Origin of the sequence: Micromonospora sp. NPDC048835 (assembly GCF_040649995.1) — a bacterium.
Classification (GTDB): Bacteria; Actinomycetota; Actinomycetes; order Mycobacteriales; family Micromonosporaceae; genus Micromonospora.
The window spans coordinates 230687-346029 of sequence record NZ_JBEZGM010000001.1; the positions used below are offsets into that span (position 1 = coordinate 230687).

A 115343-nucleotide genomic window follows, 5' to 3' on the forward strand; every position below is an offset into this window, starting at 1 on the left:
TCTCCATGGCGGAGTTCGACTCGACCATGACGAGGCCGGCGGAGTCGAACGGGTACGGGCCGAAGCGCTTCTCGAGCCAGGTCAGGAAGGCCGGGGACCGCTTGAGCATCGGCAGGTATCGGGTGTCCTTCGTGCGGTACCAGGTGGTCACCGGGATGCCTCGTGGGCCGGTGGCGTCGAGCTTCTTGTACCTGCCAACGGCCAGGGTCGTCGCGTACGAGGCGACCGGGACGGTGCTGCGGTAGGTGAAGGTGTTGCCGCTCTGCCCGACCGGGGTGCCGCTGGCCACTCCCGTCCAGCCCTTGGGCGCGGTGACCGCGATGTCGTACAGCGCCTCGTCGGAGGGGTGGTCGTTGACCGGGTACCAGGTGAAGGCCCCGAACGGCTCCTGCATCGTCCAGATTCCGCCCTCGCTGTCGATGGTCAGCCCGAGCGGGTGGGCGTCGCCGCGTTTGGTCGGCCACGCGGTGGTGGTCGGTTTGCCGTGGTAGCCGACCACGAGGGTGATTGGAACGTCGGCGCGGACCGGCGTCTCGACCACAAGCTTCTCGCGCGTGACCGCGCCCTTGGCGCTGGTGCCGTCGACGGTCACGGTGTCGAGGGTGTACGGCGTGAAGTCCAGGCTCACTGACGACGCGTCCCGGGTCGGCCGCAGGCGAACTGTCGCCGTGCCGGTGAGGGTGCGTTTCGTCGGTGACCAGTCCAGATCGAGTCCGTAGTGCAGCACGTCCACGGCGTCGGTGCCGCGCTCGGGGTAGAGCGGGTCGACGACCGGCTTCGACATTCCTGCCGCGAACGCCGCGTACGGGCCGGAGAGCGTGGGGGCGCCGGACGGGGTCGCGAACGTGCCGCCCTTGGTCGGCGCCGCCAGCGGGTCGGCCGTGCAGCCGGCGAGCAGCGTCAAGGACGCCAGCACCGCGACGGTGGATCGGTGACGCACCGGTGAGCTCCAGAGGTCGGCGACAGCATGGAGGATTTTCCGCGGGTAGACCTCCGGTCTTCTTCGGGACTCTGCTGGAGAGGGGCGGTCGGTGCTCATGTGACCCATCCTACTGTTGCTTGCGCAAGCAGGTAAATAGCGGGATCGTCGGATCCAGTCCCCGCCCGGGTTGTCACGATCCCTCCCGCATACGGACCGGCCAGCGTCCCGGGGCAACGCGACATGGAAGGCAGGAAACCTGTGACTCCGGAGAACGAGCCGTTCGCCGACGCCCGCGACATGTTCGCGGTGCACACCATGCTGCGCCGCGAACTCGGAGCTGCCCCGGCCCTAGTCCGCAAGGTCGGTGCCGGTGACCAGCGCCGCGCGGAGGTAGTGGCGCGGCACGTCGACCTGATGAGCCAACTCCTCGAACAGCACCACTCCGGGGAGGACAAGCACATCTGGCCCCGGCTGGAGGCGCGGGTCCCCGAGGCCATCGCGCCGATCATCGACGTCATGGAAAAGCAGCACGAAGCTATTCACCGAGGTGCTGAACGGGTCAACGAGGCGTTGCGACAGTGGCGGGCCGACTCGTCAGCCGTATCGCGCGATGCTCTCGCCGACGCCGTCGACGCGCTCCTGCCGGTGCTGCGGGAACACCTGGCCCTTGAGGAGGAACGCGTCGTCCCGCTCATCGAGAGGTACATCACCGCGGCCGAGTACCGGCTCGTGGCCGGCGAGGGCGGCGAAGAAACCTCGCCCGAACTGCTCCCGGTGATCTTCGGCATGCTCATGTACGAAGGTGCCCCGGAGGTCATCGACAGCATCATCGCCGAGATGCCCCCGCAGGCTCAGACGGGAATCAGGGAGTTGGCCTCCCAGGCGTACGCCAGCTACGCCGAAAAGGTCCACGGCACGTCCACGCCAACGCGTACGACGGGGGGCTGACCAGCCGTTCACCCTGCGGTGGGTCGACGCCAGGCGGGCGGTCCGAGCCGCTACCGCTGCCGGCGCGTCGTTTCGCACCACACCACGGCTACGCTTGTTGAATGACAGCCCCAGTTCCTCTCGGCCCCGACGAGGAGCGTTTTTGGCGAGCGTTGATGCGGGTCATGGTCTCGCTGCCGAAAGCGCTCGACGACGACCTGCAGAAGGCGACCGGGCTGACGCTCTCGGAGTACATCGTCTTGATGCACCTCTCCGAGGCTGCCGACCGGGAGATGCGGGTAACCGACCTCGCGATGACCGCGACACTGTCCGTCAGCCGTATCTCCCGGGTCGTCAACGCGCTCGAAACCCGTGGTTGGGTAACGAAACGACGCGACGCCAAGGATGCCCGGGGGAGCGTCGCGACGTTGACGGACGAGGGACTACGACGCCTTGAAGCGGCCTATCCGACGCTCCTGGCGAGTGCCCGTCGGCGCATCGTCGACCATCTGGACAAGGCCGAGGTCCCCGGAATCGCTGACCAGTTCCACAGCATGGCGCTGACTCTCGAGTGAGCCGCCCTGCGAACCGGGCGTCGGCGCGTCACAGCGGTGGGACCTGGCTGCCCGCCGGGGCCTGGAGGACTCGCTTGACCTCGGGGGCCGGTTCCACCATCTCGCGGCGCTTCATCGCCGACCTCCCGCTCACTGCGGACTTCACCTGCACCCTCGCCGACAACCTCGTCCGTGGGCTGCGCTGACCACCCGGCCGGGTCAACCCGCCTGCCGGTCGAGCCTCCGGTGCCGCCTCAGCAGCTCGACGAAGCGGCGTGTCGCGGGGCTGGCCGCCTCCCCGGTAGGGAACACGAAGTCCAGTTGGCGCTCCAGCCGCAGATCGGCGAGCGGGATCAGGCGGACGCCGAGTTGACGGCGGTAGCGGGCGAAGTCCAGCCCGGCGGGGACCAGGGAGACACCGACGCCTGCGTCGACCAGGTCGAGCACGCTGGTCCACTCGTTGACCTCGCAGACGATCCGCCGCGTCAGGCTCGCGGCCTGGAACGTCCGGTCGACCAGCACCCGGATGGCCCAGTCCGCGGGTGTCTCGACGAACCGCTCCCCGTCCAACTCGGCCAGCCGGACCGCGCGCCGGTCGGCCAGCGGATGCCCCTCGGCGCACGCCAGCACCACCGGGTCGGAGATCAATCGCAGGGCCGCCAGGCCGCTGGCATGCGGGGCGGAGAGCAGGGCGCAGTCCAGCCCGCCGTTCTCCACCATCTCCAGCATGCGCAGCGTCGCCTCCTGCTTCACGACGATGGTCACCCCTGGATGGGCATGGGCGAACTCCGCCAGCCAGGTGGTGAAGGGCAGCGTGTGCCCCACACTGCTGATCGTCCCGATTCGCAGTCGTCCGGAGAGGGTGCCCTCGACGTCCTGTACGACCTGCCGGGCAGCGGCCGCTGCCTCCAGGGCGCGCCGGGCCGCGCCGACCAACGCCTCACCCGCCGCGGTCAGCCGCACCGGCCGCGTCCCCCGCACGAACAGCGGCGCCCCGACGTCTCGCTCCAGAGCCCGGATAGACGTGGACAACCCGGACTGAACGATGAGTTCTCGCGCGGCCGCCCGGGTGAAGCTCCGCTCCTCGGCCAGGGCGACGAAGTGCCGCAGGTTTCGCAGTTCCACGAGGACGTCATTTCCCGCAGAGATGCGAACCATCTCCACCATGTGCGTTGGACCTGAATACGTCCTGAACAGGCCGTTTGTTGTGAGTGGCAGGACCGGCGCCGTCCGGCCGGCACAGCAACAAACCTGTTCAGAAGTGGAGTTCGTACCATGTCCGTTTTCCCCACACACGAAGGCCGAGTGGCGGTCGTCACCGGCGCGGCCCGCGGCATCGGCCAGGCCATTGCCCGTCACCTCGGCGAACGAGGAGCGACGGTCGTCGCGATCGACCTCGCCGACCCGGTAGAGACCGTGGGTCTGATCACCAGCGGTGGGCACACCGCGATCGGTCTCACGGCAGACGTCTCCAACCCGGAGCAGACGGCAGCCGTCGGCACCGAGATCATCCGCCGTTTTGGAAGGGCCGACATCCTCGTCAACAACGCGGGCATCTTCCCGTTCCGCGACATCGACGACCTGGACTACGCGACCTGGCGGCACGTCCTCGCGGTCAACCTCGACTCACAGTTCCTCATGGTCAAGGCCGTTCTTCCGGCCATGAAGAACGGCGGGTGGGGTCGGATCGTGAACCTGACCTCCAACTCGATCGTGACCTCCAGCCCGGGGCTGTCGCACTACATGGCGAGCAAGATGGGCGACATCGGCTTCACCCGAGGTCTCGCCAACGACCTCGCGCCGTTCGGCATCACCGTCAACGCCGTGGGCCCGACCCTGACCATCACGCCGGGCGTGCTCCAGGTCCACCCGAAGGAGGTCCTCGCGGCGGTCGCGCAGGCACAGGCGATCAAACACAACGGACAGCCGGACGACCTGGTGGGCACCGTCGCGTTCCTCACCAGCGACGACGCCAGCTTCATCACCGGCCAAACGGTCATGGCCGACGGTGGTTTGGCCCGTTGAGGACGTGCGAACCGCCCAGCGGAGTCACCCGCGAGCGCCACCGGATACCGGTGGCGCTCGCACCGTCCGCTCAGATGACCGGCCAGCGGTCAGACCACGTCGCCACGCCACGGATCGACCGGACCCTGCGGCTGGTCGCTGCATTGCGTGCGGCGAAGCCTCGCCGGCATGCTCGGCCAACTGCCAAACGACCCCATCCACATCGCACAGCAGCCCGAACAGGAACGACCTTGCCTGCCGACGCTGCTCCACCCGCCCGAACCGGCCCGTCGCGACACGACTACCGCGCCGTCCGCGTCGTTCGGTAAATCCAACAGCGAGCCGACGCCCCCGAACTCCAGGTCGGGTCCAAGGACACAACCACGCGCCCTCGCACGCCGAACCACGCTCTGCTCATCGCTGGCCATTTACATAACGAACCCGGGCTGCCGTACTAGATGGAGTCAGCTCAGCGGCTAGAATTGTGCGAGCCGCAGAGTTGCGCCGAGCTTTATCGGCGGTGGGGCAATGGGCCGTGTCGCCCCTCGGACACCAGTGTGTTGCATATGTGCGACATTTTGACGTCCCGGTGGTCAAGCATGATTGGCCACCGGCGAATCTCATCCGACACCCCGCCCGGCACTGCTCTCAGTGACCAGCGCCGGGCGAGCCTCGCGATGACGCGTGATGGCTCTTCAGTGATCCCCGGAGTCGTCCCGCCAGGCTTGGCGTCTGGCGTGCGCGTTGCTCCTGGCTCGCCTGCGGCAGCAATCAGGCGTCCTCCACTACCGCTTCCTACCCTTGCCGCCACCCCGACCAGGTCACCAAGGTCATTCCGGAGGCGGCACGCACGACCACCTCACATCCGGAAGCGGGCTTGCGAGCAAGCCGGCCCTGACATCGCGCTGAGCGATGCCACGGCCGGCTGCCCGTGTAGTCGGTCACGGCCCTGCTGGGGTCCGGCGAGGCCGCTGTACTCAGCAGTGGCATCGCCGGACCGGTCAGGCTACGGCGGGTGGCTGGGCGGCGGGGTGTCGGGAGAACCGAGGGCTGCGGTCGTAGAGCCAGGTCGTCAGGATTCCCAACGCCAGTCCGGTTGCTGCGCCGATACCGATCCTGGTCCAGCCGTGGGTGAGACCGGCCTCGCCGCGGCCGTCGAAGAACAGCATGGCCCGTACGCCGTCGAGGATCGGTTGCATCGGAGTGACCGAGGTCAGCGTACGGAGCCAGCCGGGCAGCGCCTCGGCGGGGACCGCCGGGCCGGAGGCGAGCGAGAGAGCGACGAAGAAGAACGTGTTGATCAACGCTCCCGGAGCGCCGAAGATGGCGAACACCGACAGCGCTCCGACGCCGACAGCCGCGATGGCCCCGCTGAGCAACAACCACATGGCGAGCGGCTGACCTATGGACACACCGATCACCGTGGTGGCGACCAGTTGCAGCAGCGCGGCGGCGATCGGTGCCACGGCCACGAGCACCGCGAGCTTCGCGAGCAGCGTCATCGTCCGCGTGGCCCGGCGGTACGGGCGGCGGCTCGTCATCGGCCCGACCTCGCTGGGTGCGAAGCCTATCGCCGAGTCGATCGAAGGATGGATGGTGGACGCGCCGATGAAGCCGATGAGGATGGTGACGAGCGCCAGATAGAACGGGGTGAGGCCGGCACCCGACTTCGGTGGCAGCGCGTGATCCGGCGCGGTGCGCACCACGAACGGCTCCCGTAGCGCGAGCCCGCGATAGGAGTCGGCGGATGACCCGAGACGTTCTCCCAGGGTCCGTTGCACAGCCGTCAGCGCCGGGGTGACGTTTGCGCTCACCAGACCTGCGGCCAGGTTGCCATCGCCGGCGTTGTTGACGATCGTCACGACCGGGCGCGACGGCGTCGTGCCGGGCGGCGGGGCGACGAGTCCGCTGAGCCCCCGTTCGAAGTCCGCGGGAACGACCACCGCACCGTAGATGTCGTTGTCCCGGAACGCCTCGGTCATCTCCGTGGCCGACATGACGACGATCCGGATCTTCTCCGGATCCGTGCCGGACTCCACCGCGGCGGCCACCGACTCGGCGGCACCGCCCGCGTCGACGCCGGGGGTGGTTGCGCTCTGCTGCGGTTCGAGGACGAGCGCGACGGGTAGTTGGCGCAGATTTGCCTGGGGGTCCGTGATGCCGCTGAGGTAGCAGGCGGGTAGCGCCAGGCTCAACAGGGCGATCATGATGACCGGTACGGCCCAGATGTGCGGGCTGCGGAAGTCGCCAATCGACATTGCGTGTGCTCTCTTCGGTGCCGTCAACGGCTCTTCGGTGGGTAGGGTCTGGCCACTCACGTCATCGGCCCGGCAAGGCTCAGCGGACTGATTCGGGGGCGTAGAGCTCTTTCTCGGTCACGACCGGCGCGACGTCGTCCTCTGGGCGGCCGACCCGCGCCGCCGAGCCGAACAGCGGCCCGCGTGCCGGGTGCACGGGGGCGAAGGCCGCGAATCCCTGCTGTTTCGGGATGTCGTCGTAGACCGCCTCCATGCCGCCTCGGAGCAGGTACGTCTCGTGCCAGAAACCGGTGCCGCCGCTGTCGCGCAAGAAGTTGCGCCACCAGAGGCGGTGGGGTTCGGAGCGAGCCCATGACAGCAGCGCGGGCAGATCCTGCCAGTACTGGCGGATGCCGACGTGCATGGGGAAGAGGGACCACAGGAGGGGCTCGTGATGGAGCAGACCCTCCGGCTTGTCGGCTGCGGATCGACCGATCTGCGGGCCGTAGCCCATCAGCGTCCGCAGGCCGTACAGCCGGTTGACCCGCATACCCAGATAGACGACCACGAGATCCGGATATGACGACAGGTCGACAGTCTGCCGATTGACCTTGGTGTGCACCGCGCGCTCTTTTCGACGACTCAGAGTGTTGACGGGAGCGACGCTAGGCGGGAGCACTGAACGAGCATGCGAAGGCGTTGAACAGCTACTTGACCCGCGCTGAACGAGCGGCTGCTCTTCTGGGGATCATTCCGTCATCATCCGGCGCGTGAGTTCGACCCGAGAGCGCACGCCCAGCTTCACGAACGCGTGCCTCAGGTGCGAGCTGACGGTGTGTGGCGACAGGAACAACTCCTCGGCGATCTGGCGGTTGGTCCATCCCTGGGCCACCATCCGGGCCACCCTCGTCTCCGACTCGGTGAGCCCGGCCCACCCTGCCTGGGGTCGGTTGGGGGCCCGCCGGCGTACGCCCTCGTGCCGCAGTAGTCCTCGGACGCGCGCGGCGTCCCGGTCGGCGCCGATGGCTTCCCACTGGTCAAGGGCCGAGTTCAGAAGGGACAGACCGCGGGTACGGTCCCCGTGGACCACCACCGTGCCAGCGTCCTCCACCACCCGGGCACGCAGCAGGAGCCGTTCGTCCGTGGTGTAGAGATCCACCGCCTCCAGCAGTAGCTCCGGGTCCGAGTTGAGTAGGCCGCGGGCATGGCGCAGGGCGGCGGCGACAACGCGTTCCCCCTCATGCCGGTGCAGCTCGGCATCGAGACGAGCCACCGCGGCCTCCGCCCGCTCGTGCCGCCCGCTCCGCATCAGCAGGCGGACCAGGGTGGCAACCTCGGCGTGCTCGGTCAGCGTCACGATGCGGACACAACCGCCGAACAGGAGGTCCATGTCCTCGTCGCCGGCCCGAGCGTCGACCGGCGCGTTCCGGGCCTCGGCCAGCAGAGCCCACAGCCAGTGCCCCCTGCCCCGCCAGAACGGTCCCTCGGATCCGGCCATCTCGGCCGCCGTCGCCTCCGCGACCGCCATGCCGGTCTGGTCTCCACTGTGAATAGCAGCCAGGGCGAGGGTGAGGGCGGCCGTGTAGAGATAGTTGTGGTTGCCGAGCTCGTACGACATCGCCTGGATCGCTTCGGCCTCGGCCCGCGCTTCCTGCAGCCGGCCGGCGCGCAGGTGGACCCGCGCTCGAATCATCGACCACACGCGCATGTTGGCGACCTGGCCATCCACCTGCGCCAGCCGGGATCCCTCATCAGCGAGCCGCCACGCCTCGGTCATCCGGCCCGTTGCGTCGAGCATCATCGCCTTCCACGCGTCGGGCAGTGACAACGAGCGGGCGTCGGGGACTCCGTTGCGGAGTCGGATCGCGTCGTCGGCTGCGCGTAGTCCGCTCGACCAGTGGCACAGGTGGAAGTCGGCGACCGCCTTTGCGACCAGCACGGCCGAGCGCGAGAGAGGATCCGTGGCATCGCTGGCCAGGCCGACCGCGGTGTCGGCGGCACGCAGGGCCTTGTCCGGCTGCCCGATGATGCCCAGCGCGCCGGCCAGCACGGCGTACAACCGGGCGCGGAGGTCGGCGGGCAGGTCGGCGTCCGCGAGCGCCTCGCGGCACAGTTCCACCGCCTGCCTGGCGTCGAACGGCAGGATGGCCTCGGCTGTCAGTCGTCGGATCTGGGCCATCGCGCCCCGGTCGAGGACCGGTCCTTGGCTCTGCGTGAGAAGCTCGAAGGCCTTCGGTGCCTGGTCGGCGAGGACGAGGTGGTGGACGGTCTCGGTGAGCAGAGCCGCGCGATCCGGATCATCACGACGCGTCAGTTCGAAGGCCCTGGTGCTGATCTGGGCGGAGAGCGCGGGGGAGCGGAGCCCGATTTCGGTCGCGGCACGCCGAAGCAGTGCGATCCCGCCCCGGTCGCCGTAGCTGACGGTCTCCATCACGAGGGCGGCTACCTCGTTCGCGGGCGCTCCCGTGGCCAGGCTGGCGTCGATGGCCTGTCGGCGTAGAGAACGGCGCAGAGGTCCGGGCAGGCTGCTGTCGACAGCTTCGCGGACCAGGTCGTGCCGGAACGCGAAGGCGTCGCCGCTCTCGACGAGCAGGTCGGCGTCCAGCGCCTCCCGCAGTGGGGCCAGCAGGGTGGAGACGGGGCGATCGAGCATCCGGGCGAGCTGCTCCACGGTGAACGTGCGGCCGAGCACCGAGGCCAACTCGACGGCCAGGCGGGCCTCGTTCGAAAGCAGCCGTACCTGCTCGCGGATCGAGTCGCGAAACCGCAGGGGGATGCGAGGTGCGCGCAACACTGCGATGCCGTCATGGACTTCCACGGCCTGTTCGTCCCGCAGCCCGTGCAGAAACTCGAGGAGCTGCAGCGGCTGGCCGGGGGCGCCGGCCAGCATGTCGCCGAGCCGCTCGTCCGGCCTCGCGCCGAGGATGTCGTGCGCGATCTGCGCGACGGCGTGGATGTCGAGGGCATCGAGCCGGACGACGGTGCCTGTCTGAGCGCTCATCTGGTCGACAGCGGAACGGACAGGCGCAGGCGGGTCGGGCCGTAGGGCGATGACCCAGAGAACAGGATCGGAGGACAGCCGTCGGGTCAAAGTCCGGACCGCGTTCACGGTGGCAAGATCGGCCCATTGGAAGTCGTCCATGACGATCATGACGGGGGACTGTAGGGCTGCCTTCTCCAGGCCCTCGTGCACCTCCTGGACGAGCCAGAAGCCACCCTCCGGCCGCTCGGCCACCCGCCGGAGATTGTCGAGGTCGACCGGCGCGTCGGTCAACGTCTCGAGCAGGAGCCAGGACGGCACGCCGATCGATGCGGCCTGGCCCGATCCGGTGAACACGCTGATGCCCCGGTCGCGCGCGGCGGCGGCCGCCTCGTTCAGGAGGCTGGTCTTGCCGCTGCCCGGCGCGCCCTCGACGACTACGACGCCACCCTCCCCCGCCGCCAACCGGTCGACGCGGTGCTCGACGGCGCCCCGTTCGGCGTCTCGGCCACGCAGCGGTTGCGAACCGGGCCGAGCGCCGGCAGGGTTGATCATTGACTCCTCCGGCCGTCGGATCGGAACTACCCCTCGCAACGGCGATCGGTTGCGCTCGACTCCCGTGCGGAGGTCGACGGGCGCGGGTGAGTTAACCCCCTCTGCCCAGCGGCAAGGATCTCATTTCGGCTTAATTCGTGCAATCTGTCGCGCATCTGTGTGATCCGATCGAAGCTGGCCTGCGCATTCGTGCGATGTGAGCCACGGGTTCTCGCGCGGCCGCGCAGAGGCGGTGGCACAGCGACCGTCAGGACGTGTGATGTCGCGACCCCGCGCCGCTGGTCAGGATTGGCACTGCCGGCGAACCCAACGGCGTGGCACTTGATGACATGAGATGCGAGCCACCAGCATGTACCCGACGACGCGACAGCCTTCGTCCGACACGGTCGACCCCGGTCAGCCGAGCGCCCCCGCGATCCACCTCGACCATGCTCGGCGCAGCGCGCGTTCGGTGATCGGCTCCGGAGGTGTCGGTCGGTGACGCCGCGACTGCGTCTGCAGGTCATGGGTCCCCTGCGGGTGTGGCGGGACGACGTCGAGCTGGATTCGGGTCCTCGGCAGCAGCAGTGCCTCCTCGCGCTACTGCTGGTCCGCAGCGGCCGGCCGGTCAGCATGAGCGATCTGATCAACCTGATCTGGGGGTCCGATCCGCCAGCCTGCGCGGCCAACATCATCCAGAAGTACGTAGGGGCGCTGCGCCGCTTGCTCGAGCCGGACCTGCCGCCACGATCCTCCGGAAGCTATCTCACACGTCACAGCACCGGATACCGCTTCACCGCCGGTCCCGAGACGCTTGATCTGGTGGCGTTCCGCCAACGTGTCTCCGCGGCGAAGATGAGCACCGCCGGTGGGCGCCCGGACGAGGCGCTCGACCACTACGTCAACGCGCTGCGGCTCTGCCAGGGACCGGCGGGCGACGCGTTGGCGGAATCCACGGTAGCCACCTCCACCTTCGCGGGCGTGGACGGTGAGTTCGTCGCCGCGGCCGTCAACGCCGCGGCTGTCGCCGTCCAGGTCGATCGTCCCGCGGAGGTTCTTGCCGCGCTACGCCTGGCTACGGAGATCGACCGGCTCAACGAACCGGTGCACGCCAGCCTCGTCACGACACTTGCCGCTGCCGGTTACCAGGACAAGGCCCTCGTCGCGCACCGGACCATCCGGGACCGGCTCGCCGAGGAGCTGGGCATCGACCCGGGGCGCGAACTGCGGGAAGCCCAGCGACGAGTGCTGACCCAGAGTGCCGTGCCGCCCACGGACGAGCGCGACCAGACGGAAGCGCCTCTGCTGGCGGGCCGGTCGCGACCTGTCCCGATGGTGCATCCGGCGCAGCTCCCGCCGGACCAGCCGCTCTTCGTCGGACGGAGGGCCGAGCTGGACACCCTCGACGACCTCGTCGGGGAGATGCGTGCCGGAGGGTGTACCAGTCCGATGGTGGTCGCGGTGGACGGCATGGGTGGCGTCGGTAAGTCGACGCTTGTCGTGCGCTTCGCGCACACGGTTGCCGACGAGTTCACCGACGGCCAGCTCTACCTGGATCTTCAGGGACACCGGGGCGAGGAGGGAAGCGTCCTCGCCGGCGATGCTCTGCGATCGCTGCTGTATGCGCTGGGCGTCCACGGAACGGATATCCCGGACACGTTCGACGCGCTTGTCGGCATGTATCGCAGCCTCACCGCCGGCATGCGAATTCTCGTCGTCCTGGACAACGTGCGGGACTCGGCGCAGGTGCGGCCCCTGCTGCCGAACTCGGCTGCCAGCCTCGTGCTGATCACCAGTCGACAGCCGCTGGTCGGCTTGGCCGCGTCCGACAGCGCGCGCCTGCTCGGTGCGTACCCTCCGGATCTGCCGGACGCCCGGGAGTTGCTGGGCGCTCGCCTTGCCGCAATGCGCAGTCGAACCCTCGCGGTGGGCGACGACGCGGGGACCATCGACGAGATCATCGAACTCTGCGGCCGCTTACCGCTGGCACTTGCGATCCTGGCGGCCCGACTCAGCGCGCGTCCACACCTGTCGTTGGGCGCCGTAGCTGCCGAGCTGCGGGACGGCGCCCGGCTTCTGGCAGCGTTCGAGGGACGTGGTGAGGTGAGCGATCCGCGGACCGCGTTCTCCTGGTCCTACCGGCAGCTCACGCCGTCGGCCGCCCGGCTGTTCCGGTTGCTGTCGGTTGCGTTCACCGCGGGCATCACGGTCGAGGCGTGCCTCAGCCTCGCCGGTCTGCGGCTCTCGCAGGCCCGGGCGCTGCTCGAGGAACTGACCGAGGCGGCGCTCGTGACCGAGGACGACCGCGGTCACTTCACGTCGCACGTACTGGTCAAGGCGTACGCGCAGGAGCTGTTCCTGACTCTCGAGTCGCCCGACGAGCAGTGCGCCGCAAGCAGCCGCCTGTTGCAGCATTACCTGCACAGCAGCTCCAACGCCGAGCTGATGCTCGAACCGCACCGAACTCCGATCGTGCCGCCGCCGCCCCTGCCCGGCGTCGTCCCGGAGCGGCAGGCCTCACACGCGGAGGCACTGAGCTGGTTCGCCCTGCACCGGGAAACGCTCAAGGACGCCGTGAAGGTCGCGGCCGAGGTCGACTACGGCATCGTCCCGTGGCACCTCGCCGTCACGACGCAGCAGTACCTGGAGGAATTCGGGTTCTTCCGGGACTGGGAGGACGTCATGCGACACGCCCTTCGGGCGACCCGCGAGCGAAGTGACGTGATCGGCGAGGCGCAGGTGTTGCGCTCGCTGGCCCGAGCGCGGCTGTTCTCCGGCGCCAACGAGGAGGCGCTCGGCCTCCTCCGAGCCGCCCTCGACATCTTCGCCGAGCAGGGCATGCTGCCCGAGCAGGCGATGGCGTACGTCGATCTGCACCGGGTGCACAGCGCGCTCGGGCGGCATGACCTGGCCCTCGCGGACAGCGAGAAGGCGGTGGCATTGAACCGTGCTGCGGGCGACACGTACGCGAGGGTCCGCAGCCTCGACTGCAACGGTCAGTCCCTCACGTGGCTCGGTCAGCACGAGCAGGCGGCCCGGGTGCTGCAACGGGCTCTCGATCTCAACGCGCAGATCGAGTACCGGCACGAGGACGCTTGCATTCGGGTCGCCATGGCCCGGAACCTCACGAACATGGGCCGAGCACCGGACGCCGTCCAGCAGCTCAAGTTGGCGGCCAGGACGGCGGGCGAGATGGGCCACGGCCCGAACCGCTTCGAGGTGTTCCGCGGCCTGTCCGAACTGCTGCTCACCGTCGGTGACGCGCGCGGCGCACAGGATGCCTACGGACAAGCCCATGAGGTGCTCAGGTCCTTCCAGGACGGAGGGCCCGACCACATGCGGGCCGACCTGCGACGTCTGGCCCAGCGGCTGGCGCGGTCCGCCCCGCGTCCCTCGTCGGCTGACGTCACGTGAGAGCGGTACGGACCGGACCGGAGATTCGTCGGGTGAACTCCAGGAGCAGGTAGGCGAAGCGTTCCGGTTCCGCCAGGTGAGCGTGACGGCCGCTCTCGCGCAGGGTCACGAGGCGGGCGTCGGGAATGCTGTGGCGCAGGACGTCGACCGGCTCCGTGGCGCAGTCGATGTCGGGCCGGTCCGTCACGACGAGCGTCGGCACGGTGAGCGGGGGCGGGTCGTCGCGCACGTCGGCGATTGGCCCCGCCGCGTAGAGGATCAGGCCGGCCACCCGGTCCGGGTGACACCGCGCGTACGCCTTGCTGAGGGCCGCCGCGCGCCCGTGACCGAGAACGAACACGGGCTCGACGCCGAAGCTCCTGACCACCTCGTGCAGATGGCCCACCTCAAGACGGAGACCATCGTTCGGGTCCGCGCCCGACGCGGCCGGGCCGGCGGGCCCGACGTACGCCATGGTCAGCTCACGTTCGACGAGCGGGATACGCAGGTGGTGCCCGCGCGCCCCCGGGAGAACCACACACACAGGACCGCGTCCACGAACGTGGCAGGCCAGAGACAGCTCGCCCACGCGTACCTCGTGAGCCACACTCGGACGCACCACGAACCTCCCAGGACCCCGCACCGACGGCATCATCGATATCGATAGTGCCCATCGGCAATATATTTCTACTTACCCGAGGATCGCGTCCGCGCACTACTTGAAAGCCGCTCCGGAGAATCGGTAAGAAGTTCTTCAGGGAGCGGCGTTAGCGTGCTTGCCATGCATCCTTGTGGCCCCGCTGAACGGGCCGTCGAACGCGACGGCGAGGCACGGCTGGCCGATCGACCACATTTTGTGACGGCGGTCGACTGGTTGTGCGGAGGTCTTCGGATGCTCGCTACGCGGATGCTCAATCTGCGACGGCGTGTCGAGGGAGAGGCGTCCTTTGGGCGGGCCGACGTCGGCCGATTTCGCCGGGTTCCCGACGCCGGTGGGCAGGGCCGAAGATTGTGCCTCGTGCACGTCCGTCGATTCCCGGCCCGAAGATCGCGACCCGACACGCGATTGTCCGTCCGCCGGCCCCGATCCCGATGAATCCGCGTTTCACAGGTTCAGTCCCTGTCCAGCCCCGGACCGTAGTTTCGGATTCGTCATAACGAAGACCGAGAAAGGAATCCCACGGTGCCGCCGGCAGCGACCAGGTACGGGCGCTCATCTACCTGGCGGCGTTCATCCCGGACGCCGGCGAGGCGGTCGGACAGTTGGTCACCAGATTCCCCGGTAGCACCGTCAACGAGTCCCTGAAGGCGGTTCCGCTTACGGGCGGGCAGGTCGACCTGTACATCGACCCGGCGGTATACCACACCCGGTTCGCGGCCGACGTGCCGGTCGAGGACGCGACGGTGTACGCGATCATGCAGCGCCCGGCCGCTGCGGCGGCGTTCGGTGAGCCGGTAGCCGGGCCGCAGGCCTGGACAACCATCCCGTCCTTCACCCTCATCAGCGGCGCAGACATGATCATTCCGCGACAGGCGCAGGAGTTCATGGCGAAGCGCGCCGGACCGACGGTGCGGATCGTCGACGACGCCTCGCACCTGGTCTTCGTCTCGCACCCGGAGACCACGGTCGCCCTCATCGAGCAGGCGGCCCACGAAACCGCACGCTGACCGACCCCCGTGAGCTGGCCAGGGATGGACGTTCGACAACCTGCTCAGGCCGGCCACCGGGCAGTCTTTCGCCGCGAGCCCGTACTCGCCACACACCACGGGCACGGTCCAGACACGTCGAGGCCCGGCCCCGCGGGGCCGGGCCTTCGGGCGTCACGCCGAACGCGATCCGATCGTCTGTCGAGGCTGCCGACGAACGGTCTCGCTCGCCAGGGCCGGTGGGACCCCTGCCGGCCTGTGCCGGGCGACGGTCCAGACGTACAGGAGCAGACCCGCGGCCGTGAGGACGAAGCCGGCCCACACGGTGGACAGGGTCCCCCACCCGGCGTTCAGGGTGACCGCGCCGCCGATCGCGCCGAGAGAGTTGGCCATGTTGAGGGCGGCGAGGTTGAGGGCACCCATCAGTGTCGGGGCGTCTGGCGCGAAACCGTTCAGCCGCACCTGGATGGTGGGGATCGCGTACATCATGGTCGCGCCGACGCCGAACAGGCACGGCAGCAGGACCGACAGCTTGCCACCGGCCGTACCGATCAGCACGAGAAGCACCAGGACTCCGCCGTAACCCCAGGTCAAACCGCGGTTCTCGGAGCGGTCGGCGGTGCGGCCGCCGAGGTGGTTGCCGACCGCCATGCCGAGGCCGAAGACTGCCAGCGCGAGCGGGATGACCGAGGCGTCCCGCCGCGCCGCGTCGGTGACGAACGGGCCGATGAACGTGTAGACGGCGAAGATGCTGGAGATCCCGAGCGCCGCGACGGCGACCATCAGCCAGACGCTTCCCCGACCCAGCGCTCTCAACTCGTTCGTGACCGAGCTGCCTCGCAGGTCGTCGGTGCGCGGCAGCCAGGCGACCAGAGCGAGGCCGGCGAGCAGACCGACGGCGACGACCGTCCAGTACATGGCGCGCCAGCTCGCGCTCTGACCGATGAAAGTGCCCAGCGGGGACCCGGCGATGGTGGCGATGGTGAGACCGCCCATGACGGTGGCGAACGCCTTGCCCCCCTTGCCCGGTCCGTAGACGTAGGCGGCGACGACGGCTCCGGCACCGAAGAACGCGCCCTGCACGCTGCCAGCGATGAATCGGAAGACGACGAGCATCTCGATGTTCGGCGCCAGCGCGGAGAGGCTGTTGCCGACCAGGAAGAGCGCGATCAGGCCGATCAGCAGGGTGCGGCGGTTCGCTCGGGCGGCGAGCAGAATGATCGCCGGTGAGCCGATCACCACCCCGAATGCGTACGCGGTGATCGCATACGTAGCGACCGGGACCGACACGTCCAGGTCGGATGCGAAGAGCTGGATGATGCCGTTGCTGCCGAACTCGCCGGTGCCGATCGCGAAGGTGCCCAGGGCCAGGGCCAGCAACGTCAGTCTCGGGTATCTGATGGTTGGCTTCGTCGAGGCGCGCCGGGTCTCCTCGACGGCGCACTGGCCTTCGTAGGCGTGCTGGTGCAACGTTTCGTCCTTCGTGGAAGTTCAGCCGTGCGATGCCCGGGCTGATGTGGGTTCAGATCCGGTCAGCGCGCGGCGCGCATGATGAGGTCGGCCGTGGCGGCCGGCTGCGAGATCATCGCGACGTGCGACGCGGCGACCTCCCGCACCTGCGCGCCGGCGCGGTGGGCCATGAACCGCTGTGCCGCGGCGGGCAGCACCTGATCGTTGCGGGCAACGAGATACCAGGATGGAATGGTCTTCCAGGCCGGGGCGCCGGAGGGCTCTCCGAGGGTCCGGGCGTCAGCGGGTCGCTGGCCGGCCCACATCAGATCCGTCGTCGCTCTTGGTACGTCGCCGGCGAACACCTCTCGGAAGAACTGCCGCTTGATGTAGCCGTCGACGAGGCCCTCCTCGTACGGGCGGAAGTCCAACACCGCCTCGTTGAGCTTGCTGCCCGGGTACGTCGTCTGGAGGCCGAGCAGTGTCTCGCCCTGGTCCGGCGCGAACGCGGCCACATAGACCAATGCCTTCACGTTCGGATTGCCGGTCGCGGCGTTCGTGGCGACGATTCCGCCGTAGGAGTGCGCCGCGAGAACGACCGGGCCGTCGAGGGTGGCGAGAATGCTGGCCAGGTAGGCCGAGTCGGACGCCACGCTTCGCAGCGGGTTCGCCGGAGCGATGACCGGGTGCCCGTCGCGGATGAGCCGGGTCGCCACGTCGTTCCAGCCGGAGGCGTCGGCGAAGGCTCCGTGTACGAGCACCACCGTGGGTTTGGGCTGGTTGTCGGGTCGCGGGTGCGCCTGCGCGGCGGGTGCTCCGAGGGCGGTGCCGGCAGCGGCGGCAACGGAACCGGCCAACAACTTTCGACGTGTTGTCGTCATTGGGGAAGCCTCTCCAGATTGTGCTCGGTCGTCATTGTTGGTCAGCCTAGATTCGGCTACTTGACGGGCGCGGAACGAAGCCGGAGGTTCGGTGGTCATTCAATTCCGTCCCTGTCAAGTCCGTCAACCTAATCTGCTGGCATGACGTCATTGAAGAGCGCGACGGCGATGCGGTGGGGACTGCGCCTCCACCTTCTCTACTACGTAATCGCCAATGCGGCCCAGGTCGTGGTGTGGTGGCTCGTCACACCGGATCACTTCTTCTGGCCGGTTTGGTCGATTGTCGCCTGGGCTGTGGGGTTGGCATTCCACTACTGGGCGGCGAAGAGGTTCCTGGCGGCACCGAACCAATCGGGGCAACCCCGTCAGTGGCGTTGAGCCGTGTCCTTTCTCCTGGAGTTCGTTCGCGACCCCTTCACGGTTGGCGCGATCGCGCCGAGCAGCCCGGGGCTCGCCCGGATGGTCACGCTGGCGGTGCCCCGGACCGGGTCTCCGGTCGTCGTGGAGCTCGGACCCGGTACTGGCGCTTTCACGGCGGCCATCCAGCAGCGCCTGGATGGCCGCGGCCGGCACATCGCTGTGGAGATCAATCCGCGGTTCGCGCGGACACTGGCCGCGCGGCACCCGGCGGTCGACGTGGTGAACGCGGACGCCGGGGACCTTCCGGCGGTGCTGGCGCGGCGTGGGCTCAGGCAGGCCGACGTGGTGGTCAGCGGCCTTCCCTGGGCGGCGTTCGGCGAGGATCTTCAACGCGACGTGCTGTCCTCGGTGGTCGCCACGCTGCCGCCGCACGGCGTGTTCACCACATTCGCCTACGTGCACGCGCGGTGGGTCGCATCCGCGCGGAGCCTGCTGCGATCCGTACGGTCACTGTTCGACGAGGTCGTCCTGAGCCGGACGAAGTGGGCAAACCTCCCGCCCGCGATAGTCTACTACTGCCGTCGGCCCCAGCCGGAGTCGTCGTCCGACAGTCAGCGGACGGCCCAGTGGCCGTCCTCGGTGCCCCACCTGGGCGGCGCTGCCTGACGTACGTCGCCTCGGCTGACGAACGGCGACATCAGGATGGAACGGTGCACGCCGCTGTACGAGCTGGCGCTCTCGCCAACGCCGTCGCGCGTCCGTGTTCGCGATGGAGGGCATTCTTCAGCAGGCCAGGCGCGCAGGACGCGCGCCGCCCGGGGCGGGACCCGAGTGACGCGCGTCCGGCATCCTAGGTGCGCGTGCTCCACTGCTGGTTGGGTTACTGAAGAATGTGTCATGCCCGGTTCGTTGCCGGTCGATGACGTGCTCCACCGGCTGGCTGAGCCGCCACGTCGACAGACAAGGTCGGGCCCCCACGGCGAGCTGCCGTTTGGGCCTGATACTGCGGCTGTCTATCTCGGAGGCGCGGGTCCTCCTGCACCTAAAGGGCGTTGAGGATCGGATCGCCCTCGCCCTTCTCCCGCGTGAACTGGATCGTCAGATCGCCACCGGTGTGCTCGGCTGTGACCGTGTTGGCGTCGAGGGTCAGCGCGCCCACTTTCGCCTGCACGTCGTGGTCGTACAGCACGCCCTTATCCAGTGGGAGTCCATGACGCGGCCGCACACGCCGCAGCAGATCACTCCGGCTAACACGTAGCGGCGGGGGATGCCGTCGGTAGGGGTCGGTGCGCTGTGGATTGCCTGAATGGCGACGAAGTGTTCTTCGCTGACCAGCGGAGGGTGCGCGATCTCGCGGGAGATGACCCAGTCGGTGGAGGCGGTCCACCGTTGGATCTCGTGGGGCCGCTCAGCCCGGGCGACACTGAACGCCCTGCCCGGCCGGCGAAACGTGCAACCACCGGAGCCCCGTGCCGACCGTGCGGGGCATTGAAACATCATGATGAATCATATATAGTAACCCGATAGGAAAGCGCTTTCCTAGCCGACTTTGGGAATGTTTCCGAAGCGGTAGCAACCTGCTCCGTTGAGAAGACGACGCGGCGGCGCGCGTCCTACCTGCGTCAGGCAACTACCTGATCCCACCCCTGTCATCCGGGCCGGCGTGTGCGCTGCTGCGCGGATGCGAGCGCGAGAAGGATTGTCATGAGCATTCAAACCGTCCCAGAGGTCGCCCGCCGGCGGCGCCGGGCGCCAGTCCTCGTTCTGGGGCTGAGTGTATTGCTGCCATTTCTGTTGGTGCCTGGTCAGGCACACGCCGCGATCCCACCGCAGGATCCCGGGGTCACGTTGCGCACCTACAACCTCGGAATCGATCGGTCCGGACTCTGCACGCTCAAGCCCGGACAGACTCCCAACGTCGACAAGCTGATGCCGGTGATCGACTGGTCGACCCAGGCCGACTTCGGCGTCGCCGACAGGTTCCACACCCAGGTCATCGCGAACATCAACATCACCACGGCCGGCTCGTACGTGTTCCGGCTCACCAGCGACGATGGCTCCCGCTTGCGCATCGACAGAAGCACCGTCGTCGACAATGACGACGCGGACAGCACGTTCACGACGGTCATCGACCACGACGGTCTTCATGGCGCGTTGCCGAAAGACGGCACCATCGACCTGTCCGCCGGCTATCACAAGCTGCGCATCGAACATTTCGATAACACCAGTGGGCAGGCGCTCAGACTCGAGTGGCGGCCACCGGGATCCACACAGTTCTCGCTCGTGCCGACCACGGCGCTGAGCACCGAATCCGGAGTGACCCGGGTGACCGCACCTGGCACCAAGGAATGCGTCGAGGGGGTGGACAGCCCAGGGGACGGGCTGCCACTGGACGCGGTGCATCCCAATTACACGCTGACCAATCTGCGTCCCAGCGGGTTCGAGCCAAAAGTCACCGGGATGGACTGGCTGCCCGACAACAGGCTGGCCATCACCACGTGGGGCGGCGACTACGGCACCACTACGCCGCTTGGCGAGGTCTATGTGCTGGGCAACGTCACCGGCACCACCTCTGCCGCGCAGGTGACGGTGAAGAGGATCGCCACAGGGTTGCAGGACCCCATGGGAATCAAGTATGTGGACGGCAAACTGTACGTCGCGGAGCGGTACGGGCTGATCGAGCTGACCGATGCCAACGGCGATGACATCATCGACAGCAGGCGAACGGTGGCGACCTGGCCGTTCGGCGGGACGTACCACGAGTTCGCGATCGGCCTCCTGTACAAGGACGGCTACTTCTACCTCAACCTGTCGGTCCAGATCACTCCTGGCGGACGCTCCACCAAACCGCAGCTCGCCAACAATCGCGGCACCGCGATCAAAGTCAACAGGGCGACCGGGCAGGTCGAGTACACGGCAAGCGGATTGCGTACCCCGAATGGCATAGGCTGGGGCCCCGAAGGCGGCATCTTCGTCACCGACAACCAGGGCGACTGGCTACCGGCCAACAAGCTGGTGCATCTCAAGCCGGGCCGGTTCTTCAACCACTACAACGATCCGGCCGGTCCGTTCGACTCGAACGCGGTCACACAGCCGGTCCTGTGGCTGCCGCACAACGAGATCGCGAACTCGCCGAGCACACCGCTCATGCTCACCCAAGGCCTGTTCGCCGGCCAGATGCTGTTCGGTGATGTCACCTATGGCGGGATCCAACGCGGGTATCTGGAGAAGGTCAACGGCGAGTATCAGGGCGCGGTCTTCCGCTTCACCCAGGGACTCGAGGCCGGCATCAGCCGGATCACCCTCGGCCCCGACGGTGCGATCTACGCGGGCGGCATCGGCGGTGGACAGGCCAGCAGCAACTGGCGTCAGCAGGGCAAGCTCACCTTCGGTCTGCAAAAACTCACCCCCAGCAGTAGCAACGCCTTCGACATCCTGGCGATGCGGGCGGTCGCCGGTGGCTTCGAACTCGAATACACCCAGCCGTTGTCGGCCGCAACGCTGAGCTCGCTGGCGTCGCGGTACGCCGTCCGGCAATGGCGTTACACCCCGACCTCCAGTTATGGCGGCCCCAAGGTCGACTTGGAAACGCTGAGCGTCACTTCGGCCATCCCTTCGGCCGACGGCAAGAAAGTCACGTTGCGGATCAACGGCTTGAAGTCCGGGCGGGTGGTGTACGTGCACTCGCCACGGCCGTTCAGCTCGGCTTCGGGGCAGTCCCTGTGGAGCACGGAGGCCTGGTACACGCTCAACTCTCTGCCCGGTGGCCCCTACGAAGCCGAGTATGCGGCGCTCAGCGGCGCAACCGCAGGGTCCGAACATTCCGGTTACAGCGGAACCGGTTACGCCGACTTCGCGGCGACCGCCAACACCGGCGCACACACCGAATGGACAGTCGACGCGCCGAGCGCGGGAACCTATTCGCTGGAATTCCGTTACGCCAACGGCGGATCCGTCGACCGGCCTCTGGCCATCGCGGCCAACGGCACGACTGTCAGCCCAGCGCTTTCGTTCCCGCCGACGGGTGCGTGGAACACCTGGCGAACCGTATCGCTGAGCACAACGCTACCGGCCGGGCAGAGCAAGATCCGTGCGACCACGACGGGCGCCAACGGCGCCAACCTCGACCACGTCGTCGTCGCTCCGGTATCTCGCATCCCCCTGTTCGACGGTACCGGCCTGGCGGCATGGGAGAACACAAACGGCGGCCCTGCGACCTGGCCGGTGGCCGGCGGATCTATGGAATCGCTTGGCGGAAACATCCGTACCAAAGTGAAATTCGGCGACTTCAAGCTGCACGGCGAGTGGCTGCAACCCGACTACCCGCCCGAGGTCACCGGACAGGCCCGCGGCAACAGCGGGTTCTACCTCCAGGAACGCTACGAGATTCAGGTGCTGGACTCCTACGGTGACACGACACTGGCCAACAACGAGGCCGGAGCCATCTACCTCAGGCGTGCTCCCGACCGGAACATGGCCACCGCGCCCAACACATGGCAGACGTTCGACATCACGTTCCGCGCGGCGCGGTTCAGCGCGACAGGCGCGAAACTCGAAGACGCCAGGGTCACGGTGGTGTGGAACGGCGTTGTTGTCCACAACAACGTCGCCATCAGCGGACCCACCGGAAACGGCCAGCCCGAAGGGCCGTCGCCTGGCTCCATAGCCTTGCAAGACCATGGCGACCCCGGCGCGAATCCCCGCTTCCGCAACATCTGGATCGAACCGCTGAGTTGACGCACACTCTGGTGTCGCCGCCGGTTCCGTGCGGCGGCACCAGAGTCCTGCGTGTCCGCCGGACCGGGCCACGTTGTCGGAGTACGGGTCGGCGGCGGTGATGAGGTGGGAAGAAACGCTCGCACAAACGCGTCGCGGTGGCGATCGTCGCAGCAGCTCACCAGCAGGACCTGCGAACCATTGCGGGACGAGGGCAGTTGATGTTGTATTGCCTACGGCAGCGGCTAGGTCGGCTGCGGCCCGAGGAGGCTGCGGTGCTTGCACTGCTCGGCCGGTGGACCGCCAAACACCGAATGTGGGTGCTCGCTGGCTGGAGCGTGATCACGCTGGCCGGTGCGATGCTCGGAGGTGCGGTTTACGACCGGACCCAGTCGGTGGACAGTCTGCGACCCGACGCGGAGTCCATGGTCGCGCAGTCGCGCATCGACCGGCTCGACCCGCAGGGGGAGCGGATCGTGGCGGTCATCGCGGGCCGCGACTTCAACGCCATGGCACTGGTGGACAGCGCCACGCGGGTGATGTTCGACATCCGCGCGATCCCGGGAGTTGCGTCCGTCACCGATGCCTACACCGCAGGGTCGTCGCAGGTGGCCGCCGATGATCAAAGCTCGCTCGTCGTCGTCGAGCTGCGCCCGCAACTCAGCGACGACGAGGCGCTCGCGGTGGCTGACCAGGTGGCCGCCGCACTGCGCCGCATCGACGCCCCCAGGGTGCTGGTCGGCGGGGAGCTGCTTGCCGAGCGGACCTTCGGCGAGCAGGCCGTCAAGGACGCCGCCATCGGCGAGTCGATCGCGCTGGTGGTGCTCTGCGGCGTTCTCACCGTCGTGCTCGGCGGGCTGATCGTAGGCAGTCTGCCGCTGGCGGCCGCCCTCGCCGCGGTTGCCGCAACGCTGCTGGCGCTGAGCGGGCTCGCCGAGGCGATGCCGGTCAGCGAGTACGCGGTCAACGTCGTCACCCTGCTCGGTCTCGGCCTCGCCGTCGACTACAGCCTGCTGATCCTTGCCCGGTTCCGGGAGGAACGCGAGGCGGCCCCTAAGGCATCGGTGGCGGAGCTGCTCGCCGCGACCACCGCGACGGCCGGACGTGCCGTTCTCGTGTCCGGTCTCACCGTCGGTGCGGCACTGGCTGGTCTTTTCGTCTTCGCCGAGCCGCTGCTGGCGGCGATGGCGCTGGGTGGAGCGCTGGTCGTCGGCATGGCCACGGTGATCGGGCTGACCCTGGTCCCCGCGCTGATCGCCCTGGCACACCGGCGTATCCCGCCGCCGCGAGGCGCCCGGACACGGTCCTCGGCGGGCAGCTCCCGTCGCCCGGCGCCGGGTCGGCCGGGCCTGCTGGCGCGGCTGGCGGCGTTCTCGCAGCGCCGTCCCGCCGCGGTGGCGTTGACCGTGACCGCCGGCCTGCTTCTGCTGGCGTCTCCGTTGCTCCAGATCACGCTCGCCAACTCCGACGCACGGTCGCTGCCGGCCGCCAGCGAGGAGCGGTTGGCGTACGAGGCCGTCGAACGGGACTTCGCCACCTGGGCCGCGCAGCCGGTCACCGTGCTCATCGAGGCCGGTGCCACCGAGCCGCCGGTGCCGGCGTTGCTGCAACAGTTGCGCGACCTCACCGGCGAGAAGGAGCTCGACCTGCGCTCGGACCTGCCGGCCGACGTCACCGTGGTGGACTTGCGCCCGGCCGGCCCGGCGAGCGGCGAACCGGCCCAACGCCTGGTCCGTGACCTGCGGGCCCTCGACATGCCGGTGCCGCTCCTCGTTGGGGGGCCCGCTGCCGAGCTCATCGACGCGCGGGAGTCGACGGCCGCGCGGCTGCCGATCGCGGTGGCCGTCATCGTCGTCGCGACCGGGCTGCTGCTGGTCGCCTTGACCGGCTCGGTCGTCGTACCGGTCAAGGCCATCTGCATGAACATCCTGACGCTGCTGGCGACCCTCGGCGTCCTGGTCGCCGTGTTTCAGTGGGGATGGGGTTCGGCCCTGCTCGGGTTCGAACCCTGGGGGGCTCTGGACATCACCACACCGCTGCTGCTCTTCGTGTTCATCTTCGGGCTGTCGATGGACTACGAGGTGTTCCTGCTCGCCCGGATCAAGGAGGAGTGGGACCGCCGTACCGCCAACGGCCGGATCGACAACGACCGGGCAGTACTCGCCGGCATCACCGCGACCGGTCCGGTCGTCACCACCGCGGCCGTGGCGCTGGGTATCGTCTTCCTCGGCTTCGCCCTCGGCGAGCTGATAGCGGTCAAGGAGATCGGTGTCGGCATGACTGTGGCCGTGCTGCTGGACGTCACCGTGGTCCGTGGACTGCTGCTGCCCTCTGTCATGTCCCTCCTCGGCGCGGCGAACTGGTGGCGTCCCGGCCGCCGTGCGACGCCCGCTTTGTAAGACGTCAGTTCAGCGAGTGAGTAGCTGGCGTAGGCAGATCAACGAGCAGGCGACGCTGACCACGCCTTCGCGGATGTCGGCCGGGTGTTCGTAGCAGCGGGAAAGGTCCATTCGACGACCCTGCGCAGCTTGCCCGGCCCGCAGCCGTGGGCGCTGCCGCGGCGGGCAATCTTCGGCGTGATGGCGGCGTTGCCGCGGCAACCGGCTGCACCTGTGGCGAGGACATGGGCTTCGCCCCGCACGGTGCCGGGCAATCCAGGACTGGAGCCGGTATCCGCGTGACCGGACATCAGCGCGCAACCCGCGGGGGTTCGAATACTCAGGAGGGCTGAGTATTCGTCATCAGGTGGCCGGCTCGACCGACCCCTAGTGTTGCCGCGTGGTGACATTCCTGCGTCGGTGGACCCTGCGGGCCGCGAGCTTCGCCCTGACCTGGCTCTACACCCTCTACCGGATCCATCCGGCGGTGTGGCGGCTCACGGCACGTCAGTACCGTCCATACATGGGCCGCTTCGCCCGGCTACACGCCTGGATGACCTGCCAGTTCGCCGCGATCGACGTGCCCGCGTACGGCGTCTTTCTCCGCCGCCACCACTGGCGGTTCCGCTGGTTCGATCTGTCGTCCTACCCGCCCACCGACAAGCGGTCGTACGTGCAGGCGTACCCGGAGGCGCAGCGCTGTCGGCACGGGCAGATCGAGATCGCCGGCAGCGTGGTCGACGAGTCGTCGGGCTCGTCCGGCCAGCCGTTCAACTGGATCCGCAGCCGCCGCGAGCTGCGCTCGGTGCACAAGAACCTGGCCGGGTACGCGACAATGGTGTTCCCGTCCGAGCGGCGCTTCGTCATCAACGCGTACTCGATGGGCGCCTGGGCCACCGGGACCAACACCGGCATCGCCATGTCGACGATCGCGATGGTCAAGAACACCGGACCCGACCTGCGGAAGATCGTCGACACCCTGTTGTACTTCGGCCCCGGCTTCGACTACATCGTCACCGCCTACCCACCGTTCCTCAAGCACCTGCGCGACCAGCTCGACGCCGATGACTTCCCCTGGGCCGAATACCGCATCAGCGGACTGGTCGGCGGTGAGGGGATGACCGAGGCGCTGCGCGACTACCTTGAGGAGCGCTTCGTCAAGGTGCGCTCCGGCTACGGGGCCAGCGACCTCACCATCGGCATGGCCGGGGAGAGTGACTTCAGCGTCTGGGTCCGCCGACAGCTGCGTACCGACGCCGCGCTGCGGACCGCGCTGCTCGGCGCCGACGAGCACCGGCTGCCGATGGTCTTCCAGTACAACCCGCTGGAGACCTACCTGGAGACCACAGCGGACCACGAGGTGCTCTGCACGATCAACTCCACGGCGGTGCTCAATCCCCGAGTCCGCTACAACATCGGCGACGAGGGCCGGCTGATCTCGTACCCGGATGTCCTGGCCGCGATCGCCGACCCCGCGGCGCGGGCCGCCGCGGACCGTGCCTGGCAGGTCGACCGGATGCGCCTACCACTGCTGTTCCTGTACGGCCGCAAGGACAGCACGATCTCCTATATGGGCGCCAACATCTATCCGCAGGACGTCGAATACGGCCTCTACGCGGGCAATCCCCAGGCGCACCTGCTGCAGAGCTTCTGCCTGGCGGTGACCGAGCAGGCCGACCTGGAGAGCCGGCCGGTGGTCAACCTGCAACTCCGCGAGGGCCTGGCGCTCGACCCCGTGCAGCGGCGAACCCTCACCGACACCTGCCGCGCGGGGGTGTTGCGCCACCTCGCCGAGGTCAGCCGGGACTTCGCCGAGTCCCTCGCCGAGGACCCGTCCGCGGCGGACCTGCGGGTGGAGATCCACGAGTACGGCACCGGCCCGTTCGCCGACGCGGCGTCCAGAATCAAGAACGTCTACCTGGTGAAGGGTGCGCCGGCATGAGGACCACCGACTTCTCCGCCGCTCCCGCGGTGGGCCAGGCGACAGCCATGTTCGTCGGCGCCACCCGTTACCGGGGGCCGCGCTCGATCATTACGCTCACCCGGACCTGGATCCGAATGGTCCGGCAGATGAGACGGATGGACGGATACCGCTGGCACACCGTCTACTACCAGTTCCCGTTCACGCTCGGCACCATCGCCTTCTTCAGCGACCGTGACGCGCTCCTGACGTTCGCCCGCAGCCGCCATCACCGGGATCTCATGTGCTGGGTGACCGATCACGGCACGAAGAACGCGACAGGCGGCTACATCCGCCTCTACAACGCCGAGCCCGAGGGCTACAGCAACGGCATCTGGCGCGCCGAGGGGGACGGCATGGCGCACATAACTACGTTCACGCCGCTCTCGCGTGAGACGTCCGGGCCGCCGGTGCACCGGGCATGAGAGTGGACCCCGTGCAGTCGCGGGCCGACCTGCGCGCATTCGTCGACTTTCCGCTCCGGCTCCACCCGACCGACCGGTACGTACCCCTGGTGTCCTCGGTCATCGCGGCCCACCGGGACGCCGCCGAGCTGTTCGTGGTCCGCGACCGACGCGGCGAGGTCGTGGGACGCACCAGCATGCACCGCAGCGCACCCCTCGACGACAAGATCGGCCCACGACAGTTGTTCGGGCACACCGAGTTCGTCGACGACGACGATGTCTTCACCGCCATCATGGACGCGGTTGCGACCCGCGCCGACGGTCGACACCTGTTCGGGCCGGTGGCCCTGCTGCCCAACCAGACGGGCGGGGTGATCACCTCCGGCTTCGCCGACCGTGGCTTCGTGGACTCGGCGTGGAACCCCCCCTACTACCCCAAAATGTACGAGCGGCACGGCTTCCACCGTCGCTTCGAGGCCGACACCTGGCTGGTCGACCTCGACGGTACGGCCCCGGCTGCTCGGCCCGCTGCCGGTGCTCCGGCCGGAACCGACCACGGTTTCACCTTCGACGATGCTCGGATGGCCGCCGAACGGCTCGTCATCCGGCACGGCTCCCGGTGGCACCTGCGCAGCCAACTGCCGATCCTGCGCCGGATGCTCAACGCGAGCTTCGCGCAGTTGGACTACTACACCGACATCTCCGCCGAGCAACTGGCGGAGCAGACCGACGGCTTGGCGTTCCTACTCGACGAGGCGCTGCTGCTCTGGCTGGAGAAGGCCGGCCGACCCGTCGCGTTCGTCGTCACCGTGCCGGACATCTCCGACTACCTGATGAGCGTCGGCGGTCGGCTTGGCGTAGTCAATCAACTCCGGCTTCTCGCCACCCGCGGCCGGTACCGGCGGGACGCGGTCCTCATCATCAAGGGCACCGTTCCCGATGAGCAGGGCAACGGGTACCTGACGCTGCTGTCCCGGGAGTTGCATCGCAACCTCGCCCGCAACGGCTACCGGACGCTGCGCAGCACCTTCGTCGAGCGGACGAACGTCGCTTCGGCCGCTCAGTACCGGCGCGCGGGTGGGCGGCCACTGCACGGGTACACCTTCTACGAGCGAGGAACAACGGTGTGAGTTGGGTCGAGCAGTTGCGGGCTACCGAGGCGATCTGCCGGCGGGCACCAAGCGCACACAACACGCAGCCGTGGCGACCGGAATACCACACCGATGAGATCACCATCGACGTTGATCCCGCGTGCCGCCTGCCCGACTCCGACCCGACCGGGCGTGACCTGACCCTCGGTATCGGCGCGTTCGTCGAGACATGCCTCATCGTCTCCGCCGAACTCGGCCTCAGCGTCACCGTGGCACCCGGTCCACGACTGGTCCCCGCGGCACACAGGTACGCGACTCCGTTCACGATCGCCGACATCGAGGCCCGCCGGGTCGCCCGTGGTCCATACGCACCCGGGTACGTCGACGACGCCGTCCTCGCCGATCTCGAGCCGGGTATCGCGCACGTCCCCACCCGAGACCTCGTATCGGACCTGGCCGTCGCCGACCGGTGGATGTTCCGCACACCTGCCGTCGCCGTCGAGTTGCGGGACTGGCTGCGTCTCAGTCCACGCCATCCGCGATATCACCTCGACGGACTCACGGACCGGGCGCTCAGCCTGTCCCGGACCGAGGCGCGTGTCCTGTCCGCCGCGCTGCGCGCGTACCCGGTCACCCGCCGACTGGGCCTGCCGGCGCTGCTGGCCGCCAGCGGCCGCGGCCTGTTGCGCTACGACGGCAGCGTCCTGGTCCTCCTCGCCGCCGACGGCGACGACCAGATCACCTCAGGCCGACGTCTGCTGCGTACGTGGCTGGCTCTTGCCCGGCACGACCTGGCGGTCCATCCGCTCAGCCAGCTCATCGACTGCCCCGTGACCGCCGGTCGGCTCGCCGACCGGGTCGCCGGCCAACCGCTCGCCGTGTTTCGCGTCGGCCGACCCTGCATCGCCCCGGTCCGTTCGGCCCGCCGGGGCGAGCGATAGATCACTACGATCGCTAGCCTCGCGCGAGCTTCAGGGTTGCGCTGAGCGTCAACGGCCGTGGGGCATTGGGTTTCGGACACGTTATTTCCACACGAAGCGTGATTCTTCTTCGTGTTTCGAGCGATCCCGGTCCCGTTGGGCGGGGATTTTTGCTGTCATGGCGAGGAAGTTCCCCGCCGGGGTGAGCGGGTAGATCGCGGTTTCGGCTTCGATGGTCCACGCGTGGTGGTCACACACGATGATCATGTTGTTGGTGCCTAGGTAGTTGGCGAGTTTTTCCGGGTCGGGGCTGCGCAGTTCGGGATGGCGACGGTGTAGCCAGCGGTCGTGTCGGATGCGGTCGAGCAGGTGGTCTTCCCGGATGTAGAGGATCGTCGGTTGGGCGGAGGTCCTGGTGCGGGTGCTCGTGTGTCCGTGGCGGCAGCGGTAGCCGGGTCGGCTGTGTATCCAGTGGGAGTCCATGATTCGGCCGCACACGCCGCAGCAGATCACTGCGGCCAACACGTAGCGGCGGGGGATGCCGTCGGCGGGAGTCGGTGCGGTGTGGCTGCCCTACGACTACGGCGCACTCGAACCCGCCATGTCCGGCGAGATCTTGGAGCTGCACCACGACAAGCACCACGCCGCGTACGTCAAGGGCGCCAACGACGGGCTCGACCGGCTCGCCGAGGCCCGTGACAAGGGCGACTACGCGACGCTGGTCGGGTTGGAGAAGACCTGTGCGTTCAACCTGTCCGGGCACGTGCTGCACTCGATCTTCTGGAACAACCTGTCCCCGGACGGCGGCGACCGTCCCGACGGCGAGTTGGCGGCGGCGATCGACGAGCACTTCGGCTCGTTCGACGGGTTCGCCGGTCAGTTGTCGGCGGCGACGAAGGGTGTGCAGGGCTCGGGCTGGGGGGGTTCTGGCCTGGGAACCACTGAGCCGGCGGCTGATCGTGGAGCAGGTCTACGACCACCACGGCAACGTAGGGCAGTGAGCGGGTACACCCCCGAGGCGGCCGAGATCGTCCAGCGCGCCGCCGGGGTCATCGCCGCGAAACACCGCGGTGACCCCGCCGGCGCCGAGGAGTTGATGTCGGCGTTCAGCTCCGGGCAGGCCCGTACCCTCGGCTTCTACCTGCTGGCCGATCTCGCGCTGGGCCTGGTCAAGGCGCAGAGCGGTCAGTCCATGGACGACCTGGTCCGGGAACTGTCCCTGCTCCTGGCCGAGACCGCCCAGTCCCCGCCGGCATGATGGTCCGCTGGGTTCCGCCCACGAGCGGAACCCAGCGGGCAGCCGCAACGCCCACCGCCCACCCGAAGGGGCCCGATGCGCCGGAAGATCGAACACCGTGTCGTGACGATGGACGGGCAGTCGATGATCGCGCTGACAGTGGCCGACTTCGAGCGGCTCGACGCCGCCCGTCGGCAACTCGGTGCCAGTGAGGCCCAGGCGCACCAGCTTCGCCAGCAGTTGAAGGACACCCGACGTCGAGTGGCCCGCCTGGAGGGACTGCTCGCCGCGCCCGTACGTCCCGGGCTACCGGGCGCAGACGCATGCCATCGCTGTCCTCACCCCAGTGACGACTTGGATAGCTGATCAACCCGTCCGGTCTTCCACCTCGTCACCCTTGGCTGAGCGGCGGCGGGCGGATCAGCCGGACGGATGGTCAGCGGCGGCCCGGCCGCCGCTGACCATCGCGCTACCCGGCGGTCAGGCGCCGTAGCGCAGGTAGATCGTGTCGCCGACGGTCACTGTCGTGCCGCGGGTCGCGGTGGCCGGGGTGCCGCCGTCGCGGGACACCTTCCAGGTCGAGGAGCCGCTGTTGGCCAGGCCGTTGATCGAGGTGATGGTGCCGGTGCCACTGGTGGGAAGAAGAGAGGTGACGCAGCCGCTCGGGGTGGCCGAGCCGACGGCGGCGTCCAGCACCGCGCCGAGGGTGGTGGTGGCGGCGGTCGGCGTCAGCGTGACCGCGCACGGCTTGATGCTGCCGCTGCCGTTGTCGACGATCACGGCGAGTCGGGTGGCGGCGCCCGTGGTGAATCCGCTTGCCGCGACCCAGGTGGGCGCGCCGGAGGTGACCGGGGTCGGGGGAGCGGCGGTGTAGCCGGCGCCGGCGAGCGCGCGTACCGCGTCGATGGAGGCGTACGCCGACGGGGTGGTGTTTGTGGGCAGGTACTTGAACCCGCCGCCGCTCAGCTGCTGCGCGCGCAGGAAGTCGATCGGGGTCTTGCCGGCGGTGGTGGTGAAGTCGGTGCCCTGGCTCGGGATGCCGCAGGCGTTCAGGCCGGAGACCGCCCAGGCGGTGGAGTCGGTGTTGACGCCGAACATCGAGCTGAACGCGCCGGATGCGTTGACCAGCTTGCTCTTGAGGAAGTTCTTCGCCTGAACGACGTCGGTGTCGGTGTTCGGGACCCCGGCGGCGCAGAGCGCGGCCATGGCCGCGCCGGTCATGTCGATGTCGCTGGCGGCGGCGAGTTGGGTGGGGTTGCCCTCGGCCTGGGTGAAGGTCCAGCCGCCGTCGTTGTGCTGGTTGTTGCGGATCCGGGTGATCGACAGGTTGAGCAGGGCCTGCGGTACGCGGGCGGCGCCGGACTGGGTCTTCGCACCGGCCAGGGCGAGAGTGCCGAAGACGGTGCCGTTGAAGTTGGCCGGCGGGCCGTAGTAACCGGCCGAGCCGGTCTGCCAGTAGGCGATGGTGTCGGCGATCAGGTTACGGGTGGAGGAGACCCGGGCGGGGTCGATGCCGGCGGCGTAGGCGTTCAGCACCCCACGCTCGTAGTCGGTGACCACCGGCGTGCTGCTCGGCCAGGACGCGGCCGAGAGCTGGTTGCGGTAGACGGTGCGGGCGTTCTTGGTCGTGTCGCCAGAGGGGTAGACGTCCACCGCCGCGACGCCGGCGGGTGCGAACGCGCTGAACGCCCACTCGTTCGACAGTCCGCCGCTGGCGTAGCTGCCGTCGGCGGCCTGCAGTGTGCGCAGGTAGGCGACACCGTTGGTCTTGGCGGTGGCGATCTGCGCCGCGGTCGAGGTCGCGGCGGCGGGCGCTGCACCGGTCGCGACAGCGACGACGGTGGCGATCAGCGCGGTGGCGGGAGCTGTCGCGATTCGTCTCCGGTGGCTGCCGGAGGAGAGGCGTGAGGACATCGGGTCTCCTTGGGGGTACGGGCACGACTGCCTCGACCCGGAGCCCGGGAGGGGCCGGCGGGAGCGGGGCGGGCCGGCCGCAGGACGCGTGGGACGGATACCGCAGGTGCTGCGTCACCACGTGGGTAGTCGGGCTCGGGACGGCGGACCGTCCTCACCGTTGCGCGTCAGCCCCGGATTCCCACCGGGTTCCCCCACGCGATGACGCGGTCACGTTATGGGAGGAAGCCCCTACCGCGCGCTGTTAGGTACATGACACGGTCTTGCGTTGACGAGGTGGTCGCGGGTGTGGTCCGATGGCCGCGATCCAGCAGTCAGGGGAAGCCGGTCAAAGTCCGGCGCTGGCCCGCAGCCGTAGGTCCCATTCTCGGGACGAGTCGGATTACCTGGCTGGATAGAGCACCGCAGCGCCGTCGAGGTACACGGCGCGGAGCCAGATTTCCGGGGCTTGTCCTCGGGGTCCGCGTCCGCGCCTGCGCCGCTAGCCCCCGAGAGAGTCGCCATGTCCCCCCTGGTCAGTCGAACGTCGCGCGTTCCTGCGGCATGGTTGGCGGCCGTCGCCGCAGCGGTGCTCGGCGCGGTGGCGCTGGTGGTGCCGACCCGCGCCGCGCTCGCCGATCCGCTGGAGTCCTGCACCCCGACCCAGGGCGCGATCGTCGCCGTCGACTTCGCCGCCTGGGGCGGACCGGTGTTACGTGGCTGCGACGCCACCCCGACCACCGGCCTGGACCTGCTGCACGAGGCGGGCTTCACCACCACCGGCACCGCCCACGACGGCCCTGGCTTCATCTGCCGGATCGGATCGCCCGACTTCGCGTCCGGTGCCGAACACCCGACACCGGCCGACGAGGCGTGCCAGTTGACGCCACCGGCGTCGGCCTACTGGTCCTACTGGATCGCACCGGCCGGGCAGGACCACTGGACCTACAGTCCACTCGGCGCGATGGCGCAGCGGCCGGGCCCGGGTGAGGTCGAGGCGTGGGTCTTCGGCGGCACCGACATCGGCGGCACCACCGGGGCACCGAGCTTCACCCCCGCGTCAGTGCGCGCGAGCGGCCCGACTCCGACCGCCACCCCGACTCCGACGGCGACCCCGACCTCGACGCCCGTGCCGACGCGACCGACGGAAGCGCAGGTCAAGGCGGTGGCGAGTTACCTGGTGGGGCAGCTCGCCGACGGCGACCACGTCGACAACGGTTTCGTCGACTACTACCGGACCATCGCCGTCGCCACCGCCCTGGCCGGCACCGGTGGGCAGGACCAGACGCTCACCAAGATCGTCGACTATCTGCGGGCGCACGTCGATGGCGCCATCTTCCCGAACGGTGGCACCGCCCCACCCCGAATCGCCAACGTCGCCAGCCTCGCGCTCCTGCTGACCAGCACCAGCGGCGATCCGCGCGCGTTCGGCGACCGGGACCTGATCGCCACGCTCACCGACCGGGTCTGCACCGCGACCGACGCCGACGCCGGCTGCGCCGCCGCCGGTGACTTCGCCGGATCGAGCGATCCGCTGACCCACGCGACCGCCCTGCTCGCGCTCAAGCGCGCCGGCGTCACCCCGCCGGCCTCCACCGTCACCCGCCTGACCGAGCAGCAGTGCACGATCGGAGCCTTCGCCGGTGTCTGGCGCAGCCCCACCGAAGCCTGCGACCCCGACCTCGCAGCCACCACCCTCGCCGTCCTGGCGCTGCACACGCTCGGCGCGCACGACGCGGCGCTCAGTTCGGCCAAGGCGTTCCTGGCCACGGCGCAGGAGCCCGACGGCGGTTACCAGCCGTACACCGGGGCGGGACTGACCGACACCTACTCGACCGGGCACGCCGCGCAGGCCCTCGTCGTGCTGGGCGACGGCGACCGGGCGGCGGCAGCCACCGGCCTGCTGGTCAGCCGGATCGTCCCCGGCGGTGGGCTCAGCCCCGACCCGAGCAACCCGGACGCTGACCTGCCCGCCACCGCCGCTGCGGCGCTCGCGCTGGCCGGCAAGAACCTCGCCGACCTGGGTGAGACGCCGCCACCGGCCGGACCGCGACCCGATCTGGTCAAGGGGGTGTCCTACCTCGTCGCGCCGACGAACCTGATCGACGGCAGGTACTACGAGTCGTTCCCCGGCTTCCCCGACTTCGGGTTGAGCATCGACGGTGCCTACGCCCTGGCCGCCACCGGCGGGGACGACGCCAAGCTGCGGGCGATCGTGGAGTTCCTGCGCGGCGGCGGCGCGGTCGGCGACAACGGCTTCACCGTCGACATGTGGCTGGGCGTCGGCACCGACTACGCCGTCGGCGGCGCGATCGGCAAGATGGCCCTACTGGCCCAGGTCACCGGCTACGACCCCCGCTCCTTCGGTGGACACGACCTGATCGCCGCCCTGAGCGACGTGACCTGCACCAAGACCGACGCGCTCACCGGCTGCGCCGGGGCCGGCAACTACCGGTACGCCACCTCGGTGTTCGGGCAGTCGCTCGGCATCATCGCGCAGCACCGCGCCGGCCAGGGCGAGGCCGCCACCAAGCCGGTCGAGTTCCTCAAGGGACTGCAACGCGCCGACGGGTCCTTCCCCAGCCTCATCCCGGCGGCGGATGCCGACAGGGACGTCGACAGCACGGCGATGGCCGCGATGGCCCTCGCCCTGGCAACCGAGGACCCGTCGGCGGCCGGCGCGGTCGACAAGGCGCTGGCCTGGATCGCCTCGACCCAGAAGGGGCACGGCGGGTTCCCGGGCGCGGCCGGTGACTCCACCAACTCCACAGCGCTCGCGATCCAGGGCCTCACCCTGCGCGGCACCACCTACGCGGGTCAAATCAACAAGGCCCTGGCCTTCCTCGCCAGTCAGCAGAACGACGACGGCGGTTTCAGCGTCGCCGCCGACGGGCAGGCCGGCTCTGACGTGCGCGCGTCCACACAGGTCGTGGGCGGTGCCACCGGCACCTCGTTCGCCACGCTGACCCGCGACGTGCACGGGCTGCCGGGCACGGATCCGACCCCGTTGCCAACCCCGACCCCGTCTGCGACGCCGTCGTCGTCAGCGAGCCCGTCGTCGTCAGCGAGCCCGTCGACAAGCGTGGTCCCGTCGTCGCCGGCCGCCGGAGGGCAGCCGTCGGGCCACCTGCCCCGCACCGGCGCGTCCATCCTGACCATCGCCCTCCTGGCGCTCGTGCTCGTCGTCGCCGGCATCCTGCTGCGGATCTCCGCACGACGGCGCGCGGTGACCGGCGACGGTGGTGTCTCGTGAGGGCCCGCAGGTGGCTGCGGTCGGCCGCGGCCCTATCGATCGTCGCCATGGTGGCGGGGACACCCGTGACCGCGGTGGCCGCGCCGCTGCCGATCGGGCAGTGCACCACATCGTCCGGGGTAGTCCTCGCCGTCGACTTCAGCAAGTGGGGCGGGCCACTCCTGCGCTCCTGCGGCACCACCCCGACCACCGGTTACCAACTACTCAACCAGGGTGGTTGGCGTACCACCGGGACGCAGCACGACGGGCCGGCGTTCATCTGCCGGATCGGCTACGCCGGCCACCAGGGCGGCACCCAGTACCCCACTTCCGCCGACGAGAGGTGCGCTCTCACCCCACCAGCCAGCGCCTACTGGTCGTACTGGCACGCCGACCCGGGGCAGAACACCTGGGTCTACAGCCAACTCGGCGCGATGAGCTACAAACCCAAGCCCGGCAGCGTCGACCTGTGGATCTTCGGAGCGACCGACATCGGCGGCACCCAGGGCCGGCCCACCTTCAGCCCGGACAGCGTCCGAGCCCGCAACAACACGCCGATCGGCACCCCCACCACCGCTCCACCCCCGGCCGCGCCACCCACGGCCCCGCCCGGCGCCGGCAACCCGCCCGCTGCCGGCAACCCGCCGGCACCGGGTAACCCCGGAGTCGGCAACCCCCCACCCGGCCTCCCCCCGACGGGAGCGCCGACATCCGTCCCGATCGGCGGTACGCCGACGCCTCCGACCAGCCCGACGCCTTCAGCAGTGGGAGTGTCGCCCAGGCCGTCGAGCGCGACCCCCGACGGACCCCGGATCCTAAACGCGGCGCCCACCGCGACGGCTGCCCGTCAGGACACCGGCTCGGCGCTGCCGGCACTGATCACCGTCGGCCTGCTCGCCGTCCTCGCCCTGGTCGGCGGTGTCGTCGGCTGGCGGCGACGCCGCACCTGACCCGATGCCCCCGATCCGCACCAATCTCCCGCACCGCCTCGCGGTAGCCCGGCTGCCTCGCCCCCTGCACCCGGTGGCCTGGTGGCTGTGGGCGCTCGCCCTCGCGACCGCCGCGAGCCGCACCAGCAACCCATTGCTGCTGCTGCTCATCTTCGCGGTGCTCGGGTTCGTCGTCACCGTCCGCCGCACCGACGCACCCTGGGCGCGGGCGTTCCGCTACTACCTCTACCTGGCCCTGATCATCATCGCGATCCGGGTGGTGTTCCGGACGGTCTTCGCCTCCGGAATGACCCCCGAGGACCACATCCTGTTCCGGCTTCCGCACCTGCCCACCCCCGACTGGTACGCGGGCATCCAGATCGGCGGTCCGGTCTCCCTGGAGGCGACCCTGTCCGCGGCTGTCGATGGGCTCCGCTTGGCCTGTCTGCTGTGCTGCATCGGCGCCGCCAACAGTTTGGCCAACCCCAAACGCGCGCTGCGGGTCCTTCCCGGTGCGCTCTACGAGTTGGGTGTCGCCGTCACCGTCTCGCTGAGCGTCGCACCGCAACTGGTGGAGAGCGTCCAACGCGTCGCCCGAGCCCGCCGTCTCCGCGCCGGACGGACCAAGGGTTTCGGCGCGCTTCGGGCCATCATGATGCCGGTCCTGCACGACGCCCTGGACCGGTCGCTGCGGCTGGCAGCCGCCATGGACGCGCGCGGCTACGGCCGCGTCGGCACCGCCACACCCGCCTCGCGACGGCTCACCGGAGTCCTCATGCTCACCGGCATGGCGGGCCTGTGCGTCGGCGCGTACGGACTGCTCGACCCAGGGGTTCCCCGCCCCGTCGGGCTCGGCGGTCTCGGCGGCGGCGTGCTGCTCTGCGTGGCCGGGCTCGCCCTTGGCGGGCGTCGCGTCTCCCGCAGCCGGTACCGGCCCGACCCGTGGCAGTGGCCGGAGTGGACGGTCGCTGGCTGCGGCGTCGTCACTGCTGTCGTGCTCAGTGCCGGCACCGGCTACGACCCCGCCGCGGTCAACCCGAGCCTCTATCCGCTGCACTGGCCCAGCCTGCCCGCCCTACCGGCCGCCGCGATCCTCGTCGCCGCCCTCGCCGCGATCGCCGCACCGACACCCCCGCGCCCCCACCGCCCGGAGCCCGAACCTGTGCGAGGCCGCGCCGCCGACACCGCAGGAGCACCGTCATGATCCGCTTCGAGCGCGTCAGTATCACCTACGACGGGGCGTCCCGCCCCACACTGCGCGACGTCGACCTCGACATCGACGAGGGGGAGCTGTGCCTGGTCGTCGGGCACACCGGCGCGGGAAAGTCGACACTGCTCGGTGCGATCAACGGCCTCGTCCCGCACTTCAGCGGCGGCACCCTGCAGGGCAGCGTCCGCGTCGCCGGCCGGAACACCGCCGACCACCCACCCCGCGAGTTCGCCGACCTGGTCGGCGTGGTCGGGCAGGACCCGGTCGCCGGGTTCGTCACCGACACCGTCGAGGAGGAACTGGCGTACGGGATGGAGCAACTCGCCCTCGACCCGGCCGTCATGCGGACCCGGGTGGAGGAGACCCTCGACCTGCTCGGCCTGGCCGACCTGCGCCACCGTGGCCTGCACGAACTCTCCGGTGGTCAGCAGCAACGCGTCGCTATCGGCGCGGCGCTGACCGCCCACCCACGGGTACTGGTCCTCGACGAACCGACGTCCGCGCTCGACCCGACCGGCGCGGACGACGTCCTCGCCACCATCACCCGACTGGTCCACGACCTCGGCGTCACAGTCGTGCTGGCCGAGCACCGACTGGAACGCGTCCTGCCGTACGCCGACCGGCTCATCCACGTCACCCGCGACGGCACCGTCCGCCAGGGCGACCCGGCCACCCTCATCGCCGGCACCACCGTCGCGCCACCCGTGGTCGCACTCGGACGCCTGGCCGGCTGGTCACCGCTACCCCTGTCCGTGCGCGACGCCCGCCGGCACGCGGCCGCCCTACGTGACCGGTTACCCCCGACACCGCCGCGACCACACCGACACTCCCACGGCGACGCCCGCAACGCCCTGACCGCGGCCGGCGTGATCGTCCGCCACGGACCGGTCGTCGCCGTCCGCGGCGTCGACCTGACACTGGTCCGCGGTGAGATCACCGCGCTCATGGGCCGCAACGGATCCGGCAAGTCATCGCTGCTCTGGGCCCTGCAAGGCTCGGGCCGCTGCGACGGCGGCACCATCAGCGTGCCCGACCCGGCGCACGGCGACCTCGACCCAGGCCGGGTCAGCGCCAGCCGGGCCCGCCGACTCGTCGGCCTCGTCCCGCAGACCGCCACCGACCTGCTCTACCTGGACACCGTCGACGCCGAACTCGACCAGGCCGACCGCGACGGCGCCGAACCGGGCACCGCCCGGCGTCTCCTCGACGCCATCGCCGCCGGCATCGACGGCGACAGCCACCCCCGGGACCTGTCCGCCGGGCAGCAACTTGCCCTGGTCCTCGCCATCCAACTCGCCGTCACCCCCGGCGTGCTACTCCTCGACGAACCCACCCGTGGCCTGGACTACCAGGCGAAAGCTGCGCTGACCCGTACCCTCGACGACCTCGCCGCACAGGGCCGCGCCGTCGTCGTGGCCACCCACGACGTCGAGTTCGCCACCACCACCGCCGACCGGGTCGTGGTCATGGCCGACGGTGAGATCATCGCCGACGGCCCCGTCCCGACCGTGCTCACCGCGTCGCCCACGTTCGCCCCGCAGGTCGCGAAGATCCTCGCGCCGCTGCCCTACCTGACGGTCGGGCAGGTCGCCGCCGCCCTCGACAATCCGGAGGTACGCACGTGAGCACGCTGACCGTCGCCGTCCGCGTGCCCGGCCGCGCGGTGCTCGCGATCACCATGGCGTCGTTCCTGGGTTTCGTCGCGTTCCTCTGGCCGTTCGTCGTCGCCCCGGGCACCTTCGGCTCCACCCAGACCCCGCCGCTGATGTTCGGGGTGCTGCTGCTCCTGGTCCTCGCCGTCATCTTCGCCGAGATCGCCGACGGCAGGATCGACGCCAAGGCGCTCGCCATGCTGGGTGTGCTGTCCGCGATCAACGCGGCCCTGCGACCACTCGGCGCCGGCACGGCGGGCATCGAGACGGTCTTCTTCATCCTCGTCCTCGCCGGTCGGGTCTTCGGGCCCGGATTCGGGTTCGCGCTCGGCTGCACGTCACTGTTCGCCTCCGCCCTGCTCACCGGGGGAGTGGGACCGTGGATGCCGTACCAGATGTTCGGCTGCGCCTGGGTCGGCATGTTCGCCGGCCTGCTGCCCAGGGTCCGGGGACGGGCGGAAATCTTCTTGCTCGCCGCCTACGCCGCAGTCAGCGGGTACTTCTTCGGCTTCATGCTCAACCTGTCGTTCTGGCCGTTCTCCCTCGACCCAACCAGCTCAATCGCCTACCAGCCCGGTCTGCCGATGCTGGAACAACTCCACCGGTACCTGACCTTCTTCAGCGTCACCTCGCTGGGCTGGGACACCGGACGGGCGGTCACCACGGCCGTCCTCGTCACCCTCGCCGGACCAGCCGTGCTGGGTGCGTTTCGCCGTGCAGCCCGCCGGGCGCACTTCCAAGCGACCCCGAAGTTCACGAGCGCTGTCACTGACGTGGACGCCAACGCAACGACGAATCGACATGCGTAAGGCAACCAGTTTCGCCCTCCAGGGGACCAGTTGAGGTCTTCGGGCACCGCTCGCAATCATGGTCGCCGTGTGCTGCCCAGTCGCTCTGTGTTTGTCGTTGCCTTCCGCTATGGTCACGCGCGTTCTGACGCACCTTTTGGTGGTTTAGAAATGGGACATGTGTAGCACGCGGCTGCCCTAGAGGGTCGTGGGAGCTAGCCGCCGACGAAGATCTTCTCGGTTTTGATGCCATCGCCGACGTCGTCGCGCGCATTGTGGGCTCGGGAGGTCTAGACCCGGTCACTGTCGGAATTCACAGCGCCTGGGGTGGTGGTAAGTCGACAGCGCTTAACCTCATCGCGAAGGATCTTTCTGCGCTCGGGCACGTTCTCGTGGTTCGAATGGATCCATGGGAGTTCGAGTTAGTGCGTAAGCCTTGGTGGGGGAAGGTTGTGTAGGTCGCCGGTTGTTCCTGCTCCCCGTTCCGGTGGGCCTGGTTGTCAGCCATGGCCGTAGCTGCGGGCGACCAACGGGTACGCCCCGGCTGCGGCGTTTGCTGCGGTCGGTAGGTGCGGCGCGGCCAGGGCGGTCGCCAGCGGACCCCCATGATTCGCCACCGCCTCGCCCAGCGGCGCCAGAGGTGCAGGGGCGATCAGATCGTCGCAGCCGCCGCAGAGTACCCGCACGGCCGGATCGACCTCGGCGAGCAGTTGGCGCACCACGCTGGTCTTGCCGATCCCCGCCTCACCGGTGAGCAGGGCCACCGAGCCGGCACCGCCCAGCGCGGCCTCGACGGCGGCCCTCAGCGTGGTCAACGCGGCCCGGCGCTCGAGGAGCTGCATTGGCATCCTTCGATGGTGCCACCCGTGTCGGTGGCGAGTCCGGTTGAGACGGCTTGCTGACCGAGCTACCCGAAGGCGGTGAGCCGCCGGCCCCTCCGCCTGACGAGCGGCAGACCCCGAGGCGATGGATACTCGTCTGATGACCGGACCGGATCTCGACCCCGAACAGTATCCACCCATCGATCCACGTGAGCCGGTGCCCGACGACGCGGGCGCGCTGCTACCCGACACACCGGACGAACTGCCAGAAGCCCTGGCCGAACCGATGCCTGACGACGGTGGCAACGCCGGCGGTGTGCGCGAGCCGGCGTAGGCCCGCACGCTGACGAGCGCGACGCCAGCCCGACCGGCCGAGGCTATGACTGATTCTCGCGCAGAACGGCACGATGCGAGCCCATCCATGGCCGGGCTCATCCGCGCCGCCCACCTCGAAAGCGCTCGGTCTGTGGGGAGCGGGAGGTCCGCGACCTCGACCACATCGCCATGCCGGCGTGCCTGTTCGATTGCGGCGCCCTCGTCGAGGCCGGGAACACCGCCGTTATGGACAACTATTCCACTTGGCCAGGGCTCGCAGATTCGGCCCGCGCGGACGGCGTCAGCGTTGGTGGTGCGAGGGTGCGCAGCCGGGTGCGCACGGCGGCGGCGCGCGCATGATGCAGGTCGTCAAAGATGATCAGGGCCTGCCGCCACGCATCGCCGGCGGCGTCGAGGTTGCCGTGGCCGTGATGGGTGTCGCCCAGTCCGACGAGAACCTGGGCCTCGTAGAAGCGGTTGCCCAAATCCTGCAGCAGGATGAGTGCGTGGTGGTAGCAGGTGAGGGCTTGCGCGTACTGACCGAGGCGGTAGTGGGCGAAACCCATGCCGTGCCAGGTGCTGGCCTGCCCGTCCAGGTTGGCGAGGTTCTGATGCAGTCCGAGGGCATCGTTGCCGCAGGTGAGCGCGAGTTGGTACTCGCCGAGCTCTGCGTGACTCCAGCTGATTCGGGTGAGGCTTCGGCCTGCCCGGCCGCGAAGCCGAGAGTTCGGAACATCTCGTGGGCATGGCTTGCGTGTTCCAGGGCTGACTGGTGTTGCCCTCGCCAGTCCGCCAGGTAGCACAGGCCGATCTGGGCATGGGCCTGGCACAGTCGGTCGCCGGCCCGCTCGGCCAGGTCGAGGGTCCGGCGCAGCAGCGCGTCGGACTCGTCGAGGGTGGCCGCGTCGGCGCTGAAGGCGGGCATCCAGATCCTGCTCGGGCGCTCGGCCAACCGCATGGTCCAGCGGCTACGCACGACCGCCGCGGGCCGGGTCGTGGAGATCCCGGCCGGGCAACTGGGCCGGCACCACGCGGCAATTTCACCGCTCGCTGTCGGCCATCTTCACCATCCGGGCCTTCGGAGCCTCGTCCTTCGTCGAGCGCCGGCTCGGCCTGCGGTCGGACCGACTGCGGGAGGCGGCGGACGCGAGCCTGCGGGGACGCGCCATGATCGGCCCGGCGGCCGAGGTCGTGGCGCAGTTCAGCATGCTGCTGCTGCTGCTGCTGCTGCTGCTGTGCTTGGGCGCCTGGCGAGCCGCGACCGGCACCCTGCCCAGTGCCGCCCTGGTGGCTTTCCTGCTGTACGTGGTGATGCTCATCTGGACAAGACGCCACCCTGCGTGCCGGACTGCCTGCTGTCCGCAGACGGCAACCGGATCGTCTACGTGGCCGCCGACGCCAGAGGGTGGCCCACCACACTGCGGGTGCGCGACCTGGACCGGAGGGGACCGGACCGCACCGTGCTGGTCTCGCAGGGCGGTGCGGGCAGCCGGCTGCGGATACGCCGCGCCAGCAACCCGGCGTACATACTCGTGGCCGACGGTGTCCGGTCCCACTGGCGGGTGACGGCGCTGGAACTCGCAGCGCTGAACCGGCCGCCCACCGTCCTTCCCCGAGCAACCAGCCTCGAGCGGTGCGACGTGGGGCTCTGGCGAGGCGCTCCGCTCTTCTGCGAGCTGTCGACCGACGCGGTCGGCGACACACATCTGACCGTCACCACCCGGTCGCCCATCGGTGACCGACGGCACACCCGGCGTCTGGGACGCATCGGCACCCCTGAAGACCTTCGGGCAACAGACGCCGGACTGCTGGTGCGCGCCACTCACCACAGCGAGGAACGCGTGTTGCGTTTCCCCCTGTTACCCACCCCCGCCGCTCGCGACGAAATCCTGGTACACGGACCGGGCCGCTTCGACCTCTCCCTCACCGGCTTTGCCGAATCCGTGGGCTGCGTGGTGCTCGAACGGTGCGCCGGCCAAACGCCGGGCGTACACGCATGGGACCGGACTGGCTCCCGCCTGGCCGTGGCGGACAGCGTCCCGGCGCTGGCGCCGCCAGCACTGGCACGCAAAGACGTCATGGTGGCGGCCGACAACGCCCGAGTTCCGGTCAGCCTGGCCTGGTCACCCACGACGAACACCGCCGGATTCACCGGCCCGCTGGTGCTGTTCGTGTACGGCGCCTACGGGGTGCGCCTGTCACTGGACGGGATCGACGGCATCCGGGCCCTCACCGACGCCGGGCTCGCAGTCGGAGTGGTGGGGGTACGCGGCGGAGGGGGACCGGACGGCTGGCACGAGGCCGGCCGCGGCCCGCGCCGGCACGTCTCCGTTTCGGACCTGCGTGCGGCCGTCAAACATCTGCGGGGTGGATCGGAACCGGGAATCAAGGTGACCGCACTCGGCCTGGTTGGCGCGAGCGCCGGTGGATTTCTCGTCGGTGCCGCGCTCAACCAATTCGGCGCCGATGTGGACGTCGCGGTGATGACCAACGGCTTCCTGGACCCGATTCCCACGCTGCTCGACGACACCTCACCGCTCACCGCGTCAGACCGGGACGAGTGGGGTGACTTGCGTCGATGTCCGCGCGCGTACCGCGCCTTGGCCGAGCTGTCGCCGTACCGCAACCTCACCACCTGTCTCACCACCAAGACCCTGTTGCTGGTTTCCGACGGTGATCGGCAGGTCAGCCCCGCACAGTCACTGAAATGGTGCCTGCGGGCTCGCGCGCTCGGCAGCGATGTAGAGCTGTGGTATTTCCCCGACTCAGGCCATTCACGCATGAGCGGCGGCCCGCGGGCGACGACTGCGGTGCACGGCTGGCTGGTGACGGCCTGAAGGGCACGTCCACGTTCGTGGTGTAGGCGAAGGCCATTGCGGGGTCCGGTTCGACTCACGCAGCGATCGGTGTCCACGCCACCTCAAACGGGGCTCTGGCCACGTACCGAAAGGGCTTTGACCTGCGGAGGTGTGGGGGAGCTTCATCCCAGCGACGGCACTCGGGGTTCGCGGGTCTGGATCGACGCCATCCTCGGGGAAGCTGCGGGGGTGACGTTTGGCCCGCTCACTGGACGTCCTGCCCTGCTGCTGAGCTCGGCGGATGCGAATGCGAATGTCGGTCCGATTCAGCTGGATGGCAGGACTATTATCCTGATTTGCCCTCATTGGAACACCTGACGTGATGTGGTGGTCAGCGCGCTTCGTCGGCGCCATTCATGCCGTATCAAGCAGGACGCCACTCGCTGGGCGTCTCCTGCGAGTAGTACCCACGGAGGGTGTTCTGTGACAGCCAAACCCAAACACTGGCTACGGCGGCGGGTGGTCCTGCCGACGCTCGCGGCTGGGGCAGCCGCCACGGTGGCAGCCAGCCTGTTGCTCCTCAGTTCGACCGCCGCCAACGCCGCGGACGCACCGGTCAACCTGGGGACGGCGGCCGACTTCTCCGTCCTCGCCGGAGCGGAGCCAACCAACACCGGCCCCAGCTTTCTGGCCCAGAGCCTCGGGCGGTTCCCCGGAAACACTGCGTCCGGCTTCGGCACGGCCACCATCGGCGGCGAGGTACACCTCGGCGACGCGGTCGCGCTCCAAGCTCAGAGCGACCTGACCATCGCCTTCAACGACGCCGCCGGTCGGACCCCGTTCACCAACCTTCCGGCGGAACTCGGTGGCAACACGCTCAACGCCGGGGTCTACCGGATCGGTGCGGCCCAACTGACCGGGGCGCTGACGCTCAACGGCCAGGGCGACCCGTCGGCGGTGTTCATCTTCCAGGTCGACTCCTCGCTGACGACGGCGTCGAACAGCAGCGTCGTGCTGACCAACGGGGCGTCGGCCTGCAACGTGTTCTGGAAGATCGGCAGCTCGGCGACGATCGGCACCGGCACCACCTTCGTGGGCACCATCATGGCTCAGGCCGCGATCACGATGGCCACGGGCGCGACCCTGCAGGGCCGCGCGCTGGCGCGCACCGCCGCCGTCACCCTCGACACGAACGTCATCACGGCACCGATCTGCGCCGGGCCCACCGGCCCGCCTGGACCGACCGGCCCACCCGGGCCCACCGGCCCACCCGGCCCGTCGGGCCCGCCCGGTAGCCCCGGCGCACCCGGTAGCCCCGGCGCACCCGGAGCGCCCGGTAGCCCCGGCGCACCCGGTAGCCCCGGCGCACCCGGAGCGCCCGGCAGCCCCGGCGCACCCGGTAGCCCCGGCGCACCCGGCGCTCCCGGTAGCCCCGGCGCGCCCGGCAGCCCCGGCGCTCCCGGTAGCCCCGGCGCACCTGGTCCGTCCGGACCTCCCGGAGCGCCCGGCGCGCCTGGCAGCCCCGGCGCGCCTGGCAGCCCCGGCGCGCCTGGCAGCCCCGGCGCGCCTGGCAGACCTGGTGGTGGCGGCAGGCAACCCATCCTGCCGGTCACCGGCGGCGGTGTGGTCCCGGCGATGACCGGCGTCGGAGGTGTGATGGTCGCCCTGGGCGCGGTCGCGCTCTTCCTCGCCCGGCGTCGACGCCTGGAGTCCTGATCGGTGGCCCGGCCGGTGCGGTTCCGGCCGGGCCCACCTCACGTCGTCGGCCTGCTCCCCGCTGGGGGGCGGGCCGACGATATTCGCCCTGGACGGTCAGCCGGTGCGCCCCAACTCGCGCATGGCGTCGTCCTCGCGCTCGTGCGGAGGTAGAGCAGAGCCGGCCGCCGTCGCAGCGCACCACGTAGGTCTGCGCGAACCGCGCTGGCGGCCTTGCCCTACGGCGGCGCGAAGTCCAACGTCCACTCGGTCGGTACGACGACGCACCCGGTGCGAGATCGAGGACGTCCAGGACCGCCCCGGGGCGGCGCGGACGGATCGGAGGGCTGGCGGGCACCAGGCGGAGATCTGGCGGCCCGTCGCCCGGAGCCGCTGCGACCGGCGCCTCTGACCTCCCGCCTCAGACATCAAGGATCTGCCATTCCTGGCTGATCTCGCCACTGACCGATTGCTGGACCACCCTGGCGCCGTCTGCGGTGGAGCCATTTTCGACCCCGACACACCAGCCATTGCTCACGTTGACGAACCGGTAGTATCCGCTGGTCGCCGCCGGGACGAGATTCCACCACTGGTTGCGTCCGCCGTTGTCGGCCCATTGCACGAGCGCCGCGCCCTGGCCCGAGCCACCTGGACTGTCCAGGACCTTCCCGCTCTTGACACCGACCAGCCGGAATGAGCCATCGCTGTTGGGCAGCAGCCGCCACTGCTGGTTGGCCGCGCCGGTCCACGGCCACTGGATGACAGTTGCCCCGTCCGTGGTGGACCCGCCGTTGACGTCCAGCACCTTTGCGCTGCGCCGGTTGACCAGTCGGACGACGCCGCCGGCGGCGGCGGGCAGACCTACGACGACCTGTATCTGTTGCCCGGCAGCCAACGAGATCACCCGGGCCTGCGGGCCGAGCGGCGAGGGGGTGACCGTTACGGAGGTGGTGATGGATGCGATCCCGCGGCGGCTGATCAGGGTGATCGCCTGGGTGATCGTCGAGGTGAGTGCCACGGTCACCGAGCGACCAGGAAGATCCCAGGAGAGGCTGTGGATGCGGACCTGGTTGCGTCCGCGGACGCCGGTGATGGTGCCCCTGGCGAGCTGACCGGGCACGGCGGGCAGCAGCTCGATGACGCCGGGCCTGGTGTACACAAGCGCCTCGCTGAGCACGGCCGGCAGTGTGTTGGCCGCATCGGCGTTGTAGATCTCCAGGTTTGGGTTGTGTGCCGTCATCAGCGAGCGGAAGAGCATGTTGTTGCCGATGATCTTCCGGAGGTTGCTGTAGACGCCGGCGCCGTCCTTGAGTCGAGCGGAGGCGAGGGCTCGATGCAGGCTGCCGTGCGCGGAGGTGTTCTCGTCACCGCGCAGCGCCAGGGCCCTGAGCGCGGCGGTGACCAGACCGGGCGCCTCCTCGGGGTTGATCTCGTGCAGGGGCCACGCGCCGTACAGGTGATGGACGTGCCGATGGTTGTAGCGGTCCGTGAGCCCCGGCCAGGACCATTCGGCGAGGGCACCGCTGCCGTTGACCGTGTAGGGCGGAATCCTCGCCAGCAGGGCCGTCCAGCGGGCGACGCCCTGACCGGCGCCCTGTTCGACACCGAGCGCGTTGGCAGCCTCGACGGCGGCCCGCAGGGCGTGTCTGCCGGCCTGGATGTCGCCGGTGGCGTTGATCGCCAGCAGGACGCTCGTGCTGGCCGGCGAGTTCTCCATCGAGAACGACGGCACGAACACCACACGGCCGGCCGAGTCGGTGCGGGTCAGGAAGTCCTCGTAGAACAGCGCCAGTTCCATCAGCGCCGGTCCCAGCTTTTCAGCCAGGAACGTCCGGTCCCCGGTGACCTGGTAGTACTCCAGCAGCGGGTAGAGCAACCAGTCCGCGCCACCGGTCCAGCACTGGCCGGGGAAGCCGGGGTCGAAGTGCAGCATGTATCCGTACTCGCCGTCGGTTCTTGATGGGGCCAGGAAGCCGCGGGCGCCGTACAGGTTGCGAGCGTTCGTGCGCCAGTGGGCGAGCTGGCCGAGGATCAGGTTGAAGTAGCCCTGCATGGCATCGGTGAGGTCGAGGATGTTGCCGCCGGCGACCTGAAGGTTGATGTTGGCATCGGTGGTGAAATCGTCGGCCCAGGCGCCGTTCCAGGTGCCGGCCCAGATTCCGGTCAACCGCGGCGGCAGTACGCCGCTGGAGCTGATGAACAGGTAGCGGCCGCTGTCGTAGAGCCGTTCCAGTAGGGCCACATCGATGGTGTTGCGGTTGGCGTTCTGCCGGGCGATCAGTGCGGTGGTCGACAGCTGCCGGTCGGCGGCGGAGACGTTCAGGTCCAGGCGGGAGCGGTCGTACATCGCCGAGTGCAGGGTGACGTGCCGGGTCCGCAGCTCGGCATAGTCGGTGCGCACTGCGGCCAGCGCTGCGTGCAACGGTTTGCTGTCCCAAGCTGTGGGTGACTCGTACCGATCGAGTTTGGTCAGCAGGAGGAGCCTGGTTGCCGCGGTGACGACGATGGTCGAGCCGTTCGCGGCTACCGTGCCACCCGTGGCGACGACCCGGGTGACGCCCTCGAAGCCGAACGCGCCCTGCCCGGACGGGTAGGTGCCGCGCAGGTTCAGGTAGCCGGAGCCGTCGATGACGCTGGCCAGGGTGGTGAAACGGACCGAGCCGGGGACGCCCGCGAGGGAGGTGTTGACGCTCAGCGTCGCGTCGATCGATCGGCCGGATGCCGGGGTCAGTTCGTGTACGACGACGTTGTCGGCCCGGGAGGCGAAGGCGCGGCGAGTCCAGGTGCCGTTGCTGTCGGTCCAGGTGGAGGTGACCTCCCCGGTCCGGAAGTCGGTGATGCGGGCGTACCCGTTGGCCGTGGTCATGCCGGGAGTGCTGATCTGCAACTCGAAGCCGGGGTGGTAGGTCTGGGTCCAGCGCAGGCTCCAGCCGGCCGCGAAGTCGGTGTTGGCGCCGCCGTAGTTCCCGGCCAGCGCCTTGTCTCGCACACCGGCCAGCCGCCCCGAGATCACCGGCGGGGTCACGCCCCGGCTGCCGTTGGGCAGTACGAAACGGTGATGATTGAAGATCACCTTCTCGAGGGTCGGCGTTCCGTACAGGACGGCGCCGTACTCGCCGTTGCCGATGAGGAACCCGTCCGTCCAGGTTGTCGCCGCCGTCGCGTCGTAGATCCCGCGCTCGGGCAGCGTGACCTGAGGCGCGACGGCGGCGGCCCGGCCGGCCCCCAGGGCCGGGATCAGGGCAGCCGAGCCGGCGGTCAGCGCGGCGGTGGCGAGCAGGTGCCTACGGCTCACGGGTAGGTCTGTCATCAGAGGGTCCTTTCGACACCGAGGCTGAAGGTTGTGCGTCACTTCGTCTGGCGCCCGCAGCCCGTCGGGTCTGGACTACGGGCATCGGTTCTGCGTTGGACGGAGAGCGTCGCCCGGTGGTTGACAGCGCCGAACTCGATCCAGGTCGACTGCGGCTGCCCCGAGTCCGGCCGGTGCTGCTGCACGAGTACACCGCCTCGTCACGTCGGTGAGACCCTGCTTGTACCAACCGCCACCGGGTACCGCGATCGTGGTCGCCGCCCGGCCCGCGGGCGTGAAGCCCCAGGTGCCGCTCAGGTCGACCGAGGCGTTGCCAGCCGCCACACCGTCGAGTCGGGCCGATCCACCGCCTCCGTCGACCACCCGGGCGGGTGAACACGGCCGACATCTAGATGTGATTAACCAGCAACACGAGCACTGAGTCAAGGATTTCCACTTATCTATCTGGTAGCGAGGGTTTGAATTGCATCAATCCTTACAAAAGCCGCAGCAAAGGTAGGATGAAAGGCCCGTCGGTACCACGGCCGACGCCCTAATCGTCCGGCTGAGACGCCTGTGCCTGCGGGCCGCGGCCACTGGGTGGATACCTCGCGGCTCTCCAGCCCGACGGCCGGATGTTCGAGTCTGAACGTTCTTGAACGTCTCGGATCGGTTCGTGGCTTCTCTGGGCCGAGGTGGTATAAATATGCTTCGATGCGATCAGGCGACGATGTGCCACCTCTGGACACCGCAGGCCGGCGAGCCTGTGGCGTCGCCTGCCACACCTTGGCCGGTTGACTGGAGATCTCATGACCAGCCCTCGATCCGCTCCGCTTCGGCAGACGCCGGGGGCAGCCTGCCCGCGCCGTACCCGCCTCAGGCCCACCGCGCTGAGCATGCTGTCGGTCGCAGCGCTTGCCCTGACGTACGTGGTGGCCATGCCGGTCGCAGCCACGCCAGTGGGCCTGACCATGGAAGTAGCCGCTGCCTACGTCAAACTGGGCAACCGGACCACCGGCAAGTTCATCGACGGCATGGGCCGGACCGCCAACGGCGCCGCAGTCGGCCAGTATTCCTCGTCGTCCAGCGACAACCAGCAGTGGACGATCGATGCCGTCGGCGACTACGTGCAGATCAAGAATCGGGCTACCGGCCTGTACCTGGACGGGATGGGCCGCACGACGGGCGGATCCAGCTGCGGCCAGTGGAGTGGCAGCGGCAGCACCAACCAGCAGTGGACCCGGGAGGACTCCGGCGGCTACACCAAGTTCAGGAACCGGGCCAACGGGCTGTACCTGGATGGCGGGGGCAGCACGTCCGACGGCGCCAACCTCGTCCAGTACGCGAACAGCGGCAGCACCAACCAGCAGTGGATCGTCACTGACGTGTCGACTCCGGGATCGGGCACGATCACGGTGGACGGCAACAACATCCGCGCCGGCAACGTCAACGGCCTGACGTTCAAGGGCTTCGGTGCGCTCAGCGCCAACAGCACCAGCGAGTTGCTGATGGATTACAAGGCCCAGAGCCCGACCGCGTACGCGCAGCTGCTGCGGGTCCTCTTCGGTGGGGAGAGTCCGGTCTTCACCAACGTGAAGATCGAGATGGGCAACGACCGCAACAACTCCACCGGACCGGACCCCTCGACCATGCGTTGGGAGTCCGAGACCCCCAACGTCAAGCGTGCGCAGGGCTTCCAACTCGCGGCCGACGCGAAGAAGGTCAACCCGAACGTCAAGGTGTCCCTGCTGCGCTGGAACTCCCCCGGCTGGGTGAACAGCAACGACAAGGTCTACACCTGGTTCAAGAAGACCATCCTGAGCGCGTACCGGACCTACGGGTTCATGGTCGACTACGTCAACCCGGGTCTCAACGAGCGCGGGGCGGACCTGAACTGGACCAAGACCTACGCCAACCGGGTCCGGACCGACAGTGCCGACTTCGCCAACTCGACCGAGCAGTCCCGGTACAACCAGCTCAAGGTCGTCATCTCCGACGAGGTCGGTGTCGGGTCGTTCGGCGGCAGCATGATCGGCGACGCCGGCCTGCGCGATGTGGTGGCGGCGGCCGGCTACCACTACAGCCCCGACGACGACAGCGCCGGCAACTTCAAGCGCCTGGCGATGGACTACGACAAGGAGATCTGGAACAGCGAAGCACAGGCGACCTTCGGCAATTCCGCCTTCCGCCCCAACAACAACATGCGGTCCCCGTCGGTGGTCGGAACCGGCATCGGCGGTACCAACAGTGCGCTCGAAATGGGAAACACCATCATCAAGGGATTCGTCAACTCGCGCCGGACCAACTTCATCTACCAACCGGCCATCGGGTCCTTCTACGAGGGTGGGCAGTACTCCTACAAGGAGGTCGTCAGCGCCCGTGATCCCTGGTCGGGCTGGCTGCACTACGACGCCGCCATCGACGTGCTGCGGCACTTCAGCTGGTTCGCCAAGACCGGCTGGGAGAACTCCAGCAACACGGCCGGTATCTGGCGCGCCGTCCCCGAATCCAGCTACACCGGAGCGACCGGAACGAACCCGGTGGTCGGACGCAACGGCACGCCCAGCTATCTCACGCTCGCCGCGCCCGACAGGCGCAACTTCTCCACGGTCTTCATGAACGACAGCGAGTACACCCAGTCGTACCGCCTCCGGCCGGTGAACATGGCCTACTCCGGCACTCCGGCCCTACAACTGTGGGAAACCCGCGCGGCCGACCCCGGCCAGGCGTTCAACGCCAACTACCTGAAGCACCTCGGCAGCGTCCCGGCCGATGGCGGCGGGGTGTACTCCGTGACGGTCAGGCCGAACTCGGTCGTCACCGTGACGACGCTGGCCAACCACACCAAGCCCGAGTACCTGGAACCCCTGCCGGTGGAGGGCCAGCGCACCGTGCTGGACACCGACATCACCGGCGACGTGCAGAGCACCAGCGACAACATTCTCTACGCCGACGGCTTCGACTACTCCGGCAAGACGGTCCCGGTGCTCGGAAGTGGCGGCACCATCACCGACACGGAGGACTTCATCACGTCGCGTGGCGGCGCCAGGAGCGTCATCCCGCGCTACGCCAGCGACCGCAACGGCGCCTTCGAGGCGTACCAGCCGGACGGATCGACCAATTACGTGCTGCGCCAGCAGCTGGACAGCCCGAGCCAGGGCCTGGGCGGTGCGTGGAACGGGGGGGACGCGGTCACCAGGATCGGTGACAGCCGATGGCTCAACTACAAGGCCAGTGTCGACGTCTCCTTCGAGAACAGCAGCACCCAGAACGGCGCCAACCACGCCCGGCTGGGCATCCGCGAGCAGCACGGCGACAACGGTGCGCCGTACTCGGTGAGGTTCACCTTCGACGGGGGCTGGCAGTTGCTGGTCAACAACAGCGCGGTCGCCAGCGGCAACGTGGTCAGCGGCGCCGGTGGCGTGCGGATCGGTGGGTTCAACACCGCTCACAACGCGTGGCACACCATCGCGCTGAGGGGCGTCGGAAGCACGGTGACCGCCTACCTCGACGGCGTCACACTGGCCACCTACACCGACCCGAATCCCAAGCTGTCCGGCCGAATCACGTTGGGCAGCGGCTACTACTTCACCCGGTTTGACAACCTCCGGGTGGAGACGGTCGACGGAAGCCCGCCGTACTACTCCGAGGTGCTGGACAACCTGGAGATGTCCGACCTGGCCAACCCGCCCGCCAGGAAGCTGGTGTACGGCGGGTCCTGGGCGCACGAAAACGGTAAGGGTATGTACAACGTTCAGCGGTCTCTCTCCACCAGCCAGGGAAGCGGCTCGACGCTGACCTACACGTTCGCCGGCACCGGACTGGACATCATCGGGCCGAACAACGGCTCGGCCGTCCTCCAGGTCACGGTGGACGGCACGGTGGTCAACTCCGCAGCGAGCACGCTCGCCTCTCCCGAGTTCTACCAGACGTACGCCCTGCGCAACCTCGGCGCCGGCACGCACACCGTGGAGATCATGGTGCGCAGCGGCAGTCTCGTCGTCGATACCGTCGCGGCCGTCCGGCCGTGATGCCGGTCGCGTGGACGGCCAACAGGGCTCACCCGCACAGGCCGCCGACCCGGAGCGTCCGTTGGCCATCAGCAGCGAGCGACAGAGGCGGTTCGCCCGTTCGGCGGGTCCGGCCGCCACGTTACCCCGATAGGACCTGCATCGTCCCGTCCCCGTCCCCCAACAGAAAGGACGACGCAATATGCGACCTGCCATGTTCAGCCGCCCCCTGTCGCTAGTGGCCAGGCTCGTGGCCACCAGTGCGGTGATGGCGACCGCGGCTGCCGCGACGGCAATCGCCATTACCGCTACCGCCGGCCCAGCCGCTGCCGCCACCAGCCAGTTCAGAGGCATGAACTGGGCTCAACTGGGTGACAACTTCAGCACCAGCCCGCTCGTCGTGCAGGGCCTGAGCCAATCCGACAGCTACGCGACCGTGCAGGCCAAGGCCAACGCCCTCTACGACGACATGGCCTCGACCATGGGGATCAACACCGTCCGGCTGCCTATCAACACACAGACAGTGGCCAACACCACCTGGTGGAACGCCTACCGGGGCGCCATTGACGCCGCTACTGCCCGTGGATTCAAGGTCATCCTCGCCTTCTGGACGGACCATTCCTCGGGCGCGAGGATCGCGAACCTGGCCGCGTGGAACACGATGTGGTCCAGCGTGACCAGCGCCTACGGCTCGAACACCAACGTGTACTTCGAGCCAATGAACGAGCCGGGCGGTTACAGCTCGGCGCAGTGGCGCGACATCGCAGCCAACTGGCTCAGCACCCACTACTCGGCCGTGCCCAGCCGGGTGCTCATCGGTGGCACTGGCGCAAGCCAGGACCTGCGCGACGTCTGCAACGACAGCCGCTTCAACGGCACGCTGCTGTCCTTCCACCACTACGCCTTCTTCTACGGCTCGATGACCTACGACGCCTGGCGAAGTCACATGCAGACGCGTCTGGGCAACTGTGCCTCCCGGGCGGTCGCGACCGAGTTCGGCGGGCCCATGGACAACGGCCTCAACTACGCCGACGCGAACAGCACCGACAACTTCGTGCGCCACATCCGCGCCATGGCTCAGGTCATGCGTGACAACCAGATGGGCGGCACCTACTGGCCCGCCATCGGCGGCAAGAACTCCGGCTCCGGTCACGACTGGTATTCGATGTTCGCCCTCAGTGGCAGTGGCACCGATCTCAACTTGACCATCCGCAACACCTCTGGTGCCGACCGGGTCCGCTATGCCTATGGCGACACCATCGGCGGTGGCTCCACGACGCCCCCGCCGTCGGTCACCCATTACCGGATCAACAACATCAACAGCGGCAAGGTGATGGACGTGATCGGGCAGTCCACGGCCGACAGCGCCGAGATCAAGCAATGGAGCTACCTGGGCGGCAGCAACCAGAAATGGCGCTTCGAGGACGCCGGTAGCGGCTTCTTCCGCATTGTCAACCAGAACAGCGGCAAGTGCCTCGACGTCGCCTCCGCCTCCACCGCAGACGGCGCGAACATTGTCCAGTGGACGTGCGGCAACGGCCAAAACCAGCAGTGGCAATGGCAGTCTCAGGGTAGCAACTTCCGGCTCGTAGCCCGGCACAGCGGCAAGTGTCTGGACGTGTACCGGTCTGGAACCGGAGACGGCGTGGACATCCAGCAGTGGACCTGCGGAAGCGCCATCAACCAGCGCTGGACAAGAACCGAGGTCTGACCGGGGCTCACCGCGGCGGGGTGGCAGACCGTGCGGCACGGTCTGCCACACCCGATTGGCTGACATCCGTGACCGCACAGGCGTGGGGCAGGCCAGCCCGGTGAGCTGCTGGTAGAGGCAGCCGACCAGTTCGACCGCGAGTCCGAGTTGACATCACAACGGTCGTCAGCTGGTTGCTGGCGGTCGGGCTTGTCAACCGCCGCTGGTGCTCACTTCGCCCAGCGCCAGGGGCAGGCCGAGCGCCACGATCGCGGCCAACCCGCTGACCGACGCCGACAATCGGCCACCCCCGCGGACGTTCGTACGATGCACGGTAACCTCCTGTGACTCACCCGGCAGCTTTGCGGCTCCGGGTCAGGGCTTCACTGCTGGCGGTAGTCGAATCGATTCGACGGCCGCCAGCGTTGTCGTCGCCCTGCGGTGTGAACACAGCCGGCACGGCCACACCACGGGTGATGCTGCAGGAAATCTCTTGGTCGCCCGACGACGCCGGTGCCTTCTCGCGAAGCTTGCGCAGCGCCTGATTCTTCTGGCGGCAGATCCTCGTCGACGATCTCCTGGCGGCGAGACCTCTCACGCTCACCCCGGAACAGCTCCTGATCGCCAGGACCAGCACCGGAGTGTGCAGATGGGCGAGGACGTCCGCGTCAGGGCTGCGGAGCGTCCTTGGGCACCGCGCCCGCCGCGAAGGACGGCACGTCGGCCACCAGTTGGGCGAGCTCAGGGTTCTCCTCGTAGCTGCGCTTGTGGAGCTGCGCGATGTGTGCGCCGATCTCGGGCTCGCCGTCGTCGGTGATGTCGAAGGACACGAAACGGTCGATCAGCGGAAGGCCCGCCTTCTCGCTATCGAAGTGCACCGGGTGAATGAGGTACTCCCAGTAGCCTTCGAGGTCCTCGATCGCGAAGACGGCGCCCCACTCGTAGTCTCCGCCGATGTCCGGGCCCACCACCCAGGACTTCACGGCGTCGATGTCCGACCCCTGCCGGCGCAGCCGGTCGAGCGCATCCGTTCGTTGTCGCTCATCGACCTCGGGCCGGAACGTCAGGCGGTTCACGTGGTAGATCACGGTCGACCTCGATTCATCTGGTGCTGCGGCAGGGACAATCAGGCGAGACGGGTCGGTCTCGTCGCGACGGTAGTGCCGATCGATACGAGACGCAACCGTTCCGTCCTGGGTATGGTGCGGAGGTGCCGAACCGACCAGGAGTTGACAGCCACAAGAGTCGACAAACGTCGCGGCAACCGTTCGACGAACGCCTCACCGCCAACATCCGAGCGGCGTTCTTCGAGGAACTGGCCGAAGTCGGCTACGGACGGTTGTCCGTGGAGTCCATCGTCAGACGCGCGAGCACCAGCAAGGCCGCCGTGTACCGCCGCTGGCCCAGCAAGGACGCGATGGCGCTCGCCCTGATCGCCGAGGTCGCCGTGCACGGCGTCAACCTCCCCGAGACCGGCGCGCTGCGCGGCAACCTCCGCCAGTTCCTGAGCAGCACAGTGGACGCCGTGCGTCACCCGCTGGCCCGCCGCATCATCCCGGCGATCATGGCCGAGTCGCAGCACAACCCCGAACTTGCGGCACTGCTGCGCGGTGCCGTCGAGGGCCCCCGTCGGGGTGTGGCCGCCGAGATGTTGCGCCGGGCCATCGAGCGCGGTGAACTGCCGGCCGACTGTGATGTGGACCAGTCGCTGGACTTCATGATCGGGCCGCTCTACTGGCGCGTCGTCGTCCGAGGCGTCGACCTGGATCCCGCCGGTATCGAGCGGCTGACCGACGGACTTCTCGCGGCCGTGACCGCCATGCGCATGCCGGGCAACAACCCTGGCTCGGAGCGCGACATCTGAGGGCCGACGGTCTGGGAGAGTTGTGCTCGAAGCACCGCCAACGAGCCACCGGGAGTAGCGCACGATGCGGTCGGAGTTGGTTTCCCCCTCTTCCGAAGGCGTTCTGGCAGGCCGACTCGAAGCCGCGCGCGAGCACGCCTTCGTGGGCCGCGAACAGGAGCAGGCTGCCTTTCGTGACGCCCTGGCCGATGGCTCGGCGGTCGCTGTTCTCTGGGTCCACGGACCGGGTGGCATCGGCAAGACAACGCTGACGCGCCTGTGGGCGCGGGCGGCGCTGCGGGCGGGACGGTCGGTGGTCGAGGTCGACGGGCGCTTCGTCGGGCAGTCGCCGCAGGAGTTCGAGCAGTCGGCCGCCGCGGTGTTGGAGGACGGCTCGGCAGTGCTCGTCGTGGACTCCTTCGAGAAGTGCCAGTGGATCGAGGGGTGGTTGCGCGAGCGTTTCCTGCCCCGCCTCGCCGACGGTGCCCTCGTGGTGCTCAGCGGTCGTACGCGGCCCGAGGTCGAGTGGTCGACGGACCCGGGCTGGTCCCAGGTCCTGAGGGTGCTCGAGCTGTCTCCCATGACGCCCGGGCAGACACGTGCGCTGCTCGCGGCTCGTGGTGTCCGAGCAGCGGATGTGCCAGCCGTTGCTGGCTTTGCCGGTGGCAACCCCCTCGCGCTGTCGCTCGCCGCGGCCGTCGTACAGCGCCCTGACCAGCAGACCCAGGACTGGACACCGACGGGCGAGGTACTCGCGACCCTGATGACACGGCTGATAGGCGACGTCCCCTCGGCCACCCACCAGCGAGCGCTGGAGGCAGCGGCTCAGGCCTACTCGACGACCGAGGAACTGCTGCTCACGGCCCTGCCCGGCGAGGACGCACGGGCGTTGTTCGACTGGCTGCGCGGGCAGCCGTTCATGGAGTCCTCGCCGCAGGGGCTCTTCCCGCACGACGCCGCACGGGAGACGCTCGCCGCCGATCTGCGCTGGCGGTCGCCGCAGGCGTACGACGCTGTCCGGCTGCGGCTGCTGGAGGCATACCTCCGCCAGGCGCGCGAAGCCCCGGCCAGCCAGATGCTCGAGGCGATGGGCCGCGCCTTCTACCTCTACCGCGACGTGCGGCTCGTGGGCGCGATGTACTCGTGGGCACGCCAGGGTCAGGTGTACGAGGACGACATGGCGCCGGAGCACCTCCCGCGCGTGCTCGAACTGTGCCGTGCGGCCGAGGGCGAGGAGTCAGCACAGCTGGTTTCCTACTGGTACGCCAAGCAGCCGCAGGCCTTCCACGTCTTCCGGGATACCCGCGGGACCGAGGTTCTGGCCTTCTCGGCGCACCTGGTGCTGCCCGTGCCGGCCGACCCTGCGGATCTCGCCACCGACCCGGTGGTCGCGGCGGCCTGGGGATACAGCAACGACACCAGCCCGGCGTGGCCTGGCGAGCACATCTCCATCACGCGCTTCGCGGTCTATCCCGCCGCGTACGAGCAACCGTCGCCGGTGCTTGAGCTGAACCACTGGCGAGCGCTGGCCGAGGCCCGTCGAGCGACCGGGAGGGCGCACGACTTCGATGTCTACCAGGACATGGAGGCCTGGGCGGCTCGGTTCGGCAGTGCCATGGCCGACTCGGGTCGCCGCGTGCGCGTCGGCGACGCGACCTACGGATTGTTCGTCAACGACTGGCGGCTGGAGTCGTTCGAGGAGTGGTTCCACGCCGTTGTCGGCGGTGACGTTCCGGCAAGTGTCGGTGACCTGGACACCGCAGTACCGATCCCGCCGCCGTGTTCCGACCAGCGGGGCGACGCCGAGCTGCGGCGCGAGGAGTTCGACGAGTACGTCCGCCTCGCTCTGCAGACCTGGCGTCACCCCGAGGGTTTCGCGTCAAACTCCCTGCTGCGCCGGAGCTTCCTGACGTCGGCCGACGATGACACGGTCGCCATTCTGCGGGCCATGGTGCAGGATGCGGCCGACTCGATGCGTACGGACCTCGCCGGCGTGAAGGCCCACGCGGCGCTGGCGGCGACCTACTTCGCCGGCGCCCCGACCCAGGAGGCGGCAGCGCGACGCCTCGGCCTGCCCTTCGGCACCTATCGCCGCCACCTGCGCGCGGCTGTCGCCCGGGTGAGCGACGTGCTGTGGGAAGCCGAAGTCGCGTCCAGGTGAGCCAGCGGCGGCCGTCCGAGTCTGGAGACCCCCATGGCTGGGTTCTCCGTGCCTGCCGGTCGGGCCGTCAGCCGAGGTTCGAGTCCGGGATCCAGTTGCCGTGGATGCCGGAGGGCACCCGGCGGGGCAGCTCGACGGCCGCGATGGTGTTCAGGTTCGAGGCGTCGATGACCAGTAGTTGGGAGGCATCGGCAGAGGTGTCACTGACCAGGGTGAGCAACCAGCCGTCGTCCTCGCGGGTGCCATCCCGACTGGGCACGAAGACGGCCTCACCGGGCATCCGCCGGTCGCCCATCCGGGCCACCGTCGTCCGGCCACTGCTGGCGTCCATCTTGACCACCGCGTACTCGTCCAGCCCGCCGCCGGGGAAGGCCATGGCGTAGCTGAACTGGTTGGGCCGGCCGAGGTAGTCCTCGTTGATGGTGGGGAACTCCGTTACCAGGTCGTCGACGACGACCTCGCCGGCCTTCCCGGTGCCAGGGTTGAGGACCCAGCGGGTCTGCACCGCGCCGCCGTTGGCCGTACCCAGGTGACCGGGGGCGCCGACGGTGAACTTGTCGGTGACTTCCCAGGCGCTGCGGTCGTACCGCGGACCCTCGACCACGATGCTGCCGTTCCCGTCCTCGTAGGCGTTGCCGACGTGCAGGAGGGCACCGGCCTCGACCTCGAACCAGCGGACCTCGGCGGGACCGGTGCGGGGCATGACGCCGAGGCGCGGGACATACGTGTCGCTCCACCCGAACGGCAGGCCGGGGTTCGTGTGGTCGAACACCAGTGACATGTCGAGCCACACGACGTAGTTGGTGGTCAGACCGAAGTCGTGCTGCAGCGTCGGCCCGGCGGCGGGCACGGGTACCGTGCGAACGATCTCCCCTGAGGAGTCGGCGACGTAGTAGGTGACGTGCGGCGGGTAGGGCGACCAGGAGAAGAAGTGCAGCTCGCCGGTGGCGGGGTCCTCCTTGGGATGGGCGGTCATCGAGGTCCGCAACGTGCCGCCGAAGTCGTAGGGCCCGACGGTGGCCAGCTCGGGTGTCATCTCGAACGGCAGATTCTGTTCCTGGAGGGCGAGGATCCTGCCGGCGTGCTCAATGATGTTGGTCCCCGCGACGCTCGCGGTCAGGTCCGTGCTGCCGTCGGCACGGCGGTAGGGGGCGCCGTCGAGCGCGGGGGTGCGGACCCAGGAGTTGCGGTACCACTCGGCCTGTCCGCCGCGCAGCCGAATGCCATGGATCATGCCCGAGCCGGAAAACCAGTTCGGGGGGACGACGCCGGGCAGCGGGTTGTGGCTGTTGCGGAAGTAGCGCCCATCGAGCTCGGTGGGCAGCGAACCGTGCACGGTCAGCGAGGTCGCGCTGATCTCGTCGACGACCGGGGCGAAGTGGGCCTGCAGGTACGGCTTCGGGGCATTGCCGACCGAGGCGGCTGAGGTGACAGACATGTGACGTCTCCTTTTGTGTGCGACAGGGGCATTCGGTCAGGGAGTCCGACGGCGGACCACGCGCCGGCGCAGCCCGGTGGCGCCGACGGCAGCGGCGAGCAGCGCGACGACCGCGGCGGTGAGCAGTGCGGCGCGGTACCCCGCGGCGAGTGCTTCGACGGCAGGCAGGGCTTGCGCGGCCGACGTACGCGCCTTCGCCACCGCGAGCATGGCGGCGAGACCGATCGCACCGCCCACCTGGCGCGTGGTGTTCACCAGGCCACCCGCGACGCCGACGTCGCCGGGGGCCACGCCCGTGGTAGCCGCGTCGGTGAGCAGTACGAAGGCCGCACCGATACCGAGGCCGATCAGGACTGTGGGCCCGAGTAGCGCCCGCAGGAAGGTTCCGTCGGTGCCGGCGGTACCCAGCCAGGCGAGTCCCACGGCGAGCAGCAGCAGCGCGCCGACAGTGGCCGCCGCCGCTCCGACGCGTGCGACGATCCGGGGCGTGAGCATGGCCGCGGCGATGTTTGCCAGCGCCAACGGAAGCTGGGTGACGCCGGACTCCAGCGGTGACCACCCCAACACCTGCTGCTGGTAGAGCGGCAGCACCACGAACAACCCGACCCAGACGGTGCCCAGCAACGCCATTGCCACGTTGGCCCGGCTGAGGTCGACGTTCGCGAACAGCCGCAGGGGCAGTAGGGGCTGTGCCTGCCTGCGCTCGACGACGACGAAAGCCAGGAGCGCCGCCACGGCGGCCGCCGTCACCAGCGCCGTGGTCACGGTCAGCCAGCCGTCTGCGCCGCCCTGCACCACCGCGTACGTCGCCAGTACCACGCCGGCGGTCACCAGCGCCGCACCGGCAACGTCGAGCGAGCGCCGGGTGCGACTCTCGCCTGCCGGCAGCACCCGGGCCGCGGGCAACAGCGCCGCCAGGGCGAGGGGGACGGCGGCCAGGAACACCCAACGCCAGCCCAGCGAGTCGGTCAGCACGCCGCCGAGCAGCACTCCCGCTGCGCCCCCGGCCGCGGACACCCCACCCCAGACGGCGACGGCGCGGCTGCGCTCCTCCGGGCCAGGATGCAGGCGGAGCAACAGCGCCAGCGCCGCGGGGGACAGGAGCGCGGCGCCGACGCCCTGCCCAGCCCGCGCCGGGAGCAAGACCTCCGCGGTGGGCGCAAGCCCCGCGGCCAGCGTGGCGACGAGGAAGACGCCGAGACCGATCGTGTACGTCCGTCGCTGCCCGAAGACGTCAGCCAGGCGCCCACCGAGCAGCAGCAGCGCGCCGAATGCCAGAACGTAAGCGTTGACGACCCAGGTCAGCGCCCCTGCGCTGAGGCTGAGGCCGGCGCGCACCGACGGTAGTGCGACGTTCACGATGGAGGTCGAGAGCAGCACCAGGAACTGCGCGGTGGCGAGGACCACGACGGCACGCGGATGCCGTGTGATGGCGGCCGGGTTTGCCGCCGAGACGGTGGACATCACTCACTCCTGCCCCTAGGTGTCGCAACCGTCCCGGGGGTGACGGCTCCGCTCGACAAGGAGTCTTCGGCTCAGCGGCGTCCACGTTCCACAGTTCGGCGCTGTCCACGTCCGTCCGACACCGTCCACCGATGTCCGAGAAACTGGCACCGGCGTGCACCCGTGCCGTAGCGGGGTGGGGCGGGCATCTCGACGCAGCCAATGCGTCGAGATGCCGTGCACGGCTACCCAGGAGCGCCCAGGCCCAGCACGCCTGTCAAGATGCCCGGCGCTCAGGCGAGGTGTCCGTCCGGACGGACCACTCCCGCTTCCACGGGAACACTCTTTCCAAGGCGCAGCCGCTCGAAGAGCGTGCTGCCGTCCGGAAATTCCAGGTTTGGCACCCGCCTGCCAGTCCGGTACGCGACATGGAGGCCGGACAGTCGCTCGGCCAGTTCGCGGGAGAGGTCCGGTGCGGTGGCGATCAGCCCGCTCAACACCGCTCGCAGGGCTTGGCCGTTGCGGGAGTAGGCGGTGATCAGCGCGGTCTGTGCCCGGGTGTGCTCCAGCAGATCAGCTCCCACCGGGTGCCGCTCCTCGTGGTAGGTATCCAGCAGAGTTTCGTCAGCGCGTCCAGTGGCGACAGCGGCCAGTTTCCAGCCGAGGTTGTGCGCGTCCTGGAGGCCGACGTTCATCCCGACACCTCCGGTCGGGAAGTGCATGTGCGCGGCGTCTCCGGCGAGCAGCACGTTTGCGCTGCGGTAGGTGGTCGCCTGCCGGGTCGCATCGCCGAATCGCGACAGCCAGATCGGGTCGCGCATTCCGAAGTCGGTGCCCGCGATCTTCCAGACGGTCGCCCGGAGTTCCGCAAGGGTGAGTTCACCGGGCCATCGCGGCTGGTTGGTGGCCGGATCTCCGCCGACAAGCCGGTGGATCCCGCCGGGCAGCGGGACGATCATGAGACTGCCCGTCTCGCCTGCCGTGCTCGCGATACCGCGGGTGGGCGGGGCGTCAAGCACCACGTCGCCGAGCCATCCCCACGTGGTGGCATCCGTGCCGGGGAATTCGATGCCCGCGCTCGTCCGGACCGTGCTGTGGACACCGTCGCAACCGACCACGTACCGTGCCTCAACCTCGCTCCCGTTGGCGAGTTCGACGCCGGCGCTGCTGATGCCGGCGACCTCGCAGCCCCTGCGGATGGTCGCGCCAAGTGCCTCGGCCCGGGCTTCGAGCAGCTCTTCGGTGCGCGCCTGTAGCAGCGCCAGCGTGAACGGGTAAGGGGTGTCCAGGACCGAGAAGTCCAGCCGGTCCGGAAGGCCGGCGAAGTGGCCGTTCGGGATGCGCAGGCCCTCCGCCAGGAACGCCTCGGCGACGCCGCGGCAGTCGAAGATCTCGAGCGTGCGGGGATGGATAGTCAGTGCCTTCGAGTGGGGGTCACGCTCCGGCCGGGCTTCCAGGACGGTGACCGAGGCCCCGCCCAAGCGCAACTCAGCGGCGAGCCACAGGCCGGTCGGTCCGGCACCGACGACGACGACATCTTCCACGGAACCTCCTTGGTCACTGACCAATAAGCGGGTGTCCAGTAGACTGGGTCAGTGACCAAGAGTCAAACGGATGTCGTGCGGGCCGCGCTCGACATCCTCGACGAACGGGGAGCCGCCGCCGTCTCGATGCGGACGATCGCTGAGCGGCTGGGCGTACGCATGAACACCGTCTTGTGGCATGCCAAGAGCAAGGCACGCCTTCTGGAGTTGATGGCCGACGCGATCGTCGCCGGAGCATCCCTCGACGATCTGCCGGCGCACTGGCAGGAGCGCGCCGTCGAGCTGATCTGTCGCTACCGGGCTGCCCTGCTGGCCCACCGCGACGGCGCGGCCGTCGTCACCGGCACCTACGCGGCAGAACCGGCCACGTTGGACTTCGCCGAAGCCTTGGTCACGGCGATGCTTGATGGTGGACATTCCGACCAGCAGGCGGCCTGGGCCTGCTGGAGTCTCATCTACTTCACGCTCGGACTCACCCAGGAGGAGCAGGCATTGTCCAACCGCTCCACCATCGAGCTCGACGTCGGCCGACGCCCCGCGCTCAAGCGCGTGATGCCAGCCTTGGTCGACGCGTCCTTCGAGCAGCGATTCGAGTTCGGCGTCGCCAAGTTCCTCCGGTAACGGCCCTGAGCCCGACCGGCGCCGGACGGGTGCTACCGCCGCTCGTCAGCGACGGCCGGTACGAGTCTCGGGGGACGTGCCGCCGTAGGTGGACAGATCGACGCTGATCAGGGCTGGGTGGCTGGGACTTCGCTGCCGGCGGGCTGACCGTGTGGGCCACCGTGGGCATCGGGGATCGCTCGGCGGCCACGTCCAGGGGTCGGCCGGGGCGGTGGTGGCGCCGTCGAGGCGCGGACGACGAGTTCGACCGGTTGGTCGGCCGCCGGCGCAAGCTCGACGTCCGGCTTCTCGATGACCTGTACCAGCAGCGCGAGGCCCTGCCGCGTCACCTCCTCGAACGGCTGCCGCACGGTGGTGAGCGGGGGAGTGACGTAGGCGGCGACCGGGATGTCGTCGAACCCGACGACGCTGATGTCCTCGGGCACGCGGCGCCCGGCCTCGATCTGCGCGCGGATGAGACCGATCGCCATGTCGTCGTTCGCGGCGAACACCGCGGTCACGGTGCTGTCGCCGGCCAGTTCCCGGCCCGCCGCGTAGCCGGACGCGGCCGACCAGTCGCCCTCGACGACCGGCGGCTCGTCCGCGCCGTGAGCTCGCAGCGCCTCGCGCCAGCCGGCGAGACGGTCCCGTGCCGAATACCACCGCTGCGGGCCGGCCAGGTGATGGACGGTCGCATGCCCCAACTCCAGCAGGTGCTCGGTCGCGGCCCGCGCGAGCCGGCCCGCGCCGACCCTGGCGGTCACCACCTGCGGCGCGGTGAAGGTGGGCGGAGCGCCGAGGACCAGGACCGGTACATCCACGCTGATGAGGCCGACGCCCTCGTCGATCGGCTCGGAAATGACGACGCCGTCCACGCCCTGGTCCAGCAGCGACGCCAGGGCGCTCGCGATGCCGCTCGGGTCGCCCTCGATCGTGGTGGCCACCTGCAGCGTGTAGTCCGCCTTCCGAACCGCCCGCTCGATGCCCATGAGCCACGACGCCGGCCCGTACAAGGCGCTGCCGAGCGTCACCACGCCGATCGACCGGGTCCGCCCGGAGGCCAGTGCCCGGGCCGCCTGGTTGCGCCGGTAGCCGAGCTCCGCGGCGGCGTCCAGGACCCGCCGGCGCACGTCGGTCGAGACGTACGGCTCGTCGTTGAGGACCCTGGACACCGTCTTCTGGGAGACGCCGGCCAGCCGCGCGACATCTACGCTGCGCGGCGTCGGAGGGCTTCCACCCGGCCTCGCCAGTCGCGTCATGGCACCTCCCACCGCCGGCCATCGTCCTGTATGATTGCGCAGTCATGTCTACGCAGTCAGACACTCACCGTTAAGAGCCCGCAACCCGCCCGTGACGCTGGCGAAGCACGTTTCCCTGCCAGCACCCTAACTCCAGTTTCGAGCCGAACAAGTCAGGCCGGGCCGCCCGTCGACTTCGCCGAAGACCGCATGCTGCTGTCCACGCCTTCAGCGTGTGACGCGGCCGGGCGTCGCAGCGGCGAATCGGTTCGCTAATTGATCGGCGCCGCGTCCGTGAGCCAGTGACGCGGGACGCCTGAGCGCGATGCCCAAGCACTCCGGGAGGGTCGTACTGGCGACGGCCACTCGAAGCCTGCTTTGCGTCAGGAGCAGGAAGTAACCGTCTGGAAACCTTGACTTTACATTCAATATGCCCATTAATGCATATATATGTATCGGGGCCGCAGTCACCCTTCTCCCGGGTGGTCGGCGACGCCAGCAAATTTGTCGAATCGGTTCGACGGCTGCCTTGAGGCTGCGCTGAACCGGTGTTGCGGAGCTGGCGGATGAGTCACAGGAGGTTGGCATGCATCGTTCGAACGCCCGCCGGCGCGGCTGGTTGCCGGCAGCGGCTGGAGGACTGGCCGTAGCCGTGGTCGCCGCTAGCGTGGCTCTGGCGATCAACGGGTCGGCCCTGGCCGCGCCGGTCACGACGCAGCGTGTCGCGGCCGCCGGTGTCGATGGTGTGGCGGCCGGTAACGCCGCGATCACCTCGGTCGACCTGGGCGGGACGTGGACCTTCACGCCCGCGGGCCGGGCGGCGACCACGATCGCGGTACCCGGTGGCGGCTGGTACAAGCAGGGATTCACCACCGTGAACGAGGCGGTGTACTCGCGCAGCATCACCGTGCCGGACTCGGGGCAGCCGCAGTCGACCTGGATCGAGTTCGGTGCCGTCAACCACCAGGCGACACTGTCGGTCGACGGCCGCGTGGTCGCCACCCAGACGACGGCGTTCACCCCGTCGAACTTCGACATCAGTGCCTACGCGGCGCCCGGCACCACCCACACGATCACGGTGAACGTGAAGGGCCGCGGCGCGTTGAAGGCATCCAACGGCCGGTACCTGGTGCCCGACGCCGCCACGTGGTCCGAGGCTGTCCCGCAGGGGATCTTCGGTTCCGCGTTCCTGCGGGTGTACCCGGCGGTGTACGTCAGCGACACATTCGTGCGTACGTCGGTGGCGAACAAGACGCTGACCTACGACGTGACGGTGCGGAACACGTCGGCCAGTTCCCGGTCGGTGACGTTGACCGGGTCGCTGTCGTCCCACAACGGAACGGCTTTCAGCTACCCGGCACTGCCCAGCCGTACGGTCACCGTGGCGGCCCGCTCGACCGCGACCGTGACTGTGGGGCCGGTCGCGTGGAACCTCGACAGCACCTCGTACTGGTGGCCCAATGTGCCGTACCGGTCGGGGTACCGGGCGCAGTTGCACGGGCTGGCGGTGCACGCCGTCACCGACGACGGCCGGACGAGCGACGCCGAGTACCGGTTCGGGTTCCGGGAGGCCACCCAGAACGGTGACTACTACTACCTCAACGGTGTGCGCGTGAACTTCCGCGGCGACAACCTCCAGGGTGCCGACTATGACCGGATCAACAACGGCGGCAAGGGCGACGCGTACCACACGCTGCCCGGCTTCCTGCCCCCGTCGTCAGGCAACGGCGGCTGGCCGCAGGCGGTGGACAACTACCAGCGGCTGAACTACAACGTGGTGCGCATCCACCAGGAGCCCGGCAGCCCGTACATGTTGGATGTCGCCGACGAGATGGGCCTGATGATCATCGACGAGGTCGCGATCCGCGGTTCCCAGTCCTCGCAGGAGTGGCAGAACTCCGTCGGGCGCGAAAACATGATCAATCACGCCCGTGCGCTGGTCCTGCGCGACCGCAACCACCCCGCGATCATCCGCTGGAGTCAGAACAACGAGCCGAACCAGAGCGGCCAGGATTCCGAACAGTTCGAGAAGGACCTCTACGCGGCGATGAACGGCGCCGACGGCACCCGGCCGATCATTGTCGAGGTGGGCGTCGGCAACAATGTCAGCCTGTATCCCGGGATGACGTACGCCAACTTCGCGGTGATCCCGCACTACGTCGACGGCTTCGGCAGGTACGGGGAGGGCCTGGTCACCGTGAACGGGCGGCCCGACGGCGAGGGCGAGTTCATCTGGCCGGCATGCAACAACAAGCAGGGCTTCGAGTGGTTCGCCACCGCGACTGCCGCCAAGCGCGGCAAGGGCGCCACCGACCTGCGTCCGTACACGCTGCTGTCCGCCTGGGCCAGCGTCGTGCCCGGCGTGCGGTCCACCGACTTCACCCCGGAGGAGGGCGGTCACCCGATATACGGAGTGGACAACCTGCCCGATCCGTGGAGCAACCCGCAGATCCAGCGCGTGCAGGCGGCGTTCAACCCGGTGGCCGCGATCGACCTCCCCTACTGGTCCGCCTCCGGCAATTCGGACTCGAACGGCAACTTCCCGCTGGCGCAGGCGGTGCCCACCTACGCCCGGAACGCCACGGTGACCCGCAACATCACCGTGTTCAACGACGACCTCACCAACACCTCGGTGGGCTTGACCTGGACCGCCCGGCTCGACAGTCCCACCGGCGCGGTCGTCGCGTCCGGCAGCACCAACCTGACCGTCCCACTCGGCTCACGGGTCACCCAACCGGTGTCCTTCACTGCCCCCGCCACCGGCAGCCGCGTGTACCTGCAACTGTCGACCGCCAAGTCCGGCAGCACCGTCTTCACCGACTCGGTCGAGTACTTCAACCTCGGTGGAAGCGGTGGAACCGGACCCACACCCGGCACCTACCGCATCGTCAACCGCAACAGCGGCAAACCCCTCGCCATCGCCGGCAACTCCACCGCCGACGGCGCCAAGGCGGTCCAGCAGAGCGGCACCCCCACCTGGACGATCAGCACCACCCAGGACGCCTACACCCTGCGCTACACCGCCTCCGGAAAGATGCTCGACGTCAACGCCGGCAGCACTGCGCAGGGCCTGCAACTGCAGCAGTGGTCGGCCAACGGCGGCACCAACCAGATGTGGTACCTGCGGCCCACCAGTGACGGCTACTACACCATCGTCAGCAGAAGCAGCGGACTGGCAGCCGATGTCTCCGCCGCCTCGACCAGCGACGGGGCGCAGGTCGTGCAGTGGACCGCCAACGGCGGGACCAACCAGCAGTGGCAGTTCGTAGCCTCCTGACCAGTGGCAGAGGTGAGTGCCAAGTTCGGCCGCCGGTAACGGGCTGCCGACTGTCGCGCCGACTCGGGGGCACGGTCTGTGCCTTCGAGTCGGCGCGATCCCCTCGTGGTGGGACACGAGCTACCGATCCGGACAGACGCGGGCCCGGTCCGCTCGCTACCCGTACGAGAGCCAGGCCCGGGCGCCGCGGCTGAGTGCCCACGGTGCGCGCTGAGATCGCTTTCAGCGCGCACCGTCTGCGCTTCCTGGTGGTATGTCAGCCGCAGGCCCGGCTGGCGGTAGACCTCGGCTTTGTCGGCGGGGTCCGCGTCGCGGAGTACGGTGACGATGTTCCCGACGGCCTCGACCAACGTGGTGATCCCTGTCCGGGTCATCCAGCGTGGTGCGGCGGAGTTCCCTGCGTGCAGGTCCGTTTCGGCTCGGGTCCGTTCGGCCTGTGTCTGCACTGTCCAATCCAGTGACGACCGAGGGGCGGCTCCGGCGTTATGCTGCGGCGGTGCGCCCTGTGATGATCGCCGGCGTCGCTCTCCCACCGGTAGGATGGATCAGCCAAGTCGCTGGAGTCGGGTGGTTGGTCACTCACCCAGTTGAGTCGTCGGCGACGGTTCTGGACGCCGACCTTGGCGTCGTCAAGCGATTCGATGTGCCAGTGAAAGCGCAGAGGTTCAAGGCTAGTGTGAACCAGCGGCACCTGGCGGCAGTGACCCTCGACGAAATCGTGGTCTGCGACCGGCTCGGCCAGGTGCAGTGGCGCCGCGAACATGCGATCCCGCGCGCCGGTCTGCCTTGCGTGCCGAACTGCCATCTCGACGCCCAAGGGGTTCTGTGGGCGTACCTTCCCGCCGGGGACGAGTTGGTCGCCTACGACGCGGCGACCGGTGCGGAGCTTGACCGCGTCCGGCTGGATTCCTCGGTGGGCGCGGCCTACTTCTTCCCTCACCCGGACGGAAAACGGCTCGGGCTGCACGTCGCCATGGGCCAGGACACTCCACTGAGTCACCTGGCCCGGCTCGCCGACGGACGGATCCAGGGTCGCAATCTTCCCGGCGGATTCCTCAACGGCTTCACCTCCACCGGCGATCGGTACCTCGCACTACCTCACGGCGACGTACCGGAGATCGCCATCCGTGACGTGTACACCGGCGCGATCGTCGTCGCCTGCGGCTCCACGGAACTCCCGGACTACACCGGCGACAGCGATTACAGCCTCATGGAGGCAGCGGCACTGGTCAGCGACGACTTCGTCCTCGTGGCCGTCAACACCGACGACGGGGATTTCGAGAACCATTTACTGCTCTCTACCCGCAGTCTGCGTTGGCAGGCTGACGTCGACTACGGCCTCGAGATGACTCAGAACGCCATTGCGGCTACCGACGGCCAAGGTCGTTGGCTCACCAAAGGGCCGGACGCGACCGTGCGCCTGTGGCAACTCCCTGACCGCATCACCGACGAACTCCCCGGACAACTCGACCTCTGGTGAAACCCATGCCGTCAGCCCGAGCAGTCGGTCCTCCGGATCTGCCGCAGAGCACGCGCGGCGGCGGGCCACGGGTGGGTCACACAGCGTGATGCTGCGTGACCGGCGCAGACGTTGTCCAGTCGTGCCGAAACGAGTGCGTGTCACCGAACGATCACTCTGGGCGGGCCTCGTGGTCGAGGTTGAGCCAGAAGCGCAGGCTCGGGCTCATGCCATCAATCGAGGCAGTGACCCGTGCATTACTGTCTGCGTTCGGCTACCCAGTGGGCGAGGCCGCCGCCCGGGACAGCGACGAAGCGGAACCCCTGGATTCCCGGCGGCGGCATAGTCGTGACTGTGAACGCCTCGTACTGATCGTCCGGCTCGACGACGAGGACTGCGTCGTCGGCGAAGGTCAGAGTCAACCGACCGTCCTTGCGAATCGTGGCTGCGGTGATTTGCGCTTGGTGCCGGTCGAGCAACGGTGCCAGACCTGTCGACGTCGAAGGGTCGAACCGGCTTTCGGCGCCGGGTGCGCCGTAGGAGAACTCAGTTTCGATGCGGATCTCGATCCACGACTCGACTATGAGGGTGAATGCAAAGTCGATCCGCAGCTGCGTCACGACGCCGTCGCCGACCGGTAGCAGCCACTTACCGCTTTGCTCGATCAGCCCGGTGGGGCTTACGCGCTCGGCCATGGACCCATACTTCCCTGGAGCCTTTAGGTCGTCGAGGGCCTCGCCGTGGCACCACAGTTGCGGGAACTCCTGGTCGCCGCGCTGCACCTGCCCGTCGACGCGCTCGTACCCTTCGTTGATCACCCGACACTCGAACGCGCAGAGATCGTGCTGGGCAGCCAACAGCGCGACCGCGACGCCGACAGCCTTCTGCGGCTGCGACCACCAGGACCTGATGGGGCGCGCGCCCGCGCAACCCGCCAACAGATGGTGGACAGCCGCAGCCGCAGCCGCAGCCGCAGACACAGCCGACGGGCGGCGTTTAGTTCACGGGGAACAACCGACCTGCCTCCGCGCCCTCGGCGTTGACGAGCACCAGGACCTGACCGTCGAAACCTGCTCGTCTGGCCGTACCGAGCCATCCTCCGACCGACACACTGTCGGCGCAAAACGCCAGTGTGGTTCCTCTTTCGGTCGTGAGTAGTGTGCCGCTGGCGGCGGTGATCCACCGGCCGCTCTCGTCGTTGCAGCCGTCGGATCCGCGCCATTCACCGTCGGCCGTGAACTGCACGTATGCGGCCTTGTGCCCGGTACGCGGTACCCACCGACCTACCAGCCGGCTCCGGTCCACCGGAACCAGCGTCGCCGGTAGTGCGACCGCTGGTCTCAGGGCCCGGCGGGCCTCGTCGGTGATCACTGGCGGTTCCAGTGCGTCGTCGGCCATGTCGGGTTCGGGGGTTGGTGTCGCCCCGGGGATCAGCCGGGCGACCGGCTGCGCTCGTGCGTCCAGCAGTACGGGTAGTCCGGTGCCGTCGAATTGGAAGGCGGTGACGCGGCGCAGCCATTCGGGTGTTTCTTGACTGGCCTTCGCGCAACCGGGGATGCCTTCGACCGCGGCCGTGGAAGCCGAGAAGATGTCTGCGAGGAAGGTACCGTCGCTGCTCGCCCGCCAGGATCCGCCCAGACTGCCGCAGCGGCTGCCTACCAGGTACAGATCACCGCCTGCGAGGCGCAGGATCGTGCCCGCGCCGGGGTCGGCAACGTCGCCGATCGTCCAAGAGCCGATCAGTGACTCTGGCGCCAACGGCAGCACAGGCCCGCTAGTTCCCGAGATCGGCTGCGGGTTCGCGCGCTCCGGGAGGCTCTGCCTGCTGCATCCGGCGAGCAGCGCACCCATCACCACTAGCGTCGCGAGGTAACCCTGTCGCATCACCTCGGCTCCTCCGGTCGGGCGTCGGCCCCCCGTAGCTGGTTACCGAACCACCTGCCCTACTAACGGCCGTAACGGACATCGGGTGCGCCCGGAGTTGTTTCGATGTGTGCGGGGTTCAGTAACAGGTTGAGAGCCGTCTGGGCACCTCGGTGATGGTGGTTGTCGCGGTCGCGCCAACCGATGGCTGTCCACGCCGGGTCGGGTTGCTGTTCGACGCAGTCCACCCAGCGGCTGGGGATGGTCAGCGCGTCGTCGACGGGGACGGCGGTGCTCTGGGCGTATCTACCGAAGGTGAGCTGTTCGACCCACGCGCGGGGAAGCCGTGGAGGTGTGCACCAGGCCACGAGTCGTTGGTAGGGGGCGTGCGGCGGGTAGCCAGCCATGCCGTCGGCGACGTGGCAGGTGATCGTGGTGACCCCGCGTTGGTGATGCAGCCGGTTCGCCCAGCCGACCAGGTGATCGCTGATGTCGATGCTGGTTATGTGTCCGCTGGTCCCGGCGTGCGCGGCGAGTACCGCGCCGGACTATCCCGTGCCGGTGCCGATTTCAAGTACGCGCGACCCGTCGCCCACGTCGAGAGCCTTCACGTCGCGGTGGATGGCTTGCGCGGCGGACCGGTGCAGGGTTTCACCGCGGTGCTCGTTCTGGACGTAGTAGAGCTCGAGCGCGGCGCTGAGCGCTGGATCAGGGACGGTCACCGGACTCCTTCCGCGACGTGTGGCGGCTTGCCTTCAGTACGTTGTGATGACCGATGCTGCTCGCGGTTCAGGGCCGGGGTGAGGTCTGGGCCCTGGGCTGGTGGGCGGCCACTCGGTGGTTGGTGCCGCGTCTGCGGCCAACTGTCGCGGAAACGGCTCGGCGGTGGGCTGGCTGTGGACGGTGGCCGCTGTTCGTCCATCCACCTGCGCCAGCACCTCAGCGCCGTGAGCGTCGGTGCTGTCTGTTCCCTCGCGCGGTGGGAACCGCTGATTGCAACCGCGTGGGCACCCAGGAAAGACACCAGAGCGGGTGCTGGTGCGACGCGGCGGCGTCGACCGCGGCCATGTGCACGCCCGACGTCGACCCGCGCAGGCAGTCAAAGCCGTCCGTTGTTCACGAGTGCCAGCGCCAGGTCGTACGCCTCGACGAACTTGCCGTGCGCCACCCAACTCTTGGTCCGCATGTGCCGGGGCCAGTCCTCCCGGCGGTCGAGCAGGCGCGCCAGCGGGATGTGATAGGGCCGCTCCACGCAGTGCAGCCCGTCGGCGGAGATGACCCACTGGTCGTTGGGCATCTCGACGACCGGCCCCAGTTCCACCGGAAGCCGGCCGGTCTGTGCGGCGGCCGCCGTTCGCAGCGTGTCCACCAGGGCGCCGGCCCACCCGCCGAGCAACGCGTCGGCATCCACCATCAGGGCCGCAGCGATACGGCCTGCCAGGTCCGCCTCGTTCTCGCCAGCACGCCAGTCGAGTGTGTCGATCGGTTGACCGTCGGCCCGTTCCAGCCGCACCGGCAGGCTGGCCGCCTCGGCCGGGGATCGGGGCGCCTGGACCCGCAGCCGCGCGCCGGACGCCCGCACCTTCACTCGTACCCCGCGCGGCGCGATAGCCGAGACGGAATCGGCCTCGGCAAGTATCCGGGCCACGGCGCGCTGGGTCGGCGACTGGTCGGCGGCGGCGAACGCCTCGTCCCGGCGCTCGCCGAGTCGCTCGATGTCGTCCCGGCTGGTCGCGCTCAACGCGTCGATCATCGCGGCCGTGGCCGAGACCTCGGTGCGCACCTGCGCCAGGTCGCTGGAGATCGATCGGGTCTGCTCCTCGGTACGGCGCATCCGCGCCTCCAACATCCGGCCGAGGAACAGCAGCGGCATCAGCATCACCAGTGCCGAACCGAACTGCTGGAGCAGGCCGGGCACGTAGGACCGGCCTGCGATCAGCCAACCGGCCACCACCATCCCGGCGCCGACAAGTGTCGCCAGGATCGGCAGGGTGATGTTGGGGTCTCGGGCGAGACGCCAGAACCTGACCAGCATGTGCCTCATTCCCCCCGGTGGCGGTGCTCGGTTATCGTCGGGAAGGGACCGGTGACGGTCCAGTGCTCCGGACCGCAGGTTGGTTCCATCATCCCTGGGCGGTGCCCATGCGCGCGACCGAGACCAAAGTGGTCGGTGTGCCGGTGGCCTACGGGCTGGAGACCTTCCGCAACCGGGTCGACGAGCTCGAGCACATCGTCGAGGCGCTGGTGCGGCCCGACACCCGCGTCGTGACTGTCGTCGGCCGGCGCGGCATCGGCAAGAGCGCCCTCGCCGCCAAGGCCGCCGAGCGGCTGATGACGGCCGCCGACGGACATCGTCCGGGCGGCATCGTCAACGTCAGCTCCCGCACCTCCGGGATCAGCCTGGAGCGGATCTTCCTCGACGCCGCCCACCTGCTCGGTCCTGCCGAGGAGGAGCGCCTGCTCCAGGTCTGGTCCAGCGGCCGTTCGGCGGCCGACAAGGTACTCGAACTCTTCAGCGCGCTGGCCCCGCTGCGCTGCCTGATCGTCGTCGACAACCTGGAGGACCACCTCACGGACGAGGGGGAGTTGACGGACGAGGACCTACGGCTCCTGCTCGACCTGGTCTTCCGGGCACCGCGCCCGCCACGCCTGCTGATCACCAGCCAGGTGCCGCCGGCCCTGCCTGCGGCGGTCCGCCGCTACGAGGCCCGCCTCCGGCTGGACCAGGGGCTCCCCACCGAGGAGGCGGTCGAGTTGCTGCGCGACCTCGACCGCTCCGGAACGACGGCGCTGGGCCATGCCAGCGGTGCCGAGCTCGCCGAGATGGTCCGCAAGGTGTACGGCATCCCCCGCGCGCTGGAACTGGTCTTCGCCGCGATGAGCGACGACTACCTGACCATGCCGTCGCTGGGCGAGATGCTGACGTCGTTCGGCAGCCGCGGCGACATCGTGGCCGGCCTGGCCCAGGACCGCTACCACCGCCTCGACGAGCGGGCCAGGATCGTGCTGGACGTGCTCGCGGTCTTTCACCGGCCGGCGTCGGTGGAGGCGGTCGCCTGGGTGCTCCGGCCGATCGCGCCGGCCGTCGACGCCGCTCCGGCCCTCGCCACGTTGGCGCGTACCCACATGGCGACGCTGGACCGGCAGTCCCGCACGTTCGTGCTGCACCCGCTCGACGCCGACCTGGCCTACGCCGGCCTGCCGGAGTCCGGCGCGCTCGGTCGGCGGTCGCTGGAGCGGCGTGTCGCGCAGTATTACCTGCACGAGGCGCCGGACGAGTCGCGGTGGGAGGTCGTCGACGATGTGTCGGCGTACCGCTGGGCGTTTCACCACTGGGTCAAGGCGTACGACTATGGCCTGGCCGCGCGGTTGCTGGAGCAGATCGGCGAGTTCATGGTCTGGCGCGGATCGACGGCCGCCGTGATCGAGATGCACGCCGAGGTCGACGGCCACCTTACCGATGACGACACCATCCTGGCGCACCTGCTCGGCTTCGGTTTCGCCCGCACGATCGGTGGCCCGGTGGCCGCCGCGGTGCCGTTGCTGGAGCGCGCCGAGGAACTGGCCCGCGCCGACGGGGACGAACGGAAGGTGGAGAACGCGCTGCGCCTGCTCTCCGGCGCGTACCGGCCTGCGGGTCGACTCCAGGACGCGATCACCAGCGGGCTGGCCGCCGCCGACCTGGCGCACCGGCTCGGCAACTACCACAACGAGAGCCACTCCCTGATCAACGTCAGCCTCGCCCACAGCTACCTGGGCAACATGGGCGACGGGCTGCGCACCGCCGAGCGGCTGCGTGAGCTCGGTGAGGCACACGACGACGACCTGCTGGTGGCGCGGGCGCGGGACGCGAAGAGCGCCGCCTACCTCGTCGGGCAACGGTGGGCGGACGCCCGGGACGAGGCGGCCGCCGCCATCGGCGCGTACGAGCGCAGTCGGGTCACCGAGGCAATCGGGTACGCCCGCAACGTGCTGGGCCTCGCGCAGCTCGGGCTCGGTGACACCGGGACGGCGACCGACACTTTCCAGCTTGGCCTGGCCGACGCCTTCACCTCCGAGCAGCCGAGGGTCGAGGGCTTCTGTCGGTACAACCTCGCCTGGGTCTACTGGTCGACGGGGCGACTCCAGGAGGCCACCGGCGAGGCACAGCTCAGCCGGCGCGCGTTCGAACGGGCCGGTAGCGCCGAAGAGCCGGCCGCCGCCGCGCTCGCGCTCGCCGCTGCCGCGATGCTGGCCGGCGACGTACCCGAGGCATCCGCGCGGCTGGCCGAGGCGACCCGGCATGTCGGCGCGAACCCGGATCTCTGCCCGGCGGCATGGCTCAGCGCCGAGGCGGAACGATTGACGAGAGCGGGTGCGGAATGAGTGGACCGGAGGAACTCGTGGGCGCGGCCCAGCTCGCCTACTTCCACGGTCGGGACCGGGATGCCGTCGCGTTGTGCGAACAGGCGCTCGACCTGCTCGACGCCGAACCGGTACGGCGACCGGAGCCCCGGGTCCGAGCGCTGCACGTGCTGCTCTCGGCCACCCAGCGCTGGTGGGGCGCCGAGGGGTCGCCGCAGCGGCCGACCGCCGAGTTGGTGGCGGCGGTGCTGGCCACCGCGGACGACAGCGGCGACCCGCTGCTGAAGTCGATGGCCCGCCACGCGCGGGGCGCGTACCTGATCGCCTCGAACAGCCTGCCCGAGGCGATCTCCGTGCTGGAGGAGGCGGTCCGGTACGCCCGGGTGAGCGGCGACCCGCTGGCACAGGTCGACGCCATCGCCGAGCTCGGCCACCATATGGCCGGCAGGGACCTACACCGCACGCTGGAGCTGCTCACCGAGGCGCACGCGCTTGTCGACGGGCTGGACAGTCGCGACATCGGGGTGCTGGTGCGATCGGGTCGGATTGCTGGCTTCCTCGGGGTCGGCCACTTCGACGCGGGGAACTTCGACGAGGGGGAGAGCTGGCTGCGCCGGGCGCTCGCCGACCTGGAGACCGCCGGCATCCTCGACCAGTTCCTCATGATGTCCAACTACCTCGGACAGCTCCTGGTGGCCGCGGGCCGCTTCGCGGAGGGGCGTGAGGTGCTCGGCCGGGCGATCGACCGTACGCCGCGGGAGTCGGACGCGAGCACTCACCTCGGCTACAACCTCGGCCTGCTCGGAAAGCTGGAGTTGGAGAGCGGCCGGCCGGCCGAGGCGGCCGGCCCGATCAACGAGGGGTGGCGGCACCTCCGCCAGACCCGGCACGCGAGCGTCCGCCCGATCCTGCGCAACTACCTCGCCGAGCTGCTCATCCACCCGGGCTACGAGCGGCGGGACCCGGCGGCCGCGGACCGGCTGCTCGTGGAGAACGAGGAGGACGCGCGTCGAACCGGCTTCCTGCGTAGCGAACTCAACGCGCTGATCCTGCACGCCCAGGTGCGGCTCGAACTCGGTGACCTCCCGGGTGCCGTCACACTGGCCGAGCAGGCGGCGACCCGGTTGGAGAAGGCGGGGGCTCTGCCGGCGCTGCGCAGCGAGGAGGTCCACCTGGTGCACCACGACGTGCTGCGGCGTGCCGGCAGGGACGCCGACGCGCAGCGGGCGCTCGCCCGGGCCCGGGACATCCTGCTGGCCAAGGCCGAGACGATGGCCGACCCCGAGCACCGCCGCGTCTTTCTGACCCGGGTGCCGGTGAGCGCCGCGATCCTGGCCGCGACGGACCGCTGGTCGTGACCCAGCCGGCGGCGCCCCGTGATCATCGTGGTCAGACGCCCTCGAGTCGACCGGACGACGGGCGCAGGTACACGAACCAGGTGATGACGAAGCAGATCGCGTAGAAGGCGATGAAGGCGATGTAGGCCGCATCCGCGGTCTGGTAGGTCAGGAACGACTGCCGGAAGGCAAGATTCACGAGGACTCCGCCGAACGCGCCGATGGCGCCGGCGACGCCGATGAGCGCGCCGGAGAGGCGCCGTGCCTCGTGCTCCGCCGCCCGGTCGTGCGGGTCGGCCGCGCCGGCGGCGGTCGGCCGCACACCGCACCTGGCCCGGAAGATCGCCGGGATCATCTTGTACGTCGAGCCGTTGCCGACGCCGCTGAACACGAACAGGGCGATGAAACCGACCAGGTACAACGGCAGCGAACGTTGCTGGGAGGCGAGCAGGACTATCGACGCGCCGGCCGCCATCGCCACGAAGTTCACGAAGGTGACCCGGGCCCCGCCGAGTCGGTCGGCCAGGACACCGCCCACGGGACGGATGAGTGAGCCGAGCAGCGGTCCGAGGAACGTCAGGTATGCCGCCTTCACCGGGGTGTCGAAGGTGTCGGCGAACTGCACCTGAAGCACCTGGCCGAAGGCGAACCCGAAGCCGATGAACGACCCGAACGTGCCGATGTAGAGCAGCGACATGATCCAGGTGTGCGGTTCGCGGGCGACGTCACGCATGGCCCGCTTCTCGTTGCGGGCGTGGCTGAGGTTGTCCATGAACATCGCGGATCCGAGTGCCGCCAGCACGATCGCCGGTAGGTAGATGCCCGCGACGATGCCGGGATTGCCCGCCCCCAGGACCGCCAGCACGAACAGGCCGACGAGCTGGACCGCGGCGACGCCGAGGTTGCCGCCGCCGGCGTTGATGCCGAGCGCCCAGCCCTTGAGCCGGTCCGGGTAGTAGGCGTTGATGTTCGCCATCGAGGAGGCGAAGTTCCCGCCGCCGACGCCGGCCAGCGCGGCGATGAGCAGCAGCGTCGAGTACGGGACGCCGGGCCGGATCAGGAGAGCGCCGAGCAGGCTCGGGATCAGCAGCAGTGACGCGCTGATGATCGTCCAGTTGCGGCCACCGAACCGGGCCACGGCAAGGGTGTACGGGATCCGCAGCACCGACCCGACCAGTGCGGGCACGGCGGTGAGCAGGAACTTTCCGGCCGGGTCGATGCCGTACTGCGGCCCGAGGAACAGCACCAGTACCGACCACATCGTCCAGATGGAGAAGCCGATGTGTTCGGAGAAGATGGAGAAGATCAGGTTGCGCCGGGCGATACGGGATCCGCGGCGCTCCCAGAAGATCGGGTCCTCGGGCCGCCAGTCCTCGATCCAGCGCCCGCGAAGGCTCAGGCTGCTCCGGTCCTGCTCGATGCTGCCGGGCACGGCCGTGGTCATGGTTCCTCCCAGGTGAGTCCTCGGTCCGCTCGACACCTTGACTGGTTCGCTCCTCAGGCCGGCGGCAGACCCACCACCAGGCGTCCGTCGGCGTCGGCACGGACCGGGTACACGGTGAGTGGGGACTGGCCGGTGGTGGAACAGCCGGTGGCCAACTCGAAGGCGTTCTGGTGCAGGGGGCAGACGACGACCTTCATGTCCACCAGGCCGTCCGCGAGCGGCCCGCCGGCGTGCGGGCAGATCGCCGACACCGCGCGCAGGCTGCCGTCACGCAGCCGGAAGACGGCGATCATGTCGTCCCCCACCGCGTAGGCACGCCCCTCCCCGTGGGGGATCTCGTCGACCGGCCCGAGCCGGTGTTCCACGGCGACGAGCCTGGCCATCACGCCCGCCTCGCGGCTGTCGGAGCGACGCCGTTGACCGGCACCTGGGGCAGGACCGCCAACGGCAGGGAGGTGCGGAATTGTCCTGGAGTGACCGGGTCGCGCCGCTCCAGCCACGGGTCGCGGTAGGCGGCCACGGAGGCGTCCATGGCCGCGTCGAGCCGCGCCGCGATGCCGTCGCCGTCGTCGACGACCACCGCCCGGATGTGGTCGATGCCGAGCCGGGGTACCCACGCGTACGTGCGCTCCAACCAGTTCGCGCTCTCCCGGTAGTACTGCAGGAACCGGCCGGTCAGCGTGATGACCTCGTCGGGCGAGTCGACGACGGCGAGCAGGTCCCCCTTGCGTACGTGGGCGCCGGCGGCCCCGCCGACGTAGATCTCCCACCTGCCGCCGTCGATGGCGACAACACCAAGATCCTTGACGTACGCCTCGGCGCAGTTACGGGGGCAGCCGGTGACGGCGAGCTTCATCTTGCCGGGGCCCTCGATACCCTTGAACCGGTCCTCGATGGCGATGCCGAGAGCGGTGGAGTCGCCGACGCCGAAGCGGCAGAAGTCGGAGCCGACGCAGGTCTTCACCGTCCGGAAGCTCTTGCCGTAGGCGTACCCGGAGGGCATGTCGAGGTCCGCCCACACCCCCGGCAGGTCTTCCTTGCGGATGCCGAGCAGGTCGAGGCGCTGGCCGCCGGTGATCTTGACCAGTGGTACGGAGTACTTCTCGGCCACCTCGGCGATCCGCTTGAGCTGCGCCGGTGTGGTCACGCCGCCCTTGATCTGGGGGACGACCGAGAAGGTGCCGTCGCGCTGGATGTTGGCATGCACCCGATCGTTGATGAAGCGGGCGTCGCGTTCGTCGACGTACTCGTCGCCCCACATCATCTTCAACAGCGAGGCCAGGCCCATCTTGCTCTTCGCGTCCTCCGCGCCGCCGGGCACGAGGGTGGCGAACACCGCGGAGACGGATTTCAGGCCGTGTTCGCGGATCACCGCCATCAGCTCCGCCTTCGGCATCGGCACACCGGGGACGTACCAGCTCGCGGCCGGGTCGTCCTCGACCTTGCCGTCAGCGGCCCACTCGACGATCTGGGCGACCAGGCCCTTGCACGACCCGCAGCCCTTGCCGGCCCGGGTGGCGTCCATGACACCGGTGAGGGTCTTCACGCCGCCCTGCACGGTGCCGACCAGCGCCCGCTTGGTGACGCCGTTGCAGTTGCACACCTGCACGTCGTCACCGAGCTCCGCGGCACTTTCGCCGGCCGACGGTGCGCCGAGGTCGAACAACATCTCGACCCGCTCCTGCGGGAGGGCGAGCCCACGGTCGAAGGCCTGCACGAGGAACGCGACCTTCCGCACGTCGCCGAGGAGGGTCGCGCCGACGAGCCGGTCGTCGCGGATGATGATGCTCTTGTAGACGCCCTTGCGCGGCTCGGCGAAGACGATCGTCTCGTCGTCGTCGCGTTCCGCCTCCCTCAGGCCCATCGACGCGACGTCCACGCCCGCCACCTTGAGCTTCGTGGCCAGTCGGGAGCCGTGGTACGCCGCGTTCGGGTTCGTCCCGGTGATGTGGTCGGCGAGCACCCGAGCCTGCTCCCACAGTGGAGCCACCAGGCCGTACGTCTGGCCGCGGTGCTGGGCGCACTCGCCGACGGAGTAGATGTCGACCTCGTCCTGCACGCGCATCTGGTCGTCCACGACGATGCCCCGCTCCACCGGCAGCCCGCTTGTCGCGGCCATCTCGGCGTTCGCCCGGATGCCGGCGGCCACGACGACGACGTCGCAGGCGATGGTCCGGCCGTCCTTGAGTTTGACCCCGGTCACGGCGTGCTTGCCGAGCACCTCGGTGGTGTGCGCGCCGAGGACGACCTCGATGCCGAGTCGCTCGATGCTGCGCCGCAGGATGGCGCCCGCCTGGGCGTCCAACTGGGCGTTCATCAGATGGCCGGCGGCGTGCACCAGGGTCACGTGGGGCAGGTGATTCTGCAGGCCACGCGCGGCCTCCAGACCGAGCAGGCCGCCGCCGATCACCACCGCGCGCTCGTGCTCGCGGGCGTACCGGACCATGTTGCGGGTGTCGTCGATGGTGCGGAACGCGAACACGCCCTGGTGGTAGCCGCGCCCAGGGCGGTGGATGCCGGGAATGGGCGGGACGAACGCCCGGCTGCCAGTGGCGATGATCAACTTGTCGTACGGCGTCTCGGTGCCGTCGTCCGCGTAGACCCGCCGGGCGAACCTGTCGATGCGGGTGACCCGGGTGCCGGCGTGCAGGGTGATGCCGTTCTCGGCGTACCAGGACATGTCGTTGAGGAAGATGCCCGCCTCGTCGTCGGCCCCGGCAAGCACGTTGGAGAGCAGGATGCGGTTGTAGTTGCCGTACGGCTCCTCGCCGAACATCGTGATGGCGAACTGGTCGCCCCCGCCGCGTTCGAGGATCTCCTCGACCGTGCGGGCGCCGGCCATCCCGTTGCCCACCACGACGAGGCGTCGGCGCTTGTCGACGCCGCCCATCAGACCTCGACCAGACCCAGGTCGACGATCACGGTGCCGGACACCCCGGCGGGCGCCGCCACGTGCACCTCGATACTGGTGCCGGCGTCGAGGTCCTCCACCACCCGCAGCGGCACGTGGACGTCGGACCTGGCGCCGATCGGGAAGTACCGCATCGGCTGGCCGTCGCGCACGAGCAGGACACAGATCAGCTCACCACTGGCATTGCCGCCGCGGAAGTAGACCGGCTGGGCCACGACGCCGCCCGGCACCACGTAGCTGAGCGTGCCGTCGACGAGGCCGGGCCGGTCGAGGCCCTTGCCCTCGAAGCTGTAGACGCCTTGCAGGAAACGGGGAGTGGTGTGCACAGCAGAGCCCCCTTGATCATTGAGACGCTGGGTTTGGCGGTCGGGTGGTCAGCAGGTCGGTGTCGTCCGGGCCGCCCGCGCGCACGATCGACACCGCGCAGGCCTTGAAGGCCGGCATCCGCGAATGGCGGTCCAGCGCCGGGTCGGTGAGCGCGTTCACGGCGGAGCTGCCGCCCCAGTGGAACGGTGCGAAAATAGTGTCGCGGCGGATGCGGTCGGTGAGGCGCGCCCGGAAGAAGGCCCGCCCGCGTCGGCTGCGCAGTTCCACCACGTCGTTGTCGGCGATGCCGTGCCGCCGGGCGAGGTCCGGGTGCAGCTCCGCCCGGGCGTCGGGCAACGCCATGGTCAGGGCACCGACCCGGCGGGTCTGGTTGCCGCTCTGGTACTGCTGCATGTTGCGGCCGGTGGTCAGCACGTACGGGTAGTCGGCATCGGGCAGTTCCGCCGGATCGCGGTGCTCCACCCGGAAGAACCGCGCCCGGCCGTCGGCGGTCGGGAACCTGTCGGTGAACAGCCGCGGCGTACCCGGATGGTCCTCGCTCGGACATGGCCAGAACACCCCCTGCTCAGCCTCGATGCGCTCATAGGTGATTCCGGCGTAGTCGGCTGTCCCGCCGGCACTGGCTCGGCGCAACTCGTCGAAGACCCGGCGCGGATCGTCGTCGAAGTAGCGGCCGCGGCCGAGCCGGCCGGCGAGGTCGGCGAGCATCCGCAGGTCGGTGCGGACCTGCGGCGGCGGTGACATGGCCCGCCTGCGGCGGATGACGCGCCCCTCCAGATTCGTCATCGTGCCGTCCTCCTCCGCCCACTGAGCCGTCGGCAGCACCACGTCGGCCACGGCTGCGGTCTCGGAGAGGAAGATGTCGGAGACGACGAGCAGGTCCAGCGCCCGCAGCCGGTCCATCACCCGGTTGGCGTGCGGCGCCGAGACGGCGATGTTGCTGGCGAGCACGAGCAGCACGCGTACTCCGTCGTCGGTCCCGAGCCGGTCGAGCATCTCCCAGGCCGACCGGCCCGGCCGGGGCAGCTCGTCCGGGTCGATGCCCCAGACGGCCGCGACGTGTGCGCGCGCCGCAGGGTCGTCCAAGCGCCGGTAGCCGGGCAGTTGGTCGGCCTTCTGTCCGTGCTCGCGGCCACCCTGCCCGTTGCCCTGGCCGGTGATCGTGCCGTAGCCGGAGAAGGGCCGCCCGGGCAGGCCCAGGGCGAGGGCCAGATTGAGGTACGCCTGCGCCGTGTCGGTGCCGTTGCTGTGTTGCTCGGCACCGCGAGCGGTGAGCACCATCGCCGACGTGGCGCCCGCCAGCAGCCGTACCGTCTCCCGCAGGTCCCGTTCCGGTACACCGGTCATCCGCTCCACCCGGTCCGGCCAGTACGCCGCGACGGTGGCCCGGACCGCCTCGAAGCCGCTCGTGCGGTCGCGCACGTACGTCTCGTCGACCAGACCCTCGCGAATCGCGACGTGCAGCAACCCGTTCGCCAGTGCGAGGTCCGTGCCTGGCAGTGGCTGCAGGTGGAGATGAGCGCCCCCCGCGGTGGTCGTCCGGCGGGGGTCGACGACGACGTGCCGCGCGCCGGCGGCGCGTCCGGCGTCGAAGTACTGCATGGACGGCGGCTGCGCATCGGCCGGATTTGCGCCGACCAGCAGCACGGCCTGCGCCTGGGCGATGTCGGCCAGGGGGAACGGCAGGCCACGGTCGATCCCGAGGGAGCGGTTCGACGCGGTCGCCGCGGACGACATGCAGAATCGGCCGTTGTAGTCGATCGACGCCGACCGCAGCGCCACCCGGACGAACTTGCCCAGCGCGTACGCCTTCTCGTTGGTCAGCCCGCCGCCACCGAAGGCCCCGACGCTGTCGGGGCCGTACCGGTGTTGGCTGGTACGGATGGCGTCGACGACACGGTCGAGGGCCTCGTCCCAGTCTGCCGGTCGCAACGGGCTGGTGCGATCGTCGGGATCCTTACGGACGAGCGGGCTCAGCAGCCGGTCACCGTGGTCGAGAAGGTCGGCAGCCGTCCATCCCTTGGCGCACAGACCGCCCCTGTTGACCGGGAACTCGGTGGGCGCCAGCAGAGGCGGCCCGTCGCCGATCGTCAGGGACACCCCGCACTGCATGGAGCAGTAGGGGCAGTGCGTATCGATCTTGGACGATGCGCTCACCCGTCCGATGCTTGCCCGGCACTGTTTCGGATCAATGCCGAGGCCGTAACGCTCTGCGACCCTCGGGCTGCGTCATGGTCGTGACCGTGGCTCGCCGTCCGCCACCTCACTCCTCGTCGCAGCGGCTCCTGGTCGGCGCCCGGGCCGTCACGTCGGCACTAGGATGACCCCCACTGCGGAGGGGAGTCGGATGCCCGCCACCAGCGACGAGGAGCCCATCGGATCGATGTGGCCCCGCCTTGCCACCGCACTGCTCTGCCTGATGCTCGGCAGCGGGCTGAGCATCTGGTCCTGGCGGGTCTACGACGCCTCGCTCGTTCCGATCTACCGTCCACTCGGCGCTCTCAGCAGGGTCGGCGCGATCCAGGTGTACGTCCCGACCGAATCGTTCGCCACTACGACCGAGTTGCGGCTGCTCCAGGCCGACACAGCGTCGCTCGCCCCGTTCATCTTCACCTTCACCGTGACGTCACCGGTCCACCTGGCCAAGCCGCCGGTGGTGGCCCTCGAGTTCGTCAGCCCGATGCGCGTGTCGATCGCCGCGCCCGTACCCACCAACCGCTACCAGCCGTCGACCGTGCCATGGTTCCACCACGCGCAGAGCACGACCGGCGTTCGCCAGGCCATCGTCATCGCGGAGCCGCCCGCGACGCCGCCAACACGGATCAGCCTGACCGGTTTGGCTGGCGCGCTTCGCGACCCCCGCCCATCGCTGCCCTGGTACACCTTCGACGGCAGGCGACTGACGGTCCGCCTCGCCGGCCGGATGCTGCAGGGCACAGCGCACACCGTGGACGGGGCGCGGTCGACGTACGGACTGCCCGCGATCATGCCGGCTCGGGTGAACAGCGGGCTGAACCGGACGGCCGGTCCGAAGGAGTTGGCCGCGGACCTCGTCGCAGCGACGGATCTGGCCGAGGGCAGAAGGGCCAGGGTGGGTCGCCCGGTCGCCACTCGACACTCGCTCGAACTGCTGCACCCGGCCGGCGAGGGCGTGCTCGACCAGGAGATGACCAACCGGGTCCCAGCGGACGCCCGCGTCGATTACGTCGCCCCCGTACCTGAGGACCCGGATGTCCTCAAGTGGCAGGTCGAGGAATCGGTGGAGCCGATCCTCATCCGGCTGAGCTACGTCAACCGCTCGGCCGAGCAGTCGGGACAGTCACGCATCTTCCTCGCCGGCGTCGGCCTGGGCGGCGCGTTGTCGCTGCTACTGATGGGTTTTGAACTAGGTCCATGGCGGACCCTGGTCACGCTGTGGGGGCACCATTACCGGGCGGCCCGAAGGGAAATCGGATGACTGCTCCGCGCTCGCGCCCCCTTGAGTTTCTCGCCAGGCGCGCGGCTCTCGCAAGCCGCGCCCTGCGGCGGGCGCCGGGTCATCTGGCCGGAATCCGACGCCGAGACGCCCTGCGGCTCGCGGCGATCGGCACCTCCGTGCTGATCGTGGCACTGGCGGGGGTGATGATCGGGTTGGCCACCCTGGCCAAGTCTGACGCCAGGATCGGCCCGCTCGAAGTCGAGTTCCTCTTCAGCCTCTCGCTCGACGGTGGCACCGAACTTCAGGTGCCACCGCTGGGGGCGGTGCAGGTCAGCGACTCGCACGATGGACCGCTGCACCTGCGGGCCGTGGTCGTGGGGATCGACCGGGAGAGGGCCGCCCGACTGCTCGAAAATCCTGACGCGCTCAACTACTTCGCCTTCCGGGCGGGGGACGACCTGCGAGATGCGGCGATACGCGCCGCATTCCGGGCGGTTGGCGCGGCCATCCTCTCGGGCCTGGTGCTGTCGGCCCTCGCCTTCCGCGACACCAGACGTGTCGCCTGGAGCGGAGCGCTGTCAATGATCATCATTCTGGGCAGCTTTGGCGTGGCGCTCGCGACGATCCGGCCGCAGAGCATCGAGGGTCCGCTGAGATACAGCGGGCTACTCACGCAGGCTCCGAATGTCGTGCAGGAGGCACGGACCACGACATCCGGCTACTCCGAGCTCGGCGACAACCTCACCGAATTTCTGTTGGCCGCGACTGCCGTCTATGACCGTGTTGTCACGGTGCCCGACGTGGGCACAGCCGGCGGCGACTTCGTCGTGCTGCATGTCAACGACATCGGATCGAACCCGCTGGCCTGGTCGGTACTGCACGAGGTGGCAGCGCAGTACCACGTGTCAGCCGTGATCGACTCTGGCAACACCACAGCGCTGGGTAGCAACCTGGAGAACCGGGTATTGGAGGCGCAGATCTCGACCTTCGAGGTCCCGTACCTCTGGGTGAGAGGGGATCAGGACTCCACCAGCACGAGCCTCGCGGTCGACAGCGTGGAGAACGCCACCGTCCTCGACGGTGAAGTCGTCGAACTAGGGCCTCTGCGGGTGACCGGTGGGCCGAGCCCGCTGCGGTCGCCGGTGACGACGGCGGAGTTGAGCGCCACCGACCGCGCCGCCGTCGAGGCTGGAGCGAAGGCGGTGAACGACCAGATCGTCGCCCACAACGCGAGCAATCCGCTGGGCGTGAACCTGGCCGTGTTCCACGAACCGGAGAGCGCCACGGCAGTGGCGGCCACGACCCCGGTCGTCCTGTCCGGGTCGCGGTCGGGTCGAAGCGTGTCAGCAATCGACGATGACACACTGCTGTTGCGGCAAGGCCGATCCGGCGGGGGTGGCGTACGGCAGCTGAATGCGAACGACCAGCACTTCGCCATGTCATTGCTGCACTTCACGCCCCAGGGGCAGTTGAAAGCCTACGACGACATGGTGGTGTACGGCCCGGGGCGCGGGCGGGTCGAGTTCGAACGGATCCTGGTCCCCGATGGTGAGTAGCCGCGTACGTTCAGCCGCGACGGATCAACCGGCGCCAAGCGGTTCAGAAGAGAGGCGTTCTGATCGAGGCAGCCGGCTGCCCAATCCTTTGTGTCGGCTGGGCGCCGAGCGAGCTTCAGCGTTTCAAGGCAGGCAGGCCGTATGGGCGTGCTAAGGAGCCGTTGGTCGACCTGGCCTTGCAGATGGGAGCAGTGCGCGTATGCCGAGAAGAGTGTGCTGCCGCGATCTCCCAGGGCCGGCATCCGCTGCCCGGCTCAGGGCGTAGCGGGCAAGCCGGCCCGGCACAATTCGAGAGCGTCTCGAGCACCGCGCAGGGCAGCGATCACATTGGGCGAGGGTCGCACGTGTACTTCGGGAAAGTCGAAACCGGCCGATCCGTCGGTGATCGGGTAGGCCAGTTGCTCACGACCGAGCCGGAATTGGGCATCGATGCCGGTGCGGTTGCCGCGCGGGTCCTGGCGATGCCAGCGGCCCGCAAGGTGTACGGCAACGAGGCCGTGCAGGACGGGCGCTCTCCCGTCGGTCAGCTGTTGGTAGCACAACCCCGCCGGAACGCCACCGGCCCGGGCCACGGCCACCAGCAGGTGCGACTTGGCATAGCAGAGGCCGACGCCGGCGTTGAGGACCTCGCCAGCGGTGACGGTGATCCGCGGATCCTGGGCGTCCACGGAATGCCGGATCCGGTCACGAACCCATGCGAAGGCGGCCCGCATGAAGTCGACGTCGTCTGGATGCGCCGCGCGTAGTTCACCAGCTAACGTCCGCACTGCCGGATGGTCCACCTCGACGACCATGTCACCGCCCAGGTATTCCATCGCTTCGCCCGCGACCAGTTGCACAGCTGTCCCTTCCCCCGCCGCCTGTCGGAACGCGGCGAGACCTGTCGCGTCACGGTAACGGCGCTATCTCACCGCCGCCCGCGTCGCCTGTCACCCTCATTTCCGGTCGCAGCTGCGGCATGCGCGCTGGTCCGGGCGCAGGTGTCGGGAGTCGGCAACAGTGGCACACTTCGCTCGTGAACGCGACGGTGGCAGTCAGCCGGCTCTCGGAGATCCTGGATTCTCTCGCGGCGCAGGGCTTCGACACCCGACCGCTGGTGGTCGATTCGCCGGCTGCGCCGGGCGAGGTCGACGCGGTAGAGGACCAACTGGGGTGCAAGCTGCCGTGGTCGTTGCGCCACTGCCTGACAACCGTTGCCAGCCGGGTGGAGTTCGCCTGGTTCGCGCCGGCTGAGCACACCTTTCCCGGTCCGTTCCGTGAGATCTTCTCCGGAAACCTGTGTTGGTCACTCGACGGGCTGCCCGATCTGATGACAGCAGCCCGAGGATGGGTTGAGGACGTGTTCCCGGATCCGAGTGACTCCTACGACAGGGTCTGGCATCACAAGTTGCCGTTCATGGAGGTCGGCAACGGCGACTACCTGGCGCTGGACCTGGACGATGACGCGTACGGTCGAGTCGTCTACCTCAGCCACGACGACGGTGAAGGCCACGGCCGGACCATGGCTACCTCGTTCGAGGACTTGCTCATCCGCTGGATCCCCCTGGCCTGTCCGGGAGCCGAAGATTGGCAGTGGTTGCCGTTCTGCGCACGATCAGACGGGGGCCTCGACCCCTCGTCCGCGATAGCCCGGGAATGGACTGCGCTCGTACGACTCAAGAGCGGCCAGTCGTAGCCGAGAGACTGTGAACGTCCGGATCTGCTGCGATACGCGCGACTGTGGCTGAACTGGGCCCTGGTTGAGCTGTTTCAGGAGCCCGCTCACGGCGAGCGGCGGCTCACCGCCGAGGAACTGGCGGATTCGTCCGTCCTGGTGGCACCGTCGGTCGGCTGGTCGCACCAGTATGGATGGTCCGTGACCTAGCCGCGGGGCGCCCGTGTCGTCTCCGTGAGCCGCAATCCGCTGAGCATCTCGTCAGTTTCAGTGGCCCGTAGGGTTCGTGGCATGCACGGCGCTGTTGAGGGAGGCTGCGTACAACCTCTGGTTGCACGGTCCCGATTGGGATGACATCGCGGCGGATCTCACCAGTCGCGCCGAGGGTTTGGAAGCAGGCTGATTCGGAGGTCACAAGGCTGGGTGCAGTCCTGCGCCGACGGCTTCTCGGGTAGCGCCTGGCAGACTCAACCGAGTGAACGACGGGGTCGCATCGACGGTGGATGGTGAGCTGGAGAGCGTCAGTCTGGTGGACCTCGCCGTCTCTCGGCTGACCCGGGAGATCCTCAGCGGCAAGAGCAACCCGGGTGAACGCCTGGTGGAGGAGCAGCTGACCCGCCGGCTGGGGATCAGCCGGGCGCCGTTGCGGGAGGCGCTGCGACTGCTCGCTCAGCAGGGTCTGGTCGAGCATGTGCCCCGGCGTGGGGTGCGGGTGGCCACCTTGTCGGACCGCGACGTGCGGGAGCTGTACGAGCTGCGTGACGTGCTGGAGCGTTTCTCGGTGCGGGCGGGGATCCCCGTCGGCCGGGAGAGCGATCTCGCCGGCTTGCGGGGGACGCTGGATGGGATGAGGGAGGCGGCCCAGGCCGGCAACCGGTTGGCGGTCGCCGAGTCGCACCGGCTGTTCCACGTCGAGCTGGTGGCGCTCGCCGGCAACAGGCAACTGTCCGCCGTGTACGGCTCGATTCTGGTGAAGTTGCAGCTTTACATGGCGGTCAACCTGCGCCGCGAGGCGGAGGTGGCGCAGCCGCTGGACGGGGTTCACCGGCACGAGCGGCTGTACGAGGCTGTCGTCGGGGGAGACCCGGAGGAGGTGCTCACGGTGCTCAGCGGGCACGGGGCCCGCTCGTACCTCGGCTGAGGTGTGCGGCGCGAAGGTCGGCGGGATGGGTCGCGCCACGCGTCGTCATATCGTCGTTACGTAGCGCGCGGTTTATCGTAACAGAACAGTCGACAATCGACAGTATGCCAGATCCACCACGATCGATCTCGGACCTCAGTTCGGCGTACCGCGGTGGCAGCCTGACCCCGGCGGACCAGGCCGAACGCGTTCTGGACGGGCTCGCCGGGCGCGACCGGGGGCCGGTCTGGATCAGCACGGTCCCGGCCGACCGGCTGCGTGAGCGCGCCCGGTCGCTGACCCGTCACGGTGACCCTGCACTGCCGCTGTACGGCATCCCCTTCGCGGTCAAGGACAACATCGACGTGGCCGGCATGGTCACCACCGCGGGCTGCCCCGACTTCGGGTACCTCGCCGCCCAGGACGCCCCGGTGGTGCGCCGGCTGCTCGACGCCGGCGCGCTGCTCGTCGGCAAGACGAATCTCGACCAGTTCGCCACCGGCCTGACCGGGGCCCGCTCGCCGTACGGCAGCTGCCAGAGCGTCTTTGGCGGCGGCCTGATCTCCGGGGGGTCCAGCTCCGGCTCCGCGGTGGCGGTGGCGTCGGGCCAGGTCAGCTTCGCTCTGGGTACGGACACCGCCGGCTCCGGCCGGGTGCCGGCGGCGCTCAACGGGATCGTCGGCCTCAAGCCCACCCGGGGACTGCTCAGCACCGCCGGCGTGGTCCCGGCCTGCCGCTCGCTGGACTGCGTGTCGGTCTTCGCCGCCGACGTCGCCGGGGCCGTCGAGGTGCTGCACGCGGCCCGTGCGGTCACGACGGCAGACCCCTGGGGGCGTCCGCTGCCGACGGAGCAGGTGGTTGCCCGCATGCCGGGAACGCTTCGCCTCGGGGTGCCCCAACCAGCAGACCTGGAGTTCTTCGGCGACACCGGGCAGGAGGCCCGGTTCGCCGCGGGGGTGGAACGATTGCGGACCTTCGTGGGGTCGCCCCGGTCGGTGCCGCTCGGCGCCTTCTTCGACGCGGGCGACCTGCTCTACCGCGGGCCCTGGGTGGCCGAGCGACTCGTGGCGCTCGACGACTTCCTGCGATCGCACCCGGACTCCGTGCACCCGGTCACCCGAGCCGTGCTGGAGACCGGGCGACGTTACGACGCGGTCGACGCCTTCCGGGGCCAGCACCGCCTGCGCGAGCTGCGCGCGCAGGTCGACCAGCTCTGGCAGGACATCGACGTGCTGGTGCTGCCCACCGTCGGCACCACCTTCACGCTCGACGAGATCGCCGAGGACCCGATCGGGCGTAACGCCATGCTGGGCCGCTACACCCAGTTCGCGAACCTGCTCGACCTGGCCGCGGTGACGGTGCCCAACGGCTTCACCAGCGCCGGACGACCGGCGAGCCTGACCCTGGTCGGCCCGGCGTTCACCGACACCACACTGGCCCGCCTGGCCGCCACCCTCACCGGGGGCGAGGCGCCCGGCGCAGCGGCCGAGGTCGTCCCAGCATCGGCGGAGCTGCTGGTGGCTGTCGTCGGCCGGCACCTGACGGGCGAGTCGCGTAACGCCGAGCTGGTCGGGCGCGGGGCATTCCTCGTCGGCGCCGCCCACACCGCCCCGCTCTACCGGCTGTTCCGGATGGACACCCCGGATGGTGAGGGGCTGCCCGGTCTGGTGCGGGTAGCGCCGGACGGACCCGCCGGCCACTCCATCGAGGTCGAACTGTGGCGACTGCCCGGGCACGCGGTCGGTGGGCTGCTGGCCGGGGTGCCGGCTCCGCTCTCGCTCGGCTGGGTCCGGCTGCACGACGGGCGGGACGTGCTCGGCTTCCTCTCTGAGGCGTACGCGACCGGCCCGCCGGCCGAGGACATCAGCGCCGCCGGCGGCTGGCGGGCGTACCGGGGCGCGGCCGTCCGGCACTAGGGCGGACAGACAACCGCGATGACGACAGGAGGCGAACGGATGGGCAGCATCGGACCGGTCCCGGCCAACCCCTACCCATGGCCGTACGACGGCGTGGCGGACACCGCGCGTACCGCACTGCTCTGCATCGACTGGCAGACCGATTTCTGCGGCCCGGGCGGCTACGTGGACGCGATGGGTTACGACATCGGGCTGACCCGGGCCGGTCTGCCGGCCACCGCCCGCCTGCTGGAGCACGCCCGCGCGCTCGGCATGCTCGTCGTACACACCAGGGAGGGGCACGACCCTGAGCTGTCCGACCTCCCGGCGAACAAGCGGTGGCGCTCGGCGCGTATCGGCGCCGAGATCGGCTCCGCCGGTCCGGCCGGTCGGATCCTGGTCCGAGGCGAGCCGGGCTGGGAGATCGTGCCCGAGGTCGCCCCGGTGGCCGGCGAGGTGGTCATCGACAAGCCGGGCAAGGGTGCCTTCTACGCCACGAACCTCGACCTGGTGCTGCGGACCCGGGGCATCACCCACCTGATCCTGACGGGCATCACCACCGACGTCTGCGTGCACACGACCATGCGCGAGGCGAACGACCGTGGGTACGAGTGCCTGATCCTGTCCGACTGCACCGGCGCCACCGACAAGGCCAACCACGACGCGGCACTGCACATGGTCACCATGCAGGGCGGCGTGTTCGGCTGCGTCACCACATCCGACGACGTCATCGCCGCCACGGCCAAGTGAGGTGCGCCCATGCTGACCATCGCCACCGCGCGACCCAGCCCGTACGCCTTCGACATTGCCACCACGGCGCTGCTCGTCATCGACATGCAGCGCGACTTCCTGGAACCCGGCGGATTCGGTGAGAGCCTCGGCAACGACGTCGGCCAGCTGCGCCGCACGATCGCCCCGCTCGCGGCGCTGCTCAACGACGCCCGCGCCGTCGGTCTGAGTATCATCCACACCCGCGAGGGGCATCTTCCCGACCTGTCCGACTGCCCGCCGGCCAAACTCAGTCGGGGTGCGCCGAGCAGGCGCATCGGTGACCCCGGGCCCAACGGCCGAATCCTGATCCGCGGCGAGTACGGCCACGACATCGTCGACGAGCTGAGGCCGCTGCCCGACGAGCCGGTCATCGACAAACCCGGCAAGGGTGCCTTCTACGCCACCGCCCTGGACGCCCTGCTCGCCGAGCGCGGCATCCGCAGCCTCCTGGTCGCCGGGGTCACCACCGAGGTGTGCGTGCACACGACCGTCCGGGAAGCCAACGACCGCGGGTACGAGTGCCTCGTGCTCGCCGACTGCGTCGGGTCCTACTTTCCCGAGTTCCAGCGGGTCGGTCTCGACATGGTCGCCGCCCAGGGCGGCATCTTCGGCTGGGTCGCCGACTCGACGCAGGTGCGCGCCGTGCTGCCCGCCACCCCCGTGTTGCAGCCCTCCTCCTGACTGGGAGTAGTCATGGCCTCGACCACACCGACAGTCGCCCCGCTCCCGTACTGGGTACGCGGCGACACCAACGCATTCTTCGGCTTCGGCGTCAACGTCCTGGTCAACGTGCTCACCCTGACCGGGCTCTGTCTCGGTGTGGTGAACCTTCCCGAGGGGGACGTGTTCGGCACGATCCTGCCGGCACTCGGCATCGCCCTGGTCGCCGGAAACATCTACTACACCTACCTGGCCCGCCGGCTGGCCCGACGGGAGAACCGCACCGACGTGACCGCCCTGCCGTACGGGCCGAGCGTGCCGCACATGTTCATCGTCATCTTCGTCATCATGCTGCCGATCTACCTGCGCACCCAGGACCCGGTGCGGGCCTGGGAGGCCGGGCTGGCGTGGGCCTTCATCATCGGCGTGATCGTGCTGATCGGCGCGTTCGTGGGGCCCTACATCCGCCGGTACGCGCCCCGGGCCGCCCTGCTCGGCACCCTCGCCGGGATCTCCATCACCTTCATCTCGATGAACCCGGCCGGTCAGATGTGGCGGATGGCCTGGGTCGCCCTGCCGGTCCTCGCGCTGCTGCTGATCGGCCTGCTCACCGACGTGAAACTGCCGTTCAACTTCCCGATCGGGCTCGCCGCGCTGCTGCTCGGCACCGCGATCGGATGGGCCGGCGGGGCGATGTCGGTACCGGACGTCACGGCCGCGGCCCGGGACATCGCTGTCGCCGTACCCTCGTTCAAGCTGGACCTGCTCCTCACCGGGTTGGCCGACATGGCGCCGCTGCTGGCGACGGCGATCCCGCTCGGCGTCTACAACTTCACCGAGGGCATGACCAATGTGGAGAGCGCGGCCACCGCAGGGGACAACTACAACCTGCGCAGTGTGCTGCTCGCCGACGGTGCGGGCGCGGTGGTCGGCGCCGCGCTCGGCTCGCCGTTCCCGCCGGCCGTCTACGTCGGGCACCCGGGCTGGAAGGCGGCGGGCGGACGTAGCGGGTACTCGATGGCGACCGGTGTGGTGATCGCGGTGCTCTGCTTCCTCGGCATGTTCGGGCTGCTCGGCGCGATCTTCCCAACGGCGGCCATCGTGCCGATCCTGCTCTACATCGGGCTGCTGATCGGGGCGCAGGCATTCCAGGCCACCCCCCGGGCGCACGCCGCCGCCGTGGTCGCCGCGCTGATCCCGAACATCGCGGCCTGGGCGACCGGTCAGATCGACAACGCGTTGGCCGCGGCCGGCACCACCGCCGCGGCGGTCGGCGACGACGCGCTCAACGGCGCCGGGGTGATCTACGACGGGCTGCTGGTGCTCGGTCAGGGCGCGATCCTCGCCGGGCTGGTGCTCGGCGCGGTGGTGGTCTTCATCATCGACAGGCGCTTCGTCCGAGCCGCGATCTTCGCCGGCACCGGCGCGGTGCTGTCGTTCATCGGGCTGATCCACGGCGAGCGGATCGAGTGGAACGCCAACGGCCAGGTGGCACTGGGCTATCTCTTCGTGGCGGTGATCTGTGCGGTCTTCGCGCTCGGCCGCCCGACGCCCCGCGAGCCCGACCCGGCGGAGGGCGAACCGGACCAGCAGCCCGACCTCGCCAGCGAGCGGACGGACACCGACCGGAGGACGTCCGCGCTGCCCGGCTGAGTGGGCGCGCCCGGTCGGAGGGTCACGGCTCCCGACCGGGCCGGCCGATGCCCGACCCGACGGATCGAAGGGACGTACCGGATGGAGATCGACCGGACCGACGTCATGGCCGAGGTGGCGGCGGCCTTCGCCGACTACGAGCGGGCGCTTGTCGACGGCGACGCGGACCGGATCTGCGCGTACTTCTGGGATTCCGAGCGGACCGTGCGGTTCGGCCTCGCCGACCACCAGTACGGGTTGGACGAGCAACGCGAGTGGCGGGCCGCGCAGCCGCCACTGCCGGCCGGTCGCCGGCTGGTGGACCCGGCGGTCAGCACGTTCGGCCGGGACCTCGCGGTGGTGACGACCCGCTTCGGGTACGCCGACGGCGCCCCCACCGGACGGCAGACCCAGACCTGGGTACGCCTGCCCGTCGGCTGGCGGATCGTCACCGCCCACGTCTCCGTTCCACACTGCCCGGTACGGCAGGAGGTCCGGGGCGTAGGCGGGTAACCGCGGGCTGTGGGCAACGGTGCCCCTGGTCCTTGCTGAAGGACTCAGCTGACGACGAAGTTGGCCATCATGGCCATGTCTTCGTGTTCGAGGTTGTGGCAGTGGAAGACGTATTTGCCCTGGTAGCCGTCGAAGTGGATGAGGATTTTGGCTTGTTCGCCGGGGCGCAGGTCGATGGTGTCCTTCCAGCCGGCGTCGAAGGGGCCGGGGCCGCCGCTGCCCCGAGCGAGGACTTGGAAGGGGCTGAGGTGGATGTGGACGGGGTGGTGGAAGTCGGCGTTCAGTTGCCAGATTTCGGTGGTGCCGAGGCGGACGTGCGCGGCGATGGAGTCGGGGCTGAACGGGGCTTTGGAGATGAGCCAGCCGTCGTGGTCGTTGACCTCACCGGCCCGGAAGTCGAACTTCCGGGTGGTGATCGCGTCGGTGGGACGTAGGGCCGGGATGGTGGACAGGTGGTCCGGCACCGTGAACGCCTGCGGTCGGCCGTCGCCGACAACGAATCGCATGACCTGTCCCATCGCCGCGGTGTCGTAGTCGTTGATCAGCGTGACCTCGGTGCCCGGGGCGTAGTGGGAGAAGTCGACGAGTATGTCGAAGCGTTGGGCAGGGGCCAGTTCGAGGTGGTCGTGGCGAAGGGGTTCGGCGAGGAGTCCTCCGTCGGTGCCGATCTGGGTGATGGCGGACGGGGGTGGCGGTTCGAGTCGCAGTGACAGCCGCCGGGCGTTGCAGGCGTTGAGGAGACGTATCCGGTAGGTGCTCCGCTGGACCGGTGCGATGGGCCAGGGGGTGCCGTTGACGAGCATGACGTCACCGAGGACGCCCGAGACGTAGCCGCCGTGGACTCCGTGTTGGTTCACGAGGGTGGGGTCGAGGCTGGGATACAGCAGTGATCCGTCGGTGTCGAAGCTGCGGTCGGTGATCATCAAGGGCAGGTCACGGTCGCCGCCGGGCAGGTGCAGTGCTGCCTCTTCGTCGTCGTGGTGCAGGTGGAAGCCGGCGAGGCCCTGCCAGACGCTGGGGCCGGTGAAGTCCATGCGGTGGTCGTGGTACCAGAGTGTCCCTGCACGCTGCTGCAACGGAAAGGTGTAGGTCCGCATGCCCTGCCGGGTGTCACCACCGGTGACCATGTGATGGCCGCCGCCTGCGTGATCATGACGAAGGTGCCGGTTGTAATAGCTCATGTCGGTCGGATAGACGTAGTCGGTCGGGTAGCCGTCGCTGTCCTGCGGTGTCCGTCCGCCGTGCAGGTGCACGACGGTGGGTACCGGCAGGTTGTTGGTGTGCCGGACCGTGGCGGTGCGGCCTCGTTCGCTTCGGATGGTGGGCCCTGGGAAGGAGCCGTTGTAGGTCCACAGCTTCGTCGTCAATCCGGGGAGAATCGTGGCCCGGGTGACTCTCTGCACGATGTCGTAGTAGTCGGTGGTCGCGTCGGAGCGGGTCGGTAGCAGCACGGGCGGGAGGGTGAGTCGCCGTTGGAATGGCGGTGGCAGGGGTGCGCGGCTGGGCAGGACCTTCCCCGTGGAGCTGGCTCCGGCGATGCCGCTGATGAAGGGCAAGCCGATCCCGGCGGCGGCGATACCGGCTCCGGCGACGCCGAGGAAGGTTCGGCGACTGATGCTGTTCATCGGGTCTTCCTCCACGCTGCGGCGGTGAGCGCGACCAGCAGCACGATGATGGTGACGCCCAGCGGGATGTGCGCAGCCAGGATCAGTTGGTAGCCGAGCCAGGTCTGCAGTGCGGTCAGGACAAACAGCACGATCGCCGCGGGCAGTGGCCAGAGTGGGCCTGCCCCGGCGCGGCGCCACAGGATCGCGGTGACGATGCTGGCCGCGATCGCTGCGACGGTGGCCGTGGCGGTGTCCCGGTGCAGGTGCAGTGCCTCGTAGCTGCCGGACAGGAACTGGCCGGCGAAGACGGCCTGGTCGAAGGCCAGGACCGCCGCGGTGGTGATGGTGAGCCGGAACGGCCAGATTGGCCACGGCCGCCTCGATGAGGTGGCCGGCTGCTGTGGGGTCGATGTGGTCCCTGTGATCGTCACGATGCCTCGAAGGTTTGGACGTCGTGGGAGCGGAAGACCTGCACGTCGGCAAGCAGACGCGACGCCGCGATGCTGGCGCGGGCAGCCGGGGTGGCCAGCATGGCCGCCAGGGCGCCGTCGTCGCTCCAGCGCGCGTGGTGGACGACATGTCGCCCATCGTCGGAGCGGGTCAGTGTCGAGCCGAGAAAGCCGGGCGTGTGCTCCAGTACGTCGTGGCCGTTTGCGATCAGTAGCGCGTATAGCTGGGCCTGGTGTTGTTCGGTAACGGTGAAAACGCTCGTCACGGTCAGCTCGCCGCTCGTTGCCGCGGGACCGTCTGGTCGGCTTGCTGGACTCTCGGTAGGGGCCGTCATTGCTGAGACGCCAGGGTCCTGCGGACGGCGACAATCGTGACCGCGACGAGGGTGGCGAAGACCGGTCCGGTCGCCGCGTGGGCGATGGCGAGCACGACGGTGTCGCCCCGCCCATAGAAGATCACCTGTACGGCGGCGTTGATGACGTTGATACCGATCGCCGCGCCGGTGGCCCTCAGGTGGACGCGGCGCAGCGCCGCGTTGCGGTACCAGTCACGCGGGCCGTTGGTGACCCGGTTGAGGAGCAGGCCGGTCAACGGCCGGCGCGCGATCATGGTGGCCAGGCACACCATGATCACGGCGAACGGGATCAGGGTCGGGACCAGGAAGAACCCCCGCGCGTCCCCGGTGACGGCGGCGACCACCGCGCACACCGTTACGACCAGGATGCCGATCAGCGCCGAGCGTGGCGACTGTCGGCGCGCGAGCCGAAAGCCCAGGCCGGCGACGGCGGTGACGGCTGCGGCGGCGATCGCCGGGTACAGAGATGCCACGACGTTCGCTGCCACGAACACCAGGCCCGGAGCTGCGGCCACGCCGATCCCGACCCAGCGCTCCGGGTCGCGCCACATCTGCCTGATCGCCGCCCACCCCGACTCTGTTGCCTGGTGGCGACTCTGCCGCGGGCCGGATCGAGGTGGTGGTTCGGGGTGGCGGCTGGCGTCGTGCTCGGGCATCCGGTCGCCGATCGTGAGGGTCGCTCGAAGGTCGCTCATGGGGAAAATGGTTGCACGTGAAACAGTATCTAGCAAACCTGTGTCGAGTGAGATAGTGTTGGGAGGTGCCTACAGATGCAGCTTCCACCGAGCAGTCAGCCCCGTCCGGCACTCCGGAGAACCCTGAGGAGGGATCCCCCTTCGCGATCGGTCTGCTCCTACGTCGGGCGCATGATCGCGTGGCGAGAGCGATGGACGACGCTCTGGCGCCGTTCGGCATCGAGCGGCGCCATCTGATGGTGATGATGCGGCTGCACGCCTCGGGCCCGCTCAGCCAGCGTGACCTCGTCGCGCACACGAACCACGACAAAGCCTCGATCGTCCGGATCGTCGACGACCTCGAACGACTGGACCTCGCCGCACGCCAGCTCGTGCCCGGCGACCGGCGACTGCGGGCCGTCACCCTGACCGAGCACGGTCGTGACGTCTTCACCCTGGCCCATCAAGCCGCCGAACCCGCCGCCGCGGCCGCGACCGCCCACCTCACCCCAGCGCAGACCCAGCAACTCCAGCGACTCCTGCGCGCGATGGTCGCCCCGTGATCGGCCCGCCTACCACCCCTGCCACATCAGGCCCGTTACGGGCCGCCCGACGGTGAACGGCAGGCCCCTACCGCCAGCTCGCTGGCAGGAAAGGCACCACCTCATGCGTGTTCTCATCATCGGCGCGGGTCTCGGCGGACTCACTCTGCTGCACGGACTACGACGCGCAGGAATCGACGCCCGAGTGTTCGAACGATCGTCGTACCGCGCAACGCAACCAGCCAGCTACGGCATACACCTCAACGCCGACGGCCTGCGCGCCCTGCACGCCTGTCTCCCCGATGAGAACTGGAAGATGATCGACGCCGCCGGAACCGCCGTACCGATGATCATCCGGTTTCACGACCCCCGCCGCGGCGTCCTGGCCACCATCGACAAGAGGTTCCCCGAAGACACCACCGACCCGATCACCAAACGTCGCGCGATCAGCCGCGGCAACCTGCACGAAGCCCTCCTGCACAACACCCACACCGACGTGGACGCGGAACCTCTCGTGCACTGGGAGAAGACGTTCACCCACTACGAGCTGCACACCCACGGCGTCCGGGCGTACTTCGCCGACGGCTCCCACACCGACGGCGACATCCTCGTGGGCGCCGACGGCAGCAACTCCCGAGTACGCCACCAACGTCTCCCCGGCCTACGACGTCAGGAACTCGGCATCATCAACATCGCCGGCCGTGTCCCCCTGGCCGGCGCCGTCGCCGCCGCCCTACCGGCCGACTTCACCGACGGCAGCATCAACAACGTCGTCCCCGCCCGCGACGGGTGGATGTTCCTGTCCACCTGGCCCACCGGTGAACTCGACGACACCGACGGCAGCAACGGCGCCTCCGAGTACGTCGTGTGGGCCTGGGCCGGATCGCGAGACTCATACCCGGACGGAGTCGAGAACCTCGACGGCACGCACCTCAAGCACCTCGTCACCGAACGCGTCCAGAACTGGACCACAGCACTGCGGACCATGGTGGATGCCACCGACGCCGCCACCATCACCACAGTGCCTCTGCGGACCATGCCCCAGCTCCCCGAATGGTCACCCTCTCGAGTCACACTTCTCGGCGACGCCATCCACAACATGACTCCCATGGCCGGCATCGGTGCCAACACCGCCCTACGCGACGGCGACCACCTCCGCCACGTCCTCACCACCGGCACTGACCCGGTCACCGCCATCGGCCTCTATGAAACCGCGATGCGACACGACGCCAACCAGGCCCTGGCACTGTCCACCCGGAACGCGGCGAGCGCCGCCCTGGCCGGCCCAACGAACCGGACCATGTTCCGTGCTCTCCTGCGCGCGAGTGCGGCCATTCCCGCCGTGCGGCGCAAAATCTTCGGACCGTCCATCTGATCCCTCGTCGCCGCCCGGCCACGTGCCGCACGAACACTTCCGGGCGAGGTGGTGCTCAGGACGTCAGCCGTGCAGGTAGGTGGTGATCACGTCCGGGTCGGGGTCCATGCCCAGCCCGGGACCCGAGGGTACGCCGATGCGACCTTTCTGCACGGTCAACTGGCTGCCGTAGACCTGCGCTTCGAGATCGAAGTAGCGCCATTCGATCATGGTGTCGGTCGTCGCCATGGCGGCGACGGTATGCAGGGCGGCGAGCAGGCCGGGGCCGTCGTAGAAGGTGTGCGGCATGACCGGGACATTGCGGAGGCGGGCGAGCGTGAAGACTTTGCTCAGCTCGGTTACGCCGCCCATCTTGGCGGGGCTCGGCTGGACGTAGGTGACCGCCTCGTTGTCGAGGAGGCGGTCGAAGTCCAGAAGCGTGCCGATGTTCTCTCCGGCGGCGATGGGAATACCGGAGCGACGGACATCGGCCAGTCCGCTGTAGTTCTCCGGCGGCCAGACCGGTTCCTCCAACCAGGTGAGTGCGAGCGGTTCCAGCTCCTTGGCGTACGCCAGCGCTTGGTTGACCGTCCAGGCGCAGTTGACGTCGGCCATGATGGCAACGTCGGGTCCCGCTTCGTCGCGGGCCGCTTTGATCGACGGGAGTTGCTTCTCGTGCAGCTTGACGGCGGGGAATCCGGCGTCGACCGCCTGCCGGACAGCGTGACGGACCAGGTCGGGCTGCCCGTACGCATTCAGGCTCGCGTAGCAGGGCAGATCGGTGGCCGACGTGCCGCCGAGCAGCCGGTGCAGTGGAACCCCGGCGGCCTTGCCCGCGATATCCCACAGCGCGATGTCCACCGCTGACAGGGCATGAGTCAGCGGCCCGCCGCGACCGAACACGTGCAGCTTCTCCTGCAGGTCGCCCATGAGTGGACCGATCTGCGCGGGGTCCCTTCCGACACACATCGGCGCGATCACCTCGTCGATCGCCGTGCGGGTCACCGGCAGGCCGACGAACCCGAAGGACTCGCCCCAGCCTTCCAGCCCGTCGTCGGTGGTCACCCGGGTCAACAGCGTGTCCACCACGTTCAGGCCCTTCGGGCCCCATGCCGAAGCTGCGGATTTCACACCGGGCTTGAACGGAATACGCAGCGGGAAGGTCTTGATCTCGGCGATGGCCACTGTGGCTCCCATGTTGATGTTGACCGGGCGGAGAGACGGTGGAGGGGCCTCACTGTTTCCGTGGATCGTTGCGGGCGTCGACGTACTCCAGGGAAATGGGACCGATCGCGGTCACCTGCGTGACGTACTCGCCAGATTTCGCCAAGTGAAAATGGGGGGTTCCTCCCGGCAGCACCACGACCGCGCCCGGTGGATATGCCTGCAACTTCTCCTCGTCGAACTCATCGCCCTGGCCGATGTAGAAAACCCCGGAGACGACTGTGTAGACCCTGTCTTCCCGGTGCCGGTGCGGCATCAGCCTCTCGCCCGCGGGCAGCTTCACCCGTACCACGAAAGGCTCTGGCTTCGACGCATCGCCCACCACGACGGCGAGCCGGGCCGCCGGCGGGAACCCCGCGAACGGCTGCCAATCCACGTCGTGCGGCAGAACCGACCGAAAGACATCCTGACCGATATGGTGCCCATCCATTCCCGCGACCGTTCTATCAGGGATACGAAAGACAAGCTCGTGGAGATCTGTTGGCTTGATGACAGCACGAAGCCGGCGGGGGAGACGTCAAGGCTCACGACGAGTCAGTCGATCGTGTGGGCGGCACCACGTCGGCGAGTGCACGGTCGAGGATCTCCAGGCCCAGGTCCAGCTCCGCGCGGCTGGAGGTCAGCGCTGGCGCGATGCGGAAGACGCCGCCCATGCCCGGCAGTTGCACCACGTTGAGGTGCAGGCCCAGCTCCAGGCAACGCCCTGTCACTGCGGCGCCCAGCGCGTCGGCCGGTCGTTTCGACTCCCGGTCGCTGACCAGCTCGAGCCCGACCAGCAGTCCGCGTCCGCGCACGTCGCCGACCACCGGGTGCCGTCGGCTGATCTCCTGAAGACCCTTGCGCAGGTACGAGCCCAGGTGTGCCGCCTGTTCGTCGAGCCGGTCGGCCTCCAGTACGTCCAGGACCGTGTTGCCGACCGCGGCCACCAGCGGGTCCGAGACGTGCGTGGTGAAGAAGAGAAAGCCGCGTTCGTGCGCCGTCTGCTCGATCTCCGGGCTGGTCACCACAGCGGCCAACGGCAGGCCGGCGCCGAGCGTCTTGGACAGGGTCAGGATGTCCGGCACGACGCCGTCACGCTCGAACGCGTACCACTCTCCGGTGCGGCACAGACCGGTCTGCGCCTCGTCGAGGATCAACAGCCCGCCCCGCTCGTGCACCTTGTCGCGCAGGGCCGCGAGGTACCCCGGCGGCAGGTCGATCACCCCGCCGGAGCTGAGGATCGGCTCGACGATGCACGCTGCCAGGCTGCCCACCGACTGGGCGTCGAACAGCTCGAACGCGAACTCCAGCTGACGCCGCCAGTCCAGCTCGCCGCCGGGAAGGGTGAAGTCGGGCCGGTACGCGTTCGGCGTGGGGATCGCGAAGTTGCCGGGCGCCGCAGGCCCGTACCCCTTGCGCCCCGAGCTGTAGGTGGCGCTCGCCGCAGCCTGCGTCATCCCGTGCCAGGACCGGGCGAACGAGATGATCTCGTGCCGGCCGGTGACCAGCTTCGCCATCCGGATCGCCGCCTCGTTCGACTCCGCGCCGGTGGTTAACAACAGGACCTTGTCCAGCGGCGCGGGCAGCGAGCCGGCGAGGCGGCGTGCCAGCTCGACCACGGGCCGGCTCAGCATGCCACTGAACAGGTGGTCGAGAGTGGCTGCCTGCCGCTGGATGGTGGCTACGACAGCCGGGTGGGAGTGGCCGAGGATCGCGCTCATCTGCCCCGACGTGAAGTCGAGCAGGCGGCGGCCGTCGGCGGTGAAGACGAAACTGCCCTCGGCGCGGTCGATGATCTCGCGTACGAAGCTTCCCGCGCCGATGTAGCGGACCAGGTGACGATCGGCGTCGGACCAGAACGAATCAGCCATGCATCGACGCTAGGCAGCACCGACAGGCACGTCCATCGCACATTTCCGCTGTCTCTGTTAAGTAGAGCCGTACAGTCGGCGGTCATGACGCTGAATCCATGGCGGCTGCGCCTGCTCGCCGACCTGGCGACCTACGGCACCGTCCGGGCCGTTGCGCAGCGCGGCAACCTGAGCCCGTCAGCGGTGTCGCAGCAGCTGGCCACGCTGGAGCGGGAGACCCGGACCGCGCTGCTGGAACGCACCGGGCGGCGGGTGCGGCTCACCGCGGCCGGGATGTTGCTCGCCGGCCGGGCCCGGGAGATTCTCGCTGCCATGGACGCGGCCGAGGCGGAGCTGCGCCGCCTCGCCGACGAGCCGGCCGGCACGGTTACCGTGGCCGCGTTCCAGAGTGCCGTGCAGGCACTCGCCGAACCGGCGCTCGTCCGTCTCGCGGCCCGACACCCGGACGTGAGCGTGGTGTTGCTGGAGTTGGAGCCGCACGAGAGCATGCCGGCGCTGCGTCGCGGCGACGTCGATCTGATCATCACGACGGCCGACTTCGCCGGCGCCGAACTCTCCCCGGAGATCCACCTGGTGCCGCTCGCCACCGACCCGATCGTGCTCGTGCTGCCCCCGGAGCATCCGCTGGGCAGCGCCGAGTCGGTCGCTCTGGAGGCGTGCGCGCAGCAGCGCTGGACGTTCGACGTCGCCGGCTCGTACATGTCCGAGCTGTCCACCCGACTGTGCCGGGAGGCCGGCTTCGAGCCGGTGGTGATCTGTCGGTTCAACAACTACATGCTGGCGCTCCAGCACGTGGAGAACGGCCGCTCGATCACCATGCTGCCGAAGCTGGCGGTGGACCCGCGATACCGGGTGGTGACCCGACCGCTGAACCCGCCGCTGACGCGGCGCATCACCGCCGGGGTCCGGCGACCGGCCGCGTCACGCCCCGAGGTGACAGCCGTACTCAATGCCCTGAGAGCAGGCGACTGACCTCGGTCGGGCAGCGCCTGAGGATTGAACACCGAGATCACCCCGGACATCGCCCCGCATCTGCAGACGCTGATGCGCAAGGACATCGAGCACTTCGCCGACGCGGTCCGGGCCCGCGGAGCCGACCCAAGCGAGCTGCACGACCGTGGCATGGCCGGCGCGGACGGGCTGGTCGAGGCGGTCGGAATCGTTGCCGGCAGCTCACCGGTCTGACCGGGTGCAGTCTGCGCTGCGATCGGCGAGCCGGGCGCGGTTGGCTTGGAGCCAGACCACAATGCCGTCTACGACGACCATGCCCGGCCGGCACGATTCCGCTACTCGGCGTACGCGTTGGCGACCTGGTACGAGTCCTCGTAGAGACGGAACTTGACGATCTTGTCACCGCTGATCTGGAAGTGCATGGCCACGGCCATCTCGTACCGTCTGCCGGTGGTACGGGCGACGCGTCCGAACCGGCCCAGCATCACCGCGTGATCCCCGTCGTACAAGATTGTCTCGATCTCGTCGACGTTCTCCTCCGGCACGATGTTCGCGCCGAGTGTCCGCAGGTAGTCAGCGACGTCGGTACGCCTGGAACGCCTACCTGTCCAGGGTATCGACGACGACCCGGGCACGTCCCAGTCGATATCTTCGCTGAAGAGCATGGCTACGTCATCCGGGTCGGCACCGCCGCCGACCATGCCAAAGAATTGCTCGACAACAGCACGAGTGGTCATGTGTCTGTGCCTCCAATAAATCGATGTGGTGTTGCGCGCCGAATTCAGCCGATGGGCCCGTCCAGCCCTGCCGTCGCGGGCACGTGGGGCCGCGTGAATAGTTGCTGGCCGCGCTCAACAATGTCGACGTGGGCGCTGAACTCGCGGTCGGGCAGTTGCCCCAAGATCCGTCTATCGACCGGCGGGGATGTCGGCCACTCCGTGGGGCAGCATGGCGCGGGCGGCCCGGACGAGGTCGAGTGATTCACGGAGGAGCTTGATCTTGCCGCTCTCGGCGACGAGACGTCCGGCGTACAGCTGGCTGAAGACACGCCCGGTGACGGTCCGGCGCTCGACCGAGTACTCGCCGAAGGCTTGGTCTGGGGTGTCGATGAGGACCTCGACGGTGTCGAAGCCGAAGTCGGGCACCACCTTCAGCAGGCCGACGACGAACGCGCGGATCTCGTCCGGGCCAACTATGCGCGGCGGTAGTCCGATCGACGTCAGGTACGGCAGTTCGATGACGCCCTGGTCGGTGAAGAGCGCTGCAGTGGCGTCCGGGTCGGCGATGGTGGCGGTGTACGCCCGCATCAGTTCGCCTGCACTTCTCATCAGAAGGTCCTCTCCGGGGAAGCGTGCTCCGATGACGGCGTTGCGGCCGGTCGCCGCCGGGGCCGGCTCAGCCGACCGGGCTGGCGCCGTCTTGGAAGACGTTGATGAAGTTGCCGTCGGCGTCCCGGATGGCGGTGGAGACGCTGCCGTCGCCGAGGTCCAACTGGTCCCACACGATGGTCACACCGAGGTCTCGGAACCGTTTGGTGGCCTGCGCGAGGTCGTCGACGCGCAGGACGAGGGCCTTGTTGCCGATGGGCCGGATGTGCTCCGGCGGGTCGAGGAACATGTCGGGTACGCGGTAGCCGTTTGCGGGCTGGAGCAGTTCGAGCCGGAAGCCGTGACCGTCGACGTAGGCGACGTCGGCGTCGATGGCGTCGAACCGGGACCGGGTCGTCTCGTTGAGCCCGAAGACGTCGTGCCACCACCGGACGGCGGCGTCGATATCGCTGACCGTGATGGTGATGTTGTGCAGGGACAGGGTGAATCCTGCGTCGGTGTCGCTGGGCATGATGTCCTCTGGTGGGAGTGGTGGTGGGCCCGCCCGTCGCCCCGGGTGGTCGCGGATCGGACCACCCGGCGTGTTCCCGAGGTCTCGGGTCAATAACGTCAACGGCGTGGCGTCCGCGGGACCGCGTCGGGGCTCTCCCCGCGGCGGCAGGCGGGGGGCGCTCAGATCTGGTTGACGCCGCCGTCGACGAACAGCTCGATGCCGGTGATGAAGCTGCTCTGGTCGCTGGCCAGGAACAGAGCAGCCGAGGCGATCTCGTCGGGGGTGCCCATCCGGCCCAGCGGCACCTTGCTGGCCAGGAAGCCCTTGAGCTGGGCGGCCTTCTCCGCGTCAGGGGCGAGACCGGTGATGCCCGGGGTGTCGGTGGGGCCGGGGGTGAGGGTGTTCACGCGGACCTTACGGCCCCTGAGTTCGTTGGCCCAGGTTCGGGCGAAGGATCGTACGGCGGCCTTGGAGGCGCCGTAGACGCCGAAGGCCTCGTTGCCGACGCTCGCGGAGGTGGATCCGGTCAGGATCACCGAGGCCCCGTCGTTCAGCAGGGGCAGAGCCTTCTGCACGGTGAACAGCAGGCCCTTGACGTTGGTGTCGAAGATCTGGTCGAAGTGGTCCTCGGACACCTGCTCGAGGCGACGGAAGGATCCTCCGCCGGCGTTGGCGAACAGCACGTCGACTCGCCGGCCCTGCTGTTCGACGGCTCCGTACAGCTTCTCCAGGTCGCCGAGGTTCGAGGTGTCGCCGCGGACGCCGGTGACGTCGCCGCCGATCTCGGCGACGGCTGCGGCGAGGGCGTCCTCGCGGCGGCCGGTGATGAACACGTGTGCGCCCTCTCTGGCGAACCGGCGGGCGGCCGCCAGGCCGATCCCGCTCGTGCCGCCAGTGACCACTGCCGTCTTGCCCTGAAGCTGACCCATGAGCTTCCTTTCGATCATGTCGCTGTCGCCAGCGAGATGGTGGGCGCCGGTGCCGATCGCCGTGGTTCACGGCGGGGCCCTGGCGGCGTTTAACGTAACCATAATGGTTACATCTGCTGCCGACAAATGGGGCATGCCGGTCGGGGGTAGATGTAGCATCGGTGGTTACAGTGAGCGGGCGGAGACGGGTGCGATGAGCGGAAACAGCAGGTTGTGCGTGGCCGTGCACGTTTTGACATGGATGGCCCTGGATCAGCGCGATTCAGCGGCAGTGGCCACCTCCCAGCGCATCGCCGTGAGCGTCAACACGAACCCGGTGGTTATCCGCCGCTGCCTCGGCCAGCTCCGCGAGGCCGGCCTCGTACGGTCCCAACGGGGCGCGGGCGGCGGCTGGCACTTGGCCCACGAACCGGAGTCGATCACCCTGCTGGACACGTACCTCGCGGTCGGGGACGACGAGCCGCTCTTCGCCCTGCACAGTTCACCGCCGAGCGACTCCTGCCCGATCGGATTCGGCATTCAACCGGCCCTGCGTCAGGTGTTCGGCCGACTCGACGAGGCCGTACGACGTGAGCTGGCCGCCACCACCATCGCGGACATGCTCTGCGACGTCCTGGCCCAGCAGCCCGCGACGGCTTGACGGTGCGGTCCGCAATCGTTGCCGGGTAGATGCGGGCCCGGGTGACCCCGGCGGCGAACGTCGTGGTGCCTGCGATCGCGGTCGATCGCAGGCACCACGACAGGTGGGTACGGTCATTTTGCTGACCACTGCTGCAGTTGTAGACCCGTCGTGGTGCTGCCACCGATGACGTCGAGCATCTTTTCGGAGGCGGTGTAGCGCAGGGTGTGCGCGTCCTGAATGCGCTGATCGCCCAGGTGCGGGTGCCGCCCGGCCTCCCCGCCCGAGATACGACCGGGCGGTGGCGTGCCGCGCGCAGGGACCTGAGCGAGAATGGGCCAGTTCGAACTCTGCGCAACCCTGGAAGGACCCTCCCTTGGCCGGTGGACTCGTAGCCCTGCTGGATGACGTGGCGGTGCTGGCCCGTGCCGCCGCGGCGTCGATCGATGACATCGGGGCGGCCGCCGCGAAGGCCGGCGCCAAGGCCGCGGGTGTCGTCGTGGACGATGCTGCCGTCACACCGCAGTACGTGCGGAGTTTGGCGGCCGAGCGCGAGTTGCCGATCATCAAGCGCATTGCCGTGGGGTCGCTGCGCAACAAGTTCCTCATCATCCTGCCGGCGGTGCTGCTGCTCAGTCAGTTCGTGCCCTGGCTGCTCACTCCGATCCTCATGCTCGGCGGCGCCTACCTCTGTTATGAAGGCGCGGAGAAGGTGTGGGCCAAGATCGCCCATCACGATTCCCACGGCGCGGGCGAGCAAGAGGTGCAGGACGAGACGACGCTGGTGTCCGGGGCGGTACGAACCGACCTGATCCTCTCGGCGGAGATCATGGTCATCAGCCTCAACGAGGTGATCGATGAGGCGTTCTGGGCCCGTCTGGTGATCCTGGCTGTCGTCGCTGTCGTCATAACCGTCCTGGTGTATGGCGTGGTGGCCCTGATCGTGAAGATGGACGACGCCGGGCTGCGCCTGTCGCAACGGTCGGGTGCCGTCGCCACGTTCGGTCGCGGCCTGGTGAGGGCGATGCCGGTGGTCCTCACCGTGCTGACGGTGGTCGGCACCGCGGCGATGCTGTGGGTGGGCGGGCACATCCTGCTGCTGGGCACGAACGAGCTGAACCTGCACTTCCTGTACGAGGCTGTGCACCATGTGGAGGTCGCCGCCCACGACGCCACAGGTGTTCTCGGCGGGCTCGTCGGCTGGCTCGTCAACACGGTGGCCAGCGCGATCCTCGGGCTGATCGTCGGAGCGCTGGTCGTGCTGGTCATGACTCTCACGCTCCACCGCCGCACATCCAAGGCTGCGACCGCGGCGGCCACGACTGGTACCGACGGCGCCATCCCCGTGCCGCCGAGCCGTGCGGCTCGGCGTAGCGACGCTCCTGCTGATGACCGGGCGCCGCGCGGTTGACCGCAAAATCACGGCACCTTGTAAGGCCGATCTGTCGCTGGGGCACTGGTGACTGCTGCGGTGCTACTCGTGAGGGGGCTGTGCGCCGTGGGGCTCGGGTGTCGACCCCGGGTAGCGGATGGTAGCCGGTCTTGCCGGCCCGCGCCTCGGCCTCGGCTCGGTGGGAGCACGGAGCGAGTCGAGCAGGTGCCGCAGTGCGGCGCTGGTGTCGCCGAGGTCGACCGGGTCGGTCGAGGTCGCCAGCCAGAGCGCCGCCTCGTTCATCGCGCCGGACAGCAGATGGGTCAGCGGTGCCAACGGCTGTCGGGGGATCAGGCCGGCGTCGATGAGCGTGCCGAGGGCGTCGTGGAGGTGACGGGTGGAGCCGGCCTCGTCCATGGCCCGCCACTCGCTCCAGCCGAGAACGGCGGGTCCGTCGACAAGCACCCGGCCCGAGTCCGGCCGGTCCAGCCCCGCCGCGCAGTGCAGCAACGTCGACTTGCCGGAGCCGGACGGGCCCATCACCGCCGAGAAGGTGCCCGCACCCCGGCACCATCCGGATAGGTCTTGGCGACGTCGACCAGCTCGACCACGCCGGCATCGGGGGCCGGGTTCCCACTCGTGTTCCGCATGTCCATGACCTTGCCGGCAGCCGCGCCGAGCCGGCATATGGCGACCCTGGAAGGCGCTGGTAGGGAACAGCCCTACCCCGTCTCCGCTCGACGACCGACGCGGGCCGGCAGGCAGCGTCAGGTCGTGGAGGCCGGGGCGGTCTCGCGGACCACCGTGACAGCGCTGCGGTTGGCGGCCGGGATGATCAGCGCCGATGCGACGAGCGCGGCGACGGCGATGCCCAGCCATCCCCAGAAGCCGAAGGCGATGACCAGGCCGGAGAGCGCCGCCGGGCCGATGATGTTCTGCGTGATCACGTGCAGGTCGAACGCCCCCAGGTACTCGCCCTGAGCGTGCTCGGGGGCGAGGCCGAACGCGAGCCCCCAACCGGATGCGGCCTGCATCACCTCGGCCACGGAGAGGATCAGCACGGCGGCGACGATCGCCACGGACGCCAGGACCACGTTGTCGTCGAGCGCGGTCACCGCCAGGACCGCGCAGCCGCCGGCCAGCCAGTAGCCGGAGCGCCGGGCGAGCCGACCGGCGCCGTGCACGGTGTCCGCGCCCCGGCTGGCCCGTACCTGGAACAGGATGACGAACGCGGTGTTGACGATCAGCAGCAGAGGAATCAGGAAGTGCGGCAGGTCGGTGCGGGTGAGCGCCCAGAGCGGCATCGTCACCAGGATGATGCTGACGTGCGAGGCGAGGATCGTCGAGACGCCGATCACCGCGACGAAGCGTGGGTCGCGGACCGCGGCGAAACGCTTGAAGCCCACCGGTGCGGGACGCGGCGGCACGTCGGGCAGGCGGGTGACGAGCAGCGCGGCGCCGGCCATCAGCGCGGCGGTGGTGAGGGGGATCAGCACGAGCAGCCGTTGGCTGAGGGCGGCGACGGCCGCCACGCCGATACCGATGCTGAATCCGATGTTGAACACCGACCGCATCATGGCCTTGAGCTTCACCCGCTCCTCGGCGGGCACGAGGTTGCCGATGAGGGCCCCGTTGGTCGGGCCGGTGCCGTACTCGAGGAAACCGACGGTGACCACCAGCGCGAAGAAGGCGGTCGCGCTGTCGACAAGGCTGTAGAGCCCGAATCCGACCGACAGTGCGGCGAACAGGATGACGAGCAGGCGGCGGGCGCCCACCCGGTCGGCGATCACACCGAACAGGACCGACGAGAGGAAGGCGGACAGGCCGGCGGCCGACAGGCCCAGGCCCACCTGCCGGGCGTCGAGTCCGACACGCAGCGTGAAGTAGACGACGCTGCCGCTGAGGAAGACCCCCTTGCCGATGGACTCGGCCAGTCGGATCGCGATCAGCTTCCTGCGGAGCGGGTCGGTCGGTACCAGGCCGGCGACAACGTCCGTCACTCGTGACAAGGGCATGGGTCAATCCTGGCGACGACGGTGTCCGGCGGACAGGGCGACAGGTGTAGCGCGTACGGGACGACGTCCCGGATCGGCCGGGAAGTTCCCCCGTGGACTCCCGGGTCGGCGGTACGTGGACCGCCTGTAAAAGGTCCGCTGTGGACGGCTTCGTCAGGGCCAAAACGGAAAGTTTGGTTCGGTTTTTCGATTCGTCAAAAGGCTGACCGAGCCCGTTCCCGGGATCACTTCTTGTGTTGTTCTGTTGGCCGTGAGTAGATGTTCATCACGACGCGGGGTCGGCGCTACCGCGGCGTTTCCCCGCGCGACTAAGACACCGCGGGCCGTTCGGACGGGGTGAGGTGGATAGATGGTCAGCGTTGGCTCGGCCTCGGAACTGACTCGGAACATGGGGCGGTATCCGGAGGAAGTCACGGCGGAGACACAACCCGACGCGGTGACGGTGGTCCTGGCCGACGCTCAGCCGGTGGTGCGCAGGGGCCTGCACGCCCTGCTGTCGCCGTCGGCTGAGGTCGCTGTGACAGGTGAGGCGGCGTCCGCACGGGAGGCGTTGGCGGTGGCCACCGCCACCCGTCCTGACGTGCTCGTTCTCGACGTCGAGCTGCCGGGGTTCCAGGCGGGGGTGACGATCCAGGAGATCAACCGGGTGTCGCCCTCGACAGCGGTGCTGGTCTTCACCGCGGTCGAGGACGAACACGCGATCTTCGCGGCCATGTGGGCGGGGGCCCGGGGCTACGTGCTCAAGAGCTGCCCGGGCGACGGCATCGTCCGGACGATCCGGGGCCTCGCGACGGGTGAGGTCATCCTCGGCCCCCGGGTGGCCGACAAGCTCATCGGGCAACTGAGCCGGGAGCCCCGCAACCAGCAGCTCTTTCCGGAGCTGACAGCCCGCGAGCGGGAGGTGCTGGAACTGATTGCCTCGGGTATGCGCAACGTGGCGATCGCCGCGAAGCTGAATCTGTCCCCGAAAACGGTCAGCAATCATATTTCCATCATCTTCAGCAAACTGAACGTCGCTGACCGGTACGAGGCGATTGAGGTCGCCCGCCGGGCGCGGTTGGGGCGCCCCGGGCCGCCCGGCTCCCATGCGCCAGTGGTGCCTGGTGGCAGCGTTCTGCTGGCCGGCAGGCGTGGTGTCGTGGCGCCGGGCTCGGCCGCGTACGCCGACGCGCGGTCGGTGCGGGGGTGTGCGGGATGAACCTGGACCTGGACGCGATCGCCGACCGACTGGAGCCACGGTTCGGCCGGGCCGCGCACCGCTGGGTGGGCACGCTGCGCCAGCGGCTCGACGACCTCGTCGAGCAGTGGGAGTTGACTCTGGGTGACCGACTCAAATCCGGCAACTCCTCGGTGGTGTTCCGGTGCGTGGGCCCGCTCGGCGACGCGGTGCTCAAGCTGTCCCCGGACAGCTACGCCGTGCGGGAGGAGGTGGACATGCTGCGCCAGTTCGCCTCCAGCGGGCGGGTGCCGGCAGTGCGGGAGTCGGCCAAGGGCGCCGTCCTGCTCGAAGCGATCCACCCCGGCACCCTCGTGGAGAAGATGCCGCAGCCGCCCTCACCGCAGGAGTACGCCGCCTTCCTCACCGATCTGCACGGCGCGGGCGACCCGGCGGCCGCTCCCCGTCAACTGGCGGACTGGATCGACGTGCTGTTCAACTCGGCTACGCGCCGGGGCGCCGACCTGAGCGGGTCCAAGCGGCTGCGCGACGACCTGTTCGCGGTGCCCACCGACACCGTGCTGCTGCACGGTGACCTGCACCTCGGCAACGTGCTCAGCGGCGGGGGCAGGGGTCTGGTGGCGATCGACCCGATGGCGTGCGCCGGTGACCCCTGCTTCGACGCCGTGGACTACGTGCTGGAGGGGCTGGACCGCGCGGAGATGGTTCGTCGCCGCGACGAGCTGGCGAGCGCCGCCGGCATCGACGTGCGCCGACTCGACGCCTGGTGCCGGGTGACGGCCCCGATCGGTGCCACGTACGTCAGCAATCCCGTGCACTCCGCCGAGCTGGCGGCCTTCGGGCGCGGCGAGTACTGACCGACCGACCACCGCCCCGGTCCGACGGCGCCCCGCGTCGGACCGGGGCCGCGCCATGCCCGGGGACCCGCGTCCACGTGTCACCGACGCGACCGGGAGCTTTTCCTGGTGGGGCAGGAGAACGTGCTCTGCCGCGCGGGACGTGCCGGGCCGCACGATCGGTGCATGGTTCGTACCGGTCGTGCTTCCTTCGCCCAGGAACGCCTCTACTTCCTCGATCAGCTCCAGCCCGGAAACCCGGCGTACGTGGTGGCCCTCGCGGTGCACCTGCGCGGTGCGCTGCGACCCGAGGCGCTGCGCACGGCCCTGACCCGGGTGGTCGCCCGGCACGACGCGCTGCGCACCACGTTCGCGGTGGTCGACGGTGTCCTCACCCAGCGGGTGTCGTCGACGCCCGCCGTGGACGTCGACATCACCGCCGACGGGTGGGTCGATCGCGCCACCCAGGAGGCCCACCTGCGGGCGCTCGTCACCGAGCAGGCCCGGCAGCCCTTCGACCTCGCCGACGGGCCGGTGGTACGGGCCTTCCTGCGCTCCTGGGGCCCGGACGAGCACGGCCTCGCGGTGCTCGTGCACCACATCGCCTGCGACGGGTGGTCGGTGGGTCTGCTCCTGCGCGACCTGGCCGCCGAGTACGACGCCACTGTCCACGGGTCGGTGGCCGTCCACGACGAGCCGGCCGAGTCCTACCTGGCGTACGCCGAGCGGCAGCACGAGACGTGGCGGCGGGACAGCTCGGGCCTCGACTTCTGGCGTGCGGCGCTTGTCGACGTGCCACAACTGGCGCTGCCCACCGACTTCCCCCGCCCGAGCGTGCTCGGCACCACAGGTGCGGTGCTGCGCCGCCCGGTCGAGCCGGAACTGGTGCGGCGGCTGGGGGAGTGGGGGCGGGCGCGGGGCGCCACGCTGTTCGCGGTGACGCTCGCCGCGTACGCCTCGGTGCTGTCCCGGTACGCGCGCCAGGACGAGGTGGTGGTCGGCGTTCCGGTGGCGAACCGGATGGACGACGCCGAGGAGCGACTGGTCGGCTGTCTGGTCAACACGCTGCCGATCCGGCTCGACGTGTCCGGCCGGCCGAGCTTCCCCGAGTTGGTGGACCGGGCACGACGGACCAGCTTGGCGGCCTTCGCCAACCAGGACGTGCCGTTCGAGCAGATCGTGCGGGCCACCGTGGGGGAGCGGCAGCTCAGCCACGCGCCACTGTTCCAGACCTCGCTGACGGTGCAGAACTTCCCGTTCGCGTTCCCCGAGTTCGCCGGGGTACGGCTGACCGAGGTCGACGTCGAGATCGACGTCACCAAGTTCGACCTGGGCCTGACCCTCGACGTCTCCACCGACGTGCCGTTCCTGCGCGCCGAGTACAGCACCGAGCTGTTCACGGCGGAGACCGTCGGCACGCTGATCACGCACTACCTGACGTTCCTGCGGTCCATCGTCGACGAGGAGCAGCGGGAGCCGTCCATGGTGGACGAGGCCGAACGGGCGCAGCTCACCGAGGGGGTGAACCCGCCGCTCGCGTCGACGCCGGTCGCGCACCCGTCGGTGCTGCGTCGCTTCGCCGACCACGCGGCGGCGACCCCGGACGCGGTGGCCGTACGCCACCGGGACGTCGAGATCACCTACGCCGAGCTGGACCGGTGGTCCGGGCGGATCGCGGCGGGCCTGGCCGACCGCGGGGTCCGCCCCGGCGTCCGGGTGGGGCTGCTGCTCGGCCGTTCACCTGCGGTCGTCGCGGCGATCCTGGGCGTGTGGAAGCTCGGCGGCGTCTACGTGCCGCTGGACCCGGACTACCCGCGCCAGCGCCTGGAACTGATCGCCGCGAACGCCGGGATGGCGGTGCTCGTGGTGGACCCGGAGACCGCGGAGGTGGCCGCGGCGCTCACCCGCGACAGCGGGACCCCCCTGGCCGACGCGCACACCCTCGACGGAATCTCCGTACCCAAGGAGACCTTCCCCGGTCCGGACGACCCGGCGTACGTCATCTACACCTCCGGCTCGACCGGCGTACCCAAGGGGGTCCTGGTCGGGCACGGCGGCCTGGACGCCCTGAACAGCCCGACCCCGGCGGGCCTGGACGTCACGGCCGCCGACGTGTGGCTGGCGGCCAGCTCGTTCTCGTTCGACGCGTCGGTGTGGGAGATGTGGGGCGCGCTGACCACCGGCGCCCGGCTGGTCATCGCCG

General features: G+C 69.2%; 95 protein-coding genes, 1 pseudogene and 2 riboswitches (2 of these 98 running past the window's edge). Of the genes and pseudogenes, 51 read left to right on the forward strand and 45 right to left on the reverse strand.

Annotated elements, in window-relative coordinates:
* Nucleotides 1-940, reverse strand: the 5' portion of a protein-coding gene (locus tag AB0C15_RS00925; RefSeq protein ID WP_357347297.1) for a M1 family metallopeptidase. The gene continues 530 nt to the left of window position 1, outside the view; 940 of the gene's 1470 nt are visible here — the first part of the coding sequence; the start codon lies at nucleotides 938-940; its stop codon lies off the left edge, out of view.
* Between the two features lie 240 nt (nucleotides 941-1180).
* Here AB0C15_RS00925 and AB0C15_RS00930 point away from each other — a divergent pair, with 240 nt between their 5' ends.
* Nucleotides 1181-1870: a hemerythrin domain-containing protein gene (locus tag AB0C15_RS00930; RefSeq protein ID WP_357347299.1), complete on the forward strand. Its 690-nt coding sequence runs from the start codon at nucleotides 1181-1183 to the stop codon at nucleotides 1868-1870.
* Nucleotides 1871-1971: 101 nt separating this feature from the next.
* Nucleotides 1972-2424: a MarR family transcriptional regulator gene (locus AB0C15_RS00935; RefSeq protein ID WP_357347301.1), complete on the forward strand. Its 453-nt coding sequence runs from the start codon at nucleotides 1972-1974 to the stop codon at nucleotides 2422-2424.
* Between the two features lie 198 nt (nucleotides 2425-2622).
* On the opposite strand, the gene AB0C15_RS00940 is transcribed toward AB0C15_RS00935, so the two are convergent.
* Entirely contained in the window at nucleotides 2623-3528 is a 906-nt protein-coding gene (locus AB0C15_RS00940; RefSeq protein WP_357347302.1) for a LysR family transcriptional regulator, read from the reverse strand.
* Between the two features lie 180 nt (nucleotides 3529-3708).
* On the opposite strand from AB0C15_RS00940, the gene AB0C15_RS00945 reads away from it, so the two are divergent.
* Nucleotides 3709-4428, forward strand: a complete 720-nt coding sequence (locus AB0C15_RS00945) for an SDR family NAD(P)-dependent oxidoreductase (protein ID WP_357347304.1) — start codon at nucleotides 3709-3711, stop codon at nucleotides 4426-4428.
* A 980-nt stretch (nucleotides 4429-5408) separates the two neighbouring features.
* On the opposite strand, the gene AB0C15_RS00950 is transcribed toward AB0C15_RS00945, so the two are convergent.
* The 3 genes from AB0C15_RS00950 to AB0C15_RS00960 all read right to left on the reverse strand — a co-directional run bounded on the left by AB0C15_RS00950 (nucleotide 5409) and on the right by AB0C15_RS00960 (nucleotide 10179).
* The gene (locus tag AB0C15_RS00950) at nucleotides 5409-6665 is read right to left on the reverse strand and encodes an ABC transporter permease (RefSeq protein ID WP_357347306.1); all 1257 of its coding nucleotides are present in this window, start codon (nucleotides 6663-6665) and stop codon (nucleotides 5409-5411) included.
* 79 nt (nucleotides 6666-6744) lie between these two features.
* Nucleotides 6745-7266, reverse strand: a complete 522-nt coding sequence (locus tag AB0C15_RS00955; protein WP_357347308.1) for a DUF4188 domain-containing protein — start codon at nucleotides 7264-7266, stop codon at nucleotides 6745-6747.
* A 126-nt stretch (nucleotides 7267-7392) separates the two neighbouring features.
* Complete coding sequence (locus AB0C15_RS00960) at nucleotides 7393-10179, reverse strand: AAA family ATPase (RefSeq protein ID WP_357347310.1); 2787 nt, start codon at nucleotides 10177-10179, stop codon at nucleotides 7393-7395.
* Between the two features lie 477 nt (nucleotides 10180-10656).
* On the opposite strand from AB0C15_RS00960, the gene AB0C15_RS00965 reads away from it, so the two are divergent.
* Nucleotides 10657-13572, forward strand: a complete 2916-nt coding sequence (locus AB0C15_RS00965; RefSeq protein WP_357347311.1) for a BTAD domain-containing putative transcriptional regulator — start codon at nucleotides 10657-10659, stop codon at nucleotides 13570-13572.
* Here the strand turns inward: AB0C15_RS00965 and AB0C15_RS00970 are convergent.
* On the reverse strand, nucleotides 13565-14095 hold the full coding sequence (locus AB0C15_RS00970) for an alpha/beta hydrolase (protein WP_357347313.1): 531 nt from the start codon (nucleotides 14093-14095) through the stop codon (nucleotides 13565-13567). The two genes, AB0C15_RS00965 and AB0C15_RS00970, sit on opposite strands and share 8 nt — an antisense overlap.
* Before the next feature lie 671 nt (nucleotides 14096-14766).
* Between AB0C15_RS00970 and AB0C15_RS00975 the strand changes: the two genes are divergently transcribed.
* Nucleotides 14767-15219, forward strand: coding sequence for an alpha/beta fold hydrolase (locus AB0C15_RS00975; RefSeq protein ID WP_357347886.1), 453 nt, complete (start codon nucleotides 14767-14769; stop codon nucleotides 15217-15219).
* 153 nt (nucleotides 15220-15372) lie between these two features.
* Here AB0C15_RS00975 and AB0C15_RS00980 read toward each other — a convergent pair whose 3' ends face one another.
* Nucleotides 15373-16668, reverse strand: a complete 1296-nt coding sequence (locus tag AB0C15_RS00980) for an MFS transporter (protein WP_357347316.1) — start codon at nucleotides 16666-16668, stop codon at nucleotides 15373-15375.
* A 62-nt stretch (nucleotides 16669-16730) separates the two neighbouring features.
* Nucleotides 16731-17528, reverse strand: coding sequence for an alpha/beta hydrolase (locus tag AB0C15_RS00985; RefSeq protein ID WP_357347318.1), 798 nt, complete (start codon nucleotides 17526-17528; stop codon nucleotides 16731-16733).
* Between the two features lie 141 nt (nucleotides 17529-17669).
* On the opposite strand from AB0C15_RS00985, the gene AB0C15_RS00990 reads away from it, so the two are divergent.
* Together AB0C15_RS00990 and AB0C15_RS00995 are read left to right on the forward strand one after the other, a co-directional pair.
* Nucleotides 17670-17906, forward strand: a complete 237-nt coding sequence (locus tag AB0C15_RS00990; protein WP_357347319.1) for a 2TM domain-containing protein — start codon at nucleotides 17670-17672, stop codon at nucleotides 17904-17906.
* Nucleotides 17907-17909: 3 nt separating this feature from the next.
* A complete protein-coding gene (locus AB0C15_RS00995) occupies nucleotides 17910-18554 on the forward strand; it encodes a methyltransferase domain-containing protein (protein ID WP_357347321.1) in 645 nt (214 codons plus the stop codon).
* A gap of 376 nt (nucleotides 18555-18930) precedes the next feature.
* Here AB0C15_RS00995 and AB0C15_RS01000 read toward each other — a convergent pair whose 3' ends face one another.
* Nucleotides 18931-19077, reverse strand: a complete 147-nt coding sequence (locus AB0C15_RS01000) for a hypothetical protein (protein WP_357347322.1) — start codon at nucleotides 19075-19077, stop codon at nucleotides 18931-18933.
* A gap of 515 nt (nucleotides 19078-19592) precedes the next feature.
* On the opposite strand from AB0C15_RS01000, the gene AB0C15_RS01005 reads away from it, so the two are divergent.
* The 6 genes from AB0C15_RS01005 (at nucleotide 19593) to AB0C15_RS01030 (ending at nucleotide 29378) form a co-directional block, all read left to right on the forward strand.
* Nucleotides 19593-22625: a family 16 glycoside hydrolase gene (locus tag AB0C15_RS01005; RefSeq protein WP_357347324.1), complete on the forward strand. Its 3033-nt coding sequence runs from the start codon at nucleotides 19593-19595 to the stop codon at nucleotides 22623-22625.
* Between the two features lie 254 nt (nucleotides 22626-22879).
* Complete coding sequence (locus AB0C15_RS01010) at nucleotides 22880-25003, forward strand: MMPL family transporter (protein ID WP_357347326.1); 2124 nt, start codon at nucleotides 22880-22882, stop codon at nucleotides 25001-25003.
* A 379-nt stretch (nucleotides 25004-25382) separates the two neighbouring features.
* A complete protein-coding gene (locus AB0C15_RS01015; protein ID WP_357347328.1) occupies nucleotides 25383-26924 on the forward strand; it encodes a phenylacetate--CoA ligase family protein in 1542 nt (513 codons plus the stop codon).
* The gene (locus tag AB0C15_RS01020) at nucleotides 26921-27367 is read left to right on the forward strand and encodes a DUF4188 domain-containing protein (protein WP_357347330.1); all 447 of its coding nucleotides are present in this window, start codon (nucleotides 26921-26923) and stop codon (nucleotides 27365-27367) included. The genes AB0C15_RS01015 and AB0C15_RS01020 overlap by 4 nt, the downstream gene beginning before the upstream one ends.
* Nucleotides 27364-28476, forward strand: a complete 1113-nt coding sequence (locus AB0C15_RS01025; protein ID WP_357347332.1) for a hypothetical protein — start codon at nucleotides 27364-27366, stop codon at nucleotides 28474-28476. Before AB0C15_RS01020 ends, AB0C15_RS01025 begins: the two co-directional genes overlap by 4 nt.
* A complete protein-coding gene (locus AB0C15_RS01030) occupies nucleotides 28473-29378 on the forward strand; it encodes a hypothetical protein (RefSeq protein ID WP_357347334.1) in 906 nt (301 codons plus the stop codon). Before AB0C15_RS01025 ends, AB0C15_RS01030 begins: the two co-directional genes overlap by 4 nt.
* A gap of 81 nt (nucleotides 29379-29459) precedes the next feature.
* Here AB0C15_RS01030 and AB0C15_RS01035 read toward each other — a convergent pair whose 3' ends face one another.
* Nucleotides 29460-29840 carry a hypothetical protein gene (locus AB0C15_RS01035; RefSeq protein ID WP_357347336.1) on the reverse strand — a complete coding sequence of 127 codons (381 nt, stop codon included), beginning with the start codon at nucleotides 29838-29840 and terminating at the stop codon, nucleotides 29460-29462.
* A gap of 55 nt (nucleotides 29841-29895) precedes the next feature.
* Between AB0C15_RS01035 and AB0C15_RS01040 the strand changes: the two genes are divergently transcribed.
* Both AB0C15_RS01040 and AB0C15_RS01045 read left to right on the forward strand, forming a co-directional pair.
* Nucleotides 29896-30615, forward strand: a complete 720-nt coding sequence (locus tag AB0C15_RS01040; RefSeq protein ID WP_357347338.1) for a superoxide dismutase — start codon at nucleotides 29896-29898, stop codon at nucleotides 30613-30615.
* Between the two features lie 75 nt (nucleotides 30616-30690).
* Nucleotides 30691-30960 (forward strand): hypothetical protein, encoded by a 270-nt coding sequence (locus AB0C15_RS01045; protein WP_357347340.1) that lies wholly within the window; start codon nucleotides 30691-30693, stop codon nucleotides 30958-30960.
* Between the two features lie 114 nt (nucleotides 30961-31074).
* Here AB0C15_RS01045 and AB0C15_RS01050 read toward each other — a convergent pair whose 3' ends face one another.
* Nucleotides 31075-32508: a hypothetical protein gene (locus tag AB0C15_RS01050; protein ID WP_357347342.1), complete on the reverse strand. Its 1434-nt coding sequence runs from the start codon at nucleotides 32506-32508 to the stop codon at nucleotides 31075-31077.
* Nucleotides 32509-32610: 102 nt separating this feature from the next.
* A riboswitch (cobalamin riboswitch) is annotated at nucleotides 32611-32733 on the reverse strand.
* Nucleotides 32734-32785: 52 nt separating this feature from the next.
* Nucleotides 32786-32917: riboswitch (cobalamin riboswitch) on the forward strand.
* A gap of 93 nt (nucleotides 32918-33010) precedes the next feature.
* Between AB0C15_RS01050 and AB0C15_RS01055 the strand changes: the two genes are divergently transcribed.
* The 6 genes from AB0C15_RS01055 (at nucleotide 33011) to AB0C15_RS01080 (ending at nucleotide 40756) form a co-directional block, all read left to right on the forward strand.
* Nucleotides 33011-35740 (forward strand): prenyltransferase/squalene oxidase repeat-containing protein, encoded by a 2730-nt coding sequence (locus AB0C15_RS01055; RefSeq protein WP_357347344.1) that lies wholly within the window; start codon nucleotides 33011-33013, stop codon nucleotides 35738-35740.
* Between the two features lie 50 nt (nucleotides 35741-35790).
* Nucleotides 35791-36669, forward strand: a complete 879-nt coding sequence (locus AB0C15_RS01060) for an LPXTG cell wall anchor domain-containing protein (protein WP_357347346.1) — start codon at nucleotides 35791-35793, stop codon at nucleotides 36667-36669.
* Nucleotides 36670-36673: 4 nt separating this feature from the next.
* Nucleotides 36674-37852 carry a CbiQ family ECF transporter T component gene (locus tag AB0C15_RS01065; protein WP_357347348.1) on the forward strand — a complete coding sequence of 393 codons (1179 nt, stop codon included), beginning with the start codon at nucleotides 36674-36676 and terminating at the stop codon, nucleotides 37850-37852.
* Nucleotides 37849-39483: an ATP-binding cassette domain-containing protein gene (locus AB0C15_RS01070; RefSeq protein WP_357347350.1), complete on the forward strand. Its 1635-nt coding sequence runs from the start codon at nucleotides 37849-37851 to the stop codon at nucleotides 39481-39483. Before AB0C15_RS01065 ends, AB0C15_RS01070 begins: the two co-directional genes overlap by 4 nt.
* On the forward strand, nucleotides 39480-40319 hold the full coding sequence (locus AB0C15_RS01075; protein ID WP_357347352.1) for an ECF transporter S component: 840 nt from the start codon (nucleotides 39480-39482) through the stop codon (nucleotides 40317-40319). The genes AB0C15_RS01070 and AB0C15_RS01075 overlap by 4 nt, the downstream gene beginning before the upstream one ends.
* Before the next feature lie 230 nt (nucleotides 40320-40549).
* A complete protein-coding gene (locus AB0C15_RS01080; RefSeq protein WP_357347888.1) occupies nucleotides 40550-40756 on the forward strand; it encodes a P-loop NTPase fold protein in 207 nt (68 codons plus the stop codon).
* Nucleotides 40757-40798: 42 nt separating this feature from the next.
* Here AB0C15_RS01080 and AB0C15_RS01085 read toward each other — a convergent pair whose 3' ends face one another.
* Nucleotides 40799-41146, reverse strand: coding sequence for an AAA family ATPase (locus AB0C15_RS01085; protein ID WP_357347354.1), 348 nt, complete (start codon nucleotides 41144-41146; stop codon nucleotides 40799-40801).
* A 133-nt stretch (nucleotides 41147-41279) separates the two neighbouring features.
* On the opposite strand from AB0C15_RS01085, the gene AB0C15_RS01090 reads away from it, so the two are divergent.
* Nucleotides 41280-41453, forward strand: a complete 174-nt coding sequence (locus AB0C15_RS01090; protein WP_357347356.1) for a hypothetical protein — start codon at nucleotides 41280-41282, stop codon at nucleotides 41451-41453.
* A gap of 235 nt (nucleotides 41454-41688) precedes the next feature.
* Here AB0C15_RS01090 and AB0C15_RS01095 read toward each other — a convergent pair whose 3' ends face one another.
* Both AB0C15_RS01095 and AB0C15_RS01100 read right to left on the reverse strand, forming a co-directional pair.
* Complete coding sequence (locus AB0C15_RS01095) at nucleotides 41689-42264, reverse strand: tetratricopeptide repeat protein (RefSeq protein ID WP_357347358.1); 576 nt, start codon at nucleotides 42262-42264, stop codon at nucleotides 41689-41691.
* Nucleotides 42265-42474: 210 nt separating this feature from the next.
* Nucleotides 42475-42753 carry a hypothetical protein gene (locus tag AB0C15_RS01100; protein WP_357347360.1) on the reverse strand — a complete coding sequence of 93 codons (279 nt, stop codon included), beginning with the start codon at nucleotides 42751-42753 and terminating at the stop codon, nucleotides 42475-42477.
* 21 nt (nucleotides 42754-42774) lie between these two features.
* On the opposite strand from AB0C15_RS01100, the gene AB0C15_RS01105 reads away from it, so the two are divergent.
* Together AB0C15_RS01105 and AB0C15_RS01110 are read left to right on the forward strand one after the other, a co-directional pair.
* Nucleotides 42775-44271, forward strand: coding sequence for a prolyl oligopeptidase family serine peptidase (locus tag AB0C15_RS01105; RefSeq protein WP_357347362.1), 1497 nt, complete (start codon nucleotides 42775-42777; stop codon nucleotides 44269-44271).
* A 444-nt stretch (nucleotides 44272-44715) separates the two neighbouring features.
* The gene (locus AB0C15_RS01110) at nucleotides 44716-45948 is read left to right on the forward strand and encodes an ice-binding family protein (protein ID WP_357347364.1); all 1233 of its coding nucleotides are present in this window, start codon (nucleotides 44716-44718) and stop codon (nucleotides 45946-45948) included.
* Between the two features lie 400 nt (nucleotides 45949-46348).
* Here AB0C15_RS01110 and AB0C15_RS01115 read toward each other — a convergent pair whose 3' ends face one another.
* The gene (locus AB0C15_RS01115) at nucleotides 46349-49237 is read right to left on the reverse strand and encodes a glycoside hydrolase N-terminal domain-containing protein (protein ID WP_357347366.1); all 2889 of its coding nucleotides are present in this window, start codon (nucleotides 49235-49237) and stop codon (nucleotides 46349-46351) included.
* 875 nt (nucleotides 49238-50112) lie between these two features.
* Between AB0C15_RS01115 and AB0C15_RS01120 the strand changes: the two genes are divergently transcribed.
* Both AB0C15_RS01120 and AB0C15_RS01125 read left to right on the forward strand, forming a co-directional pair.
* Nucleotides 50113-53247: an RICIN domain-containing protein gene (locus AB0C15_RS01120; protein WP_357347368.1), complete on the forward strand. Its 3135-nt coding sequence runs from the start codon at nucleotides 50113-50115 to the stop codon at nucleotides 53245-53247.
* 193 nt (nucleotides 53248-53440) lie between these two features.
* Nucleotides 53441-54937 carry an RICIN domain-containing protein gene (locus tag AB0C15_RS01125; protein WP_357347370.1) on the forward strand — a complete coding sequence of 499 codons (1497 nt, stop codon included), beginning with the start codon at nucleotides 53441-53443 and terminating at the stop codon, nucleotides 54935-54937.
* A gap of 647 nt (nucleotides 54938-55584) precedes the next feature.
* Here the strand turns inward: AB0C15_RS01125 and AB0C15_RS01130 are convergent.
* Entirely contained in the window at nucleotides 55585-56004 is a 420-nt protein-coding gene (locus AB0C15_RS01130; RefSeq protein ID WP_357347372.1) for a Dabb family protein, read from the reverse strand.
* A 122-nt stretch (nucleotides 56005-56126) separates the two neighbouring features.
* On the opposite strand from AB0C15_RS01130, the gene AB0C15_RS01135 reads away from it, so the two are divergent.
* Both AB0C15_RS01135 and AB0C15_RS01140 read left to right on the forward strand, forming a co-directional pair.
* Nucleotides 56127-56780, forward strand: a complete 654-nt coding sequence (locus tag AB0C15_RS01135) for a TetR/AcrR family transcriptional regulator (protein WP_357347374.1) — start codon at nucleotides 56127-56129, stop codon at nucleotides 56778-56780.
* Nucleotides 56781-56922: 142 nt separating this feature from the next.
* Nucleotides 56923-58920, forward strand: coding sequence for an ATP-binding protein (locus AB0C15_RS01140; RefSeq protein ID WP_357347376.1), 1998 nt, complete (start codon nucleotides 56923-56925; stop codon nucleotides 58918-58920).
* Between the two features lie 67 nt (nucleotides 58921-58987).
* On the opposite strand, the gene AB0C15_RS01145 is transcribed toward AB0C15_RS01140, so the two are convergent.
* The 3 genes from AB0C15_RS01145 to AB0C15_RS01155 form a co-directional block, all read right to left on the reverse strand.
* A complete protein-coding gene (locus AB0C15_RS01145) occupies nucleotides 58988-60358 on the reverse strand; it encodes a carotenoid oxygenase family protein (RefSeq protein ID WP_357347378.1) in 1371 nt (456 codons plus the stop codon).
* Nucleotides 60359-60394: 36 nt separating this feature from the next.
* Nucleotides 60395-61822: a DHA2 family efflux MFS transporter permease subunit gene (locus AB0C15_RS01150; protein ID WP_357347380.1), complete on the reverse strand. Its 1428-nt coding sequence runs from the start codon at nucleotides 61820-61822 to the stop codon at nucleotides 60395-60397.
* 272 nt (nucleotides 61823-62094) lie between these two features.
* A complete protein-coding gene (locus tag AB0C15_RS01155) occupies nucleotides 62095-63345 on the reverse strand; it encodes an FAD-dependent monooxygenase (RefSeq protein WP_357347382.1) in 1251 nt (416 codons plus the stop codon).
* 51 nt (nucleotides 63346-63396) lie between these two features.
* Between AB0C15_RS01155 and AB0C15_RS01160 the strand changes: the two genes are divergently transcribed.
* Nucleotides 63397-63966, forward strand: a complete 570-nt coding sequence (locus AB0C15_RS01160) for a TetR/AcrR family transcriptional regulator C-terminal domain-containing protein (protein ID WP_357347384.1) — start codon at nucleotides 63397-63399, stop codon at nucleotides 63964-63966.
* A gap of 107 nt (nucleotides 63967-64073) precedes the next feature.
* Here AB0C15_RS01160 and AB0C15_RS01165 read toward each other — a convergent pair whose 3' ends face one another.
* The gene (locus tag AB0C15_RS01165; protein ID WP_357347386.1) at nucleotides 64074-65204 is read right to left on the reverse strand and encodes a LacI family DNA-binding transcriptional regulator; all 1131 of its coding nucleotides are present in this window, start codon (nucleotides 65202-65204) and stop codon (nucleotides 64074-64076) included.
* A gap of 565 nt (nucleotides 65205-65769) precedes the next feature.
* Between AB0C15_RS01165 and AB0C15_RS01170 the strand changes: the two genes are divergently transcribed.
* Both AB0C15_RS01170 and AB0C15_RS01175 read left to right on the forward strand, forming a co-directional pair.
* Nucleotides 65770-68460, forward strand: a complete 2691-nt coding sequence (locus AB0C15_RS01170) for an RICIN domain-containing protein (protein ID WP_357347388.1) — start codon at nucleotides 65770-65772, stop codon at nucleotides 68458-68460.
* A gap of 676 nt (nucleotides 68461-69136) precedes the next feature.
* On the forward strand, nucleotides 69137-69940 hold the full coding sequence (locus AB0C15_RS01175; RefSeq protein ID WP_357347390.1) for a hypothetical protein: 804 nt from the start codon (nucleotides 69137-69139) through the stop codon (nucleotides 69938-69940).
* A 236-nt stretch (nucleotides 69941-70176) separates the two neighbouring features.
* On the opposite strand, the gene AB0C15_RS01180 is transcribed toward AB0C15_RS01175, so the two are convergent.
* The 5 genes from AB0C15_RS01180 to AB0C15_RS01200 form a co-directional block, all read right to left on the reverse strand.
* Complete coding sequence (locus AB0C15_RS01180; protein WP_357347393.1) at nucleotides 70177-70899, reverse strand: DUF6188 family protein; 723 nt, start codon at nucleotides 70897-70899, stop codon at nucleotides 70177-70179.
* Nucleotides 70900-70915: 16 nt separating this feature from the next.
* Nucleotides 70916-71803: an META domain-containing protein gene (locus tag AB0C15_RS01185; protein ID WP_357347395.1), complete on the reverse strand. Its 888-nt coding sequence runs from the start codon at nucleotides 71801-71803 to the stop codon at nucleotides 70916-70918.
* Nucleotides 71804-71865: 62 nt separating this feature from the next.
* Complete coding sequence (locus AB0C15_RS01190) at nucleotides 71866-72288, reverse strand: hypothetical protein (protein WP_357347890.1); 423 nt, start codon at nucleotides 72286-72288, stop codon at nucleotides 71866-71868.
* Nucleotides 72289-72330: 42 nt separating this feature from the next.
* Nucleotides 72331-72504, reverse strand: coding sequence for a hypothetical protein (locus tag AB0C15_RS01195; protein WP_357347397.1), 174 nt, complete (start codon nucleotides 72502-72504; stop codon nucleotides 72331-72333).
* A gap of 377 nt (nucleotides 72505-72881) precedes the next feature.
* The gene (locus tag AB0C15_RS01200) at nucleotides 72882-73817 is read right to left on the reverse strand and encodes a hypothetical protein (protein WP_357347399.1); all 936 of its coding nucleotides are present in this window, start codon (nucleotides 73815-73817) and stop codon (nucleotides 72882-72884) included.
* Between the two features lie 107 nt (nucleotides 73818-73924).
* Here AB0C15_RS01200 and AB0C15_RS01205 point away from each other — a divergent pair, with 107 nt between their 5' ends.
* Nucleotides 73925-76147: an AAA family ATPase gene (locus AB0C15_RS01205; protein ID WP_357347401.1), complete on the forward strand. Its 2223-nt coding sequence runs from the start codon at nucleotides 73925-73927 to the stop codon at nucleotides 76145-76147.
* Nucleotides 76144-77484 (forward strand): hypothetical protein, encoded by a 1341-nt coding sequence (locus AB0C15_RS01210; RefSeq protein WP_357347403.1) that lies wholly within the window; start codon nucleotides 76144-76146, stop codon nucleotides 77482-77484. The genes AB0C15_RS01205 and AB0C15_RS01210 overlap by 4 nt, the downstream gene beginning before the upstream one ends.
* A 31-nt stretch (nucleotides 77485-77515) precedes the next feature.
* Here AB0C15_RS01210 and AB0C15_RS01215 read toward each other — a convergent pair whose 3' ends face one another.
* From AB0C15_RS01215 to AB0C15_RS01235, 5 genes are read right to left on the reverse strand one after another with little or no spacing between them, the layout of a single operon-like run.
* Nucleotides 77516-78907, reverse strand: coding sequence for a nitrate/nitrite transporter (locus AB0C15_RS01215; RefSeq protein WP_357347405.1), 1392 nt, complete (start codon nucleotides 78905-78907; stop codon nucleotides 77516-77518).
* 53 nt (nucleotides 78908-78960) lie between these two features.
* The gene (locus AB0C15_RS01220) at nucleotides 78961-79290 is read right to left on the reverse strand and encodes a Rieske (2Fe-2S) protein (RefSeq protein ID WP_357347407.1); all 330 of its coding nucleotides are present in this window, start codon (nucleotides 79288-79290) and stop codon (nucleotides 78961-78963) included.
* A complete protein-coding gene (gene nirB, locus AB0C15_RS01225) occupies nucleotides 79290-81797 on the reverse strand; it encodes a nitrite reductase large subunit NirB (protein ID WP_357347409.1) in 2508 nt (835 codons plus the stop codon). Before nirB ends, AB0C15_RS01220 begins: the two co-directional genes overlap by 1 nt.
* Nucleotides 81797-82144 carry a molybdopterin oxidoreductase gene (locus AB0C15_RS01230; RefSeq protein ID WP_357347411.1) on the reverse strand — a complete coding sequence of 116 codons (348 nt, stop codon included), beginning with the start codon at nucleotides 82142-82144 and terminating at the stop codon, nucleotides 81797-81799. The genes nirB and AB0C15_RS01230 overlap by 1 nt, the downstream gene beginning before the upstream one ends.
* A 16-nt stretch (nucleotides 82145-82160) precedes the next feature.
* On the reverse strand, nucleotides 82161-84302 hold the full coding sequence (locus AB0C15_RS01235) for a molybdopterin oxidoreductase family protein (RefSeq protein WP_357347413.1): 2142 nt from the start codon (nucleotides 84300-84302) through the stop codon (nucleotides 82161-82163).
* Nucleotides 84303-84492: 190 nt separating this feature from the next.
* On the opposite strand from AB0C15_RS01235, the gene AB0C15_RS01240 reads away from it, so the two are divergent.
* Both AB0C15_RS01240 and AB0C15_RS01245 read left to right on the forward strand, forming a co-directional pair.
* Nucleotides 84493-85602, forward strand: coding sequence for a hypothetical protein (locus tag AB0C15_RS01240; RefSeq protein WP_357347415.1), 1110 nt, complete (start codon nucleotides 84493-84495; stop codon nucleotides 85600-85602).
* Nucleotides 85599-87119 (forward strand): hypothetical protein, encoded by a 1521-nt coding sequence (locus AB0C15_RS01245; protein ID WP_357347417.1) that lies wholly within the window; start codon nucleotides 85599-85601, stop codon nucleotides 87117-87119. The genes AB0C15_RS01240 and AB0C15_RS01245 overlap by 4 nt, the downstream gene beginning before the upstream one ends.
* Nucleotides 87120-87373: 254 nt before the next feature.
* On the opposite strand, the gene AB0C15_RS01250 is transcribed toward AB0C15_RS01245, so the two are convergent.
* On the reverse strand, nucleotides 87374-87958 hold the full coding sequence (locus AB0C15_RS01250; RefSeq protein WP_357347419.1) for a transglutaminase family protein: 585 nt from the start codon (nucleotides 87956-87958) through the stop codon (nucleotides 87374-87376).
* A 176-nt stretch (nucleotides 87959-88134) separates the two neighbouring features.
* On the opposite strand from AB0C15_RS01250, the gene AB0C15_RS01255 reads away from it, so the two are divergent.
* From AB0C15_RS01255 to AB0C15_RS01285, 7 genes are all read left to right on the forward strand, one after another.
* Nucleotides 88135-88794 carry an SMI1/KNR4 family protein gene (locus AB0C15_RS01255; RefSeq protein ID WP_357347421.1) on the forward strand — a complete coding sequence of 220 codons (660 nt, stop codon included), beginning with the start codon at nucleotides 88135-88137 and terminating at the stop codon, nucleotides 88792-88794.
* A gap of 454 nt (nucleotides 88795-89248) precedes the next feature.
* The gene (locus AB0C15_RS01260; protein WP_357347423.1) at nucleotides 89249-89914 is read left to right on the forward strand and encodes a GntR family transcriptional regulator; all 666 of its coding nucleotides are present in this window, start codon (nucleotides 89249-89251) and stop codon (nucleotides 89912-89914) included.
* A 104-nt stretch (nucleotides 89915-90018) separates the two neighbouring features.
* Nucleotides 90019-91809, forward strand: a complete 1791-nt coding sequence (atzF, locus tag AB0C15_RS01265; protein WP_357347425.1) for an allophanate hydrolase — start codon at nucleotides 90019-90021, stop codon at nucleotides 91807-91809.
* A 39-nt stretch (nucleotides 91810-91848) separates the two neighbouring features.
* Nucleotides 91849-92538 (forward strand): isochorismatase family cysteine hydrolase, encoded by a 690-nt coding sequence (locus AB0C15_RS01270; protein ID WP_357347427.1) that lies wholly within the window; start codon nucleotides 91849-91851, stop codon nucleotides 92536-92538.
* Nucleotides 92539-92547: 9 nt separating this feature from the next.
* Nucleotides 92548-93240 carry a cysteine hydrolase gene (locus AB0C15_RS01275; protein ID WP_357347429.1) on the forward strand — a complete coding sequence of 231 codons (693 nt, stop codon included), beginning with the start codon at nucleotides 92548-92550 and terminating at the stop codon, nucleotides 93238-93240.
* Between the two features lie 12 nt (nucleotides 93241-93252).
* Nucleotides 93253-94872, forward strand: a complete 1620-nt coding sequence (locus AB0C15_RS01280) for a regulator (RefSeq protein ID WP_357347431.1) — start codon at nucleotides 93253-93255, stop codon at nucleotides 94870-94872.
* Between the two features lie 81 nt (nucleotides 94873-94953).
* Nucleotides 94954-95364: an AtzH-like domain-containing protein gene (locus AB0C15_RS01285; protein ID WP_357347433.1), complete on the forward strand. Its 411-nt coding sequence runs from the start codon at nucleotides 94954-94956 to the stop codon at nucleotides 95362-95364.
* A 44-nt stretch (nucleotides 95365-95408) separates the two neighbouring features.
* On the opposite strand, the gene AB0C15_RS01290 is transcribed toward AB0C15_RS01285, so the two are convergent.
* The 4 genes from AB0C15_RS01290 to AB0C15_RS01305 all read right to left on the reverse strand — a co-directional run bounded on the left by AB0C15_RS01290 (nucleotide 95409) and on the right by AB0C15_RS01305 (nucleotide 98471).
* On the reverse strand, nucleotides 95409-96989 hold the full coding sequence (locus AB0C15_RS01290; protein WP_357347435.1) for a multicopper oxidase domain-containing protein: 1581 nt from the start codon (nucleotides 96987-96989) through the stop codon (nucleotides 95409-95411).
* A complete protein-coding gene (locus tag AB0C15_RS01295) occupies nucleotides 96986-97402 on the reverse strand; it encodes a hypothetical protein (protein WP_357347437.1) in 417 nt (138 codons plus the stop codon). The genes AB0C15_RS01290 and AB0C15_RS01295 overlap by 4 nt, the downstream gene beginning before the upstream one ends.
* On the reverse strand, nucleotides 97399-97686 hold the full coding sequence (locus AB0C15_RS01300; RefSeq protein WP_357347439.1) for an antibiotic biosynthesis monooxygenase: 288 nt from the start codon (nucleotides 97684-97686) through the stop codon (nucleotides 97399-97401). The genes AB0C15_RS01295 and AB0C15_RS01300 overlap by 4 nt, the downstream gene beginning before the upstream one ends.
* 65 nt (nucleotides 97687-97751) lie before the next feature.
* Nucleotides 97752-98471 (reverse strand): DUF3159 domain-containing protein, encoded by a 720-nt coding sequence (locus tag AB0C15_RS01305; protein ID WP_357347441.1) that lies wholly within the window; start codon nucleotides 98469-98471, stop codon nucleotides 97752-97754.
* 191 nt (nucleotides 98472-98662) lie between these two features.
* Between AB0C15_RS01305 and AB0C15_RS01310 the strand changes: the two genes are divergently transcribed.
* Nucleotides 98663-99013 carry a MarR family transcriptional regulator gene (locus AB0C15_RS01310; protein ID WP_357347443.1) on the forward strand — a complete coding sequence of 117 codons (351 nt, stop codon included), beginning with the start codon at nucleotides 98663-98665 and terminating at the stop codon, nucleotides 99011-99013.
* A 103-nt stretch (nucleotides 99014-99116) separates the two neighbouring features.
* Entirely contained in the window at nucleotides 99117-100367 is a 1251-nt protein-coding gene (locus tag AB0C15_RS01315) for an FAD-dependent monooxygenase (protein ID WP_357347445.1), read from the forward strand.
* A gap of 63 nt (nucleotides 100368-100430) precedes the next feature.
* Here AB0C15_RS01315 and AB0C15_RS01320 read toward each other — a convergent pair whose 3' ends face one another.
* The 3 genes from AB0C15_RS01320 to AB0C15_RS01330 form a co-directional block, all read right to left on the reverse strand.
* Nucleotides 100431-101531 carry a mandelate racemase/muconate lactonizing enzyme family protein gene (locus AB0C15_RS01320; protein ID WP_357347448.1) on the reverse strand — a complete coding sequence of 367 codons (1101 nt, stop codon included), beginning with the start codon at nucleotides 101529-101531 and terminating at the stop codon, nucleotides 100431-100433.
* A gap of 49 nt (nucleotides 101532-101580) precedes the next feature.
* Nucleotides 101581-102000, reverse strand: a complete 420-nt coding sequence (locus AB0C15_RS01325; protein WP_357347450.1) for a cupin domain-containing protein — start codon at nucleotides 101998-102000, stop codon at nucleotides 101581-101583.
* Nucleotides 102001-102094: 94 nt separating this feature from the next.
* A complete protein-coding gene (locus AB0C15_RS01330) occupies nucleotides 102095-103420 on the reverse strand; it encodes an aspartate aminotransferase family protein (RefSeq protein ID WP_357347451.1) in 1326 nt (441 codons plus the stop codon).
* Nucleotides 103421-103504: 84 nt separating this feature from the next.
* Here AB0C15_RS01330 and AB0C15_RS01335 point away from each other — a divergent pair, with 84 nt between their 5' ends.
* Nucleotides 103505-104392, forward strand: a complete 888-nt coding sequence (locus tag AB0C15_RS01335) for a LysR family transcriptional regulator (RefSeq protein WP_357347453.1) — start codon at nucleotides 103505-103507, stop codon at nucleotides 104390-104392.
* A 24-nt stretch (nucleotides 104393-104416) separates the two neighbouring features.
* Nucleotides 104417-104605 carry a hypothetical protein gene (locus AB0C15_RS01340; protein WP_357347455.1) on the forward strand — a complete coding sequence of 63 codons (189 nt, stop codon included), beginning with the start codon at nucleotides 104417-104419 and terminating at the stop codon, nucleotides 104603-104605.
* Nucleotides 104606-104706: 101 nt separating this feature from the next.
* Here AB0C15_RS01340 and AB0C15_RS01345 read toward each other — a convergent pair whose 3' ends face one another.
* From AB0C15_RS01345 to AB0C15_RS01360, 4 genes are all read right to left on the reverse strand, one after another.
* Complete coding sequence (locus tag AB0C15_RS01345; RefSeq protein WP_357347457.1) at nucleotides 104707-105108, reverse strand: nuclear transport factor 2 family protein; 402 nt, start codon at nucleotides 105106-105108, stop codon at nucleotides 104707-104709.
* 171 nt (nucleotides 105109-105279) lie between these two features.
* Nucleotides 105280-105699, reverse strand: coding sequence for a nuclear transport factor 2 family protein (locus tag AB0C15_RS01350; protein WP_357347459.1), 420 nt, complete (start codon nucleotides 105697-105699; stop codon nucleotides 105280-105282).
* A 67-nt stretch (nucleotides 105700-105766) separates the two neighbouring features.
* A complete protein-coding gene (locus AB0C15_RS01355; protein WP_357347461.1) occupies nucleotides 105767-106210 on the reverse strand; it encodes a VOC family protein in 444 nt (147 codons plus the stop codon).
* Nucleotides 106211-106371: 161 nt separating this feature from the next.
* Nucleotides 106372-107121 carry an SDR family oxidoreductase gene (locus AB0C15_RS01360; RefSeq protein WP_357347463.1) on the reverse strand — a complete coding sequence of 250 codons (750 nt, stop codon included), beginning with the start codon at nucleotides 107119-107121 and terminating at the stop codon, nucleotides 106372-106374.
* Nucleotides 107122-107314: 193 nt separating this feature from the next.
* Between AB0C15_RS01360 and AB0C15_RS01365 the strand changes: the two genes are divergently transcribed.
* Nucleotides 107315-107761 carry an Rrf2 family transcriptional regulator gene (locus AB0C15_RS01365; RefSeq protein ID WP_357347465.1) on the forward strand — a complete coding sequence of 149 codons (447 nt, stop codon included), beginning with the start codon at nucleotides 107315-107317 and terminating at the stop codon, nucleotides 107759-107761.
* A 355-nt stretch (nucleotides 107762-108116) separates the two neighbouring features.
* Nucleotides 108117-109151 (forward strand): DUF808 domain-containing protein, encoded by a 1035-nt coding sequence (locus AB0C15_RS01370; RefSeq protein ID WP_357347467.1) that lies wholly within the window; start codon nucleotides 108117-108119, stop codon nucleotides 109149-109151.
* A gap of 63 nt (nucleotides 109152-109214) precedes the next feature.
* Here AB0C15_RS01370 and AB0C15_RS01375 read toward each other — a convergent pair whose 3' ends face one another.
* The 3 genes and pseudogenes from AB0C15_RS01375 to AB0C15_RS01385 form a co-directional block, all read right to left on the reverse strand.
* On the reverse strand, nucleotides 109215-109529 hold the full coding sequence (locus AB0C15_RS01375; protein WP_357347892.1) for a hypothetical protein: 315 nt from the start codon (nucleotides 109527-109529) through the stop codon (nucleotides 109215-109217).
* Nucleotides 109530-109562: 33 nt separating this feature from the next.
* Nucleotides 109563-109670, reverse strand: a pseudogene (locus AB0C15_RS01380) (ATP-binding cassette domain-containing protein); the annotation flags it as partial.
* A 209-nt stretch (nucleotides 109671-109879) separates the two neighbouring features.
* Nucleotides 109880-111127 (reverse strand): MFS transporter, encoded by a 1248-nt coding sequence (locus tag AB0C15_RS01385; protein ID WP_357347469.1) that lies wholly within the window; start codon nucleotides 111125-111127, stop codon nucleotides 109880-109882.
* 388 nt (nucleotides 111128-111515) lie between these two features.
* Between AB0C15_RS01385 and AB0C15_RS01390 the strand changes: the two genes are divergently transcribed.
* The 3 genes from AB0C15_RS01390 to AB0C15_RS01400 all read left to right on the forward strand — a co-directional run.
* Nucleotides 111516-112325 (forward strand): response regulator transcription factor, encoded by an 810-nt coding sequence (locus tag AB0C15_RS01390; protein WP_357347471.1) that lies wholly within the window; start codon nucleotides 111516-111518, stop codon nucleotides 112323-112325.
* On the forward strand, nucleotides 112322-113161 hold the full coding sequence (locus AB0C15_RS01395; protein WP_357347473.1) for an aminoglycoside phosphotransferase family protein: 840 nt from the start codon (nucleotides 112322-112324) through the stop codon (nucleotides 113159-113161). The genes AB0C15_RS01390 and AB0C15_RS01395 overlap by 4 nt, the downstream gene beginning before the upstream one ends.
* A 165-nt stretch (nucleotides 113162-113326) precedes the next feature.
* Nucleotides 113327-115343, forward strand: the 5' portion of a protein-coding gene (locus AB0C15_RS01400; RefSeq protein ID WP_357347475.1) for an amino acid adenylation domain-containing protein. 1211 nt of this gene lie beyond the right edge of the window; only the first 2017 of its 3228 coding nucleotides appear in the window; it begins with the start codon at nucleotides 113327-113329; its stop codon lies off the right edge, out of view.

Excerpts from the sequence above, each read along its gene's own strand:
- AB0C15_RS01350 (WP_357347459.1), bottom strand. The coding sequence starts at position 105,699 with ATGAGAAGTGCAGGCGAACTGATGCGGGCGTACACCGCCACCATCGCC.
- AB0C15_RS01185 (WP_357347395.1), bottom strand. The coding sequence starts at position 71,803 with ATGCGACAGGGTTACCTCGCGACGCTAGTGGTGATGGGTGCGCTGCTC.
- AB0C15_RS01025 (WP_357347332.1), top strand. The coding sequence starts at position 27,364 with ATGAGAGTGGACCCCGTGCAGTCGCGGGCCGACCTGCGCGCATTCGTC.
- AB0C15_RS01345 (WP_357347457.1), bottom strand. The coding sequence starts at position 105,108 with ATGACCACTCGTGCTGTTGTCGAGCAATTCTTTGGCATGGTCGGCGGC.
- AB0C15_RS01305 (WP_357347441.1), bottom strand. The coding sequence starts at position 98,471 with ATGAGCGACCTTCGAGCGACCCTCACGATCGGCGACCGGATGCCCGAG.
- AB0C15_RS01100 (WP_357347360.1), bottom strand. The coding sequence starts at position 42,753 with ATGAGCATCACCACGTACAGCAGGAAAGCCACCAGGGCGGCACTGGGC.
- atzF (WP_357347425.1), top strand. The coding sequence starts at position 90,019 with ATGCCAGATCCACCACGATCGATCTCGGACCTCAGTTCGGCGTACCGC.
- AB0C15_RS01085 (WP_357347354.1), bottom strand. The coding sequence starts at position 41,146 with ATGCCAATGCAGCTCCTCGAGCGCCGGGCCGCGTTGACCACGCTGAGG.
- AB0C15_RS01375 (WP_357347892.1), bottom strand. The coding sequence starts at position 109,529 with ATGGACGAGGCCGGCTCCACCCGTCACCTCCACGACGCCCTCGGCACG.
- AB0C15_RS01310 (WP_357347443.1), top strand. The coding sequence starts at position 98,663 with ATGGACGACGCTCTGGCGCCGTTCGGCATCGAGCGGCGCCATCTGATG.
- AB0C15_RS01335 (WP_357347453.1), top strand. The coding sequence starts at position 103,505 with ATGACGCTGAATCCATGGCGGCTGCGCCTGCTCGCCGACCTGGCGACC.
- AB0C15_RS01395 (WP_357347473.1), top strand. The coding sequence starts at position 112,322 with ATGAACCTGGACCTGGACGCGATCGCCGACCGACTGGAGCCACGGTTC.
- AB0C15_RS01325 (WP_357347450.1), bottom strand. The coding sequence starts at position 102,000 with ATGGATGGGCACCATATCGGTCAGGATGTCTTTCGGTCGGTTCTGCCG.
- AB0C15_RS01275 (WP_357347429.1), top strand. The coding sequence starts at position 92,548 with ATGCTGACCATCGCCACCGCGCGACCCAGCCCGTACGCCTTCGACATT.
- AB0C15_RS01315 (WP_357347445.1), top strand. The coding sequence starts at position 99,117 with ATGCGTGTTCTCATCATCGGCGCGGGTCTCGGCGGACTCACTCTGCTG.
- AB0C15_RS01115 (WP_357347366.1), bottom strand. The coding sequence starts at position 49,237 with ATGACAGACCTACCCGTGAGCCGTAGGCACCTGCTCGCCACCGCCGCG.
- AB0C15_RS00990 (WP_357347319.1), top strand. The coding sequence starts at position 17,670 with ATGACGTCATTGAAGAGCGCGACGGCGATGCGGTGGGGACTGCGCCTC.
- AB0C15_RS01285 (WP_357347433.1), top strand. The coding sequence starts at position 94,954 with ATGGAGATCGACCGGACCGACGTCATGGCCGAGGTGGCGGCGGCCTTC.
- AB0C15_RS01090 (WP_357347356.1), top strand. The coding sequence starts at position 41,280 with ATGACCGGACCGGATCTCGACCCCGAACAGTATCCACCCATCGATCCA.
- AB0C15_RS01050 (WP_357347342.1), bottom strand. The coding sequence starts at position 32,508 with ATGTCCTCACGCCTCTCCTCCGGCAGCCACCGGAGACGAATCGCGACA.
- AB0C15_RS01035 (WP_357347336.1), bottom strand. The coding sequence starts at position 29,840 with ATGGACTCCCACTGGATACACAGCCGACCCGGCTACCGCTGCCGCCAC.
- AB0C15_RS01045 (WP_357347340.1), top strand. The coding sequence starts at position 30,691 with ATGCGCCGGAAGATCGAACACCGTGTCGTGACGATGGACGGGCAGTCG.
- AB0C15_RS01150 (WP_357347380.1), bottom strand. The coding sequence starts at position 61,822 with ATGTCCACCGTCTCGGCGGCAAACCCGGCCGCCATCACACGGCATCCG.
- AB0C15_RS01210 (WP_357347403.1), top strand. The coding sequence starts at position 76,144 with ATGAGTGGACCGGAGGAACTCGTGGGCGCGGCCCAGCTCGCCTACTTC.
- AB0C15_RS01220 (WP_357347407.1), bottom strand. The coding sequence starts at position 79,290 with ATGGCCAGGCTCGTCGCCGTGGAACACCGGCTCGGGCCGGTCGACGAG.
- nirB (WP_357347409.1), bottom strand. The coding sequence starts at position 81,797 with ATGGGCGGCGTCGACAAGCGCCGACGCCTCGTCGTGGTGGGCAACGGG.
- AB0C15_RS01120 (WP_357347368.1), top strand. The coding sequence starts at position 50,113 with ATGCTGTCGGTCGCAGCGCTTGCCCTGACGTACGTGGTGGCCATGCCG.
- AB0C15_RS00935 (WP_357347301.1), top strand. The coding sequence starts at position 1,972 with ATGACAGCCCCAGTTCCTCTCGGCCCCGACGAGGAGCGTTTTTGGCGA.
- AB0C15_RS01145 (WP_357347378.1), bottom strand. The coding sequence starts at position 60,358 with ATGTCTGTCACCTCAGCCGCCTCGGTCGGCAATGCCCCGAAGCCGTAC.
- AB0C15_RS00960 (WP_357347310.1), bottom strand. The coding sequence starts at position 10,179 with ATGATCAACCCTGCCGGCGCTCGGCCCGGTTCGCAACCGCTGCGTGGC.
- AB0C15_RS01005 (WP_357347324.1), top strand. The coding sequence starts at position 19,593 with ATGAGCATTCAAACCGTCCCAGAGGTCGCCCGCCGGCGGCGCCGGGCG.
- AB0C15_RS00985 (WP_357347318.1), bottom strand. The coding sequence starts at position 17,528 with ATGACGACAACACGTCGAAAGTTGTTGGCCGGTTCCGTTGCCGCCGCT.
- AB0C15_RS01245 (WP_357347417.1), top strand. The coding sequence starts at position 85,599 with ATGACTGCTCCGCGCTCGCGCCCCCTTGAGTTTCTCGCCAGGCGCGCG.
- AB0C15_RS01290 (WP_357347435.1), bottom strand. The coding sequence starts at position 96,989 with ATGAACAGCATCAGTCGCCGAACCTTCCTCGGCGTCGCCGGAGCCGGT.
- AB0C15_RS01215 (WP_357347405.1), bottom strand. The coding sequence starts at position 78,907 with ATGACCACGGCCGTGCCCGGCAGCATCGAGCAGGACCGGAGCAGCCTG.
- AB0C15_RS01165 (WP_357347386.1), bottom strand. The coding sequence starts at position 65,204 with ATGACGCGACTGGCGAGGCCGGGTGGAAGCCCTCCGACGCCGCGCAGC.
- AB0C15_RS01125 (WP_357347370.1), top strand. The coding sequence starts at position 53,441 with ATGTTCAGCCGCCCCCTGTCGCTAGTGGCCAGGCTCGTGGCCACCAGT.
- AB0C15_RS01355 (WP_357347461.1), bottom strand. The coding sequence starts at position 106,210 with ATGCCCAGCGACACCGACGCAGGATTCACCCTGTCCCTGCACAACATC.
- AB0C15_RS01070 (WP_357347350.1), top strand. The coding sequence starts at position 37,849 with ATGATCCGCTTCGAGCGCGTCAGTATCACCTACGACGGGGCGTCCCGC.
- AB0C15_RS01365 (WP_357347465.1), top strand. The coding sequence starts at position 107,315 with ATGAGCGGAAACAGCAGGTTGTGCGTGGCCGTGCACGTTTTGACATGG.
- AB0C15_RS01280 (WP_357347431.1), top strand. The coding sequence starts at position 93,253 with ATGGCCTCGACCACACCGACAGTCGCCCCGCTCCCGTACTGGGTACGC.
- AB0C15_RS01360 (WP_357347463.1), bottom strand. The coding sequence starts at position 107,121 with ATGGGTCAGCTTCAGGGCAAGACGGCAGTGGTCACTGGCGGCACGAGC.
- AB0C15_RS01170 (WP_357347388.1), top strand. The coding sequence starts at position 65,770 with ATGCATCGTTCGAACGCCCGCCGGCGCGGCTGGTTGCCGGCAGCGGCT.
- AB0C15_RS01240 (WP_357347415.1), top strand. The coding sequence starts at position 84,493 with ATGCCCGCCACCAGCGACGAGGAGCCCATCGGATCGATGTGGCCCCGC.
- AB0C15_RS01390 (WP_357347471.1), top strand. The coding sequence starts at position 111,516 with ATGGGGCGGTATCCGGAGGAAGTCACGGCGGAGACACAACCCGACGCG.
- AB0C15_RS01055 (WP_357347344.1), top strand. The coding sequence starts at position 33,011 with ATGTCCCCCCTGGTCAGTCGAACGTCGCGCGTTCCTGCGGCATGGTTG.
- AB0C15_RS01385 (WP_357347469.1), bottom strand. The coding sequence starts at position 111,127 with ATGCCCTTGTCACGAGTGACGGACGTTGTCGCCGGCCTGGTACCGACC.
- AB0C15_RS01200 (WP_357347399.1), bottom strand. The coding sequence starts at position 73,817 with ATGCTGGTCAGGTTCTGGCGTCTCGCCCGAGACCCCAACATCACCCTG.
- AB0C15_RS01065 (WP_357347348.1), top strand. The coding sequence starts at position 36,674 with ATGCCCCCGATCCGCACCAATCTCCCGCACCGCCTCGCGGTAGCCCGG.
- AB0C15_RS01040 (WP_357347338.1), top strand. The coding sequence starts at position 29,896 with ATGCCGTCGGCGGGAGTCGGTGCGGTGTGGCTGCCCTACGACTACGGC.
- AB0C15_RS01270 (WP_357347427.1), top strand. The coding sequence starts at position 91,849 with ATGGGCAGCATCGGACCGGTCCCGGCCAACCCCTACCCATGGCCGTAC.
- AB0C15_RS01205 (WP_357347401.1), top strand. The coding sequence starts at position 73,925 with ATGCGCGCGACCGAGACCAAAGTGGTCGGTGTGCCGGTGGCCTACGGG.
- AB0C15_RS01330 (WP_357347451.1), bottom strand. The coding sequence starts at position 103,420 with ATGGCTGATTCGTTCTGGTCCGACGCCGATCGTCACCTGGTCCGCTAC.
- AB0C15_RS00950 (WP_357347306.1), bottom strand. The coding sequence starts at position 6,665 with ATGTCGATTGGCGACTTCCGCAGCCCGCACATCTGGGCCGTACCGGTC.
- AB0C15_RS01020 (WP_357347330.1), top strand. The coding sequence starts at position 26,921 with ATGAGGACCACCGACTTCTCCGCCGCTCCCGCGGTGGGCCAGGCGACA.